The following is a 115,343-nucleotide window of genomic DNA, read 5'->3' as shown; positions in this document are numbered from 1 at the left end:
CCGAACTTCAGCCCCTGGCTTTTCATTAAGGCCAACGACTTTCTGTTTCAGAACGATTCCTATAAAACCCCTGATGGGCGCTGTCGCCCATCAGGGGTTTTGTTTTGAACCAAAAAAGAAGGTATCCGTCAAAGACAGATACCTTCGTCGAGTACAACAAAACCACAGGCAACCCCTGTGGCTCTGTCATTATATCTTAAGACTAAGCGTCTACCAGGAATTCGTCGTGCTGGCTGATATCCAGACCCACTTTTTCATCTTCTTCGCTAACACGCAGCGGCAGAATGGCATTCGTAACGATCAACAGCAGGTAAGAAGCTGCGAAAGCGAAAACCGATACAATCACCAGGGCCATCATGTGCGTGAAAAACAGTTTGGTTTCGCCAAAGGCCAACCCTTCGTCAACCACACCGGCATTGATACCTTTCGAAGCAAACACGCCCGTCATTACCATACCAACCATACCACCTACACCGTGGCAGGGGAATACGTCCAGCGTATCGTCCAACGTTGACTTGGTGCGCAGGTGAGCCACAACGTTACTGACCATAGAAGCAATCGTACCAATAAAGATGGAAGACGGGATCGTTACAAAACCGGCGGCTGGCGTAATGGCCACCAGACCAACCACTGCACCGATGGCAAAACCCAGACCCGATACTTTTTTACCTTTGGCGGCATCGAACAATACCCAGCTCAAACCGGCAGCGGCAGCAGCCGTGTTTGTGGTTGCGAAAGCAGAAGCAGCCAGCGGAGACGCGCCAACGGCCGAGCCCGCATTAAATCCGAACCAGCCAAACCACAGCAGACCCGTTCCTAACAGCACAAACGGAATGTTAGCGGGTGGGAAGTAGTTTGATTCAACGTGTGATTTACGGCGTTTCAGGTAGATGGCTCCGGCCAGTGCAGCCCAACCAGCTGACATGTGTACAACCGTACCACCAGCAAAGTCCAGTACCCCTAATTTAAACAGGAATCCATCTGGATGCCAGGTCATGTGGGCCAGCGGAGTATAAACAACCAGGCTGAACAGGACCATGAACAGGACATACGATTTGAAGTTGATCCGCTCTGCCATCGAGCCCGTTACCAGCGCCGGCGTGATCATCGCGAACTTCAACTGGAAGAAAGCGAACACAACCAGGGGAACCGTTGCTGCCAACGGCCAGGGTTTGCCATCGAGTACGCCGTTGAACATGAAGAACGTCGCAGGATTTCCAATAAAACCACCAATGTCATCGCCAAAAGCCAGGCTGAAGCCAACAACAATCCAGAGGATGCTGATAACGCCCATGGCAATAAAGCTTTGCAGCATGGTTGAAATGACGTTTTTGTTGTTTACCATCCCCCCGTAGAAATAAGCCAGACCCGGCGTCATTAATAAGACAAGGGCCGCCGAAACAAGCATCCAGGCCGTGTCACCTGTATCGATTCCTTCGGTGACAATGGTGGTTGGAACAGACGGAAAGACAACACCTAATACGCTGACAAACAGCAATAGGGCAAATGGTAAGTAAGACGGTTTTTGCATTGTACCAGAACGGTTTAGTTGTACATTAAGTCAAGATTGGCCTTTTCAGACCAGTGTGGGGTTGCGTATTAAAATTTGTAAATGAAGGCGAGACCGAGGGTCGACTGCGAAGACTTGGTAAAGTTGCCGTCGCTGTCTTCGAACTGTTGGGCTTCGGCACCTGCGCCTGCCGGTTTGGCATAGCTATCAAGCCGGAATTCAGGTTTGATCAGCAGGCTACCGTCGGCAGCCGTGATGTTACCCGTAATGGTGATTGAGTTTACACTCGTTCCCATTCCCAGTGAATTGCGGAGCGCCCGGGCTCCATCGGAGTTGTCAAAATATTCGTAGCGTCCGCCCAGGCCAAATTTGCTCGTGATGGCGTAGTTGGTGTACAAGGCAACGCCCGCCCAGGATGAGGTTCCGGCTTTAACCGGCGCATAACCTTGAAAATCTGCCTTTTGCGACCCAATTGCGGCATTCAGACCCACGAAGAATTTTTCGGTGATCTGGTAGGTGGTTGCCAGGTCAAAGACCGCGTAGGAACCTTTTACTTTTTTACCCAGGCTATCCGGATTCGCTTCGTTGCTAACAATACCGTTCAGGTAAACACTCCAGCCGGATGCCGGAGCGAAGAACAACTGTCCGATGATTCCTTTCGATTTGTTATTGTCCTGCCAACCGTCCACGTTGTTGACAACTCCCAGCATCAACGAAGCTTTATCGCTGAACGCGTACGTACCTTTGATACCGGTATGGTAAAACGGGCCGTTGTTGAACAGGTTCGAGAGCGAGTAGTTGTAATTGACCGGCGCATCAATGACTTCATATCCGATGTGCGTACCGAATTGCCCAACCATGATCGAAAACTTGTCCGACGTTTTCCAATTGATGTAAGCCTGTTTGATAGCTGCCATCGACGTTCCTTTTCCTTCTCCCAACGGCCCGATTGCGTTGGCATAATTTCCAAGGTCAGCATTCGGCCCAAACGTTAAGTCCAGAACCGCATCCACTTTATCCGTGCTGTACCCAATCTTTGTTTGAATCAACCCCAGCGAAATCTGCCCGGCCCGCTGATCGAATACCCGGGCTGTTCCGGCAACTCCCAAATTTGAACGTGATAACGGATTGTTCAAATTGCCGCTGTAAAATGCATCTATATACCCTGAAAATGTGAATTTACCTTTGTTTTCGGCTCCCAACTCAGGTGTAGCGCTGGCAACAACCTCCTGGGGTTGAGAAGAGGTAGCGTCCTGCGCTTTAGACAATAAAGTTGAAAGCGAACAACATACCAGCAATAGAGCTTTTTTCATAATTTTCTTTGGTTTGTTCGTAACTTAAGGGACAATTGAATTGTATCACAAATATTAGAACCGAATATATTATTTGCAAATGTTTGGCAAAATTTTATCCATTTTTCCACAATTATGAACCATAATTCTCAACAATAGCTCATTTAGAAACCTATTTTATCAGTTTTAACAACATTATTCTGAATTTTACCATATTCTGCAATTAATGAATAGTATAAAATTTTATATTCATTACCTCCACGCTATACATTCAATTATATCTAAAAAAAATACCATAAATTTCATCGTATCTATTTTTTAGAGGGCAAAAAAAAATCCCGGGCCTACGGTCCGGGATTTTTTTGTAGTATTTCAGTGTCGGTTACACCGCTTCAGCGTGCAACCAGGCTTTCTTTGCCAGTAAGGTTTCCTCATCTTCAACGACGTCGGGATCGGGTACACAACAATCAACAGGACACACAGCTGCACACTGCGGCTCTTCGTGGAAACCCACGCATTCCGTACATTTATCTGAAACGATATAATAGAATTCGTCGGACACCGGGGTTTGCGGATCTTTCCCGTTGACTACCGTACCATCACCAAAATCGACAACATCCAATTCGGTTCCTCCGCTCCAGGTCCATTCAACACCGCCTTCGTAGATAGCTGTGTTGGGGCATTCGGGCTCGCAGGCTCCACAATTGATGCACTCATCTGTGATCATGATTGCCATTTGCAGGTAGAAATTTAGTGGTTCGTGTCATAACCAGGTTTTATCAGCTGGTTATACCGTACGAAACAAGTGCTTGATAGTTTGAAACGATAATTAGACAACAAATATAATTATTTAAAGGTTGGTGACAAACTATAATTTATTTTTGCCGGTTCATTAGTCATATCTATTAGCCCAGTTATTATGAATTTAACGGATCGAATTGCCGCGTTTGTTCAGTTAGGGAATTTCCTAAAAAACCCCGAAAATAAGGCGGAATTGCAGGAAATAGCCCAAAAAGCCTACTATAAAAACCATTGGTTCACACCAGAAAACGTTCTTGGATCGCTCACGGCGATTGCCGACGAGTACCTGAATGAAGAAAAGTTATCGGCATGGATAAAAGGTTATAACGTGCTTCCGACAGAAGCTAAAAGCGTGGGCGTTGTTATGGCGGGCAACATTCCGGCCGTCGGCTTTCACGACTTACTAGCTGTGCTGATCAGTGGACACCGGCTCTTGGCCAAATTAAGCACCCCAGATTTTGTATTAATCCATTATTTAATACAAAAAATCACCGAAATCAACCCCGAATTTGGCCCTTTCATTCAAATTAGCGAACGTCTGAACCAGGCTGATGCCTACATTGCAACGGGAAGCTCCAATTCGGCCCGGTATTTTGAATACTACTTTTCCCGAAAACCGCACATTATTCGCCGAAACCGCTCGTCGGTCGCTATCCTCACGGGCCGGGAAACCACCGATGAATTGGAGGCCCTGGGTCACGATGCGTTGGATTACTTCGGACTCGGCTGCCGCAATGTGTCTACCTTGTTCGTGCCCGAACACTACGATTTCGTTCCCTTCCTGCATTTGCTGGAAGCCCAGGCTCCCCAGTTTATCAGCCATCACAAGTACAACAACAATTACGATTACAACAAATCCATCTATCTGGTCAACGGCGTACCGCACCTGGATAACGGTTTTCTGTTGCTAACCGAAAACGAAGGGCTGGTTTCACCGATTTCGACCCTGTACTTTCAACGGTATGCGGACTTGGATGAGCTGGAGGAAAAGCTGGGAAAGATTTCCGAAAAAATTCAGTGTATCGCGGCTAAAGATGGCTTTTTCCCGAACAGCGTTGGCCTGGGAAAAACCCAGACACCTGGTCTGAGCGACTATGCCGATGGCATCGATACAATGGCGTTTCTAACCTCGCTTTGAGCGTTTTTTGGCAACGGCCTACTGAAACACCCGAACATAATCAATTTCCATTCGCTGGGGCCAGATGGACTCGTCAACCCCTTGCTGGCCGCCCCAGTTCCCGCCAACGGCAACGTTTAGAATAAGGTAAAAAGGCTGGTCCAGCGGCCATTGTTCGTAGCTATTTCCGGTTTCCTGTTTGGTAATGGTAAAATACCGCTCGTTATCAATCAGGAAATCGATTTTTTCAGCCGACCAGTCGACGGAGTACGTGTGGAAGTTCTGGGTAACGTCCGGCAACTTTTTAATGCCCGTTTTCTGGGTATTGATCGTATGATTGTAAGCCTGCGTGTGAATGGTGCCGTGAATCTGCCCTTCGTTATACCCCACGTGTTCCATGATGTCAATCTCTCCATCGAGCGGCCATTTTAACGGTTTTTTAGCGCTCAACATCCAGATGGCCGGCCAAGTACCGCGCCCTTTGGGCAATTTAGCCCGCACATCGATCCGGCCATATTTCCATTCGGCCGTGCCCTGGGTTGTCAGTTTAGCCGAGGTGTATGAGCGATTTTCGTGGTTCTCCTTCCGGGCTTCGATGATGAGCACCCCGTTCTCAACGCGCGCATTTTCGGCCCGTGGGCCCAGATAATACTGAAGTTCGTTGTTGCCAAAACCGCTTCCTCCCACGTCGTATTTCCATTTCGTGGCATCGGGCAAACCGGGTTTGTCAAATTCGTCGGACCACACCAGCTTGCGTTCGGCCACTGGCGGAACTGGCCCAGCCATTTTGCAAGCCAACAAAACCGCCAGGGTCAAGAGCGTAAATACGGTTTTCATGATTAGTATTACAGTTGATTTAGATTTAGACCTGCGCTGCTCTACCCTCCAAACGCCCAGATCAAAAACCGGGGCATCACCTGACCCCAGGTTTCCGGATCGTGTCGTCCGCCCTCTACTTCGACATACGTTACATCCTGTCCCCAACGCAACCCTTTCCGTTCCATTTCGGCAATCAGATCGAGGGTATCGGCAATGGAGTCGATGATTCCGTCGTTGTCGCGGTCGTCGGTTTCGTCCTGCGTTCCGGTCTGAAACCAGAATTTCGACGCATTCGGCACCGGTGTGGCCCGAACTTGAGCGTGCATGATCCGGTCAGAATCCGCATAACCGTCATTCAGGCCACGCTGCCGCCACCAGAACGATCCGGAAAAAACGCCCGCTTTCCGAAACAACTCCGGATGATTCCAGACCAGATCGAACGCCGATAAACCGCCGAGCGAAAACCCGGCAAAAACAGCGTGCTCTGGCTCCGTACTCACCCGGTACTGCTTCTGCAGATACGGCAGTAGTTCATGAATGACAAAATCGGTATACGCCCCTGCTTTGGCACCCCGGTGCAGGTAATCGGCTTGAGCCGCCACGCCGTATTCCTGAATCCGGTCGCCGGCATGAATCGCCACCAGCACAAACGGGCGAACGGCCTGTCGGGCATACACTGATTCCAAAACGCCGACCATTTGGAGTCGTTCCAGATCCTGGCCGTCGTTGAGGTACAGCACTGGCAAGGGCTCGGACATCGACTCGTATTCATTCGGCAACACAATATCCAGCCGGATCGATCGATTCAAATACACCGACAGCAATCCCGTATCGATCCGATGCTTAACTCCGGTTTCCGGCCTATCGTTTACATTCAAACCATCCATTCTCTCTAGTTTACTCCTTGAGCATAGTACGGCACTTGCCGAAATATGTTCATAATCTATTTGAATTAATTAGCCAAAATTACAAACAGTTTTCCTGGGAATTCGTAAATATGGTTATCTTTCCTGCCAGATCATCAACAAAACAACGAACGATATTTTGCGGGAAGATTACAGAAAATGGTATTCGCACCACCTCGGTCGCGACATAGAAATGTTGGTTTACGGCGACTGGGGCTATCCAGTCCTGTTGTTTCCCACCAGCATGGGCCGGTATTACGAAGCGAAGGATTTCAAATTAACCGAATCCGTCCGCTGGTTCATTGAAAATCGGAGGATCAAGCTATTCTGCATCGACAGTATTGATCGGGACAGTTGGTATGCCACCCATTTGCATCCCTCCATTCGGATTCAAAACCACATCTGGTACGACCGGATGGTCAACGAGGAACTGATCCCCGCCATCCAGCACGAATGCCGTGTGGATAAAATTGCGGTGGCCGGGTGCAGTTTCGGCGGTTTTCAGGCCCTCAATTTTGCGTTTCGTCACCCGGAGCGGGTTGCTTACCTCTGGTCAATGGGCGCAAAATTCGATATCAAACCGTTCATGGACGGCTATTACGACGACAACGTCTATTTTAACAACCCGCCCGATTACCTGCCCAACGCCCACAATGATCATTTCTACCAGATGAAAATTGTGTTGGGGACTTCGGAATATGATTTCTGCAAACCGGAGAATTACCGGATGTCGGACATCCTCAACCGGAAGGGAATCCAGCACTGGCTCGACGTGCGGCCCTGGGGTGAACACGACTGGCCGGTTTGGCGGGAGATGTTTCCGCATTACTTGTCAACGGTATCACTATGACTCCATCGAATCAATACGGTTACGAGGCCCTGCATCAGCCTTTCACCGAATCGCTCGAACAACTGCGGGCATACCTCACCGAATTGCCGGAACGGTTGGGGCGGTTTTCGGAAGAAGAGCTTACCGCCCACGCGCCGGGCAAATGGTCGCGGAAACAGATTTTGGGTCATTTAATTGACTCGGCGCTCAACAACCTGAAACGATTTACGGATGCGCAATTTGCGCCATCGCCCTTCATGGTTCAGCGGTACGACCAGAATCAGTCGGTACGTTACAACCGGTATCAGGAGTTACCGATCAAACACCTGCTACTGTATTGGCGATCAATCAATCAACAGATTGTTTACGTCACCGAAGCGATTTCTTCCGATGCGCTACAAAAACCAGTGCTGCCGCCCGACGCAGTCGAGACCGTGCCTTTGTCGTGGCTTATCATCGATTACGTGGCGCACCTGAACCATCATTTTAAACAATTTGCATTCAAATAACATTATCCACTCGATCATTAACTCCAACTCTGCGCTTCCGCATTGGCATTTGGTATGAAGAAAATTGGCATTCTTTTCGGACAGGAAAACTCGTTTCCGCAAGCGTTTGTGGACCGGGTAAACAGTAAAAAAGAAAGTGGCATTGTCGCCGAATTTGTGTCCATCAACAAAGTCGTTCAGGGCGAAGCGACCGATTACGCCGTTATTATTGACCGTATTTCGCAGGATGTTCCCTTCTACCGGTCTTACCTGAAAAACGCGGCCCTGACGGGTACCGCCGTCATCAACAATCCGTTCTGGTGGAGCGCCGACGAGAAATTTTTTAACAACTGCCTGGCCACCCAATTGAATGTTCCCGTTCCAAAAACGGTTTTACTGCCGTCCAAAGAACGGCCCGACGATACCAACGAAAACTCGTTCCGGAACCTGAAAATGATGGATTGGGATTCGATTTTTCAATACATCGGTTTTCCGGCTTACATGAAACCGCATTCCGGGGGCGGCTGGAAAAGCGTTTATAAGGTGTACGATGCCAACGATCTCTGGCATAAGTTTGCCGAAACCGGTCAGCTCGTGATGCTCCTTCAGGAAGAGATCGTGTTCGATGATTATTTCCGTTGTTATTGCATCGGTGGAAGCGACGTCCGGATCATGCCCTACGAACCGCGCAACCCGCACCACCTCCGCTACGCCACCGAACCGAAAACTTCCGGCGAAGCGTACAAGAAACTAATGACGACCATCGAAGAATACGTCATTACCCTCAATCAGGCACTCGGGTACGACTTCAATACCGTTGAGTTTGCGGTTCGCGACGGCATTCCGTACGCTATTGACTTCTGCAACCCGGCACCGGATGCCGATATTTATTCGGTTGGTCAGGAAAATTTCGAATGGGTGGTGGAAACGGCGGCCAACCTGGCCATCAACCGCGCCAAGTCTCACCAACCGGGTGGTGACAATCTGACCTGGGGAACCTACGTCCGGCGTTCCTCCCAGGCCCAGCTCGCCCTGCCCAATACGGCAGAACAGCCCGTCACGTCGATTACGGACAAGAAAAGGGTAAAAGAGAAAACCGTGGCCGAAAAACCGAAGAAGAAAGCCGGGGAGTCCGACAAAAAGGGCGGTAAGAAAGAAAAGAAAGATAAATAAGCTCAGTCTGGATCTGATCATTTAAACCAGAAAACACCTTTAAATCAACGCCATTTTTAAACCTGACAGGCCTTGAAGACCTGTCAGGCTTGGATTCAGCTCAACCTTCCTTACCACACATCAATCAAACCAACCTCATTACTTTAGTCAAGCGTATATTTAGCCAAGCCCTGATTCATGCCCGTTTTCACGCTAGGAATTGAAGAAGAATTTCAGACCATCGACCCCGTAACGCGGGAATTGCGGTCGCACATGTCGAAGATTGTGGAAGGTGGACAAATTGTGCTACACGAACGGGTCAAAGCCGAGATGCACCAGGCCGTGGTAGAAGTGGGAACCAACATCTGCACGAACATCCACGAAGCCCGCGAAGAGGTAACCTACCTGCGCAAGATGATTCTCGATCTGGCCACCAACCAGAATCTGAAAATTGCGGCCGCGGGCACTCACCCCATTTCCGACTGGCAGGATCAGCTCATCACCGACAATGAGCGGTATGACAAACTCATCGACGAAATGCGCGATGTGGCCCGTTCAAACCTTATTTTCGGGCTGCACGTACACGTAGGCATTGAAAACCGGAACGAAGGCTTGCACATCATGAACGCGGTGCGGTATTTTCTGCCCCATGTCTATGCCCTTTCCACCAATTCACCGTTCTGGTGCGGACGAAATACGGGGTTCAAGTCCTACCGCTCTAAGGTATTCGACAAATTTCCGCGCACAGGCATTCCCGATTACTTTGCGTCGGCAGCCGAGTACGATGATTACATCAATTTGCTCGTCAAAACGAATTGCATCGACAACGGCAAAAAAATCTGGTGGGACATTCGGCTTCACCCGTTTTTCAACACCATTGAATTCCGGATCTGCGATGTACCAATGCGCGTGGATGAAACGGTTTGCTTAGCGGCTGTCATGCAGGCGCTGGTCGCCAAAATTTATAAACTCCACAAGCAAAACCTCAATTTTCGGCCGTATCGAAAAATTTTGATCAACGAAAATAAATGGCGGGCCGCCCGCTACGGAATCGAGGGCAAGCTCATCGATTTTGGCAAACAAGAGGAGGTTCCCTACTTCACGCTGGCGCAGGAATTGCTCGAATTTATCGACGATGTGGTCGACGAACTCGGTAGCCGCAAAGAAATTGAATACGTCAAAACGATCCTCGAAATGGGCACCGGAGCCGACCGCCAGCTGGCGGTTTTTCGCCAGACCAATGACCTGAAGCGAGTCGTGGATTACATTGTGGAGGAAACTTCTCACGGTTTGTTGTAGTTATCTTTACCGACGATTGATCGTCTTCTTACCGTAAATTGTGGCTTTGAACTTACCCAATGGAATCAATGAAAGTGGCTGTTCTGGACATGTATAACCATGTTCCGAACGAGGGAATGCGCTGTATTCTGCAAATTATCCGGAATATGAGCGATCAGATGGAGGTGGCCTTAACGCATACGATTTATGACGTGCGGGGTAAAAACGAAGTGCCCGGCCTGGAATACGATGTTTACATTTCAACCGGCGGTCCGGGGAGTCCGCTTCCGAGTGACGAACCCTGGGAGGCTCCGTATTTTGCGCTGATTGATCAGCTGTTTGCGCACAATCGGACCAACGAAAGCAAAAAATACCTGTTTTTGATCTGTCATTCGTTTCAGCTGGTCTCCCGGCATTTGGGCATCGGCACCATCAGCAAACGCAAGTCGAACTCGTTCGGCATCTTTCCGATGCATAAAACCGATGACGGCCTGACCGAACCGCTGTTTCAGGGCCTGCCCGATCCTTTTTTTGCGGTCGACTCGCGGGACTATCAACTGACCGAACCTAACTGGGACCGGATCAACGAACTGGATGTAAAGCTGTTGTGCCTTGAAAAAATCCGACCACACGTTCCGCTGGACCGGGCTATTATGGCAATCCGTTTCACCGACGAAATTTTCGGTACCCAGTTCCACCCGGAAGCCGACGGCGAAGGCATGTTGCGGTATTTCATGACCGATGAAAAAAAGTCCCAAATCATTGAGAACCATGGCCTGGACAAATACAACGACATGGTCGCCTACCTACAGGACCCGCAGAAAATTACGCTGACGGAGTCGGAAGTGATTCCGGGTTTCCTGCGGCAATCCAGTTTGATTAACCTTTAAACGACGAAACCGTTCGGGAATTCCCGAACGGTTTCGTTTTCATCCCATGATTCAACCCATTCGTCAGGCCTACAACATGGCATTCAGCCCGGATCGTTACCGGGCTTTTTTGGATCAGATTGAACACGACTTTCCCAGGCAGCTGGATTTTCGCGTTGCCGAAACCCCGGTTTTTGTTCCCAAAGGGTTAAAACATCACATTCTGGAGGCTTGTGATTCCATCATTGACACCCTGACGCGGGAAGATTTTAAAGAATTATCCGAAGCCGCCATTCCGCCCGGTCAGCGTGTCCCCAACGAAAACGATCATACGTCCTTTCTGGCCATCGACTTCGCTATCTGTAAGGACAAAGAAGGCGAGCTAACCCCACAACTCATTGAACTGCAAGGTTTTCCTTCTCTGTTTGGCTTTCAGTCGTACCTGGCCCAAAACTTTCGCACCCATTTTTCAATTCCCGACGGTTTTAGCCACCTGTTCAACATGGATACGGACGAAACCTACCGCCAACATCTCCACCGGCTGCTGGTCGGGCTTGACCCCATCGAACAGGTAATTCTGCTGGAAATCTTTCCGGAAAAACAAAAAACCCGGATCGACTTTGCCGTTACGCGCGATATGCTGGGCATTGAACCAGTCTGTCTGACCCGGATTAAGAAAGAGGATCGGAAGCTGTATTATGAAAAAAACGGCGAACGCTACCACATCAAAAGAATCTATAACCGCCTGATATTTGATGAATTACAAAACATCCCCGAATTACAGACCGATTTTTCGCTGACCGACGATGTAGATGTCGAATGGATTGGGCACCCCAACTGGTTCTTTCGAATCAGTAAACACACGCTTCCGTTGTTAGACAGCCCGTATGTTCCGAAGAGTTTTTACCTGAATACCATCGAAACGTATCCCGACGATTTGGAAAACTACGTTTTAAAACCGTTGTTTTCTTTTGCCGGAAGCGGGGTCAGGTTATCCGTTACCAAAGATGAACTGGATGCCATCCCCGATAAAGAGAATTATCTTTTGCAGCGCAAAGTACAGTACGAACCGGTGATACAGGCTCCGGACGGTTTGGTGAAGTGCGAGATTCGGATGCTGTACATCTGGCACGAAAAAGACCCGCGCCCAACGTTATTAACTAATCTGGCGCGGCTCAGTCGCGGGGAGATGATTGGGGTCCGGTTCAACAAGGATTTCGACTGGGTTGGCGGAACCGTTTGTTTTTTTGAAGAATAGAGAAAACAGGTCAGGAGAGACAGGAGCGTTTTTTGCTCGACTCTATATACTCTTGTTTAGTTCTCCTGCCTATTCTTTATTTGCCAATTCTGACTTGATAGCTTAGGTACGGCAGTGGACTCGTCCGAATCAAGCCTTTGTTACTAAAGATGGGGAACAAAATAGCCGTATCGAAGGCATGACGGTGTCGGTTGAATCGAAAACCGGCCGATGACAAGCCCGTCAGGTACGTGTAAGACGGTTCGAGGGCCTCTCCCACCAGGATGTTGTTTTGGCTGATAAAAGTCAGATCGGGCGTCATTTTCCGCACGTACCCAATCGTTACAACCCCCGATGACGCAAAACCGTGCCCGGAAAAGGTGGCCCCGGCTCCGACAGTCATGTTTCGCTCAGCATTGCCAATCGTCACAATGCCCTGCGCCAAGCCCAGGCGCGTTAGTAGCCGCTCGTTCAGCCGAACGCCAACGTATTGAACGTGCAGGGCAATGTGGGATCGGGAGGTTAGTTTAGTGCCCAGTTTGGTGGAAACCGTATGAAAATTCTGCGGGCTCAGGGTTTGAAAGGTGCCACCCACGCTCCAGTGTTTGGTGATACCAATGTCCAGACGGCTAAACAGAACGTAGCTATTTTGAAAATAAAGGCTCTTTTTTTCGGGCATGTAACCCGTCGGCATGAAATACAGCCGGAATGGAAAACCGTTTGGGAAGTCGGGACCGCTCCGCAGGGTGCCACCCACCAGGTCGGCCCGGACAATATCGTTTTCGGCCAGCAACTGATCGCCGTCTTTTTTCGTGCGAATCAGGTACGAAGCGCTGTCCCGCCGAACGAACTGACCGCGCAGGGTGGTGCCGTTTTTAAGGACAAAATCGTACGTGCCGGGAATGTGCGTCCGGCCGGGTTCGTAGTACACATCCTGCGCCCAACCGCTCGTTGAAAGCACCAGAAACCCCAGAAGAACAGACAGGTAAAGTAACTTCATAGGCACCAGATTAGTAACTACGAAAGTTAATAAAGTTCAATGTTTCGCCCAAGAATCCAAACCGTGTATTTTTGTACCGGCTAATAAGTATTTCATTGACGACCAACCCATTCATAACGCATCGGCAACTTTTTTTCCAGCATGTTGCCCAGACTTCCGATTTTCCACTGGCCCTCGAAATTGAGCGCGCGGAAGGCATTTATCTCTATGATCAGCAAAAACCGTATATCGATCTGATTTCGGGCATTGGGGTCAGCAACGTGGGCCACCGGCATCCGCGTGTTCTGGCCGCTATTCAGGAGCAGTTGGATAAATACCTGCATCTGATGGTGTACGGCGAATACGTGCAGTCACCCCAGGCACAACTGGCGCATGCGCTGGCTCAAACCCTGCCGGAATCACTAACGAACGTTTATTTTACCAATTCCGGCACCGAAGCCATCGAAGGAACCATGAAGCTGGCCAAACGGTTTACGGGCCGTACGGAGCTTATTTCGTGCCTGAACGCGTACCACGGTGCCACTCAGGGCGCGCTCTCGCTGTCGGGAAGCGAAAATTTCAAGCGGAGCTTTCGGCCCTTGCTTCCCGATACCCGGCACATTCAGCACGGAAACTGGCAACACCTTTCCCAGATTACGCACCGCACGGCGGCCGTGATCATGGAAGTCGTGCAGGGCGAAGCCGGAGTTCGGGTGCCCGAAGCAGCCTATTTACAAGCTGTTCGACAACGGTGTACAGAAGTCGGTGCGCTGCTGGTTTTTGACGAAATTCAGACGGGATTCGGACGCACCGGCACGTTCTGGGCGTTTGAAGGTTTTGGCGTAATACCCGATGTGGTGGTTTGTGCCAAGGGAATGGGGGGCGGCATGCCGATTGGAGCTTTTATCAGCTCGGCGGAAATCATGGGCGTTTTCAAAACCAATCCCATCCTGGGCCATATTACCACCTTTGGCGGCCACCCCGTTAGTGCTGCGGCATCACTCGCTACCCTGCGCGTTGTTCAGGATGAACAACTCCCGGCACAAGCCGAACGAAAAGGCCAACTGTTCCGGCAATTGCTGGTGCATCCGGCTATCAAAGAAATCCGTGGGAAAGGATTGATGCTGGCGGCCGAGTTTGAATCGTTCGAGGTGCTAAAACCGATCATTGACCGGGCCATTGCCGGTCAACCACTTGGGGTAATCACGGACTGGTTTTTGTTCTGCGACAACTCCATGCGTATTGCTCCCCCGCTGGTGATCACCGACGAACAGATCCGGGAAGCATGTGCGGTTATTCTACATTCGCTCTAAATGCGAGGAGCAACCCTGCCAGGTTTTCAAAACCTGGCAGGGTTTTGCCTGTATATCAGGAGACTTGTTTGACCGAACGGACCGGCGAACCGTTACGCACTTCTTCCGTTGCCGTCGTCATGATTTGATCGCCTTCTTTGACCTCGCCAAAAATTTCAATGGTATCACCTTCTTCCAGCCCGGTCTGCACGGGAATCCACTCGGCTTTCTGATTAATGACCTTCACGATAAAAATGCCCGTTGATGAATTGATAACCGCCGATTTGGGCACAACGAAGGTTGTATTCTTGGTAGGCAGCGGGATGGTTACTTCGGCCACCATGCCCGGCAACAATTTCCGATCAGCGTTCATAACGTCGATTTCCGTGCGCTCCGAACGTAAGCGCTTGTCCAGCGCCCCAGCCAGACGCGTCACTTTACCACTGAATTTTTTATCCGGGAAGGCCTTTACGGTAAAGGTTACTTCGTCCTTCGGATTGACATAGCCTGTATACGCTTCCGGAACCGAAACTACCAACCGGAGCCGGCGCTGTTCTGCCAACACAAACAACGGCAGTTCTGACCCTTTGCCCGTGGGCCCAATGTACGCCCCCGTGCTCACATTCCGCAAACTGATGATCCCGCTAAAGGGCGCCCTGATTTCCAAATATTTACGCATATCGGCAACTTCCCGATACGAAGCTTTGGCGGCTGCCAACTGCGCAAAATCCGATTCTTTCTTTGCCAGGGCCTGCTCCAGCATCGACTGAGCTACCGTTCCCGGCGTCTTGGCAGCATCTACATACCGATCGTAATTCGATTTACTGGCGATGTACAAGGCTTCCTGCGACTTGAGTTTCGACTCCGCTGCGGCCAGCTGAGCGTTCAATTCAGGCGCTTCGGCCAGCGCCAGCAGTTGACCCTGTTTTACCTCCGAACCCACATCGGCATGAATGGATTTGACGAAACCGCTCACTTTGGCGTACATATCCACGTCCCGAAATGCCAGCAGTTCACCAGGAATTTTCAGATTGGACGACAGTTTTCCTTTCCGAAGTGTAAATACTTCGGTCGGTTCGGGCTCCTCCGCCACTGTTACTTTATCAGCCTTGCTGTCGGATGAGTGACAACCCTGCAACACGCTCACCACCAGCATGCCAGAGCAAACCGCAACGATGGGGGACATAACGCTATTAATTAGCCGTTTCATAAACGCCAGGAATATAATGTTTACTTTCTTTATCTTCAGGATCAAGCGATACCGATTGGACTGACGCGCTGCCCTGTACCCAGGCAAACACGAGCGGTAAAATGTGCAGGGCGGCAAAGGTCGACGCAATCAGCCCGCCAATAACGGCCCGGCCCAGAGGAGCCGTCTGCGAACCGCCTTCGCCAAGCCCCAGCGCCATCGGCATCATCCCAACCACCATGGCCACACTGGTCATCAGAATGGGTCTTAAACGCAACGACGCAGACTCCTTCGCGGCCAGCAAGGCATTGTGGTTTTTCATCCGCAGCTGCTCCGCATTGGTTACCAACAGCACGGCATTGGATATCGACACCCCCACCGACATAATCATACCCATGTAAGATTGCAGGTTTAGCGTCGAGCCCGTCAGCAGCAGCAAAGCCAGCGAACCTGCCAAAACCGCCGGAACCGTACACAAAACAATAAATGATACCTTAAACGACTGAAAATTAGCCGCCAGCATCAGAAAAATCACGATAATCGCCGTCAACAGACCCGTTTGCAAACTGTCCAGCGTTTCGGTCAATACCTGCGTCAGACCGCGGGTTTCGACGGTCAGACCACGCGGCAACTCACCCAGTTCGGCGATGGCATTGTTCACGTCCCTGGTGGCGGTCCCTAAATCCATGTCGTTGAGGTTGGCCGTAACCGATAAGACAGGAACTGCTCCAATGTTATCGTTTTCACCGTACGTTCGCTCCGTCTTGATTGTTGCCACATCACTCAACACCGGTCGGTTGGTGTTTGGTAACACCGGTATTTCACCAATATCGCTCACACTTTTCATCTGGTTTTCCGGAACCTGCACCTGCACGCTGTACATCTGCGCACTTTTCGGATCAATCCAGACACTTTTTTCGGTTAACCGGGATGAGGAGGTCGAAGCCGTCAACGAACGGGAAATGGCCGAAATATCCGTTCCCAGCTGAGCCGCCCGAACCCGGTCGATATCAATGGAAATGGCCGGGTAATTAATGGCCGATCCAATCTGAATATCCCGCAGGTACGAAATCTCCTTCAGCTTGGCGATAACTTTGTTGGCGTATACTTCGTTCTGTTTTTTATCCTTCCCGATCACCTTTACTTCGATGGGCGTCGGTGAACCCTGGCTCAGAATCTTGTCGGTCAGTTCCAGGGGCTCAAACGATAATTTTACGTCCGGCAGGGCCGCTTTCATTTTAGCGCGATATTGATCCTTCAATTGGTCCAGATCAATGTCAAAACCATGCTTTAAACTCACCTGCAAAACGCCTTCATGGGGGCCGGCCATGAACAGATAAATCGGGCTGGTTGAAAACTGGGAACCGTGCATTCCCACCATAGCCGAGGTAATTTCCACATTTTCCTTGCCCACCAGATCGTGCAGAACGTCTAGCGCGCGCAGCATGGTTTTTTCCGTTTTCTCCAGCCGCGTTCCATCCGGGGCGCGCAACCGGACCTGAAACTGCCCACCACTGACGCGTGGAAGCACATCCCGTCCGATGATGGTAATAAAGAACGCTGTAAATCCAAACGCCACCACAAAATACCCCAGCGTAACGAGCTTTTTGTGCGGCAACGTCCATTCTATAAAACGCACGAACTTGAGTCGAAACCGCTCGAATACCCCAATCTTACCGTCCTGATTTAAATCGGCCTGATTAGCCAGCTGGCTCTTTCCTTTCAGGATGGTTCCTTCGGGTAAACCGTCGCCGTTGCTATGACCGTTATGATGAATTTTAACGCCGTTTTTGCCCGCTATTGTATCAATTTTATGATCATGACTTTTCATTAACCAGTTAGCCAGAACCGGTACCAGGGTTTGCGCCATGACGTAAGATGTAATCATGGAGAAGCCGATGGCCAGTGACAACGGATAAAACAACGCTCCGGGAATGCCCTTCATCGTAAAGGCCGGCGCAAAAACCGCCAGAATACAGAACAGAATCAGGAGTTTTGAGAACGCAATTTCCTTACAGGCGTCCCAAATAGCCAGCGCTTTGGGTTTACCCATATCCAAATGCTGGTGTATATTCTCAATAGTCACCGTCGATTCATCCACCAGAATTCCGATCGCCAGCGACAACCCACTCAGGGTCATAATATTGATGGTCTGCCCAAACAGCGATAGAAATAATACGCCCGAGATAATACAGATCGGTATGGTAATGATCACGATCAGGGCTCCGCGCGGGTCGCCCAGAAACAGCAGAACCATCAAACCCGTTAAGATAGCCCCGATGATTCCTTCCTCAATCAGGCTTTCCACCGAATTGATTACATAAACGGACTGATCGAACTCATACGATAGTTTAACATCTTCGGGCAATTGAGCCTGAAAGGTCGGCAATTGTTTTTTCAGATTCTGTACTACTTCCCAGGTTGAGGCATCGGCGGATTTGGTAATGGGCAAGTACACCGAACGGCGTCCGTTGACCAGTACATAGCCCGATGTAATGTCCGCGCCATCTTCGACCCGGGCTACATCGCGCAGGTATATATTCTGAACCGCACCAGTATAAATAGGAATATTTTCAAAATCCTTGACATTTTTAATCGTCGTGTTGGCCGGTGTGAAGTAGTTCAAATCCCCTACCCGCACGTTACCAGCCGGGGTTGCCTGGTTGTTCACCCGCAAAGCCGCCACCAGCTGATCGGGGGTTAGGTTGTGCGAGCGCAGCAATTCAGGATCCGCCCGGATAACGATGGTTCGCGAGTTTCCGCCGAACGGCGCCGGAGCCACCAACCCCGGAATGGCACTGAACCGGGCCCGTACATACACGTTGGCCATATCCTGCAATTCGTTGTTCGTCCGGATCGGACTGCTCAAAACCAGCTGACCAACGGGCAGGGTCGACGCGTCAAACCGCAGAATAAACGGCGGTTGTGATCCGGGCGGAAAAATAGCCTGAGCCCGGTTGGTATACGACGACACTTCGGCAGCGGCCTGGGCCATATTTGTTCCTTCGTAGAAGGAAAGCTTGATCAGCGTCAACCCTTGTATATTCTTGGTTTCTATGCTTTTAACCCCCGACACATAAAGCAACAGGTTAACGTACTGTTTCCCAAAAAAGGATTCCATCTGGTTCGGAGTGAACCCGCCGTAGGGGTGGGAAATGTAGATGACGGGAAGGTCCAGATTAGGAAAAATGTCAATTTTGATCGAGCGGACGGCACCAACGCCAAAATAAAACAATCCCGCCACCAACACCAGAACAGTAATGGGTTTGCGTAAGGCTGAACGGATTAAATCCATAGTGTGATAACCTGTTTTTAAAATGAGTTAAGGCAGCGCATCAAGGAGAGTACTATTGAATCTGGCCCGTAATCTTAGCCGCCCAATACCATGCTTTTTTGGGATCGCGATCGACCACGCTTTGCAGCAGGGAGGTATGCATAGTCTGCTTGCTGAGCAGGGTCTCCGTCGTGATGAAAACTTCCATGAATGACTTCTTCATTTTGTCGGCGATGATTTTATACAAATCAACCAGCACATCGTTTTGGGAGGCCATTGCCAGCCGGATATGAAACTGAATATCGGCTTCAATGCAGTCTTCCGGCTGGTTCTGCAAGGCGGCATCATGCCGCTTCTGCAAAAAAACCGTCATTAAATCAATGTCTTCCTGGGTGCGGTTAAGGGCGGCTTTTTCGGCAATTTTCAGTTCCAGCAACTGCCTCACTTCGTTCACGTCCGCACCTTCTGCCCGTTGCAGACACTGGTGCAACGGTTCTACGTTGTTGGGTGGCAACTGTACAAAGGTGCCCAGGCCCTGCTGGACGCGCACCAACCCCTTGTTGGTCAGAATCCGAACAGCCTCCCGAACCGTCGATCGCCCGACCCCAAACTGCTGCATCAACTCAGGCTCCGAAGGCAGTTTTTCCCCTACTTTATAGTGGTTCATCGTGATTTGCTCCTGCAACTTGTTGACAACCGCGTCGGCCAGACTTTCGCGTTTAATGGGTATGTTTTCTGTAGTCATCATATCATCTGATGAGTAAAGATACAAATTCCCCTGCTGAATACTCTTGCATTCAGAAAAATAATATTTTTTTAATTCCAGCGCCCACTAAATAGAATAATACGAAACCAATATTGTACTTTTCTAGAAATTAAACTCCAGCTAATCCGGTTTTCTGTCCAACCGATCTTGCTAACGTTGGACTTATTCGGCCCTATAGCGGCTTGTCCGCTTCCCTTTCTGAATGTGTCAGTCTAGCGGGATGAAAGGAAAAATCGATTGGGGCACTACGGTTTCTTTTCGTATCTTGACTTCCTTTTCAAACCGGGTCCCGGATCGTAAACCAAGGACGTTTTTTTGTTTACCATTTGCTACTGTATGCCCACCATTGTTAACGAAAGACTCCAGCTTGCTCACGACTTTATTCTGCATACCAATCGCCATGTTTTTCTGACGGGAAAAGCGGGCACGGGTAAAACGACTTTTCTGCACCAGGTCAAGCAACAATCCTCCAAACGGCTGGCCGTGGTAGCGCCAACCGGCATTGCGGCCATCAATGCGGGGGGCGTTACCATTCACTCGCTGTTTCAATTGCCATTTGGGCCCCTGCCACCAGGGGCACTAGGCCGGGAAAACCGAAAATTTACCCGCGAAAAAATCAAGTTGTTCCGAACCCTGGATCTGCTCATCATTGATGAAATCAGTATGGTACGCGCCGACGTGCTCGACGGCATTGACGACGTGCTGCGTCGCTTCCGGCACCGCCCCGAACCGTTCGGTGGTGTTCAGCTACTCCTCATTGGCGACATGCAACAGCTGCCGCCGGTCATTCGGAATGAAGATTGGGATTTGCTGAAACCGTATTACGAAACCGGTTATTTTTTCGGTAGCCAGGCCTTGCAGAAAATACCGTATATCGCCATTGAACTACAACACATTTACCGCCAGGCTGATCAACGGTTTATCGACATTCTAAACAGCGTGCGGGAAAAACGGGTGACCATCTCGCAGCTCAATGAGCTAAATCAGCGGCACATTCCCGATTTCACTCCCAACGATGCGGAAGGCTACATCACCCTCTCGACGCATAATCAGGCCGCTCAGCACATCAACAGTCAGAAGCTGGAGTCGCTTCCACAACCCCTGCATACGTTCGATGCTACCATTGAGGGTGAGTTTCCGGCCCACGCCTTTCCAACCGAAGCCAGCCTTGAGCTGAAAATCGGCGCGCAGGTGATGTTTGTCAAAAATGATGTTTCGCGCGAGAAACTGTTTTATAACGGAAAAATCGGGCAGATTACGGACATCGACGACGATGTTATCTACGTCAAATGCCCATCCGATCCCGAACCGCTGGCCATCACGCCGTTGGAATGGCTCAATATCCGGTATACGCTCGACCCGGCAACGCACGAAATTCGGGAGGAACCCATTGGCAAATTTGTTCAGTACCCCTTAAAGCTGGCCTGGGCCATTACGATTCACAAAAGCCAAGGGTTGACCTTTGAAAAGGCTATCATTGACGCGGCTGCGGCCTTTGCCCACGGACAGGTTTATGTAGCCCTCAGCCGGTGCAAAACGCTCGACGGTTTGGTATTGCGGGAGCCGATTCCGTCGCACAGCATCAAAACCGAACTGTTGCTCGAAGAATTTCACGAGCAGGTCCAGCAACAAACTCCCGATAACCAGGAGCTGTGGCGCTCCAAACAAACAAACCAGGAGCAACTGATGCTGGATTTGTTTTCGTTGGACCGCATCGATTACCTGTTTACCAAATGCCTGCGGCTCATTTCCGAACATTCGGTCAGTCTGGACGAAGGGCTGGCTTCGGGTTTCCAGCAACTGCAAACGGTATTTCGGGAGAAAGCCCGAAACGTGGCCGTTCGATTTGCCCAACAGGTGCAATCCTTATTTACTGAAAACCAGCTTCCGGAAGAAAACCAGCCTTTGCAGGAACGGATCAAGAAAGCGGCTCAGTACTTCAACGTCTTGTTTTTCAGCGAACTTATACAACCCCTGGAAGGCCTTCCCACGGATTCTGACAACAAGCAGGTACGCGATGTCCTGCATGAATCGTTGGACGAACTGAGCAAAGAACTGTTCATCAAACTTCAGTGTCTGGAAAACAGCCTGAACGGTTTTGAAACGCTGGAATACCTTAAAGCCCGCAATCACGCAGAACTGACGTTTCAATCCACCCGCAAAAAGGATCGCCGTAAAAGCGATAGCGACACCGAATCCGGCTCTAAATCAGGCACCAGTCTGTACAAAGCCCTGACCAAATGGCGCGACGATCTGGCCGGAGAGAATGACCTGGCCGGTTACATGGTTTTGCCCCGAAAAACTATTCTGGAATTGACCCGCGTCCGGCCCACCACGCTGGATGAGCTCATCACAGTTAAGGGTTTCGGAAAAATGAAAGTAAAAATGATCGGGGAAGAAGTTTTGTCGATAATCCGCACGTATTCAAACGCGGCCGCTGACTGACGGAACATCAGTTAGCTTGCGCCAATTCACCCGGATGATACGTCTTTCCGATGTGTTGCCGCACGTCCTCGGGATAAAACCAGACCGTCTTGAACTTCCCTTCGCAGAATAGGGCGGCCTGATCGTCAAAATGCGGAGAATTTGGATCACTGCTATGTCCGCCATTTACTACGGTACGGGCTTTCACCTTCTTTCCAAATTCAACCACGGCTACAAAACTGTTACCGACATAACCGTATCGCTTCTTCGTTCCGGGATACGTCCGGGCACCAAAAGCTGCCAGTGTTCCCCAGGCCGACGGGGTAAAGCCAACCGCCAGGCTCGGTTTCTGGTCGTCAAACGTTTCCTGGATTTTGCCGGTTAGGCGCTGAAACCGGTTGAGTTCACCCCAGGCAATTTTCCAGGTACCAAAGTCTTTTGTCAACTCATCCAGCACGTCGGCCAGGGCTTTTACTTTTTCTTGCGGACTGGTCTTCTCCACCGTAAAAGCGGTAAAGCTCAGGTAATCAAATCGCTGGCCTTTGGAAAAACGCGAACGGGCCAGCCGCTGAATCCGTTCTCCCCAATGAATGGCCAGCGTGGTTGCCACTGAATGCGTACCGTAGGTTTTATCCCAACTCCGCAATATATCAACCGCTTCTCCCACGGTTTTCGATGGCTCAGTAACAGCATCAAACGCGCTGAGCAAAGCAGGGATCAACGCATCGAAACCGGGCAGACGCGGGTCGTAAGCCGCAGCGATGAGGGTATCAAGCGTAAAAACGGTTTTCTCACGCAACACCCGCACGGCATTAATGCCCCGGTAATTTTCACCATCCGGTGCCATGTAGGCCGGATACTGACTTTGTACTGGGCTATCAGCCCCCGAGGCCGTAAACGGCGTCGAATTACAGTTCTGAATCCACCCCACCGCCGGATTTTTGACCTGCACAATGTCATCAATGTCGTGTAACCCCTTCCAATCGGTTTCGGGATCGCTGCCATCAACGGGCTGATTCCAGTCAAACTTCGGATTCCGTTTCGGAATAAAATTCCCATGCCAGTACGCTATCGTGCCGTTTCGATCGGCATAAACCGTGTTGTTGGTTGCGTTGCCGTTTAATTTCATCACTTTTTTATACCGCTCGTAATTTGTTGCCTTGGTGCGCTGGTATGACTGGGCAAGTGCATTCAGCGGATCATTCATCATGCTCAGCGTGATCCATTTTTCGCCCAACTGCCCCACAACGGGGCCATGATGAGTGCGATAAATCGTGAATTCCTGGTGCTGAATCCCGTTTGCGGTTTTATAAGGAAGCTTTATAATTTCGGTTTGTACGGGTTTCCACACATCACCGTGTTTGTAGAAGTACTTGCCATTCCTTTTTTCAACCGTTTCCAGGTATTCGTCCACCGAGTCGGCATCACCGGAGGTATGCATCCAGCCACAGTTTTCGTTAAACCCCTGATAGACAAAAAATTGCCCCCAAGTTACCGCCCCGTAGGCATTAAGTCCTTTTTTGCTCACCATATGCACCTCCGACCGAAAGTAAAACGAGGTGTGCGGGTTGATGAGCAAGAGCGCGTTTTTGGTTGCGCTTTTCGAGGGGGCTATTGCAAAACCATTCGATCCCGTTGGTTCACGTTCGTGTTTCTCAAAGTCAAACCGTTGCGACGACCACGCCGAATGGGTATAAAATGCTTTGATTCGGTCGGTATTGACCACACTAATATTCCCCCCGATGCTACCTTCACTGAACATCAACGGCATCCAGGGTTGAAAGCGGGTCAGTAAGCGCGGTTTTACGCGGGGGTGGGTATGCAGGTAATAATTGGTTCCGTCGGCAAAGGCTTCCAGCAATTCTTTCATCCAGCCCGGCGATTTCTGATAAAGCGCAACGGCCTGCGTCGTATCCATGAAAAGTCGCGCCCGCAAATCGTGGTACAAAGCCGCTTCGCCGTCTACCTCGGCCATTCGTCCAATCGCGTCCAGGTAGTTTTCTTCCACCCGCGCAAAATCATCCTCACACTGCGTGTACAACAGCCCAAAAACAACGTCGGCATCGGTCTTTCCGTAAATATGCGGAATATCCCAGGTGTCCCGGATAATGGTGATGGATTGGGCGCGTTTCTGCCAGCGAGCCACTTCAGCGGGCGAAAACGATTGCCCACTCGCCGTCAGTACGCAGAGTAAGGGAATCAGCAGGAAAAATTGTTTCATCGTTTAGGTCATATTCGGTGTATGGAAAGATAGACCAAAAGACGAAACCGGACAAGCTTCGGCAGCCACTTTGTCACTGCAACGGCTGGAAAACGAAAAGCCGGGCCCAGGGCCCGGCTTGTATTCGTAAAGGTCACATCCACTGGTGTACGGTTTTAGTTCAGCAGAAAAAAAACCGTACCGAATATCAATTTACAGTTGAGCGACTAATTTTTGTTCCAGAACAGCTTTGGGAACGGCACCAATTACCTTGTCAACCATTTTGCCGTTTTTAAACACCATCAGCGTCGGAATGCTCCGGATACCAAATTGGGCCGGAACCTGCGCGTTCATATCCACGTCCATTTTAGCAACAACAGCTTTGCCTTCGTATTCGCCGGCCAGTTGTTCCACAACGGGTCCAATCATTTTACAAGGCCCACACCATTCAGCCCAGAAATCCACTAAGACAGGTTTATCAGAGTTGATTACATCTGCGAAGGTAGCGTCGGTTATTTCAATCGCTTTTGCCATGATTTGTATCTCTATTTTTATTCGTTTTAACTCTTATGTACGTACAATGTTTTGCATTTGAAAAAAGTTCACGCACCCTTTTCATTCCCTTCCGCAATTGCACATCCGGCCTACTGCGACCAGTCATTCTCCTTTCATCCAATGCCTTAGCCGTATATCATTATCCTTGCAAAACAAAGTAGCTTGTTTTGCCCAGTAATTAATTCAATGTTTATCTTTGAAAAGTAACATTAACTGACAAATACTGTATGAAAAAGTTTCTCTTACTTCCGTTCTTAACGCTGGCCGTGGCTACCAGCTTTGGCCAATGTGACAAAAACGTTACACTGGCGGTGTCCAAAACCGAATACCTCGACCGCAACGGCACCGTTCAGCGGACGGTCGATGAAAACAGCACCATTGAAATCAGTTCGTCCGAAATTACCATCATTCCTGGTGGAAACGCGGATCAGAAAATGACTGGTAAAGTTCAATCCAATACTTGCTCCTGGACAATTCCGTACAAAGAGGGGAAGTCGGTCATGAAAGCTCGCTTCGTCGATCCCGGTGGCAATCAACAAAATACAACCTTAACACTTGAAGGGGCAGCAGGCAAAATAACGTTTCTGATGGAAGTAGACGAAATGCCCGACCGGAGAATCCGGGTTAACGTCGATTCATTTGAAGAAAAGAAATAAACCTGAATTCGAAAGGCGGCTGATCAGCCGCCTTTCGAATTTTAATTCAACCGGTAGCCTACGCCATCCATGGCATCCAGCGCTTTCAGCAACTCATTTACCGGCGTAATTTTGAAAGGCCGTGATAACATACTCACTTCCACCCGATCTTCTTCGTCCATAACGCGCAGCACCAGATTACACGAACCTGGATACTCTTTGACCAAATCGGTAATCTTGGCAACAAACTCGTTATTAATCAGCTTCAAATCCAACTGCACGCAAAGCTCTTTGCTGTATTTCGTCCGCACTTCCGTGAGTAACTGAATGAAATTCGGGCGGAATTCGAAAGCATCCGAGTTCCAGCGGTTTTGGAGTTTACCCTTGACGTGCAGAAACAAGCCTTCCTCGATGTAATTGCCCAGCCGGACAAAATCTTCCCCGAACAAACTCATCTCAACCGAACCATTGTAATCCTCCAGCTTAAAAATAACGAACGGGTTACCGTTTTTCGATTGCCGAAGCTGCTTACTCGACACAATTCCACCAACGGTAACCTCTTTGCCCTGGTTCGACTCGTCGAACAACTTGTCGACCGTACAGGTACAGAAGCTCTCCAGTTCGATCCGGAATTCATCCAGCGGGTGACCGGAGATGTAGAAACCGACCACTTCTTTTTCAAATTTAAGCTTCTCAATTTCACTCCAAGGCTGAACATTCGGCGCTTTCGGACGTGGGATGTCAGGTTCGCCACCCGCCCCCCCAAACAGCGATTGCTGGGCTGCTGACTTTTCGGCGTGGTAATTGTTGGCGTATCGCGTCAGTTTTTCGATAAAGGTTCCGTTTTCGCCGGCTGGCACATCGAAATACTGCGCCCGATGCATATCGGCCAGGTTGTCGAATGCCCCGGCATAGGCCAGCGACTCCAGCGTTTTTTTGTTGACCGTGCGCAGGTTGATCCGGATCACGAAATCAAAAATATCCTTGAACGGGCCGCCTTTTTTGCGTTCCTCAATGATCGACTCCACAGCGGCATCACCCGTTCCTTTAATGGCACCGAGTCCAAACCGGATTTCGCCTTTCTGATTGACCCCAAAAAACCGTTCCGATTCGTTCACATCCGGCCCCAGCACCGGAATACCGATGGCCTTACATTCCTCCAGGAAGAACGTAATCTTTTCGATGTTACCCAAACAGCTCGTCAAGACGGCCGCCATGTATTCCGACTTGTAGTGCGTTTTCAGAAAAGCCGTCTGATAGGCTACAAACGCATAGCAAGTCGAGTGCGATTTATTGAAGGCGTACGAAGCAAAGGCCTCCCAGTCGGTCCAGACTTTCTCGCAGGTTTTGATGTTCAGTTTGTTGGCCGCGCAACCGTCGATGAATTTTCCCTTCATCTTGTCGAGCGTCGCCCGGTCTTTTTTCCCCATCGCCTTCCGCAAGACGTCGGCATCGCCCTTGGTAAAACCGGCCAGCTTCTGCGACAGCAGCATGATCTGCTCCTGGTAGACGTTAATCCCGTAGGTATCAGCGAGATACTCCTCCATTTCTGGCAAATCGTACTTCACTTCTTCGCGACCGTGTTTCCGGTTGATAAATGTCGGAATATAGGCAATCGGACCAGGACGGTAGAGCGCGTTCATGGCAATCAGGTCCTCAAAGCGGTCGGGCTTGAGGTCCTTCATGTACTTTTTCATTCCGTCGGATTCGAACTGGAAGATCGCGTTTGTTTCCCCCCGCTGGAAGAGTTCGTACGTCGCTGTGTCATCCAGCGGAATATCGTCAATATCGGTTTCGACGCCGTTGATCAGGAATCCACCGTAATTTTGTCGGACCAGCCGCAGGCATTCTTTGATGATGGTCAGGTTTCGCAACCCCAGAAAGTCCATCTTGATTACCCCCGCATCCTCAATCACCCGGCCCTCGTACTGCGTGATAATCAGATCTGATTCTTTCGAAGTCGATACCGGGACGATGTTTGATAGGTCTTCCGGGGCGATGATGATCCCGGCCGCGTGAATCCCCGTGTTCCGGATGTTGCCCTCCAGCTTCCGGGCCTGTTTCAGTACCTTCGCCTGCAAATCGTTTCCGGCTTCGATCTGCCGCATCCGCTTCACGTTCTCGACTTCCTCGGGCTGAATCATCATCCCCAGCGTATCAATCGAATCCTCAAAAATCTTTTTGAGGGTCATGTTGTACGTCGGCTTGTCGGGCACGAGCTTCGCCAGGGCGTTCGATTCCGGCAGCGGCAATTCCATCACACGAGCCACGTCTTTAATGGCCGATTTAGCCGCCATTGTACCGTACGTGACGATTTGGGCCACCTGCTGCTTACCGTATTTTTTCACCACGTAATCGATCACCTTCTGACGGCCTTCGTCGTCAAAGTCCGTATCAATATCGGGCATCGATTTCCGGTCGGGATTCAAAAACCGCTCAAACAGCAAATTGTATTTAATCGGGTCGATGTTCGTAATACCGATGCAGTAAGCCACCGCCGAGCCAGCCGCCGAGCCCCGGCCCGGCCCCACCATCACGCCCAGATCGCGCCCGGCCTTGATGAAGTCGGAAACGATCAGGAAGTACCCCGCGAAACCCATCTGCCGAATAACGCCCAGCTCAAACCGCAGCCGTTCGTCAGCTTCCGGCGTCAGAATCTTGTAGCGCTGCTTGGCTCCTTCAAAGGTCAGAAATTCGAGGTAATCGTCCTGAGAGGCAAACCCATCGGGAATGACGAAGTTTGGCAAAAGAATGTCACGCTTCAGTTTCAGCGTTTCAACCTTGTCGACAATCTCGTTGGTGTTGTCAATTGCTTCCGGCAAATCGCTGAAAAGCGTTGACATTTCCTGCGTATTTTTGAAATAGAACTGATCGCTGAAAAACGCAAATCGGGTTCCCTTTTTAAAACCTTCTTCGTCGTTAAATTCTTTCTCAGAAGGCGTACTCAGTTTTTCGTTGGTATTAACACACAGCAGGATATCGTGCGCTACCCAGTCTTCCCGATCCACGTAGTGGGAGTCGTTGGAAGCAATGATCTTTACATTGTATTTGCGGGCAAACCGTACCAGCACCTCATTCACCTTGATCTGGTCGGGAATTTCGTGGCGTTGCAATTCAACGTAGTAATCCTCGCCGAAGCGATCCAGCCACCACTGAAATTCTTTTTCTCCCGCTTCCTCTCCCTTTTTCAGAATGGTTTTCGGCACCGAGGCTCCAATGCAGCAGGTCGAGGCAATCAGCCCTTCCTTGTGCTTATCGATCAGTTCCTTCGTAATACGGGGGTACTTGCCATACAGCCCTTCCATGTATCCCAGCGAGCAAAGCTTGATCAGGTTTTTGTAGCCCGTAGGATTTTTTGCCAGCAGCAACTGGTGGTACCGAATGTCTTTCTGTTCCTTGGTAAACTGCTTTTTGGTGTGATCTTCTACCACGTAAAACTCGCAGCCTACCACCGGCTTGATGCCTTGCTTGGCGGCTTCGGCGACAAACTCAAACACCCCGAACATATTCCCGTGGTCAGTAATGGCCACGGCGGGCATGTTATCGGCTTTAGCCTTCTTGATCAGCTTCTTGATCTCGGCCTGTCCATCGAGCAGCGAGTATTGGGTATGGCAATGAAGGTGGGAAAATTGCATTAGTCCTTGATTTCGGGAAGAATTACTAAGCTAAAAATACGACTTTCCTGCGAGTCAATCAGGGGTATTCAATAAATAAATAATGCTTAACCTGATTGTCAAGCATTTATAGCAAGGGGGTATTTCAAACCGTACAGATCTTGAAGACCGGCAACGTTTTGACCGTTTTACTTCCTTCTCTTCTTCGCCTTCACCCATTCCTGTTGGAACGTAAGCATCACCGATTCATGCTCCGACACCGGATAATTGACCAGCATATGCCGGGCTTCGTGGCTCATGGGCAGGTAAACGAGCCCCCGCACAGACTCACCGGGTTGAAGTGTCGTAGGCTTCATGGACAATTCTTTCCAGCGGTACGTTTCGTAGTCATACCGCTCCATTCGGTTGGCAAACGTTCCGTGGTCAATGATGCGCTTGGCCTGGATGGCCGCATAAATGTTGTTGTGCGTTATCCGGTTTTGCATCCAGCGCTCCGGACGGTGGTTGTTCCGGTTCGACGAGCTTGCGACGTCGCTGGCAATGGCCGCAACCAGCAAAACCGTGTTCAATACTTTGGCGGTCTTTAGGCGCTTGACTTCGCGCTCTTGATTGTAAGCGGTGCGATCAGCCTCCCGAACAGGATCCGCTGCGGCAAACATGAGCGGTTTTTGGGGCGATTGAGTAATGACAAAAACCGTTTGCTGGTCATTATCCAAAGCCGTGTATTCAAAATCGGCGGGATTGACGGTAAAAGAATGATCCGTCTTGTTTTTGACTTCAATATCCAGCGCAACGTATTGCAGATCCAGCCGCTCAAAAGAGGCCACAACGGTAATACCTTCTTTTTCTGCTTTTGTCGTCGGTCGTCCTTCGATTTGGGCTATGTCGCCGGATACGGGGGTGAACTGATACACTTTGGTCGCACAACCGCTCAAGCCACTCAGCGCCAGAAGGCAAACCCACCCGATAAGTATGTATCTTTTCGTCTTCATACCGTCCTTCGTTTGTTAAACCGAAGATACAGTTCTCTTTACCTAAAATCAATGGACTTTGTGACGAACGAACCAGAACTTCGATAAACCGTCAGGAAAGCAGATTCTGAACGGCCAGCCAGACGTTCCAACCGCCAAAAAGCATTGATACGGCCACCACCAAAAGCATCGCCAGATTTTGCCATCGCGAATTGCGGTATCCGTCCGGAATGAGTTTGGGGTCATTGATGGTCAGAAACAGAAAAACCGTCGCTACCGGTAGCAGAATTCCGTTGATTGCCTGGACTACCACAATAATCGTTACCGGATTGTAGTCTGACAAGCCGACCAGCAACCCAATTCCCAGCACCGACAGCCAGACGAGCCGGTAACGCCAGGTAGTAGCCGTCCACCCCAACAACCCGCGAGCGGTCACTGCGGCCGCCAGCGGGGCCGTCAGCGACGAAGCAAAACCGGCGGCAAACAAGCCAAAAGCAAAGAGGCTTCCGCCCCAACTACCCACCCGCTCACTCAACACATTGGCCATGTTCTCAAACGAAAAGCCGCCCGTTACGAGCAAACCCGCCAACAGCAACACGACCGAAATCAATCCGCCCAGCAATACAGCGATCCAGATGCCCAGCCGCATTTCGCTCAGCGTCTGGCCTGAGGTAATTCCCGATCCAAAAAACAGGTTATAAGGCACGATAGTTGTCCCGATCAGGCTGTTGATGAGCAGCAATGACCCCGACGGGAACGAAGGAATCACCAACGATTTTACGACCTCGCCCGACGAAACGGGGGTTCCCATGGCCACGTAAACAAAGGCCCCTCCCATCGCAAAAACAACGATTCCCAGAAAATTGGCAATCCATTGCGTTGACCCAATCGCCAACAGCACCAGGCACACCAGCCCCACGCCAACCGTCCATCCTTTAACCGACCAGCCCGTCAGCAGCGCCAGGCCTGAAACGGCCCCCAAAATGTTACCCGCCTGATAAGCGGCACACCCCAGCCAAATTGCAAAAAACAGCAGCGCGGGAATGGCCTTGCCTCGATCCCGGTTAGCCAGGGCAATCGTTTGCCCCAAGTCCCGACCAGTAGCAATGGTAATGCGCGAAGCGGCTTCCTGGAGCCAAACCGTACCGAGCGTTGCAAAGGTGAGCACCCACAGCAGACTCAAGCCGTATTGAGCACCCGCCATCGTGCAGGCAGTTACTGATCCGGGACCGATGAAAGCCGCCGAAATAACCGACCAGAAGAGAATACTTCCCAGACCGGAACGAAGAGAAAGCGTTTTGATAAGTGACGAATTAAGCGTTAAGAATTGAAGGTTAAAATAGCCGTTATTTCCCAAACTTTTTACTCATCACGCCGAATTCTTAACCCCATAGCCCCCTCCGCCCGGTGTTTCAATTCGGATCCGCTCGCCCGGCCGCATGGCCCGCGTAAAAATTCCGGGCAGCGGTTTTTCATCACCATTGCCATCAATGAGTGTTTGTTGTCCCGGTTTTCCGGATTCTCCGCCCTGCAAACCGTAAGGTGCTTCCACCCGGTGTTGACTTAGTAAGGTTACCTGAACCGGTTCTAAAAATTCAACTTCCCGGACAATGCCATCGCCACCGCGCCATTCGCCAGCCCCGCCCGAATCTTCACGAATCGAAAACTGATGCAAGCGAACGGGATACCGCCGTTCCAGTTCTTCCGGATCGGTGAGCCTGGTGTTTGTCATGTGCTGATGCACCGCCGAACGACCCGCAAAACCCGGACCGGCCCCGGCCCCACCCCCGATGGTTTCGTAATAACCAAACGGTTTTCCGGTCTCTACCGGTTTTCCAAACAGGAAGTTGTTCATTGTTCCCTGACTGCAAGCCGATAATTCCAGCGCCTTCAGTAAGGTATCGACCAGTCGTTGACTGACTTCCGTATTGCCACCCACCACCGCCGGGCATTCTGTCGGATCATCCGAAAACGCCGGGTTCAGAAAACTTTCCGGCAGCTGAATTGAAACCGCCTTCATCAATCCTTCGTTCAGGGGAATATCCTGATCAACCGCGCGCGGTCCGACCGAACGCGGCCCGACCGAGCGCGGCTCGCACCAGAGTCGTAAAACGTACAATACTGCGCTGTAAAGAATGGACAGATTAGCGTTCAGGTTGCGCGGGTGAACCGGAGATGTTCCGGTAAAATCCAATGTAATTTGCCCGTTGCGAACGGCTATCGCCACTTGAATCCGGTGGCCGTCATCCAGTGTCTCCCGGGCCGAAAACGTTTGGCCGTCGTAGTCACGCAAAAGAGGCTGTAACGCGTTGGCGGCTGCCTGCTGGAGCCGCTGCATGTATTGATGCACGGTAGGCAAACCATGCCGCCGAACCAGTTCCTGCAACGCGAGCTCGCCCGAACGCAGGGAAGCCAGCGCGGCTTCGATATCAGCCCGGTTTTCGATCAGCGCGCGGGTCGGATACGGTGCTTCCGTAAACCGTTTTTGCACGTCTTCCCATAAAAACCGGCCTCCTTTTACCAGGTATTGGGGTTCAAGCACGACACCTTCTTCCACCAGTCGTGTGGCATCCGGTGGCATCGAACCGGGCACTTTTCCGCCAATCTCGGCGTGATGCGCCCGGTTCACCACGTATCCGATCCGTTCATTCTGGTCCGTAAAAACGCCGGCCATCAACGTAATATCCGGCAGGTGCGAACCCCCGTATTTCGGATGGTTCGTTATAATTACATCACCCGGGCCCAGGGTGAGTTTTTCCAGCACCAGGCGGGTGCAAATCCCCAAACTACCTAAATGCACCGGAATATGGGGGGCATTGACCAACAATTCAGCCTTTTCGTTGAGCAGTGCACAGGAAAAATCCAGTCGTTCTTTCACATTAACGGAAAAAGCCGTCCGCTGGAGCTGCGCGCCCATTTCCTCCGCAATCGCCGTAAACCGCCGGGCAAACAACTCGGTCTGGGCCGCTTCCAGTAACGGTGCTTCCCGGTTTTCCGGTTCTCCCGAAAAACGAGCCGTGGCATTCCGGCCCGGTCCAATCGTGATTTCCCAACCGCTTTTCAAAAAGCAGGATGAAGTGGCATTCAACAACAAGGCCGGACCGCCGAAAAAAGCGCCTTCTTCCAGCTTTTCCCAGGTATACGCAGGGATGCCATTAACGAAAAAAGACGGTTCGGCCCTCCGCTCCGAAACCACATCTAACGAAATTAGTTCCGATTGTTTTTCACTGCCAACCACCACCCGCATGCTTTCCACTTCAATCAGGCGGTTGCTCGGGAAATGGCCGTATAGCTGCACATACCGCTTCTGAAATGCTACATCCAGCCGGTCTGAATAAGGTATTTCAACCGTACTTTCCTGCCCCTGTAACCGCAAATACAGCAAAATCTGCCGCACTTCCGCCTTTACCTGGTCACCGGCATCCTTTTGTAAAGCTTCGGTAGCCTTTTCAATCAATTCGTCGATGCTGTTTTGCAGCCTGGGAGCAAAGTCCGACAGCGGCTGCAGAATTTGTTGGGATGCCAATCGTTCAATCCGGGCTTGTCCCATACCATATGCACTGAGTAATCCGCCATCAAAAGGCAAAATGAGGGTTGTAATGCCAAGAAGTTCGGCCACCGAGCAGCCATGTAGTCCGCCCGCGCCCCCAAATACCAACAGAGCATAATCTTTGGGGTCAAAACCACGCGCCACGGATATTTTGCGAATAGCACCGGCCATCGTTTCGTTGGCAATCCGCTCGAAGCCCATCAACAGACTTTCTGCATCGACAGCCTCGTTGGTCTGTTGCTCCACCTGTTGACAAACGGCCTGTAGAGCCACCCTGGCCTGCTCAGTATCGACCGGAATGCCAAACAGGGCGGGGTGCAGACGACCGAGTAACAGATTCACATCCGTAATGGTGAGTGGCCCGCCCGCCCCGTAACAGGCAGGTCCGGGAAATGCCCCCGCACTCTGGGGGCCAACCCGCAACTGATGCCCGTCGTACCAACAAACCGATCCACCGCCCGCAGCCACGGTTTCTACGGCCAGCGAAGGTGACTGTAACTCAAACGCACCCACTCGGGTGGTAAACTGATAGTCGACCCGCCCATCGAAGCGGGCCACATCCGTGCTCGTTCCGCCCATATCGAGCGTTAAGGTTCGGGAAATTGAGCTACGCCGGGCAATTTCCCCGGCCCCGATGACGCCCCCCGCCGGCCCACTTAGCAAACTATCTTTCGGCTGAAACAACTCCGCCCTGACCAAGCCTCCTCCACTGGTCATGATCCGGACCGCGTTTCCTTCTAATTGGTTGGTGAGATTAGTCAGGTAAGATTGTAAAACGGGCGACAGATAAGCATCCACCACGGTGGTTTGCGTCCGGGAAACGTAGTGAATTGCCGATGATATTTCGTGCGAGAGCGTCACCCGAAAACCCGCTTGCCGCAAGGCATCGCCCACTTGTTGTTCATGCGCCGGATTTTTGTACGCATTGAGCAACGATACGGCCACCACCTCCGGCTGTGTGGCACGCAATTGTTCGATGAGATGAGTCACCGCCCGATCCGACAGGGGCCGAACCAATTGTCCATCAGCCGCCATCCGTTCGTCCAGTTCCCAAACGGTTTCGTAGACAATTTCCGGGTCTGGAATCGCCAGTTCAAAAAGACGAGGCCGCTGTTGAGTACCAATTTTGAGCAGATCTTTAAACCCCTCCGTGACGACCAGCGCCACCCGGCCCCCTTTTCGTTCCAGGAGGGCATTGGTTCCTTTCGTCGTTCCCAGGCGCATTTCCAGGGTTGGGAAAGGCTGATCTAACGGTGTTAGACACAATAACCGCGTGGCCAGAACCGGCGCTTCTTCACCCGTTGACAGCTCAACAGTCGCTTGACTTATTACATGTATCTCCCCATCCAGCAACAAATTACCTAAAGTATCCAACTGCAAAACCGTTGCCGTCTCTCCGGTTTCCAGAACCCGCAGCCGATATCCTTGAAAAATTGGCGCTTTGAGCCAGGATGCTTCCAACCGAAGTGATGGTTCCGCAACCAATGTTCCGCGAAGGCAGCTACTGCTGAGGACTTTGGTGCGGAGCAGGCTACCGGCCGGATCAATGGCCATACCATCCGTAAACGTTCCGCCCGTATCAATCCAGATTTGCCACATGCCGTTCATACCGCTCCGAACCGGGTCCGGGCGGCTTTAAATTTTATCCGTAAAAACGAAAATTGTTAAACCGTACGGCTATTGGCCGACCGAAATCATATTGGCAAATAATCGGTAAGCCCCCGGAACGCCCGCGGGTAATTCGCGGAAGAAAACCAGCCCGGTGTACATGAAGTGTCCTTTTCCGTACTTGGTGTAAATCAGGCTTCCTTCTTTGGCGGCTTCGTTGGTGTCATGAGCGGAGAAAATGGGTTCGTACGCTTTGTCCCAATCCTGCGCAAAATAAAGACCACGCTCCTGAATCCAGCCGTTAAAATCCTGCTCCGTAATTTTGTTGGGCGAATTCAACAGCGGATGTTGAGGGTTCAGAAACGTCATTTTAGCGTCTTCTTCCGTAACCCGCTCCCGGCCAATCGTAAAAGGATACGGGCCAATCTGATCAACTTTTAACCCGTTTTGGATGAACGAACCGCCGGGGGTAACGTACTGGACAATCATCCGCCCTCCGTTTTTGACGTATTCCATCAATCGGGGTTGGTAATACCGCAGCCAGTCTTCCGTATTGTAGGCCCGCACACCCGTCACAATGGCATCATACCGGGACAAATCACCGTTCATTTCGCGGGGTCCGAGTAGGGTGACCTGGCAACCGATCTGCTGCAAAGCCGCGGGGACCAGGTCGCCAGCTCCGGTAATGTAGCCAATCTGCTTGCTGGTTACCTTGATATCCAGCTTCACCAGTTTGGCAGCGGCAGCCGGAAAAACCGTCTGGGTCGGAATGTGTTTATACGCTACGAGCCGCAGGCTGCTGGCGTAGTCCGCTTTCTTGGCCGAACTCACAGTAACCATCGCCCGTAATTTCCCTTCACTGTAGGTTGCCGATGGAAAAACCCGGAACGTCACCCGCGACTCCTGCGCTTTCCCCTTGAATTCAAACGGTACCTGCGCTGGCTCCACCCGCCAGCCCGCCGGAACTTCCAGGTTCAGGGTGCCGGAAACCGCAGCCCGGCCTGACCGCAGTACCACATCAACGGTTTTGGGGGTATCATCGGCGAACACATAAACGCCCTCGGCCAGATTGACCATCACTGCCGGTTGAATAACAAAGGGGCGGTAAATTTCGCCATCAACCGGATCCGTCGATTTGTAGACCCACGGGCGACTAAACGTAAATTTCTCCCCGCCAATCTCAAACGTGAATAGGGAAGTAAAAGCGGGCGGATTTTCGGGAAGCCCAATCAGTGTCTGATTCGTGACCTGAAACAGTCCTTTTTCGACCGGTTTTTCCAACCAGTAAGGCTGTGAGATCGGCTGGTTGGTCGGAATAGTAATCGCACTCGTAAAGGCAGTGACATCGTTGGGTTTTAGCGCCAGATTGATAGCGGTATCTTTTTTTAGGGCTGGTACTTGCACCCCAATCAGCCGTACTGGCACATCGCTCCGATTGACCACATTGCTGGTCACCTGCAATCGCTCGCCGGGGGCAGCTGCGTAGTCATGCGGATTGGTTTCAAACCATAATCCCATGCATTGCTGAATCAGGTTTTCAACTTCCTGCCGCTTGGCTTTTACGTAGACATTGGCCGTATCCAGTTGATTCAACGCCTTGTAAGTTTGTACCAGAATCGGCACGGAAGCAGACGGTTTTTCGGGCTTAAACGCGGTAATAGCCTGATTGATCAGCTGTTGCACTTTCGCACCGCCCGGAACCCTTTTCCAACTCAGGTCAATGCCATTGAAGGGGTCGGTTGACGCCGGTGCTCCACCTTTTAGCAGCAGATAATCGATTTTAACCCCGCGATTGGCGGGAACCCCAAAACCCTGGCTTTTGTGCTGGCTCCGGCTCTCGGCGGCAATTTCACCGTAAGATTTCCCCAGTAAAGGGTTATACAAACCTGTCTCTACCGCAATTACGCCCGGCTCGTCCGGTTTTTTGTTGCTCATAAACGCACCCGGAATAAAGACATTCCAAAAAATGCGCTTGGGCTGCCACGGTTTCACCCATTTGAGTTGCTCCGGGTATTTGGTCGGATCGTTGGCAATTTTAAAGGCCTCTTCGGCCAAGTATGCCGACGCGCTATGATGACCATGTCCGGCCCGGCTGTCGGGTGGAAAACGGGTAATGATCACATCCGGCCGGTATTTCCGAATGGTCCAGACGACATCGCCCAGGACCTGCTCCTGCCCCCAGGTTTTAACGGCTTCTTCGGTTGATTTGGAAAACCCGAAATCATACGCCCGACTAAAAAACTGTTCGGGTCCGTCGATGCGCCGGGCCGCCAGCAATTCCTGCGTGCGGATAATGCCGATGTATTCGCCCTGTTCCGAGCCGATCAGGTTCTGGCCGCCATCGCCCCGGGTCAGGGCCAGGTATCCCGTGCGCAAAAGCCGTTCGTTGGCCAGGTAAGCCAGCATTTGGGTGTTCTCATCGTCGGGGTGAGCGGCTACGTACAAAACCGTACCCACCACATTGAGTTTCTTGAGGCCCTGTAAAATGGTCCCGGCAGCAGCGGTTTTATTCTGGCTATAAGCTAGTTGTGACGCAAATACAACAAAGGCAATTGAGAAAATAAGAAAAAAACGGAATGGATATCGGTTCATCATCGACAGGAAGCGTTCACGTGGTCAGCAAAAATAGTCAGCCCGGGCTAACCATCTGCTTCTTAAACACCTGCATTTTGAATTAAATCCCGTTTTTTTTTGCTCCATAGGAAAAGCAACAATTTTTCCCTAAAATTTATCAAAAGCTCTTGCTTCATTTTCAAATGCTACTAATCCGATTATATTTGCCTCTTTCCATAAACAACCCTTTTACTCCTTCAGCATGAATTTCAGTATTTACCTTGTTCCCATTCTGGGTCTGATTGGCCTGGTGGTGATGTATGCCAAATTTATGTGGGTTTCGCGTCAGGAGGCTGGCAACGAGCGGATGCAGGAAATTGCGTCGTATATCGCCGACGGTGCCATTGCTTTCCTTAAAGCCGAATGGCGCATTTTAATTGTTTTCGGTATTGTGGTGGCTGCGCTGCTCAGCTTTGCCGGAACGCTGGTTGAAAACTCCGACTGGCCGATCGGAATTGCCTTTGCCATTGGCGCTTTTACCTCAGCACTGGCGGGTTATATCGGCATGAAAATCGCCACCAAAGCGAACGTTCGCACCGCTCAGGCCGGACGAACCAGCCTGATGCGCGCCCTGAACGTTTCCTTCACCGGTGGTTCGGTGATGGGAATCGGCGTTGCCAGTCTGGCAGTGATCGGTTTGAGTGTGTTGTTCATTCTTTTTCATTCCATTTATGTGGGAGCTGGCGGGGACGTCAACGGTATTCCGATGGAAAAGACCCTGGAGGTGCTGGCGGGTTTCTCGCTGGGTGCAGAGTCCATTGCCTTATTTGCCCGGGTTGGTGGCGGTATTTATACCAAAGCTGCCGACGTAGGGGCCGATCTTGTGGGGAAAGTTGAAGCCGGGATTCCGGAAGACGATCCGCGCAACCCCGCCACAATTGCCGACAACGTGGGTGATAACGTCGGTGACGTTGCCGGGATGGGTGCCGACTTATTCGGTTCCTACGTGGCCACCATTCTGGCCACCATGGTGCTTGGCCGCGAGATCCGCATTCCAGAAGCCGACAACATTCTGGGACACGCCCCAATTGTGTTACCGATGTTGATTGCGGGCCTGGGACTCATTTTCTCCATTGTCTCTACGTATTTTGTTCGGGTGAAAGACGATAACGGCAATGTTCAGGGTGCGCTGAATATGGGCAACTGGGCCTCCATCATCCTGACCGTCATTGCTTCGTATTTTCTGGTAAATGCCATTTTGCCCGCTGGAGAACTCGAAATCCGGGGCGTTGAATTTACGCGGCTGGATGTATTTTACGCCATTTTCACCGGCTTGGTCGTCGGCGCTTTGATGTCGATTATTACGGAATATTATACCGCTATGGGCCGCCGTCCGGTTATGACCATCGTGCGCCAGTCGTCCACGGGACACGCCACCAACATCATTGGCGGACTTTCCGTCGGAATGGAATCAACGGTGTTACCGATCCTTACCCTGGCCGCCGGTATTTTTATTTCTTACAAATTTGCGGGTCTGTACGGGGTGGCTATTTCGGCCGCAGGTATGATGGCCACCACCGCCATGCAGCTCGCTATCGACGCCTTCGGTCCCATTGCCGATAATGCAGGTGGTATTGCCGAAATGAGCGAACTGCCCGAAGAAGTTCGGGGCCGTACGGATATTCTGGATGCCGTTGGTAACACGACGGCGGCTACGGGCAAAGGATTTGCCATTGCGTCGGCAGCCCTGACTTCGCTGGCGCTGCTGGCGGCTTTCGTCGGTGTATCGGGCATTACCGGCATCGATATTTACAAAGCCGACGTGCTGTCCGGGTTGTTCGTCGGGGGCATGATTCCGTTTATTTTCTCATCGCTGGCCATTGCCGCTGTAGGCCGTGCGGCCATGAAAATGGTGGAAGAAGTTCGGCGTCAGTTCCGCGAGATCCCGGGCATTCTGGAAGGAACCGGCAAACCGGAGTACGAAAAATGCGTAGCCATTTCAACCCAGGCTTCCATTCGCGAAATGATTTTGCCGGGTGCCATTGCTCTTATATCTCCCGTGATTGTGGGCTTTTTGTTCGGCCCCGAAGTGCTGGGCGGTTTTCTGGCCGGAGTGACAGTTTCGGGGGTGTTGATGGGTATTTTCCAGAGTAATGCCGGAGGAGCCTGGGATAACGCCAAGAAATCGTTTGAAAAGGGGGTCGATATCAACGGACAGATTTATTACAAAAAATCGGAACCACACAAAGCGTCGGTCACTGGTGATACCGTTGGCGATCCGTTCAAAGATACCTCCGGCCCTTCGATGAACATCCTGATCAAGTTGATGTCCATTGTGTCACTGGTCATTGCACCGTACATTGCCATCCACTCGCACCAAGCTACGGGATACGCCCAGGAAGGCGTGGTAGCCGAGGGCACCACAGAGGGAGTTGAGCTGGAAAAATCGACCGCAGCCGACAACGAAGTGGTTTACACCCCCAATCTGGGTGCTTTCCAGGCCGTCAAATTAACCAATGGCGTTGACCTGACCCTGCCCGAACGTGGAGTAGAAAACAAGCTTTTGGGCTTCATTCAGGATGATCAGAAAGCCGTTGACAAAGAAACCTGGTTTGATTTTGACCGGCTGACGTTCGAAACCGGCAGTGCGACCCTGGTATCGTCCTCGCAGGAGCAGCTGCGAAACATCGCCGAAATTCTGAAAGCTTACCCCAATGTCAGCGTCAAACTGGGCGGTTATACGGATAATACTGGCGATGCCACTTCGAATCAGAAACTTTCGGAAAACCGGGCGGCATCTGTCAAAAAAGAACTGGTTACCCTCGGTATTGCAGAAAACCGCCTGACGGCAGAAGGCTACGGTCAGGAACACCCGGTGGCTTCGAACGATTCCGAAGAGGGCCGTGCTCAAAACCGCCGAATTTCAATTCGGGTGACGAAGAAGTAACGGTTTATTACGGTTCAGCCCACTGTAAACCGTAACGATAACGCTGATTAAACAGAAAGGCCAACCCAAAATGGGTTGGCCTTTCTGTTTAATCTATTAGTTGTTAAACCGCAATTAAGCCGCGGTTTTGCCCCGCATAGAGCGCGGAATTTCGATGCTGGCGATTGGCAGCAGAGGTCCGTCCAGAATCTCTACTCCTTCCAGTTTCACAGCACCCACTTTAATGGTTTTACCCAGATCCAGATCGGCCACGTTCACATCCACATAATCAGGGATGCGATCTACGGCACCACGCAGTTTCAATTTGCGCATTTTCTGGATCAGTTTTCCCCCTTTTTGGACACCGGGAGCTGTTCCGACAAAACGGATGGGCACTTCAACTTTAATATCTTTTCCTTCCACAATTTCCAGAAAATCTGCGTGCAGCAACTGGTCATTGACCGGGTGGAATTGCGTATCCTGCAGAATAGCAACGTATTCGTCGCCTTCAATATTCAGAGTCACTTCGTACGCTTCAGGCGACGTCAGCAACTGGCGGAACAGAATCGTGGGTGCATAGAAATGAACCTGCGATTTGCCACCATACAGTACACCGGGTACATATCCTTCGGCACGAAGCGTTTTCGACTCCGTTTTACCGAGATTCGCTCTGTTATACCCTACAATCTCGTGTTTTTTCATTTTGTTAGAAATTTAGCTGTTTGAAGAGAGATAAAAGTCTCTTTACTCCCTCTAGTATTTTATAAACAATGAACTAATAGATTCATGATCACGAATGCGGCCAATGGCTTTGGCGAACAGGTCGGCCACCGTCAGCACGCGTACTTTGGAATTGTGCTGGCGCATGGGCAATGTATCGGATACCACCAGCTCTTCCAGCACAGAATTGGCAATATTTTCGTGCGCCTTGCCCGACATAACAGCGTGAGTACAAATGGCCCGCACCGATTTCGCTCCTTTCTCCAGAATGATCTCGGCCGCTTTGCATAATGTACCGCCCGTATCAACCAGGTCATCAATCAAGACGACGTTGGCCCCTTCCACATCCCCGATCACCTGCATCGAGGCTATCTCGTTGGCGCGCTTGCGGTGTTTGTCGCACAGCACGATATCGGCGTTGAAATGCTTGGCAAAGGCACGGGCCCGCGCAGCTCCGCCCACATCCGGTGAAGCAATCAGCAGATTGTCCAGGTTCAGACTCTGAATGTACGGCACAAATACCGACGCACCTTCGAGGTGATCAACCGGAAAGTCAAAGAAGCCCTGAATCTGACCCGCGTGCAGGTCGATGGTCATCAGCCGATCTGCCCCGGCAGCCGCCAGCATGTTGGCAACCAGCTTCGCAGCAATGGCCACGCGCGGTTTGTCTTTCCGATCCTGCCGGGCGTAGCCGAAATACGGGATGACCACCGTGACGTAGTGCGCCGATGCCCGACGAGCTGCGTCAACCATGAGCAGCAGTTCCATCAAGTTATCGGCGGGCGGGTTGGTGGAATGAATCAGAAAAACATCACAGCCACGAACCGATTCTTCATAGCTCGGCGATAACTCACCATCACTAAACTTGCGAAGCGTATAACCGCCCAAATCTTTGCCGTATTGACGGGCAATCTTCTCTGCCAGGTAATTTGATTGACTACCTGAAAAAATCTTAACCGTATTAAGGGATGCCATGCGGTGCCGAAAATTTCCGCAAAAATACAAATATTGTTCGACTCTTGGGGCGAGTCGCTCAAAGTTTTCTTTTAGCGATGGGGTTATCAACCTATTGCCACATTTAATTAAATAATAGTGCTATTCAGCCCGGTTTTTCGGCAAAAAAAACCGTCCGGTCAACCGCTGGTGCAGCCCAGCACAGGCTACTGCCATGATTACCCCAATCCCGGCCCCGGCCAAAATGTCCAGCGGATAATGTGCCCCAACGTATATCCGGCTGTAGGAAACCACAAAAGCCCACCCAAACACCCATTTGACGCTCGGAAAGCGTTTGCCCACCAGCAGCCACAACGCCATAGCCAGCGCAAAGGTGTTGGCGGCATGGGAAGACGCGAACCCGTAAGTTCCTCCACACTCCAGCACCGGATAAATCAACTTCTGAAGGGCAGGCTCGTGGCAAGGTCGCAACCGCAGCGTCAACGGTTTCAAAACAGCAGACGCCATCTGATCGCTCAGCACCACACCCAGGATCAGGGTCAATACCAACCCAATAGCCTGTTTGCGATACTGAAAACCCAGCCAACCGATGAGCACGATGTAGCACGGTATCCACGTATTCCGCCTGGTTGCCCCCACCATCACGGGGTCCAGCCAGGGCACGTGTAAACCGTTGAGCCACAGAAACAGCTCGGTATCAAGTTGATTAAGGGTCTCCAAATTTGAATGACTGAATGATAGAATGAGTAAAAAAGGATCATAGAGCACGCTTCATAGTATTACGGCAACTAATCACCACACCGGTGGCCCGGGCATTCGATCATTCATAATTAATTATAGCCTAATTTCTGTCGAACGCGTTGGATAGTTCTGGAAGCGACGGCCCGGGCTTTTTCTTCGCCTATCCGGAGTTCTTTTTCCAGTTCATCACGGTTTTCCATGTAAAACGAAAACCGTTCGCGGGGCTGGGCAAATTGATCGATAATGAGCTCATACAGTTCTTTTTTTGCGTGGCCGTAGCCGTAGCCGCCGTTCAGGTAATTCTGGCGCATGGTTGCCACTTGCTCGTCGCTGGCCAGCAAGGCGTACAACTTGAACGTAATATCCGTGTCCGGATTCTTCGGTTCTTCCAGGGGTGTTGAGTCCGAAACGATTTTCTTGATGACTTTGTACAACTCGTTGGCGGGCAGAAAAATGTCGATGTAGTTGTTGTACGACTTGCTCATCTTTTGCCCGTCGATTCCCGGAATGGTCATGATCCGTTCATCAACCCGGTATTCGGGCAAAACAAAAAGCTCTTCCCCGGTTTGATAGTTAACCGCACTGGCCATATCACGCGTCATCTCAATGTGCTGAATCTGGTCTTTACCCACCGGCACAATGTTGGCGTCGTAGAGCAAAATATCAGCCGCCATCAGACAGGGATAGGTAAACAATCCCGCATTAACATCCGCCAGCCGTTCAGACTTATCTTTGAACGAATGCGCATTCGACAACATCGGAAACGGCGTAAAGCAGTTCAGATACCAGGCCAATTCCGTGTGCTCAGGCACCTGCGATTGCCGCCAGAACGTATTCTTAGTTGTATCCAGTCCAAATGCCAGCCAGGCCGACGCCACCGCCCGGATGTACTCCCGACGTACTTCTCCATCCTTGATGGTGGTCAGCGAATGCAGATCGGCAATGAAGAAAAAAGACTCATTTTCGGGCTCGTTCGATAAGTGGATAGCGGGCTTGATAGCACCCAGAATATTACCTAAATGCGGACGTCCGCTGCTTTGAATACCGGTGAGAATGCGAGACATGACTTTTTGAATGAGTGAATGAAGGAATGAACGAAAGAGTAAATGCCCCAGCAATTCGAATTTTCTGCGGAGCTAGTTGCTCTTTCGCTTATTCCTTCTTTCGCAATTGTTCTTCGTGCAAACTTCGCTATTTCTGGTTAGCTTTGGAACTGTATGAAGACGAAAAAAGCTCCGAGTTCACAACTTACCGTTCAAACGCTTGACTTTCTGCGTGATCTCGTCCAGAATAACAACCGCGAGTGGTTTCAGGCCAATCGCGCCCGCTACGATGCCGCCAAAGCCGAATTTGAAAGTTTTGTTGGCCAACTGCTGCAAGGGATCGAGGCATTTCAACCGCTCCCCAATACAGCCGTGAAAGATTGCATCTTCCGGATCAATCGTGACATTCGGTTTTCCAAAGATAAAGCGCCTTACAAAAAACATCTTTCAGCGGCTGTCGGGCCGGGCGGGCGGCACTCGGGTCGCATCGATTTCTATTTTCACCTTCAACCGGATAACGAATCGTTTCTGGGCGCGGGCATGTGGCAACCCACGCCGGCGCATTTGGCCAAATTTCGGCAGGAGGTCGATTACAACGTCGACGAACTCAAGTCCATCATCGAAGTGCCTGCATTCAAAGCGTATTTTCCGGAAATCGCCGGCGAAACCATGAAAACCGCGCCCAAAGGCTACACCGCCGATCACCCTGAAATTGCCTTGCTCCGCCGGAAAGAACTATTTTTCATTCACCGGTATACCGACAAGGAAGTGCTTAAACCGGGTTTTGCCAGCGAACTCGTCAACGGTTGCCGACTGATAAAACCGTATATCGATTACCTCAATTATTTATTCTACGACGAACAGGATGAGCCAGTGGCCCTGTAAACGGGAATTAAAAGGAAACGGGTTCGTGTTACTCAAATGAACCTTTTAATTAAACTGTTATGGCTAAAATTGCGTTGCATGGCTTCGGACGGATCGGACGACAATTTCTGCGGATTGGTCTGAGCAAAAACCTTTTTGTTCCCGTTTCCATTTCCGACATCCGGGATGAAGACACCCTGGCGGCTTTGTTTGCCGTTGATACCAACTACGGCCGGTGGCACGAACCGGTGTCGGGGAGCGAAGGGAAACTCACCATCGGGGAACGGGAAATTCCGTACATTAACTCGGCGAAAGAAATTCCGGACTGGGCCGCGCTGGGCGTCGACCTGGTGGTAGACTGCACGGGCCGGGCCACGGTTCGGGCGGGTGCCCAGGCCCACCTCGACCGGGGAGCCAAATACGTTCTGATCAGCGCACCGAGTAAAAGCCTGGACGACTGCGATGCCGTTCTGCTTAAAGGAATTAACCTCGACACATTCGATCCAGCCAACCACCACATTGTCAGCATGGGCAGCTGTACGACCAACGCACTGGCCGCTCCCATTAAGGTAATTCTGGAAAACTTCGGTATTCAATACGGCCTGTTTTCGACGGTTCACTCGTATACGAATACCCAGTCACTCACCGACCAGCCGATGAAAGACCGGCGCGATTCGTGGGCGGCTACCGAAAACATCATTCCTTCCTCATCAGGAGCAGCCCGGGCGCTCCAATTTATCTGGAAAGACCTTAAAATCACCGGGAAAGCGTACCGCGTGCCAACCCGTACGGGCAGCATTGCCGAGCTGAACCTCATCACGGAAAAAGATTGCACGGTGGAAGAAGTAAACAATGCATTCCGCAAAGCCGCGGCAGAAGGACCGTTAAAAGGGGTGATGGACGTGCTGGAAGGCGAATGGGCCTCCTCCCGTATCGTGGCCGACCCGCACACGTCCTTGATGGATTTGCCATTGACCACCAAGCAAGGCAACCTGCTGTCGATTGCGTCCTGGTACGACAATGAGTGGGGCTTCTCAACCCGCCTGGCGGAAGTAGCCGCGTACCTGGCCGAACGAATATGATCGCTATTTCAGGAACAGAGCATCCTGTTCCTGTGTCAAAACCGTAGCGAAAGCACTTTCGCTACGGTTTTTTTATTCCTTAATATTCCAGTCCAACCGGCAGGGATTTGGCTTGATTGATAAAATCAGTGATTTGATCCAGGGTCGGTGGACGCTGGGTAAGCAACCGAACCTGGTTAATTTCGTTGATTTTGGCGTGCAGGTTTTCGGGCGATCGGCGGGATAGCTCCCGAACCGTATCCACACCGGCTTCTTCCAGCAAATCGCTGTAAACGCCCCCAATACCATTGATACGGTTCAGGTCGGCCCGGTTTGCAAGATCCAGAATGATACTGGTTTCTACCCCAATCGTGGAAGCCAGTTGTTTGCGGGCCGCTGCGGTTTTGGTAGCTTCCAGCAAGGCATCGCTGTTCGTCAACCCTTGCGCTTTTAAAGCCTCAATTACCTGGCTGGTAGTACCCTTTAATTCTTGAATGGAAACACTCATAGTTTTCAGTTAATTTTAGGAATAAAATGATTTAAAATGGCACAACAGGCAAATTTGGTAGTTTGCCTGTTGTGTAAGGCTGTGTAGTTGAGACGATTGTTGGCCCGGATGGTAACGAAGATTCAGCAGTAAATTAGGTTCACTCTGCATGAGAGTCGATAGGCAATCTGTACGAAACAAGCTTGAAGCAATCCTGACATTCGCTACCTTGGCTATAGGGTTGAGTTGTCAACAGGCCGAAGAATTACCGGCTACGCTAGCACTTCCCCTGACTATCCAGGAAGGCTATGGCCCGTACAAACCGGGCTTTGGGATTCTCAGCGCCGAAACCGGCGACTATCCGAAAGGAACTGCGTCGGGCACCAGCAGCCAACCCGTAAAAGACATTCCCGAACACTGGACCAATCGGGTCAAATCCCGCGTTGTTATGAATACTGAACAGTTTATGTACCAGAATTACTGCGCCGGCAAGATCGACACGAACTGGTATTGGGGGCTGGTCAAAGAGGAAGGCTGGTCGACTAATGCGTCAACCTTGTCGAAGAAACCTATCAAGTGTTCTGTGTACGTTATTCGGGGTTTTGATTCGCAAGCCGGAAAATGGGCGGTATTGGTCGATACGAACAACAACCTTGATGTCAGCGATGAAACCATTATTTACCCCGAACCCCAGGACATAAAAGGCAATAATTTTGATTACTACAACCCGGTGTATGTTACGTACGAAGTGTTCCAGCAGGGCCAGGTCGTAACAAGACAGGTTCCAATGGTTGTTAAAACCATGATGGGAGATTTCGTTTACAATTTTCCGCAGCACGCAAAGGCCGTGTTCAAGAACGGCGCTAAAAAGTACGAACGATTGGTAAGCTCCGCTGGATTTACCAGCCTGGATTATGAATCAGCTGGCCCCAAATTATCTCAGACTCTACGGACAAGCTGACGCAGATTTATTCCATTAACGCCCTGCCGACGACGGTTCTGCTTGCTCCCGACGGAACCATTATTGCCCGAGGGCTACGCGTCAAAGAGCTGGCCGCCAAACTAAAAGTACTAGGTTTGCTACGAGATTTCACTCATAACCGCTCTTCGGCTTCCCGCAGCAAAAAGTAAAAAGCTAAGATATGAATCAGCTGAATACTGACCGCCGTCCACTCTTCCCGCAACGCTGACCCAAAAATAAGAGCCGACATGGTTATCCCGCCTAGCAAACCGCCCCACAGCAAAAACCGTCCACCCACCAGCACTAGAAGCCCGATGACCAGTTCTACAAACGGCAAGGCCAGAGCAAAACCCCGTACCAAGAAATCGGGTAAAATAGTGGTTGAAAAATCGCCGACCATTTTATCGGCAAACTTGGTCAGCTTCGGAATTCGGACCAATCCGTGCATGGCCAGATCGACGCCCAGCCCCAGGCGCAAAATTAAAAAAGCATATTGACTGTAATTTCGACCAAAACTTCCTCTTGCCATCGTGAATAGGATTAGGTGTAGGAGAACAGGCATCGGCGGGCAGCCACCCGCCGATGAACACAACGGTTATTACCATTTTACAGCCAGCCGCACACCACCTGTCAGGTTTCGGCGCGGAGCCGCATTGTAGAACCGTCCGCCAAAAGCATTCAGGTCATAGCCCAAACTGTAGGTTTGGTCCAGCAGGTTATCACCGCTGACGTAGGCATCCACCATCCAGCGTTTTGCAACGTTTTTCCGGAACCCGACCGTGGCGTTCAACAGACGGGCAATATCAGCCTGAACGGTATTGGCATCATCCAACGGAAATTTGTCGATGTACTGGTGCGTCAGGTGGGCGTAGACCCCCAGCCGGGTTTCGGCATCAAAGCCCGTGACAATCGTGATTGGCGGCACGCCCGTAACGCGGTTGCCCGACACATCAACGGCTCCCTGCTGGTAATTCTGAAACCGGTAGTTCGTCAAAGTCGCATTATTCCAGACCCGGACGGTTTTCCAGAACCCGGCTGGTTTCGGAACTACCAGGTTATAAGCCAATTGCGTCTCTAAGCCTTTTTGATTGGTTGCTCCGGCATTGATGAAATATTCGGCCCCGCTTTCCACCGACCGCCGGACGATGGTTTGCCGCAGGCGGAACTGGTACACGGCCACTTCAAACTGAAAACGGTCCAGCTGCCCCCGAACGGCGGCTTCCAGGTTGGTCCCCTGCTCCGGCTCCAGCGTTGGATTGAACGTTCCTTCCGACGGGCGCACTTCCTGAATCGTTGGCGACGAATACCCCGTACTGACGCTCGCAAAAACCGAAATATCCTCTCCTATTTTTTTCAACAAGGCCACGCGGGGCAACCAAACCGGCTCAAAACCGCGGGGCTGGGCAATGATCGGGACCTGCGAAAACCGGGTGAACCGGTACGCAACCTCATTGCGGCTTAATCCCGCCGTAGCAATGATTCCCCACGGCAGCGATGCTTCCAATTGCGCAAAAATGACGGACTGCGAAGCCCGAAGTTCGTCGTCGGCCTGCAGGGTATCCGGCTGTCCTCCCCGGTTGCCGTAGTTGCGATCAACGGTAAAGTTCTGCTGCCACTCGCCCCCGAAAACCAGTTGTGTCGGCACACCTTCTTCGATCATCTGCCAGCGAGTCACCGTGCGAGCCCCAAACCCCTGATCAACCCGCCGTTCGTAATTGGAAATGAACGGGTTGGAAAAATCGGTCAATGATCCAAAGATTACCGTTGTATTTTGAATGCGGTCACTCCAGCGGTATTGATGGGAGAAGCCCAGGTAGCCGGTTTTCTGGTAGATCCCCGCCTGTTGGCCAACGCTACCGGGCGTAACCCGCGTGGCCGGACGCGCTTGACGGGGGTTTTGCTGAAATTGGGCCGCCGTCAACCCGCCGGGTGTTTGGTAAACCAGGTCGGAATACAACCCCATCACCGAAACCGTCTGCTTGGGATTAACGGCAAACGTCCCGTTCAGGCTGAGGTTGTCGCGGTACATCCGGCTGTGTTCCCGGTAGCCGCCCGACTGCAAATGGCCGTAATTCAGGGAAATCGCTGCGTTATTCTTTCCGGTCTGAACCGAGTAGTTCTGGCCCGACAAACCATAGGCCCCCATCAGCGCACTCACTTCGGCCCGGTTGGACGACTCGCCGGTAGACGAACCCGCTCCGCTGAACAAAACCGTTCCGCCCGTTCCGGCCCCATACAAGCTTCCGGCGGGGCCTTTGATCACCTCAACCCGGCTGATCGACCGCACATCCAGCCCATTCAGATAGGTGTTTCCGCCCGCATCGGTCAGCGGGAGTTCGTTCCAGTAAATCTTCACATTCCGGACCCCGAACGGCGAGCGAATCAGACTGCCCCGGATCGAGAGCCGGTAACTGCCGGGCGAGCGCTCGTCCATCCGCACGCCCGGCAACGTATTGAACGCCGGTACCATCGTGGGCACCCCAAACCGCTGGGTCAATTCTCGGGCGGAAAGCACATTAACCGATGCCGCCGTTTCAACCAGCGGCCGGTTGGTTTCGTACCCACGCACGGTTACCTCCGACAGCTGGACCGTATCCGATTCCAGGCGCGAGGATTGCGGTTGCTGGGCAAAGAGGGAAAAAGGCAAAAACAAAAAAGCGTAACCGTATTTATTCATGTTGATAACGATTTCCGGGATTTCCCGTAAAACTAATGGCTCAAAATAAAATTTGTCGCATTTATCGTTTACTAACCTCAATTCAACCTCAAAAGTCGTCGTTTCAATCAAATCTGTATTGAGCCAACGGTTAAATACCTCTTATTTTACAAAAATTAAAATAGCAAAGTAAGTGACTACGTTGGAAAGACCGAATGACCGTTGGTTACGATGGCTGGGCATCCCGCTGATCGTGCTGGTGGTGAATTTGATTTACCTGAAAGACTTCCAGTACAACCCCACCCTGTATTTTGGCTGGGTGTTTATTGGCATGGCTTACGTAACGCTGGCGTGGGAGGGCTCCGTTCGCTGGGTGTACCACGTTCGAAAGCATTTTCCCGACGCCCGGCAGGCTTTCCGGCGCATCGTTATCACGTTCATTGGTTATTTCGGGCTCGCCATCATCTGCCAGTCGTTGTTTGTTTTTCTGACCGGCCTGAGCGGTATGGCAATTATTCCCATCACGTCGCACGTTTATCAGGCTTACATTGGCATTGGTATTTTTTGTTCCCTGGTGCTAGGCACCACTTACGAAATCATCTACTATCTCCAGCAATACCGCCAGGCCGTCGCTGAAGCGGAAGCCGTGCACAAATCCCGCATTCAGGGCCAGTTTGACAGCCTCAAGAGTCAGGTCAATCCGCATTTTCTGTTCAATAGCCTCAACTCGCTATCGGCCCTGATCTCGGAAGACAAGCAGCAGGCCAACCAATTTCTGGAAGAAATGTCGAGTGTGTACCGCTACCTGCTTCAATCGAATGAACGCAAACTGGTAACGCTGCAAACCGAGGTCGAGTTTATTAAATCCTTTTTTTACTTACTAAAAGCGCGGTATGGCCCCGGCATCGACCTCCATTACGACCTTGACTCCTGTTTGATGGATTGCTATTTGCCGCCGTTCAGCTTGCAAACCCTGATCGAGAACGCCATCCGCCACAACGTGATTCTGGCCGACCGTCCGCTGACTATTCTCATCCAGGCAGATCTTCTGGAAAGAAGCACCGAAACCGTATCGCTGCAGGTTTCCAACAACATTCAGCGCAAAAATCTGCAGGTTAACAAATCGCCCGGAGGCTTGCGAAGTCTCACCGAACGATTTACCCTTTTGCGACTGCCCCATCCGGTCATTACGGATGATGGACGCCAGTTTGTTGTGCGGATACCGCTGGTGGTTAAAGGTGCTGATTTTTTAATACATTTACCTTAAATCTCCAACCAATGTGGTGCTGACCCTAAACCGCTACACCCAAAAAGACACCTGGATTGCCCTGGGCATTTTGCCCGCCTATTATTTATTCCTGAACTATTTCCTGATTGGGAAAGCTTATTTTCAGCGCCTGGACCTTTTTTTGCTGGGCACGGTTCTTCTCTTTGTTCTCTGGACACCCATATTCTTTCTGCACGCGCTTCCCGCGGTTTACCTCCGCCGACGTTTCCCGCATATCCGCCAAACCTGGATGCGGCTTTTCATCGCGCTCGGTATTCATATCGTCATCTCGTCCGTCTTTATCGCTTTCCTGTTTTATTTCTACGATTGGATTCAGTTTCCGGCGTATACGTTCAGTGCCGACCGCCTTTTCTGGGCCATTCTGATTGGTATTCTCGGCAACCTGATTACCAACATCATCCACGAAAGCGTTTATACGTTTGAAAAGTGGTCTCAAACCATCAACGAAACCGAAAAGTTGAAGAAAGCCAACTTGCAGAGTCAGCTGGACAGTCTGAAACAGCAGGTAAACCCTCATTTTTTGTTCAACAGCCTCAACACCTTATCATCGCTGATCGATGAGGATACCGACAAAGCCGAGATTTTTATCGATGAATTATCGAGCGTTTACCGATATTTGCTGCAAACGAATGAGAACGCCCTCACCACCCTGCGGGATGAGCTGACGTTCATCGACTCGTATTTTCATTTGCTGAAAACCCGTTACGGAAATGGGATCAGCTTGCAGGTCCGGGTATCCGACGGCTTTAAAGATGCCCAAATCCCTCCCCTGACGCTGCAAATGCTGGTCGAAAACGCGGTGAAACACAACATGATTCTGGCCGATCAACCGCTGCAGATTCGGATTGAAACCACAGAAGTTGGGCGGCTGATTGTGTCGAACAACGTCCAGCTCAAAAATGTCCGGGCTATTTCCAACGGGGTTGGGCTGGCCAACATTGCCACCAAATACCAACTGCTCGGCCAAAACGGACTGGGCATTGAAAGTACCGATACCTACTTTTGTGTCACCCTGCCCCTGATGAATCATGGCAATTGATGGCAACGTATGACGACTTTTAACGATACCCGTCTTCGGCTGGTTGGCCCCGTGGTATTGTTCATCTTCGGTGCGCTGTTTTTCCGGGTCAAAATGCTGTTGAGCTACTCCTCCGTCGAACTGGCCCGGTATATTGTCGTGGGGCTCACGGCTGGTTACATTGGCTGGAACCTGACCCGTTGGCTCGTGCGGTTGATTCAGCGCCGGTACCCAACCCTAAACCACACCCGTCGGCGGCTGACGTTGCTGTTGCTGGCGTTTCCTTTTCTGGTCAATATCGGTTACTTCACCCGGCATTTGGGCCACACCCTCATCTTTCCGCATCCGGGTCAAGAAACGTTTCACTGGGATCTTGACTTCTTCATCAACTACCTCGAAACCGTTGGTATTCAGATATTTTACCACATTCTATACTACGGCATCTACGAAGGATTCTATATTTTCGTACAGTGGCAAAAAACGAACGTTGAGAAAGAAGCCCTGCTCCGAACGCAGTGGCAAGGGCGGTTTGAAGTACTGAAAAACCAGGTCAATCCGCACTTTCTGTTCAATTCGCTGAATACGCTGTCGTCGCTCATTTCCGAAAATACCCAGCGGGCGGAGAATTTCGTTGACGACATGGCTACCGTTTATCGCTACCTCCTGCAAAGTAATGACCGCGACCTGACCACGTTGCGGAGAGAACTGGAGTTTATCGATTCGTATTACCAGTTACTAAAAACCCGCTACGGTTCCGCCCTCTCCTTGCAGGTCACGGTTGATGATGCCGATAAGGAAACCCAGCTTCCGCCCCTGACGCTGCAAATGCTGGTCGAAAACGCGGTGAAACACAATATGATGCTGGCCGAACAACCGCTGACGATTGTCATTGAGACGGTGGACGGTTTTCTCCGGGTGCAAAATACCTTACAGCGTAAAAACATTCGGGTGGAGTCCAACCACGTCGGTTTATCAAACATTGCCTCGAAATACAAATTGCTGGCGCAACCGACGCCCACCATCGAAGAAAGAGACGGTTTTTTCGTTGTACAACTGCCCCTGATCCAGGCCAAAACGAGCGTGTAATTACGCGCAACGGTTCACCTGTTTGCAGTACCGTTTCGCTCATTTATTTTGCGGTTTCAACAATCCCGAATTTGGAAAAAACGAGACGAACCTGCTATTTAGGAGTAGATTCAAAAAGTAGAATTAAAACGCGCCCAATCTGAAAATCACACTGTGGTATGGATGTACTGGTAATTGAGGATGAAGAACTGGCTGTCCGAAAATTGACGAAGCTTTTACAGGACGTCGACAATTCCATCCGGATCGTGGGAACGGCCGCCAGTGTGCGTGCGTCGGTGCAGTGGCTACAGAATAACGCGTCGCCGGACCTGATCCTGATGGACATTGAACTGGCTGATGGTCAAAGCTTTGAAATATTTGAACAAACCGCCGTTGAGTCGCCGGTGATTTTTACAACCTCGTACGATGAATACGCACTGCGGGCTTTCAAGGTCAACAGCATCGACTATTTGCTGAAACCCATCAAGCGGCACGAGCTGGAAGCGAGTCTGGAAAAACACCGAAAACTGCACAATCCGTCCGACCCCGAAAGCGGAGGCCGGATGGCCATTGATGCACTCGTCCAGCAACTCCGTCAGCAAATCCAGCCCACCGAATACCGGAAACGGTTTCTGGTCAAGCACCTGTCTCAGTGGATGCCCATCGAAGTAGTCGATATTGCTTATTTCTACTCGGAGGAGGGCGTTAGTCTGTTCCGGACGCGGAGCAACCAGAAGTTTTCGGTGGATTACACCCTCGATGAACTGGAAGCCATGCTCGATCCCATTCAGTTTTTCCGCGCCAATCGCCAGTTCATTGTCGACATCAACAGCGTTCTGCAGATTCACCCGTATTTCAACAATAAACTGAAACTGACGCTCAAACCGTCGCCCGAAGACGAAGTGCTGGTCAGCCGCGAACGCGCCACGGAATTCAAGAAATGGATGGGAAAATAATCGGCCGCGTTACACCAGCCGTTTGGGCAGTTCGATCAGTGGATTGGGCGTTTCTTCCAGCAGTTGCTTCACCCGGATCAGGTCGTTGCGGAATTGCCGCTGCAATTGGTGAATGAGCAACGGAGCCATCAGTCGTTGCCAACCTTTCAGTTCCAGACTCATTTCGTAGGTGACCCGGGTTTCCTTATTGACTTTCTCAAACAACCGTTGTTCCCAGAGTTCAACCGGACTGTTTACGGTTTCGTGGGCCGTTCGACGATTGGGGGCTGCGGCTGTGACTTCTGCCAGCAGGGTCATTTCCTGATCAAAAAGCCGGACGACCTGCTCCAGTTTCATGCCCGACCGCGCCAGGCCGGGCACGTTCTGGCGCAGCCTAAACAGGTTACTACGCCAAAGCATATCGTACTCATAACATCCCAGCAACCCGTAGACTTCCGTTAACGGCAATCGAATCAATTCGGCATGTCGAACGGTAATCATGTCCAGCGGTTTAATGACTTGCGTAATACTCAGCGATAAAATCCTCGGCTTCCGGGAGTGTTTCAAACAAGCGGGTTGGAATGATGGGGTTACTTTTTTCAAACAAAGCTTCGGAGGAAAGCTTTGAAAACAAATCCGGTGAAAGAATACTGATGTTATAACGGACACCGGCTTCAAAAGCCCGGGGAAAGTAATCATTGATGATCCAGTCAATGGCGCCGGACCACGCCACGTCGAACTCCTTGGTATCGTGAACGTGAAACACGCAGCCCCGCTCCTGCCCAACGGTCAGCTGCCACTCCAGCATGTTTAAGGTAGCCTGCATCAATTCTTCATCAGTGCAGAAACCAATCCATTTCATCAGCAGGTAATTCTTTTCGGGTTCCTCGCTTAAAATGGCGTAGACGAATCCTTCTTCGTTTTTTACTCTGACTAGTTCATTCACGGTTTTTCCTACCTGGGGTGATCGGGATTGGCCCAAACGGCCAATTCCTGCGCACGATACGAATCCTATTCCACAAATATACTTCAAACCCCGATACCCGACCGGTAGCGGATCAGCGTTTCGGGCGTAATTCCCAAATAGCTGGCGACAAACTCCGGCGGAATCCGGTTGAGCACTTTTGGGTGTTCGGCCAGCAACCGCCGGTACCGATCTTCGGGGGCGTCTTTCAGCAACGAGGCTTCCCGGCGTTCGACCCGGGTCAGCTGATCCTGCAACAGCAGGGTAGCAAACCGTTGCCAGATCGGATACGTACGGCAAAGTTGAATAACGTCATCGTAATCCATTTCCAGCAGGTGCGTCTCTTCCAGCGTTGCCACGTTTACATTCGACGGTTTTTGGGTAAAAAAACCGACAAATGAACCCAGCAGCGAGTTTTCAAACACAAACTCCTTCGAAACTTCCCAGCCGTCAATTTCATAAAACAGCCGACCACACCCTTTTTCGATGAAGGCGATGGTAGAACATAGCTCGCCCGCCCGAACATACACCTCGTTGGGCGCTAAAACCCGGGGGCGAATAATGCTTTCCAGAGCGGCTTTTTCTTCAGCAGTGGGCTTGGTAACGCGTTCAATATTGAACAGGACACGCTGCATACGGATACAATCTTTTCAATTTGAAGCTAAAATGCGGAAAACATCACGGAAAAACAAACCCGAGGAAGCCCGGTCATTATTGATACGAAAGCAGTGTTGAACCCCTTCCGCTGGTTTTCAAAAATCTACGTTGTACAGCGTCTCCAACTGCCGCTCATTCATGCTGGACGGCAGCAGCCGAAACAAACCGTTCCGCAATGTTGCCAGCAACGGGTTTTGGGTTTGCGCCAGCTGACCGATCCGGCGCGAATTTTCAATAATTCCACGCGTTCGTTTCAGGCGACGTTTTTCAAATCGTTTAAACGCTTCTTCCGCAGGTTGATCCATCGCCAGCTCATCGGCCAGAACAACCGCGTCTTCAATGGCCTGACAAGCTCCTTGCCCCATGTTTGGGGTGGTTGCGTGGGCGGCATCACCCAACAGCACCACCTTCTCAAAAGCGTAGTTCGACAACGGCTTGAGGTCGCTGATATCATTCCAGAGCAGTTGATCGTCTAGCGTACGGGAAAGGATTTCGGAAATGGGGGCATGATAGCTTCCGAACCGCTGCACCAGATCCCGGACCTTCAACGCGCGGCATCGCGGGTCATTCGCGGGGGCATTGACGGTAGCAAACCAGTAAATTTTGTGATCCGCCAAGGGCACAATTCCAACCCGTCCGCGTATCCCCCAGGTCTCGGTAGCTTCTTTCAGGGCTAACCCCGTGCTATCAACAACCGAACGCCAGGCCGTGTAGCCCGCGTAACGCGGTTGCGAATCGGGCACCAACTGCTGCCGAATGGCAGAATTAATTCCGTCGGCCACGATCAGGTAATCGCTCTGGTGCAACGTACCATCGTCAAACCGGACAATCACCCCATCACGCCCCTGATCGAAGGAAACGGCGCGTTTTCCCAGCACCAGCGGATTCCCGACCAGCTGACTCAGCAACGCCTGGTGGAGTGCGGACCGGTGAATGGTGAAATTATCCGTACCGTACTTCCGGCTAACCGCCCGGCTATCGGTACGGGTAATCTGCCGGCCTTTTTCATCCAGAATCACGAAAGCGTCGAGCACCCGACCTGCCGGAAGAACCTGGTTCGCAATGCCCAGTTTTTGAAATGCCCTGACGGCGTTGGCCGCCAGCGCCAGCCCGGCTCCAACGGGTTTAATGGCCGGAGCTCCTTCAAAAATTGTGGCCCGAATACCGGCTTTGCGCAGCGCGATGGCCGTCGTTAATCCGGCGATTCCTCCTCCTATGATTGTAAAACGGTGTAGATTTTTCATCGTTCCTATTGAGCATTGCCCTTCGCCTTTCTAGTTATGCGTACAGAACCGTGCTTAGGCAACGCTTTTGGTGTTGGTTGCCCAAAATTGGCCCCGGTGACCAACCAATGCTATTTCAACTTCAATGAAACGGAAAAAGCCCGATGTGAAGCGGTTGTCTTATCGGATCAAAGGAAGCGTAACAATGAACTCGTCGTCGGTTTCTTGAACGCTGGGTGTCTGCTGGTTCAGCATTTTGTATTTCGTCAGGATGTTGAGCAGGCCTTTTTTGGTCGATTTTACCCGGTCTTTGGGCTTACGCTGCAAATTATTCCGCACCACCAGCCAGCCCGGCTCCGTGGCCGAAATATGAATTTTCAGGGGGTGTTCGCTGGACACAACATTGTGTTTGACGGCATTCTCAATCAGCAGCTGCAAGGTCAATGGCGGTAGCTGGCTGTTCATCCACCCATTCGTTACCTCAACGATCAGCCGGATTCCCCGGCCATACCGGGTTTCCAACAAATGAAAGTAAGATTGGATAAACTGCAACTCCCGGCTGAGTGTTGTCAATTCATAATCATTGGTTTGCAGAATATACCGGTATACACTCGCCATTTCATCGACAAACTGCTCCGCTCTGTCCGGTTCATCGGCAATCAGCGACGACAGTGAATTCAGGGAGTTGAACAAAAAGTGGGGGTTTAGCTGCGACTGCAATGCCCGCATCTGAATTTCAGACATTTCCTGCCGAAGTTGCTGTACGGACAGTTCCACTTCCAGTTGTTTGCGTTGGTGTTTTTCCTGCTGCCGGGCCATGCGCTGTTCCAGCACCGCCGATTTAATGGCCGCCTTGCGCTGCCGGTAGCCCAAACCAAGAGAAAAGCAGACCAGTTCGAGTATAATGCCCACCTGCATGGCCGTTATGGGTGAATGCCAGAAGGAAGCATTTTCGCTTACTTCTGTGTTCACAATGGTCAAAACCATGGAGGTAAGCGCACCAACCAGCAAACAGCCAGAGCCGACCACGAAATAGCGGGCAACAAGGTGATTCAGCCCCAGGATTTTATAGATCCCCACCAGCGCCACCACCGCCATCCAGAGCCGCATGCCGGTATGGGTTAGTCCGTACGCTCGCGGGTACCAGTCTTCCGTGACGTAGCAGATGATGAACTGAAAAACGCAAAAAAGCAAGATGCTTGCCTGCGTGTATTGAAACAGCCGAAATAAGCCAGGTAGCCGGTTTTTCAGACCAATAAACGCGTCGGCAAACAGAAAATAGACAAAGTAAGCCAGCATTGGTGCGCAGGCCAGTATAAAATGCCAATCGTTATCCGTGAGTGCCAGCAAGACCTGGACCTCATCAATCCGAATGGAAAAATAAGCCAGCCAGGCCAGCATATACAGTGTGTACAACCCATAAATACGCTCCCGGTACGTCACCCATTGAACAACGTTCAGCAGCAGAATAGACAAAACCATTCCGGTGAACATGGGTTGCCAGACATCAAAACTCATTGGTTATGCAATAGTGGTGCGCGTAAACGAAACAAACTTACCAATTCTGCCGAAAAACCGGCTGGTTGCCCTCATTACTTTCCGGAAAGTACCTTTCTCAAAAAAGAAAAAGCCCTTAAAACACAACGGTTTTAAGGGCTTTACAGTATTCAAACGTCGTGAACGTCGTACCGCTTACGCGTTTTGTTTTTGCTTGATCAGGTTCAGGGCCGATCCGGCTTTAAACCACTCGATCTGCGTTTCGTTGTACGTATGATTCACCTGGAATTCTTCGCTCGTTCCGTCGCTGTGATTCAGACGAATCGTCAACTGGCCGTTCGGGCTAAAGTCCGTCAAACCCAGGATATCGATTGTATCGTCTTCGCGGATATCGTCGTAATCATCCGGATCAGCGAACGTCAGCGCGAGCATTCCCTGTTTTTTCAGGTTGGTTTCGTGAATCCGGGCAAATGATTTTACCAGGATGGCGCGAACGCCCAGGAAGCGCGGTTCCATGGCCGCATGTTCGCGGGAAGAACCTTCGCCGTAGTTTTCGTCACCCACCACAATTGAACCGATTCCGGCGGCTTTGTAAGCCCGCTGCGTAGCCGGCACTTCGCCAAACTCGCCCGTCAACTGATTTTTCACGGTGTTGGTCTTCTCGTTGTAGTAATTGACCGCGCCGATCAGCATGTTGTTGGAAATATTATCCAGGTGACCCCGGTATTTCAACCACGGCCCGGCCATTGAAATATGGTCGGTTGTACACTTGCCTTTCGCCTTGATCAACAGTTTCAACCCCGTTAGGTCGGTACCTTCCCAGGCCGGGAATGACTCGAGCAGTTGCAAACGATCCGACGTTGGGCTCACCTCTACCTTCACCTGGCTACCGTCTTCGGCTGGTGCCTGGTAACCCGCATCTTCCACGGCAAAACCGTTAACGGGCAACTCGATCCCCGCCGGTTCGTCCAGCATCACTTCTTCACCCGTTTCGCTCGTCAGTTTATCCGTCATCGGGTTAAACGTCAGGCTTCCTGCAATCGCCATCGCCGTCACCAGTTCCGGCGAAGCAACGAATGCGTGCGTGGTAGCCAGACCGTCGTTGCGTTTCGCAAAGTTCCGGTTGAACGAGGTAATGATGGAGTTTTTACGGTTCGGATCATCGATGTGCCGCGCCCACTGACCAATACAGGGTCCACAGGCATTCGCCAGCACTACGCCACCGATTTTCTCGAAGGTGTCCAGCAAACCGTCGCGCTCGGTCGTATACCGAACCAGTTCTGACCCCGGTGTTACTGTATATTCCGAATGTGTTTTCAGGTTTTTAGAGATCGCCTGCTGCGCTACCGAAGCAGCCCGCGTCAGGTCTTCGTAGGAAGAGTTGGTACAGGAACCAATCAGACCTACATCTAGTTTTTCGGGCCAGCCGTTTTCTTTGACGGCCTGCGCAAATTTCGACAGCGGCCACGCCAGGTCCGGCGTGTAAGGACCGTTGATGTGTGGTTCCAGCTCCGACAGGTTGATTTCGATTACCTGGTCGTAATGGGCCGATGGATCGGCGTACACCTCATCGTCTGAGCGCAGGTGTTGACGGACGGCGTTGGCCGCTTCCGCTACATCTGCCCGCTCGGTTCCCCGCAGGTAATCCGCCATTTTGTCGTCGTAGGCGAAAATTGAAGTGGTCGCTCCAATTTCAGCCCCCATGTTACAGATGGTTGCTTTACCGGTTGCCGACAAGCTATCGGCACCTTCGCCGAAGTATTCAACGATACAGCCCGTACCACCTTTCACGGTCAGGATACCAGCTACACGCAGAATAATGTCTTTGGCCGATGCCCAACCCGATAATTTACCGGTCAGTTTTACACCGATCAGTTTCGGCATCTTGAGTTCCCAGGGCAATCCGGCCATCACATCGCAGGCATCAGCTCCACCAACCCCGATGGCAATCATTCCCAGCCCACCCGCGTTCGGAGTGTGCGAATCCGTACCGATCATCAAACCACCCGGAAAGGCGTAGTTTTCGAGCACGACCTGGTGAATGATCCCCGCACCCGGTTTCCAGAAACCGATACCGTATTTATCAGAAATAGACGACAGGAAAGCGTATACTTCCCGGTTTTTGTTATTGGCGTTTTCCAAATCCTGGACAGCCCCTACCTCCGCCTGAATCAGGTGATCGCAGTGTACGGTTGACGGCACAGCGACTTGTGGACGACCGGCCTGCATGAACTGCAACAGCGCCATTTGAGCCGTAGCGTCCTGCATCGCAACGCGGTCGGGCGCAAAATCAACGTAATCTTTGCCCCGGTTATACGCCTTTTGGGCGATACCAGCACTCAAGTGAGCATACAATATTTTCTCCGACAAGGTCAGGGGATGACCCACCACTTGCCGGGCTGCTTCGACACGTTCGCCAAAACCGTCGTATACGCGCTGAATCATGTCAAAATCAAAAGCCATAGATCAGGAGGAATTAAGCTGTGAATAGTATTATGTATCTAAATAGACAACATCAGTTACCGGAAAATGAGTTTCCCAATAAGCGTGTCAAAATTAGAGGATTTTCATTCTAAAATAAAACGGACAGTTATTTTCCCGATAATTTGGAAACATTTTGAATATTCTAAAGTCGATTTTGGGAATAGTATCGGGCAAAAAATGAATTTTACTCGTTACAACACCTGGCGCTCGGTGGCTAGTACAGGCTTTTCCCCGATCCGGACACAAACAAATTGTATTTCAGAATACAGTAGATCGCTTTAAAACCGTCGCGCCAGCCAATTTTTTTCCCTTCCTGATACGTACGTCCATAATACGATATTCCTACTTCGTAAATCCGAATGTTCGGAATACGCGCAATTTTGGCCGTCACTTCGGGTTCAAAGCCAAAGCGTTTTTCCTGCAACTTGATCCCCTTAATCACTTCACTGCGGAACACCTTAAAGCAGGTTTCCATATCCGTCAGGTTCAAATCCGTCAGCATATTTGATAACAGGGTCAGAAATCGATTGCCAACCATATGCCAGAAATACAATACCCGATGCGGCCGTCCGCCCATAAAACGGGAACCGTATACTACATCGGCCCGACCAGCCAACAGGGGCTGCAACAGAGAGGTATATTCTTCAGGGTCATACTCCAGATCGGCATCCTGAATGATAAGGAATTGGCCACGCGCCTGCTGAATTCCCCTATGAAGTGCTTCACCCTTCCCCTGATTGACGGGCAATTGAAGATAGTAAACGGGAACATGCCTGTTTTCCTCCTTATACCGTTGGACCACATTTGCTGTCTGGTCAACCGACCCATCATCGATCACTATAATTTCGCGGCTCAACTGATCGGGAAGGCTTACATTGGCCACCCGATCCAACACGGCACCAATAGTTTTTTCTTCATTATATACCGGAACGATGATCGATAAGAGCATAATTTTGAATACGATCTTAACTTGCCTGCGTTGGCACAGTGGATTAGCATGAATACAGATTACTTTGTCTGGTGTAGTGAACTGCGAAAACCGTCCGCCACTGTGGCTCCGCGCAATTCAAGGTCGGGATAGAAATAGGGCGAGCAGGGTCGTTCCTGATCATAACAGCTCTGCACCAACGGTCCGTGCGTGGGAATTAGCACCGTCAACCCGCTTCGGGTACGGTTTTGATTGAACATCTGCCCTTCACTCCCCCGATTTCGGTAACTCAATGGCTGAGGCAGCACCAACCGCTTCTGTAGCGGAAATTTCTCTTTCCAAAGATAAGTATAACCGTAGTAACCAAACAGGATGCAAAGGAGCATAACCAGAATGCCGTTGCTCCACGGCATAAGTTTCCAGGAAGTGGTTTTCGGAGGAGCAAACGGCAGTAAGGGTAAAAAAGCCGACATCCAGATATAAGCGTAACCGAAGCGAAATTCGGGAGCCGACAAAAACCAGAATAGAAAACCAATCAGCGCAACCAGGTACGGCAGCGAATAAGGCAAAAACCGCTGTCGACGAGCCGGTTGCCTCAAATGGGAGATAACAATCAGTGGGGAAAGCACCGCCAGCAGCCAGGTAGGTTTGTTGAGGAAATAATATTCTTTATGCTGCCACCAGGCCGGAATCCATTCCCAGGCTGGTGTTTGCAGAAGACTCCGATCAAAATACGGCTCCAGGATTCGGAATTTAGCCCAGAAAGCAACAAAGTCCTTCTCAAAACGGACCCGCTCAACAGGGATTTTCCAGTCAAACGAAAAAAGATCGAGGTCTGGATACGGATACAACAGGTAACCCGAAAGAATCGTGGTCCGAACCAGCCAGGGCACCACCATTACGAAGCCAAAGCCGCCTAGCATAAGCCAGTAGCGACTACCCAGTTGTTGCCAAACCCGCCTGCCCAGCGGTAGTAAACAGAGTGCAATTGGAATGGTTGCCAATTTAACCGTCACACACAGACAAATCAGCATGAACAACAGAACGTGTCGGAGGGAAAAAAACGGTTTGAGATCCAACCAAATCATAAAAACGGTTATTGGTAACAGCGTTGCCCAAAGATCCGGTGTGGGCGAGAAAACCTGACGTATGTGGTAAAATAGAAGCAATACCAGAAGAATCAAAGCCAAAAACCGAGGAGATGATGCCACCCGCATTTGCCCTAGCAACCGCCAGCAAACTACCAGATACACAAACCCGTTCAGCGGAAATAGCGTTTGCCCAACAACATCCGTCAACCCGAATACCGCCGAGGTTACGAAAAAACTGGAATTGAACGCCAGCCTTCCGTGCAGATTTCCCAAACCAGGTATGACCCTGAAGCGCTCGTACCAGCGAATGGAAGGCAAATGGTAGAGTCCACTGTCGACGTTAGCGGGCTCCAGCGTCGAATACACCACCACCACCGTAACAATCAGCCAGAAAACCGGAATTTGTTGCTGTTGACCGGAAAACCGCCGAATGTAGGTTCCCATCAGGGAGGACGACCGGATAGCCACCAGGGCCGCACCGGCCAACCAGATCAATGCCAGGTAGTAGTTCGCCGGACAAAAAATCGAAGCCAATTGCACCAGCAGGACCAGCCAGCAAAGACCTACTAAAATAAGGTCACTCCCTTTGACCGGTTCGGAAGCATCAATGAGCCGCCATTGAATAAGAAACTTGTAAAACAATAAACCATAGGCCAGGCAGCCAGACGCCAGCACAACCCACATCATCAAAAGTATCATTGTATTGAAGCAATGGATCAAAAACAATTGGAATGAGGTAGTTCCGACCAGTTTCCCGGCTCACCATTAGGCATTTATGGGTTCATAATACAGAAAGTTTCTTTTACGTCATAAATTATTTCACTTCGTGCTCAAACTGGGCATTCTATCGCTGCTGGCGGATGCTATATTTCCGCAGAAAAAATACCTAACCTACGCTGACTCAGGAGGGATTTTAGCAAAAATCAATAAATTGAGGTCCCTTCATTATTACCTATTTTTTCGGAACGATTACCCCCTCAAAACCGTTAATACAATGATAATATCACCCACCGAACCATCTTTTCCAGCTACGGTATTTGTAAGTATTATGTCTTTTGCTTCTATATTTGGCACGAGACGTGAGAGCCGATATCGGCACATTTTTAACTTTCAACCTGAATTCATATGTCAAAAAACCTGGTTATCGTGGAATCACCCGCGAAGGCGAGGACCATTGAAGGGTATCTGGGTAAAGATTTCGTCGTGAAATCGAGCTATGGTCACGTCCGGGACTTGCCAAAAGATGATATGGCCATTGACATCCCGAATGGCTTTCGTCCGGTTTACGAGGTTTCTCCTGATAAACGACAGGTTATCAGCGAATTGAAAAAATTGGCCAAGGAAGCGGAAGAAATCTGGCTGGCCACGGACGACGATCGCGAAGGAGAAGCCATTTCGTGGCACCTGAAAGAGGCTCTGGGTCTGAAAGACAACACCAAACGGATTGTTTTTCACGAAATCACCAAGAAAGCCATCCAGAACGCCATCCAGTCGCCCCGCCAGATCGATATCGATCTGGTGAATGCTCAGCAGGCCCGTCGCGTTCTCGACCGGCTGGTCGGTTTTGAGTTATCGCCGGTTTTGTGGAAAAAAATTAAATCGGGCAGTTCGATGGCCCTATCGGCCGGACGGGTCCAATCGGTAGCAGTGCGGCTCATTGTGGAACGCGAACGGGAAGTGGATGGCCACAACACAAAATCCAGCTACAAAGTAACGGCACAGTTCATCGTCGACAACGGGAAAGTGCTGAACGCCGAATTGCCGAAAAACTTCGCCACTCTCGAAGATGCCCGTGCTTTTCTGGAAAAATGCCGGACGGCCATCTTCACGATCAAAAATCTGGAAACCAAACCCGCGAAAAAATCACCGGCACCGCCTTTTACGACCTCTACCTTACAACAGGAAGCTTCCCGCAAACTGTCGTTTTCGGTTTCTCAAACCATGACGCTGGCTCAGAAACTGTACGAAAGTGGTAAGATTTCGTACATGCGGACTGACTCGACGAATCTGTCGCAGGAAGCCATTGACAAAGCCAAGTACTCGATCACTACCGAATTTGGCGAAAAATACGTCCATACCCGTCAATACAAAACCAAGTCAGAATCAGCGCAGGAAGCGCACGAAGCCATTCGGCCCACCGACTTTTCGGTAAAAGCCGCCGGTAGCGATCGCAACGAGCAACGGCTCTACGACCTGATCTGGAAACGGTCGATTGCGTCTCAAATGGCGGATGCACAACTGGAGCGAACCACCGCTACCATCGGTATTTCCACCACGCCGGAGGAGCTGATTGCGCAGGGTGAAGTTATCAAATTCGACGGTTTTTTGAAGGTATACATGGAATCGACCGACGATGAAGATGAGGAAAGCAAAGGCATGCTGCCGCCGTTGGCGATTGGGCAAACGCTGAACCTGGACCAGATGAAAGCCACCCAAAAGTTCAGTCGCCCCGCCCCGCGTTATACGGAAGCGAGTCTGGTCAAGAAGCTGGAAGAAATGGGCATTGGCCGACCGTCAACTTACGCTCCTACTATTTCGACCATCATTAAGCGACAGTACGTCGTCAAAGAGGACCGTCCTGGCAAAGAGCGGGAGTTTAAAGAGCTGACCCTGAAAAAAGGGGAAATTCAGGAGAAAACCGGTAAGGAAAACTACGGCTCGGAGAAAGCGAAACTCTTTCCGACCAATATGGGACTGGTGGTCAACGACTTTCTGGTGGAATATTTTGAAGGCATTGTCGATTATAAGTTTACGGCGAATGTTGAGAAAGAATTCGATGAAATTGCCAGCGGAAAAATGGGCTGGCAGGACATGATCCAGAATTTTTACGGCGATTTTCACCGCAATGTAGAAACCGTTCAGGGAGCCGCCCTGACCGGGGCCAAACCAGGGAGCCGCGATCTGGGCCTCGATCCGCGTTCGGGCAAAAAAGTGTCCGCCCGGCTTGGCCGGTACGGAGCTTACGTGCAGATCGGCGAAGCCACGGACGAAGAGAAACCGTTGTTTGCCAATTTGAAAAAGGAGCAGCTGATTGAGTCTATTACGCTCGAAGAAGCGCTTGATCTGTTCTCTCTGCCGCGTGAGGTTGGTTTCTTTGAGGACAAGCCCATGATCATCGGCATTGGTAAATTTGGCCCGTACGTCAAACACGATGACAAATATGTTTCATTGACCAAAGAAGATGATCCATATACGGTTTCGGCCGAAAGAGCCATCGAGCTGATTCAGCAGAAACGGGCGGAGAACATCAGTGAATCCATTGGTGAGTTTGAAGGCAAGCTGGTTACCACCGGTAAAGGTCGTTTCGGACCGTACGTCAAGCACGACGACAAATACATTTCGCTGCCCAAAGGCGAAACCCCGGCGGGGCTGACGCTGGCCCGGGCCATCGAGTTGATTCAGCAGAAACGGCAGACGGAGAGCAATAAATACATCAAGGAGTTTCCCGAAAATCCGTCGGTCAAAGTGGTCAACGGTATGTATGGTCCGTATATTTCCATTGGCAAGCGAAACGTCAAAATTCCGAAGGATGTTGAACCGGCTTCTCTGACGCTAGAAGACTGCCTGAAACTGGCGGGCGATACGGGAACCGAAGAAAAGCCCAAAGCCAAAAAAGCAGCGACCAAAGCACCCGCTTCCCGGCCCGCAGCAGCCAAGAAAACCGTTGCCAAAAAGAAGTAACCGTTTAGTTCGTCGTTTAAAACCGTTTATACATAAAAACCACCCGTCGACGGCGGGTGGTTTTTCTACGCTAGATCCCTATGAAAAAAATTGTCGTTCTGTCGGGAGCGGGCATCAGCGCCGAAAGTGGGTTACGGACCTTCCGGGATTCCAACGGTTTGTGGGAAAACTACCGCGTTGAAGAGGTGGCCACGCCCGAAGCCTGGGCCCGGAACCCGGATCTGGTGCTGGAATTTTATAACCAGCGTCGTAAACAGGCACTCGACGCCCGACCCAATGCCGGGCATTTGGCGCTGAAACACCTGGAACGGTATTTTGACGTAACGATCATTACCCAGAACGTCGACAACCTGCACGAAAAAGCCGGATCGTCGAAGGTGGTTCATCTGCACGGCGAGTTATTCAAGTCGCGCAGCACACGCGACGAGAATCTGGTGTACGACATTTCCGGCTGGGAATTGAAACGGGGAGATCGTTGCGAAAAGGGGTCGCAATTACGGCCCCACATTGTCTGGTTTGGTGAGGCCGTTCCGATGATGGACACCGCCGTTGAAATTGTGTACCAGGCCGAAATTCTGATTATTGTAGGCACATCAATGGCCGTGTACCCCGCAGCGGGGCTGATTGATTTTGCGCGTCCGGGCACCCCGATCTACGTCGTTGATCCCGCAGTACCGGATATACGTCCGCGTAAAAACCTGACGTTCATTCCGGAGCCAGCCACGACGGGATTGTCGCGGCTGGCGGACCAACTGATTTCATCTAATGCAACGGGCGGGCTTTAATCATCCCGCCTTTTACATCGGCAATACTGTGCTCGATCAGAAAAGCTTTTTCATCTACCTCTCCGATTTTATCTTTTAAACGAGTGATTTCCAGACGAGTTACAACGGCATACAGGATATTCACGTCGTTTTCCCGCATCCCCCGCTTGCCAAATCCTTTTTCTCCTTTCAAAACCGTTACGCCACGTCCTAGTTCTTCCGTGATTAGCTGACGAATATCTTCGTGCCGATCCGACACGATCATGACTGCAATGTATTCCTCAATACCGTGAATAATAAAGTCGACGGTTTTGGAAGCCGCCAGATACGTCAACATCGCATACAGTGCGGTTTCCATGTTGATGAAAATAGCAGCCGATCCAAAAATCAGAACGTTGATGATCATGATCACATCCCCTACCGACAAAAACGACCGGCGGCTAATGTAAATGGCCAGTACCTCCGTTCCGTCGAGCACACCGCCACCCCGCATGGCCAGCCCAATACCAGCTCCCAGGAAAAACCCGCCAAAAACGGCAATCAGCAGCTTATCGGTGGTGACCATAGGGTACGGAATAAAGGCCAGACAGAGCGCCAGTAATCCAATTCCTACGGCGGTTTTAAGCGCGAATGCCCAAGAAACCTGTCGGAAACCCATCCAGATGAAGGGGATGTTTACAATAACGACCAAAATAGCCAGGTCAATGCCGGTTTTTAATTGTAACAACAGCGAAATACCGATCACCCCGCCGTCCAGAAAACCGTTGGGTAATAAGAATCCCTTTAGCCCCATTCCGGCGCACAGCACCCCCAGAATGATTAAAAAAACTTCTTTCGTCTCCCGAAAAACGGCAGAATTCTTAGCTCTTTGTATGCGTTTCTTTACCATAGTGTGAAAATCATTAAGTATATAGTTATCCAATCCAGCCAACTTGACGGATTGGAATCAATGCAGAAATAGCAGACGGTGAGTCGTTAATCGACCCACGCCCAATAGGAACGAACCTTCCTTTGGGAATATCTCCAAAGGAATCAGCAGGTTGTTACGGTAAGCTGATCAGGAAGCCAGGTCAAGGGGCGTTGATTGCAATGTGGTGCCCAAAAATACGGCGGAAGTACGAGAAGAAGTAAAACGGTATGCGGTAGGGTTGAAGCAACTTGGCACGTTTCATCAACACCCAAACCGTGGGGATAATCGCAAAAAAATAAAGCGGAATCTGGTGCGAAACCGTCGGGGCCACGATGGCTTCGTTAACGAATGAATCCGTTAAATCATCTGAAAGATGCTCCGTGTTGTCATAAGCCGACGGGGTATCGATAGTGGCTACCTTCAGGACCAGCGCCTGATCTGAACGAACGGACGACCCAGCCCATAAGCCAAGCACCCATCCCATCAGCAGGAGGTTGATCCATAAAAATATCAATCGATAAAACTTCATTAATAAAACGTTTTCAGAGCAAATCAGGTAGGCCTACAATGCGGTTTTTACAAGTATACTAAATTTTATGGTAAAAAACCAGCCTGAATTAGAATATGGTCTAAAATCGAGGTATTTCGTCTGAACAAATCCGCTACCTTTGCTTTTTTATCGAAATTGAGCATGCAACTTCTCGACGGAAAACTCCTCTCCCAACAAATCAAGCAGGAACTGGCGGCTGAGGTCGCCCAAATCAAAGCACAAGACGGCAAGATTCCGCACCTGGTCGCCATTCTGGTTGGAACAGCAGGACGCAGTGAAACCTACGTTGCCAGCAAAATGAAAAGCTGCGAAGAAGTCGGCATGACCTCCACGCTCATCCGTTTTGACGATTCAGTGACTGAAGAAGAACTGATTCAGGCGGTCCAGGATGTCAACAACAACCCGGACATGGACGGTTTGATTGTGCAGCTGCCCCTGCCCGCCCATATTTCGGCCGATAAAGTGATGGAAACCATTGATCCGGCCAAGGATGTCGACGGTTTTCATCCTATCAATATTGGCCGAATGGCCAAAGGGTTACCCGCCTACATTTCCGCCACTCCACAGGGTATTCTGGAAATGCTTAAACGCTACGATATCGAAACTGCCGGAAAGCATTGCGTCGTGGTAGGGCGAAGCCAGATTGTGGGCTTGCCGATGAGTATTCTGATGCAGCGCAACACCAATCCCGGCAATTGCACGGTGACACTGACCCATAGCCGGACCCAAAATCTGCCCGAAATCTGCCGCTCGGCCGACATTTTGATTGCCGCCTTAGGTCGCCCCGAATTTATCACCGCGGAGATGGTCAAAGAAGGAGCCGTGGTGATTGATGTTGGTCTGGAACGCGTAGCCGACTCCACGAAGAAAAGCGGCTTTGCGCTGAAAGGTGACGTCAAATTTGACGAAGTGGCTCCCAAAACGAGTTTCATCACGCCGGTGCCGGGTGGCGTTGGCCTGATGACCATCTGCTCCCTGATGCAAAACACGCTGAAAGCGGCCCGGAAAGAAGTGTATAACTAAGCCCGGAGCTTAGCCGGTAAGGGCAGGATACCATACCCTTACCGGCCATCAAAACCCGAGTCCGATCACCAATGGCTGCACGAGCGGTTGGCGAGTCTGGAAATTATAAAGCGTCCGAACCCCTACTTCAAAGGGTGTACGAAGCCGCATCACATTAAAGACAAACGACACATCCAGCCCCGCCGTGTGGTATTGATCAAACTGTACCCACGACTGTCCATTGACCCGCACCTCCCTTTCTCCCTGCGCGAAATCGTAAAACCCGGCCGCTTTCACCCGCTGAATGTACAGCCATCGCCCAAGCGTCCAGTGCGGATTAAGCAGCGGCAAACGGTATTCGGCACTGCCCACCATCAATTGATTGTAGCTGATGTAGGGCTGCCCACGCGGAAAAAAAACCGTTGGAGCAAACCGGTAATTTCCCGCCATCTGCTGCTGATAGCCCGCCCGCAGCTGTAGCGAATGGTGTTTGCCCAAGCCCGGAAAAAACAAACTGCCTTGTACGCCCCAGACCTCGCCGTTCAAACGACCGCCAAAGGGAGTGGTCCGCCAGACTGCCGAAACCGCCTGCCCCCAACGCGGCCCGACATCCCGTTTGCTTTGTTTCAAAGTCCGGGAATACGCGAACCCGTAGGATAGGTAATGAAGTGCCCCCGATCGGCCTATTTCCGTAATGGGTCGAACGGGCAAATCGTACCCGGTCACCTGTTGGAAACCGTAGTAGGCCGACAGCAATGCACTTTGCAGGTATTTTGAACGGGTCAGCTGCAACGGGACCCGGAAGCCCGCCGTCAGCTGATTGTAATTCCAGGAATCACTCCGTAACGAATCAAGCGGCCCTTGTTGATCAATATAAACGGACGTCGAACGCTTACCCCGTTGAAAACTGACATCCAAAATGGGAAACAGTCCCTGGTAACTAAGATTACCGAAATAGTTGATAGTGCGTTCGGTTTGATCGTACCCTATGCCCACATCGATCTGGGTGGTACTCAGCAAGTCCTGAGATCGAACGCCAATCGTACCACTCTGGCCGTCGGAATTAACGACCGGCCCCCAGCTGTAAATATTAATGGCATTCAGCAGACGATGATACCGGTTTTTCGGAAAATCGGTGGTACGGTCAACGGTATCAGCCAGCGCAGCACGCACCGCTTTACTTCCCTTTTCCTGCCCAACTAGCGGACCAAAATACCGCACCAGCCCATCCGGAACCGACCGCACCGGCCGCCAGGTCGATGGGTTAAGCGGCATTTCGGCAATGCGGTACCCACTGGCCCGAAAATCGTGAAAAGCCAGCTTGTTGCCGTCGACAGAAACCGTTGCGTGGTAAGCCCCCAGCGATCGGGACGTCACCTGAAATTGTTGCCCCGATACGGTGTTCAACGCGTAGATGTTATCGATGCCAGACTGGGGGGAATTATAAAAGACAAAATCTTTCCAGGGCAACGGGTGGCTAATGTTCTGATCGGTCAACGGCATCAAATCCCGGCGATGCCCCGTTTCTGCATCAATGAGCTGAATGGTTTTACCGCCTTTCTTTTTCACCACCGCGACGAGGGTCCGGTTGTCCGACTGCCAGCGGGGTTGTACATAAAAATCATTTTCCGGATTGTCGAGTACCCGTCGTTCCTGCCCCGTTTGCGCATCCAGAATCACCAGCCGGGTCTGGAAAGCCTCATCATTGCGAACCGCCACCAGCTGCGAACCATCCGGTGACAGCGAAGCAACCGCGTAACGGCTGTTGGGAGTAAGTCGTTGAATTTTCTGGGTTTTGAGGTCAAACACCTTAATCTCAGAATTAATTTTCTGGCTGAACCGTACATCGTAGCGGAATTCGGTCCAGCAAATTTTTCCGCCAGCGACCAAAAGCATTTCCGGGTTATTGAACAAGCCAGGCACAAAAACCGTTTTCTCGCGCCCGTTACGGTCCAACCGGACGATCTGAACAATATCGCCCAGGCCGGATTTGACCGCAATCACTTCCTGATCGGACACGTATTGGGGGTACTGATAATTGGTAAAAACGGTTTCGGAGGCTCGTGTCGGAAAAGTAACCGCTTCGGTCAGTTGGAGTCCTTTTTGTTGTTTGTCCCAAACTTCACCAATATCGTTCATCGAACGGCGATACAGCTCTTCAATTGGATATTGCGTTGTTTTTCGAACACCATTGGAGAAGGCAAATGGATAAAGAGGGAATCGAAAGTAGCGGTTTAGGACATTGCTCCACGCATCGGTGCCGTAGGCCCGCTTCAGGTGGGTAGACATAAAATAACCTAACACGTAATGATTGGGTACATTGTCACGGTACGATCCGGCCACCGCCTTGGGGTAATTGAACCGTTTTCCGGCCAGCCAGTTCGCCCGCAACCCCAGGTCAAAATTCGGAATTCGACCGCGTCCGCCCAGGGTAAGTGCCGACTCCGTTCCGACGGCATCGCCCTCCCAAAACCAGTCGGGTACTCCCACCGCCATGGCCGACAAGGCCGTGTTGCCAAACAACGTGTAAGCCACTCCGGTAAAGCCCTGTAATGCTTTTTCGTACTGGACCACATGGCGAAATTCGTGAATAGCCAGCATGTCGAGCCAGTCCAGGTTACCGGTTAAAAAAGGGTCCTGCGGGGGAGCGGCAAAGAACTCCGACCGCCGGGGCAGCATGGTCACAAATCCGTTGCTGAGCATGGTCTGGTTTTGCAAAACAACGGACAGACGACGTGGCTTTTTGTGGAGGGAAGCGCTAACGGGTTCGTAAACCTGTTCCAAACGCCGGGCGGTTTGTTGCGCGGGCTGGTCGAAACCCGCCGGATAAAGAATTCGGAAATGCGGAGTGCGCAGTTGATACCAATGCAAACGAGGTGGGTTTTGATCGAGAACGGGAAGCGTTTGAGCTGTTCCAGTGTATACAATCAACAAAAAAGCGGGAAACCAAAGGCGCATAATCTAGCAAAATCAATCGAACTATTTTCCTGGGCAAGGTATGAAAAACCGGGCAACAATGCGTTCCTGGATAATATTATGAATGCACAAGTTGGCATTAAACCAGAAAACTACTACCTTCAATTCTCGTTATAGAGGTTCTGTCCAGCACCATTAATTCATTGTATGTTGCCTAACCGACCGTTTACCATACTAGTTGCCGAAGATGATGAAGAGGATCGGCTGTTGCTTGATGAAGCCTTTATGCAAAATGGCTTATTCGACTGCGGACGATTTGTCGAAGATGGCGATCAGGTAATGGAGTATCTACAAAATTGCATCGGTCCGGATGCGATCAATCCGCTTCCTTCGCTGGTTATTATGGACATTAACATGCCGCTCCGCAACGGTTTGGAAACACTCCACGCCATTCGGTCTGATAATCAGCTCAAAAACATCCCGGTATTAATTCTAACGTCTTCGCGTCAGGAAGTTGAAAAAGCTTACCGGATGGGTGCCAATTCGTACCTGGTAAAACCCATTCAGTTCAATGAATTAATCCAGATGATTGGCGACGTAACCACGTACTGGCGCGACACCGTCAACCTTCCTTACAACGAATATTGATCAGGATTTAACCATGTGATACATTACCGATGCCTGAAAACGGAGCTCCCGGTAAATCTTGCTGGCCAACAGGCCGTGTCCGGTAAAATAGCGGTGCACGATATTTTTGCTATTCCCCTGAAAATGAAGCGTATTAAGTTTAATTTTCTGCTTTAATAATACATTATACGCAACCGGATAGCCCTCCTTCATTACAATCTTTTTCCGGCCCAACCCAAACTCGTACTCATCCAGGTTATAATTGGTTGCCATACAAATATTGTGATCGAAAGCTGCCCCGTTCCGGCACTCGGATAAATTGCGAATGCGATCCGGTTCTTCTTCGTAAAAAACGTACAAAGCAGTCATGTCGGAGACGCCGGCCCGGTCGCTTTTAATGATCTTTTCGGCCCGAATCTGCTCCATAAACTTCATCAAGCGCGGATCCGTATACAGACCGATTGCCACCTGACAAAACCGGTTAATTCCCTCCCAACTCCAGTAGGACGAGTGCCCCGACGCTGAGCGAACCCACTGATAATCAGCGCCAACATTAAAAGCAGCCAGGTTATTATCCAAGCCTGTATGATTAATGTACGTTGTAATATCCGTATAAATCATGACGTCCGAATCAGCCACAAAAACCCGGCTGTACCCTTCCCGCTTCATCAACTCTTTCACCAGGTACCACCGAACAAAACAAAACAACTCATAATCATAATGATTCGGTGAACTGTGTTGGTAGACCTTGGTAAACTGGTCGCTTTCTTCGTTCAAGTAATCCGTAATGAGATGGTGGCTCAAAAACGGGAAGCGGTCATTCTGAGTATCACCCAACAAATGAATAGGACTCCTTGGATTGGAAAAAACCGCCTGTCTCAGCGTAAACTCCAGATAAGGACTATAATTTTTGTGGATAAAAATTATAGGGATACCGGAGCGGTCTCCGGAATTCCCCATCTCATCGTTGATCGTTCCCGGATAAGTAACCCGAGGTTCAGGTTCAAGCGGAGAAGTATTGATCATTGCTTTTGTTGAGTAAAACGTGGCGCTAATATAGGTATTCTTACTACTTGACCCAATAAATAGCCCAAACGTTTAAATGTACTTCAGGGCAAGATTGATTATTCGCATTATTTTGTTAGAATACGGCGGATACAGGAAACTGGATGCCCCAAATTGCCGTTTGACAATTCCCCTGGCGTTGGAAAATTCCTGAAACCCGTAAAAACCGTTCGACTTTCCGATTCCGCTCTGGTTGACTCCGCCCACTGGCAACTCCGTATGGGCAAAATGAATGACGGTATCATTGATTACGGTATTTCCGGCCGTTGTACGCTCCAGCCAAAACCGGATCGCCGACTCTTTCCGGCTGAAAATGTACAACGCCAGCGGCTTGGCCCGGCTCGTCAGAAAGCGAATTACTTCTTCCCGCGTATCGTACGGAATGACGGGCAGCAACGGCCCAAAAATTTCTTCCTGCATCAGCCGCATTTTAACCGTCACGTTCTCGACCAGCGTGGGTTCCATAAACCGGTCCTCCGGAGCCATCGTTCCCCCCATCGCCACGTTAGCTCCTTTCGCCAACGCATCGTCGAGCAGCCCTTTAAGCCGCTGGAAATGCCGGTCGTTAATAAGGCGGGCGTAACTTTCGGAAGCTTGGACGCCCTTCCCTTCCCCATCGTACATCTCCCGAACCGCATCCCGGATGGCTTTTTTGAACCGGTCCATAACCGAACGCTGCACCATAATAAAATCCGGCGCAACGCAGGTTTGCCCATTGTTGATCCATTTTCCCCAGGCAATTCGGCGGGCTGCGGTTTCGACATCCGCCGTTTCATCGATCAGACAGGGCGACTTGCCACCCAGTTCCAGCGTAACCGAACTCAAATGCCGGGCGGCTGCCGCCATCACGATTTTGCCCACTTCGGTACTGCCGGTAAAGAAAATATGATCAAACGGAAGTTCCAATAAATATTGAGCCAGCGTTGCGTCGCCCTCCAAAACCGCCACTTCTTCGTCCGAAAAGAGCCTTTGTACCATCTCCCGGATAAAGCCGGACGTTGCTGGTGAAATCTCCGACGGTTTTATAATAGCCGTGTTGCCAGCCGCGATGGCCGATACCAGCGGTTTGATGGCCAAATAAAACGGGTAATTCCAGGGCGAAATAATCAGGCTAACCCCCTTGGGTTCGTACCGAATAAAGCTGGAAGTGCCCAACATCGTCAGAGGAGCCGCTACCGAATGGGGTTTCATCCACTGTTTCAGGTTGGCGATCGCCGTATTCAGTTCGTTATTGGTCGCGAATGTTTCCGTCAGTTCCGTTTCGACATCGGGCTTCCGGAAATCGGCTTTAAGTGCCGCAATCAATCCTGAACGGTTTGTCAGCAAATAGTGCTGGATCTTTTTTAGTTTGCCAATGCGCTCTGCCGCGTTCGTTAAAGCCAGATGAGGAGCCTGTTGAAGCTGTGCCTCGAACAATTCCCGGATTCGGGGCTTGTCTATGTCGTCCTTGTTCATACCTGCGTACGTTTTCACGAAAAGTAGAATAATAATACCGAAATACTAATATTTTTGTCAAAACACTTTCTCATGAGTATTGTCAGCAACAATATCAAATACCTACGTCGGCTGAATGGATTGACCCAGGAACAATTTGCTCGACGGATCGGCATCAAACGCTCGCTGCTGGGGGCTTATGAAGAAGCCCGCGCCAATCCTAATCTGGACAACCTGATGTCCATTGCCCGGGCGTTCAACACCACGGTTGACAATTTATTAAAAAGTGATTTACGAAAAATCCGTGAAACACCCGATTTGTCGCTGCCCTTAGACCGACCAGCTGCAACCCATTTTCCGGCTTCGCCCCTGCCCAAGGATTTATCCGAACCCGATAACCCCGCAACAGCTCCCAAGGCGCTGGCGGCAGTTCTCGACAAATACTACCAACACCCTACGGCAAAGACGGCGGTCAGCTTTCAAAAACCGTTGGAAAACCATCCCCAGATCAAGCTGGTAGCCCAGCGGGTTGTGCCACGACCGGTGTCGCGTCGGGAAGGATTTTCGCCCATGACCATTGCCGCTTCCCCGCCTTCTTCGCAGCCTCTTTCGTTCAACAATACCTACGAAAACTCCCGAACAACCGCTGCGCCAGACCCCGTCTACCCTTCTTCCCCGCCGACGGAATCGACCAACCGTATTCAATGGGTTCAAAAACGCCAGTTCAATGAGTACCTGCAACGGTATCAACAACCCGATTTTTTAAACCGGTTATCAATTCTACAACTGCCTTTGCTGCCTCCCGATCATTGCCGGGCCTTCGACGCGGGGGACGAGTTTATTCACCCTGGCGCAGTCCTGATTGGAAAATTCATCCGCAACTGGTACGAAATTGCGGACGGAAAATCCTACGTTCTGCTTATTCAGGGCCAGGGTATCGTCAATCGCCGGGTCTTCAATCAGGTGAAGGGCAAGGGCACGCTCCTGCTTTCCTCCGAATATACTTCTGTCGGTACCCGGGAGGTTCCCCTTCGGGACGTACTGGAAGTGTGGGAAGTAACGGCCTACATCAGTCAGCAGTTGCCGGAAGCCCCCCCTTCACTGGATGGAATCCGCAGTTTGGTGGAAGATTTGCGGTATGAACTCGATCGAATTCAAAAAAAATAACATATCTTTCTCACCAGTACGTTTTAAGATTAATTACTAGACAACAATTACTATTAACCATCTACACAACCCTGAGGACAGCCTGGTAATCAGTAAGCCAAAATTGGCTCGCCGACCTGGTCATGCTGTTTTTAACTGGTTCACCGGCTTCCTGAGCGTTTTCGTCGTTGCCTTTTTCATTTATTATGTATCCATTTATTCCGTCAATTTTCCTTTTCAGGATGACAATAGTTTTTTACTAGCGATTGTAGAACTACAAAAGGGGCTCGGCTGGAAGCATAACTTATATACTTTTTTCCGCCCGGAAAACGACCACCGTATTTTTCTTCCCCGGCTAGTTAGCTATCTCAACTTTATTGTAAGCGGCCATTTAAATTTCAAGAGTTATATTCTGATCAGTTTATTTAATCTGGTCCTGATCACTTTATTTATTTACCGCTTATTCAGGCAAACCAAAACGCCTTTTTATTATTTCCTTCCCATTCCTCTGTTCATTTTTCAACCTCAATACCACGAGGTCAGCATCTGGGCATTAACCGGACTTCAGCATATTAGCCTACTGCTTATCCTCAGTATTTGCATTGTACTACTTCGAAAAACACCGTCAATCTGGACCATCAGCCTCGCTATATTACTCGCTTTTCTGGCCACATTCACCCACGGAAACGGCATTATGGTTTTTGCTACGGGCATCTTTTTACTTCTGCTCGAACGGCGCTATAAACCCCTGATCGTATGGAGCTTATCCATGTTTATAGCAGTAGCAATTTATGTATCGGATTACACGCCGGGCAGTGGCGTAAGCAGTAGTATTAACTGGCTTTACTTGCCCGGTGCCTTTGTCGCCAAAATCGGAGCAATTGTTTCTACCTGGCCAACCGTAGCCATTAAAGGATCAATTATTTGGGGGACACTAATCTGTTTAGTTGTGATTCCGGCGTTGGTAACCGGACTGTATAATTCTTTCCAATCAAATCGAACGAAATCGCGCGTTAATCCTGAATTACTGGCCTATTTTTGTTTTATTTTTTTAACCATTGGCTTAATCGCTTTTTTTCGTTCGACCTCAGAAATTCTGCTGGAAAATCGTTTTAAAATATACGCAGTTTTCAGTGCTGTTCTTTTTTACTTACTACTGCTTAACCGGTTTCCCCGGGGGCGAAAAATCGTATTGATTTCCTTTACACTCTTCGCCAGTTTCTTTTATATCAATTCGTATTTCTTTTACACCACTGAGGTTGTTAACAAACACAGCCGTTACGTTGCCGACACCTATAACTGGCCCCGGCATCGCGACGAACTTTGTAATTTCAGTTCCATAGAAAAGAGTTTGTACTTTCTGGAGCCGGCCTATGAAAAAGGATACTGGATTCCTCCAAACCCCCTCGATGGTGTTGACAAACTGGTGCAGAACGCCCTTCAGCAGAGTGATTTCCGGTCTTTCCCGCTCCTGACCCAGCATTTCCTTCACGAAGAAAGCCACCTGCCCCAGCTATTCATCGGCATTGAGGATTTTCCGTTGCGTCGGCAGCACATGCGCGACAATCTGTTCATTGTCCTGCACGATGAAAAACAGCACATGACATACCTGACGGGTACCCTACCCAAAGTAGCGGGCTGGCGCCGGTTGCTAACGCAGGGCACCTATTTTGGAAGTGGTTTTTCGACGGTTATTCCGTTGAATGCGATGAAAACCGGCCAATACCGGCTGGGTAGCCTCCTGACCCGAGAAAATCAGCCAGTAGAACTGATTATGACTACTCAGATCGTTTCCATCACTCAGGATACCAATCCTTGATTTCAGGGCTGCATCAGGCGGGTAAACAGCTTACGAAGTTTTCCAACAGCCTCTTCCTCCCCGATCACCGACGTACCAACTTCGTACCATTCGGGCGTACCGAGATTTACATACTGTCCGGTTTTTCGAGGCAGATTCGGCAGCGCTTCTTCCCGGTTGTATTCAACTCCATAAACCACTTCCATCATCGCTTTCAGCTCTTTCCAGGGTAGCGTGACGGATCGGTTCTGATTGTTCTTTCGGAGTTCCAGCCCAATTTCCCGCCGACTGAACGAAGCTTTCAACTGAACCTCGGACCGAATGCCGGAGTTGATGTCAACATAGGTTAACTCGAACGGTTTTTCCTTTCCCGATACCTCATAGACCGCCTGAATTAGCTCCTGGCTGAGAAACTGCCAGTCGGCAGGCAAAGAAGGCGCTCCCGACTGTGAGCCCTGGGTTTTTGTTTCGATCGTCACCAGAAAATAATCCTGATTGTCACTCAATTTGTCTTCATCAAACGGTTTCAACCGGGTTTTACGAACCAGATTTTCAAGGGTTTGCTGCCAGACCGCCGGTAAGTACCCCGACCAGTGGTAATCATCGTCACCGGTAAAGCCTTCGCCAACAATTTCATCCAGTTCCATTTCCTCCCGATCGGTATAGGTCATGGTGATTTCGATGGGCACTTTTTTATCCACGACGGACCGCAGCACAATCGTAAAAAAATGCGCATAGGGCGGAGGAACCACTAAGGCCGTCTGGTAACGAATTTCCAGGGTATCGAAGAGTGAATCAGACATTCTGGGCGAAAAACGGTTTTGAACAGGTGAAATCAGCTGGTTTGCAAAAGTACAGCACAGGCGTTAAAACCCCTGCACTGGTCGTTGCGATCGGTAGGAAAATAAAATAGTTGTCTCAAAAAGACGACTATCTAGCCACTGTCAACAAAATAGTTTATTAGCCCAGACATTACTTTACTGCGTCTGGAAGGAATGGGCAATTGCCCTTTTATCGACCTTACCGGTGGGGGTTTCCCTAAAAGCCGGTGTGCAAATCCGTTGCTTCGGAACAGCGTACGCGCCCAGCTCTTGCCGAATTACACGGTCAACGGTTTCGGCCAGGCGCAGAGGCCAGTCATGCCGGGTTTCCAGAAACAAGGTAACGCGTTGGCCGAGTCGGGCATCAGGCAAGCCGTAAATAAAAAACCGCATGGTCAGCTGTTCCTGCGACAGCACGCCCGCAATGATTTCCTCGATCCGTTCCGGCTGTATTTTTACCCCTCCGCTGTTGATAATGGAGTCGGCCCGACCCAGCAGCCGGAAATGAGTTTCATCAATCACCTCGACAACATCGTTGGTCTGAACGGTTTCAAAATCAGTAGCCGCGGCCCGGATATGCAGGCAGTTGCGTTCATCAACCCCGATTTCGACGCCCGTCAATATCTGAAATACCGAGGTTCGTTCAGCGCCGTTCATCCGACGAATCGCGATGTGCGAAACGGTTTCGGTCATGCCGTACGTGCTGTACACCGGCGCTTTGATCTGTTGCAACCGGTCGGCCAGTGCCTGGTCCACGGCGGCCCCTCCCACCAGAATGGCTTTCATGTCATTCAGAATCGGCAACGAATGATCCGGATGATCGAGCATTGTGTGCAGTTGCAAGGGCACAAATGCCGCAAACGCAAATCGTTCGGTGGTGTCAAACACTCGGAGTGGATTTGCTCCGGGCTCAGTCACCAACAAGTCCAGGCCCAGTTCCAACCCGCGCACCAGCATCATCACCCCCGCAATGTATTCTACATTCAAACACGCCAGCGCCCGGTCGTCGGCTTGCAGTCCGAAGGTTTGCCCCGTCAATCGGGCGCTGGCGGCCATCTGCCGGCGACTGAGCTGAATGGATTTGGGTAAACCCGTTGAACCGGACGTGTGTAGCTCGAAAAAAGGCTGTCCTGAAAGCCATTGCCGACAAAATGCCACGGCCTTGGCTTCGTAATCGGTTTGGGGTGCGGGTAAATATCCGGGGGCTATTCGCATGAGTTGTACGGATTGAATCGCAAAAATACGCTACTTTTGCCCCGATTTTGTTAATAGTAGTGTTAACAAGATTGCTATTCTACAACCGCCCACACGATTATGGAAAATGAAGAATTTGAAAATCCAATTTCGGTTGACAAAGTAGCTACTAATCCGGGGCTGCTGGAATACGCACATTCCGTAGGTAGTGCCGTAATCAAGCCGGAAGACAAAGGCAAAATCAAAGGCCGGGCCGTGGTTGCGATGCGCGAACAAACCGACCTCCAGTTGTCGCAACTGTACCGGCAAATGCAATTACTGGCCGAGCAGGCCACTGCCATCCGCAACCGGGTTGAAATTTCAGAACGGATTTACGGCGCCCAAATGGGTTTTGAGCCAATCGTTGGTCATACGTATTACTTCTACGAGAAAAAAGACGGCACCGATGTGCTGTCGATGATTGCTCCCCACGAATGGGGACGGGTCAATCCGTTCCGCCGTTGCGTTGCCACCGTCCGCATGATGGCCGACCACACCTGGGACGTTACCTACCACGACAGCGATTTTTCGGAAGTGTAAGCATACTTTTTGTTTCATTCATTTTTTTTAGACGGCTAACCATGCAAAGCAACTATCCCTGGGAAACCATTAAAGAATACCGCGAGATCTTGTTTCAATATTACGAGGGCGTTGCTAAAATCAGCATCAATCGCCCCGAAAAACACAATGCCTTTACGCCCCTGACGGTGAAGGAAATGAGCGAAGCGATGGAGCTGGCCCGGCAGGACGATCGCGTGGGCGTGGTCATTCTGACCGGCGAAGGCGGTAAGGCTTTTTGCAGCGGAGGTGACCAATCGGTGCGGGGGCATGGCGGTTACGTCGGCGAAGATCAGGTGCCGCGCCTGAACGTGTTGGACCTGCAAATGCAGATCCGGCGTATTCCCAAACCCGTGGTGGCGATGGTGGCCGGCTGGGCCATTGGCGGTGGCCACGTGCTACACGTTATCTGCGACCTGACCATCGCGGCCGAAAATGCCCGCTTCGGTCAGACAGGTCCCAAGGTCGGCAGCTTTGATGGTGGTTTTGGAGCCTCTTATCTGGCTCGTATCGTCGGTCAGAAAAAAGCCCGCGAAATCTGGTTTTTGTGTGACCAGTATGACGCCAAAGAAGCCCTGGACATGGGGCTGGTCAACAAAGTAGTACCACTGGAACAACTGGAAGAAGCAACCCTGGAATGGTGTCGTAAGATGCTGGAGAAAAGCCCTATTGCCCTCCGGATGCTGAAAGCCGCTTTCAATGCGGAGCTGGACGGCCAGGCGGGTATTCAACAATTAGCCGGCGATGCCACCTTATTATATTATCTATCGGACGAAGCAAAAGAGGGCAAAGATTCGTTCTTAGAGAAACGCAAACCCGATTTCAGTAAATTCCCTAAATTTCCCTAAGCCGTACCCATGATTGATCTGCATATTGAGTCGCAGTCGAGTGTTCCCAAATACCGTCAAATCGTCAACGCAGTGATTAATGGCATTGAAATTGGCACCTTGAAAAAGGACCAGCAACTGCCATCGATTAACGAATTGAGCGAAGAATATTACCTGGCCCGCGATACGGTTGAAAAAGCCTACAATTACTTGAAAAAGGAAGGTATTATTCAGGCCGTGCAGGGTAAAGGTTTTTTCATTCGTCGGGATGGCCCCGGCCAGCTGCGGGTTCTGTTGCTGATCAACAAGTTTAGTGCTTACAAAAAAATCATCTATTATTCGATGGTGAATGCGCTGGGCCAGAATGCCGTGGTTGATTTGCGCATTCACCACCACAGTGCACAGCGGTTCAAGAAATTGCTGGAAGAAAACCTGGGCCAGTACCATTATTACGTGGTGATGCCCCATTTCTACGAAGAAACCGAACAGGTGAATGTCGTCAAGTTGCTGGAACAAATTCCGGCGAACCAGCTCATTTTGCTGGATCGTGATATTTCAGAACTTCAGGGTGCCTACTCAACGGTTTATCAGCAGTTCGACCGCGACATTTACGAAGCGCTGGAATCAGGACTGGATGTGCTGGCAAAATACCGTCAGCTGACGCTGGTATTTCCGAAAGAAGTGTATTATCCGCGCGAAATTGTCCGGGGCTTTCGCAACTTTTGCGTTCACCACCAGAAGGAGTTTGAACTGCTCGACACCCTGACGGGCCGCCAGTTGCAACCCGGAACGGCCTACATCGTACTTGAAGACGGCGATCTGGTCGAGTTGGTTCGGCAGGTCAAACAGCGCGGACTGCAACTGGGTCAGGATATTGGCGTTCTGGCGTTCAACGAAACCCCACTCAAAGAAGTACTGGCCGACGGTATTGCGGTTCTTTCTACCGATCACGAAAGAATGGGGGAAACCGCAGCCCAGCTGATCCTGGAAAAACGGCACGAAAAAGTAAAAAACCCGTTTCAGTTGATCCGGAGGGCTTCGCTGTAAGCCAGATTTTGCGGAGCGCTTTCCCGTAAACGAGCTACCCGGATTCCTGAAAACTGGCGGTTCCACTGCACATACTCCGCCAGGGGTTCTTCCGAAATCATGACCTCGCCGTACTGGGAAGACGCGTGCAGCAAATGGGCCCGGCGAGTTCCATCGGTGGCAGTTTTCCAGACAACAAAACCGACGTGCTTCATGTCCAGACCCGGACGGGAAGCAGTCAGCATAATAATGTCACCTTCTTTCAGACCGCATTCCACCTCCCGGATTTGCTTTTTGGGGATGAACCAGAAACTCTGCTGGCTGATAGCCGATTCAATGAGGGCAATCTGCTGACGGTTTTTTGGATCGGAAAGCTGGGGGTATTTCCAGGTACTTTTGGTCATGTATGACACCGGTTTGGAGACTTGAATGCCGCCGATGGTGCGCGTTACATCCTGCAAAATTCCCTTCTGCTCGTTGTCCACCAGCCATTCGGAGAAGTAGTGCAGCCGACTGGCAAACCCGTTGATGCGTCCACCCCGGTACCGGATTTTGGTTAGATTTTCCCGAAAAAAGCGATCAAACCGGGCCGAATCTGTGTAACTGATCAGCTGATGACGGGCCAACGACAAGGCCAGCGTCGTTTCCAGAAAGGTAGTGCAGTCAAACGTTTTGAAATTCACCACCAGCTGCTCGGTTTCGTTACCATCCAGTGTATGCGCCACATACGGTCTTCCCTGAAACGATTTACTGATCAACACGGCGGTTTCGGCCGGCGTTGCGCCGGGGGCTACTTTCACCTGCCGGAGGGAAAAATCGGGCGTTGCAGGTTGGGCAAACGAATACGAAAATGGTAAAAAAACGACCAGATAGGTAAACAATTTCTTCATTCAGCGACGGTGGTTACGAAAAGCGCAAACGGTTTGGCTGTGAAAATAGCAAAAAACCGTTTACCCTCTTATACCACACGGCGTTTATTTGATCTCCAGCACCACTACACTCAACGGTGGCAACTCAAGCGGCACGCCCGCGTTGGCGGCAGCCTTCAGCTTGGTTTTTGTCCGAAAAATATCCGTAAACGTGTAGCTTTTTGTCGCGTCCAGCTGCATGGCTTTCCAGGCTTCCGTTGGAATACGAACCGTTGTTCTGGCGGTTTTCTCTTTATCAAAATTACAGACAATCAACAGCTTTTGCCGAACCGAATGCCGCAGGTAGCTGTATAGACGGTGCTCATCGTAGCCCAGGCTCTGGCCGTGATTGTTTACGTATTGCAAGTCGTAAAAACCGCCCGTTCGAATGGCGGGGCTTTTGGCTACCAATTGATTCAACTGCTGATAAAACTCCCGCAACTTTTTCTGATTGTCGGATAGTTTGCCGCCGTCAAACCGGGCGGCTTTTCCGTCACTTCCGTTCGTCCAGGCCTGAAACTCCGGAATGCCCCAATAATCGAAAATAGTGGTTCGTCCGTCTTCCCCCTGAAACCCTTCGGCCTGCGTCGGATTGACGCCCACTTCCTGTCCAAAGTAGATCATGACGGGGCCGGTATGCAGCGTTGCCGAAAGCGTCATGGCCGGCACAGCTGTCCACGGATCATGCGCAAAAAACCGGGACGCAATGCGTTGCTCGTCGTGGTTTTCCAGAAACCGCAGCATGTGGTTGGCATAATCACCCGATTCCTGCTGCCACACCCGGGTTATATTTTCTACGGAACCCCGCCCTTCCATCAGCTCCCGAACGGCATCATAGAGACCCACTTTGTCGTAGAGGTAATCAAATTTGCCGGTAAAAATATAATTGTGGTATTGCTGCGGATTGTAAATCTCGGCGATGAAAATAATGCCCGGCTTGGCGGCTTTTACCTGTGGAATGGCCCAGGCCCAGAACTCAACCGGCACCATTTCGGCCATATCACACCGAAAACCGTCAACGCCTTTGCCGGCCCAAAACAGCAGAATATCCCGCATTTTGGTCCAGGTCGACGGAATTGGGTCGAAGTGAGTCTGCCGGTTGTTTAGGTAATCGACGCCGTAATTGAGTTTGATGGTTTCGAACCAGTCGTTGAGATGAGGCTGCGCTTTGAACACATCACTGCCGGTGGCTTTGGCCGGATTTTCAACGTAAGGTGTGTTGAATGGTTCCGGGGTAAAGACCCCCTCGGGAACCTGAAACGGCTGCCCGGGCAAGTAATAAAAGTTGTTCTGTGAATCAAACGCCTGGGTGGTATCATCCCCTTCGCCCAAATCCTGCACAGTGGCCGGTTTGGCATCCGAGTAATACTGCCGGGCGACGTGGTTGGGAATGAAGTCAATGATGACTTTCAGGTCGTTGGAGTGTGACCGTTTCACCAAATTCTCAAACTCCTTCATGCGGTTGGGCACATCGACGGCCAGATCCGGATTCACATCGTAATAATCCTTGACGGCATAGGGCGAGCCCGCCCGGCCTTTCACCACCGACGGATGATCTTTCCGAATCCCGTAAGCGGAATAATCAGTCATAAGAGCGTGTTCGATCACGCCGGTATACCAGACATACGATACGCCAAACTTCTTCAATTCCTGTAACGCCTTGGCTGTAATGTCGTTAAATTTTCCGACGCCATTCTCATCCCGACTCCCCCAGGGTCTGTTGGCCGTGTTCTGATTCCCGAATAAGCGGGTAAAAATTTGGTAGATGACGAGTTTGTCTGACTTCTCTTCGCTTGGGGCGGATGTATCCATAGGGCTTGAAATGGCTCGGCGCTGAATACCAACCCGGAGGGCATCAGTCCGGTAGCAACCAGCGCGGAGGAAACGGTTTTGCGGTTAATTGATAACGAATTGCGGACAATGATGTCTGCCTTCCCGGGCAAGATACAAATTTACGAATGCCAGCCCGGTCCAATCGGTCAGATTCAACGACATTGGCCGAAACTACTGATAAAATAAAAACAATTTCTTTATATTGACATATTTTAACCGCTTTCTTGCCTGGCTAACCTGTATGAAACGTTTTATTATTTTACCGTTCCTGCTGCTTCACGTTGCCGTTGGTGGTCTGTTGGCACAGCTGCCTTCCATTCAACGCATTGACCCAACGAATTGGTGGGTTGGGATGAAAAATGGGAACCTGCAATTGATGGTTTACGGTCCCAACGCCGGTTCGTTGACATACAGCATCAGTTATCCCGGGGTTAAATTGGTTAAAACCCATAAAGCCGAGCACCCGGATTTTGTCTTTCTGGACCTAACGGTTTCGGCGGCAACCAAACCGGGAACGTTCCGGCTCGTCGGGAAAAAGGGTTCTCAAACCATCACGCGCTCCTACGAGCTGAAACCCCGCACCGGCCCACCGAAGGGACAAGGCGTTTCGTCCGCCGATTTCATTTACCTGCTCATGCCCGACCGCTTCGCCAACGGTGACCCGACCAACGACGCCTTTCCGGATATGCTCGACGCAAAAGTTGACCGTTCCATTCCGCACTTACGGCACGGTGGCGACTTGCAGGGAATCACCAACCACCTCGATTATTTGCAGGAACTGGGCGTTACGGCCATCTGGATGACACCGGTTCTGGCAAACGATGAAACCCTGAAACAGGAAGCGAAGGACCGGATGCAGGCCGGCTACCACGGATATCACTTTACCGACCATTACCAGATCGACAAACGCCTGGGCGGCAATGACGGCTATCAACGATTTGCCCAATCCCTCCACCAGCGGGGCCTGAAACTCGTGCAGGATGCGGTCTACAACCACGTCAGCGACGACCACTGGCTGTATAAAAATCAACCGTTCAAAGACTGGTTCAACCGGTGGCCGAGTTACACGGGCAGTTCACACAAGGAACAGGCCCTGTACGATCCGTATGCTTCCGCGTCGGACCGGAACGTGCTACTCAACGGCTGGTTTACCCCATTCCTGCCCGACCTGAACCTGCGGAACCCGTTCCTGGCTACCTATTTGATCCAACACGCCATCTGGTCGACGGAGCTATTTTCGCTGGATGCCTGGCGGGTTGATACCTACAAATACAATGATCTAAACTTCCTGAACCGCTGCAATCAGGCCCTGCTAACGGAATTTCCGAAAATCCATATTTTCGGAGAATCGTGGGTCAGCAATCCGGTGGCCCAGGCCTTTTTCGTTAAAAATAAAATCGATCAGCCGTTCAAATCCAATCAACCGGGCGGGCTGGATTTTGTCCTCTACGACGCTACCAACGCAGCCTTGCGGGAAGATTTTGGATGGGATACCGGCGTTAACCGGTTTTACCAGGCTCTGACCGCCGACGGTTTGTATACTGACCCGCAGAAGTTGGTCACCTTCCTGGATAACCACGACACCGACCGGTTTTTGTCCGTCATTGGCGAAGACCTCGACAAATACAAAATGGGCGTTACCTGGTTGCTGACGACCCGCGGAATTCCGTCCTGGTACTACGGCACGGAAGTGTTGATGAAAAATACCAAAAACCCGTCGGATGCCGAGGTCCGCCGGGACTTTCCGGGCGGTTTTCCGGGTGATAAAGAAAACAAGTTTACCGCCGGAGGCCGGAACAAAAAGGAAAATGAAGCGTTTGATTTTGTAAAGAAGCTGGCGCAGTACCGAAAAAACACGCCCGCGCTGCATTCGGGTTGCCTGATGCAGTATGTGCCCCAATATGGCACGTATGTTTATTTTCGTTATGACAACTCGAAAACCGTGATGATTGCCACCAATTCTACGGATCAGGAAATCGAACTGGAAACCAGCCGTTTTGCCGAACGAATGGCGGGGTTTACCAAAGCCCGCAATGTGCTGACGGGCGAACCGGCACCCTCCCTATCGGCCTTGAAATTACCGGCCAAAACTGCTGTTGTTCTGGAACTCAGCAACTAATCCGGCTTCGATAAACCCGCGCCCGGTCGCTGATAAATCTATTTTTATCGCTTTCTTGCAACCCACAACCTGACACAACGAATCACCCAATGCCTATAAAAGCCCTACTGTTTGACCTGGATGGGGTCATTGTCGATACCGCCATTTTTCACTACCAGGCCTGGCGACGCATGGCCAATACCCTCGGATTCGATATTTCGGAAGAATTCAACGAACAACTGAAAGGCATCAGCCGCACCGAATCGCTGGACATCATTCTGGCACACGGTGGGCTGACGCTTTCCGACGAGAAGAAAACCGAGCTGGCCACCCAAAAAAACGAATGGTATCTCGAGCTGGTTTCGCAAATGACACCCGCCAACATTCTGCCCGGTGTACTTGATTTCTTTGCTCAGGTAAAAGCCGCCCAACTGAAAACGGCCCTGGGGTCGGTCAGTAAAAACGCCCGGTTGATTCTGGAACGCATCGGTATGCTCAACGATTTTGACGCCATCATCGACGGTACCAAGATCGTGCGCGGAAAACCCGATCCAGAGGTGTTTTTAAAAGGAGCCGCCGAGCTGGGCGCCGATGCCTCCCAATGCGTTGTGTTTGAAGACGCCGTAGCGGGCATTGAAGCTGCCAAACGTGGCAACATGCTGGCGATCGGGATTGGCGAGCCTACGGTTTTAACGCAAGCCGATCTGGTGGTTCCTTCGCTGGCAAATCTGACCTTGTCGGAGGTCTTTACGTTGGCCGAAGTAAACCCTGGCCGGCCTTGAAAACCGGCCAGGTTTACTTCGGCCACGCTCTGTTGAGCTTACGAAACTTTGCGTCTATTTGTCCCCTACGCCATTAAACCAACGCTATTGACTTCTCCGATGCAAAAACTGGAAACCGCTCACCAGATACAACAACGAATTCGAACCGTTCTGGAAACAGTCGAACGTGAATTCCGCCCTTTATCCGACGAGCAATTGAACTGGAAACCCGACACCCGGCAATGGAGCATTACCCAGTGTTTGCAGCACCTGAATCTGGCCGAACGGTTTTATATCCGCAACCTTCAGAAACGAGTGGACGACCTCGGGCTGGTTCAGAGCAATCCAACCGATCAGTCGCTTCAGTCGAGCGTATCGGGGCGCTTGCTCCGGCATATGGTTGACCCCAAAACAAAAATGAAGCTACCGACGGTGTCATTTATGAAACCCCGCCCCGATTTGAACCCACGGGATGTGATGGCTCAATTTGTGGAACTGCAACAGCTTTTGCACGACCTGCTCGACAAAGCGCCGTACCTCGACTGGAACCAGACACCCATGCCAACGCTATTCGGCAACTGGCTTAAAATCAATGTAGGCGATGCTTTTTTAATGCTCATTGCCCACACCGAACGACACCTTAACCAGGCCTTGCGGGTGCAACAGGCTTACTCTGCCACCCGTAAACCTTGATCGGTTTTGTCCGATTGCTTTGTCTCACCGGATTTTCATTAACTAGTAATACCGAATGAAACAGTATTTGAAGCACGATCCCTGGCTCATTGTTGAAGAAGGATTCAACCGATCTTATAACGAAATAACCGAGAGTGTCATGAGTCTCGGCAATGGGCGTATGGGCCAGCGCGGTAATTTTGAAGAATATTTCTCGGGCAAATCCCTCCAGGGCAACTACGTTGCGGGGGTCTATTACCCCGACAAGACCCGGGTTGGCTGGTGGAAAAATGGCTACCCCGATTACTTCGCTAAAGTGTTGAATGCCGCCAACTGGATCGGGATTGATATTACAATTGAGTACGAAACCCTCGATCTACAAACCTGCGAAGTCCGTGATTTTCGGCGGGTACTGAACATGCAGGAAGGGTATCTGGAACGGTCATTCGTTGCCATTCTGAAAAGTGGAAAAGAGCTGCAGGTCAATGCCAAGCGGTTTTGTTCCATTGTTGACGACGAAGCCGGTGCCATCCGCTACAGCCTTACACCGCTGAACTTCGACGCCAAAATAACGATTGAACCCTACATTGACGGCAATATCCGCAACCGGGATTCGAACTACGACGAAACCTTTTGGGACGACGTTCGGAAGGAGACCGGCTACGGCGAAGCTTTTATTGAACTTCGGACCCGCAAAACCGGTTTCCACGTCTGCTCGGGCATGTGCGTCGAGATTGAACAAAACGGAGCCCGAGTTGATTTTCAATCGCAGCCGATCCGTAAGGAGAAATACGTGGCGAACCGCCTGACGCTCGATTGCCGGCAGGGTCAGGAAACGATTATCTACAAGTACGCCGTCAACCTATCGTCGCTCAACTACGACACAGATCACCTGGTGTCGGAAGCTCATAAATACATCCAGCGAATTACCAGCAAGGGGTTCGACCGGATGCTGATCGAGCAACGCCAGGCCTGGGCCGACAAGTGGAAAATGAACGATATTACCATCGAAGGCGACGTGGCGGCCCAACAGGGAATCCGGTTTTGTATATTCCAACTCAACCAAACCTACACGGGCGAAGACGAACGGCTGAACATTGGCCCCAAAGGGTTTACCGGCGAAAAATACGGCGGCTCCACGTACTGGGATACCGAAGCCTACTGCCTGCCGTTTTACCTGGCTACTGCCGATCAGAAAGTAAGCCGCAATTTGCTACTGTATCGGTATAAACACCTGGAAAAAGCGATCGAAAATGCCCAAAAACTCGGTTTTAAAGCCGGGGCTGCGCTGTATCCGATGGTAACCATGAACGGCGAAGAATGCCATAATGAGTGGGAAATTACCTTCGAGGAAATTCACCGCAACGGCGCCATTGCCTATGCTATTTACGATTACGTCCGCTACACCGGCGATGAACAGTACCTAGTCGACTACGGGCTGGAAGTGCTCATCGCCATCAGCCGCTTCTGGAGCCAGCGTGTCAACTGGTCGGAAGCTAAGCAACAGTACGTTATGCTGGGTGTTACGGGGCCGAATGAATACGAAAACAATGTCAATAATAACTGGTACACCAGCTACATTGCGGCCTGGACATTGCGCTATACCATCGAAACCGTAGCCAAAGTTAAGGCTCTGAACCCCGAGAAATTCAGCGAGTTGTGCGACCGTATTCACTTCCGCGAGGAAAAAGAAATTGCAACCGCTCAGCACATCGTTGACAATATTCACCTTCCGTATGACGAAAACCGTCAGGTGTTTCTGCAACAGGAGTCATTTCTGGACAAGGAATTGATGCCCGTCAGCGACATTCCGAAAGGACAACGACCGCTGAACCAGCACTGGTCGTGGGACCGGATTTTGCGGTCGTGTTTCATTAAGCAAGCCGACGTATTGCAGGGCATTTACTTTTTCGAAGACGACTTCGATTTGGAAACCCTGCGCCGAAATTTCGATTTTTACGAACCGATGACGGTCCACGAATCGTCGCTCTCTCCCTGCGTGCATTCCGTATTGGCGTCACAATTGGACAGGAAGGAAAAAGCGTACGAAATGTACCTTCGCACCGCCCGGCTGGACCTTGACGATTACAACAACGATACCGAAGATGGCTGTCACATCACGTCAATGGCTGGCACCTGGCTGGCGGTTGTCAAGGGATTTGGTGGCTTTCGGATCAAAAACGAGCAGGTCCTTTTGAAACCCAACTGTCCGGACAACTGGGAATCGCTGGCCTTTAAAGTTCGCTTTCGGGGTGCCTTACTGGAAGTAAAAGTGACGCAATCGGAAGTGAGCGTTCAGAATTTCTCGGAAAAAGCCGTCAATATTACGCTGTTCGACAACGCTTTGGTACTCGAAGGAAAAACGACCAAAACCGTACAAAGTCCCAGCGAGTCGGCTCCCCCCCCAAAACCGTAGCAGTTGTGCGTTTCCGCCGAAGGAGCCTACGCGCGTTTCTTCGGCGGAAACACAAAATTGCTTCTTAGTTACGATTGTCTTCCCAAATCAACACCGGATTTTGCGCTTCTTTCAGAAATTCGGGACAGCGGCCATCTCCCTTTCCGGTAAAACCACCATCCGGTGCGCAAAATAAGCGACAATCTACAATGACCATACTTGGAAAATCACAGCAGTGAGCCGGAATGTAATAGGCATCCTGATCTTTATAATCATACCGGTATATCTTTGCGGGCGGATTCCAGGAGTCTTCTTTTTGTATTCGTTCAATAATTTCCTGAATGCACTCCGGCACGGTCACCGGTGCGGGGCTATGTTCCTGACAGCCGAGAATGACCGTAAGAATGAGGGTACTTACAAAGGTTTTCATGGCTCGTGTCTTTTCTTTTTATGACTCATCCGGCAGCAAAAGGTTGCACTTTTTTAGCAGTAACTGGGCGTCAACGGTTTTTATCCTGCTAATTTTCTTTCCGTTTGCCTGCCAATCCCCCGAATCCAAACAACTGAGTCCGGCTTTTTATTACTGGCAAACGACCTACCGGCCTTCGCGCGCCGAACTTCAACTTCTCAAACGGCTCTCCATCCGAAAACTGTACGTACGGTTTTTCGATGTCGACTGGGATTCTGAAACACAGTCGGCAGCTCCCAAGGCAGTTATCCGATTTGCCAGCCGCCCCACCGGGCTGACCATCGTGCCGGTGGTGTTCATTACCAATCAGACGCTCATCCGCTGCCCGGCGTCGGCCATCCCGGCACTGGCCGAAAACCTGGCCCGAAAAATTCGTCAGATCAGTCAGCAGAACGGTATTGCCTACGAAGAAATTCAGCTGGACTGCGACTGGAGTGGATCCAGCCGTGACAAATACTTTCAGTTGCTTCGGGCCCTCAAAAACTGTCATCCGGGTGTTCTATCCGCCACGATCAGGCTACACCAAATCAAATATCCCGATAAAACCGGTATTCCGCCCGTTGACCGGGGCATGCTAATGTTTTATAATATGGGCGACTGGAAACGGCCCGAAACCCGAAATTCAATTTACGATCTCGACGTAGCCGGTCGGTACATCAATTCTCTGGAGCATTACTCACTGCCGCTGGATGTTGTTCTGCCGTTGTTCCGCTGGACCGTAGTATACCGAAACAACCGGTTTTTAACGCTGCTCAATGGGGTTGACCAGACTAAATTGAGACCGCTTTCGTTTTTGAAATCGGAGGGCGAAAACCGCTTTGTGGCCCAGCGCGATACCACGGCTTTTGGTTTTTCAATCCGGCGGGGTGACCTATTTCGGGCGGAAGATTGCAAACCGAAAGAGCTGGCCACCGGAAAACGGAGAGTGCTCTCGAAATTGACCAACCAAAAACTTACATTTGCGCTCTATCATCTCGATTCTACCGTCATTTCGCCGTATTCCAATGCGTTTCTCCACTCCCTTTTCCAGACGACTCCGTAGTGTTCTCCTGTCACTCGCGATCCTGATTGGCTTTGCCTGCGGCCCGAGCACGTACGACATCAACGAGTTCATGAGTTTCTTCATGCCGGAAAGCAGTCAATCGTCCGCACAGGATCAGATTTACCATTTTACCCCTCAATTGTACCGGATAGACGATGTTTACTCCGATCACAAAGACTCCGTTGCAACGGATGAAAATATTCGGGCCTGGGAGTCCTTTACTCAGCATAAAGTCACTTCCGCGGCCATCTCTGCGGCTTTGTATAAGCAGGAAAACAGTGCCTCAAATGGGTTAGTCAAGTGGGCTTCCGCTAACAATCCAGCCGCTTTGTCGTACCTCAAATTTGCCTGGCGGGCCGAAGCAGCCGCCCCCCGCCCCATCAACGTCTGGGAACGGGATTCGGCTCCGCATGATACCTCAACGGCCCTGTTAACCACCCTGCTGAACGAAGTCCAAACCTCGTATTCTGGCACACAGGATTCGTTTTTAAAGGAACGTTACGGTTTTCAGGCGGTTAAACTAGCCGCGCTGGCGAAGCAATACAAACAAAGCCAAATGCTTTACAATCAATTGATTCGGCCCCTGGCCCAGAAAACGTTCATGAGCGACTGGGCCTACTGCCGTCATGCCGGAGCCACACTGGCGCTGGGTGATACAGCCCGGGCTATCTACGAATTCGCGCAGGTGTTCGACCGCTGCCCCTCCCGCCGACGCGAAGCCGAAAGCAGCCTGCGGATTTACGGGATTCGCTTCCGGCAAAAAGCCCTGGAGTACTGCACCAATGACCATGAAAAAGCAGCTGTCTACGCGCTTTGCGCCATTCAACCCAAACAGGATGCACTGCCCTTTTTGAAAGAAATGGTGCGGCTGAATCCGGAAAACCCGCTGATTGAGCTGGTGATGGCACGGGAAATTAACCGCAACGAATACTTTTTCTTTCAGGATCACGCTCCCATTTATGCATACGATGAGAACAGCCGGTCCGACTCTGTTCAGTTTGTCAACCGGCAACACGAAGCCCCGGATTATTTCCAGCAATTGCGAGCCTTCGCGCTGGAATCGGCGCAAAACAACGCTTTAAAAAATCCGGCGTTCTGGTACACGGCCACCGCTTACCTGGACTATCTCGGCAAAAACTACGCCGAGGCCAAAACCCACCTGGATCTGGCGACCCAGCAGCCCATTAATCGCCCCGCCCTGAAACAGCAGATTGCCTTACAGCAAATGCTGCTGCTTACGGGCCAGACCGAAACCATGACGCCGGAAATTGAAAACCAGTTGATTGGTTACTTAGAGCAGTTTGGAAACTCCATGAACTTCTACATGACCAATGCGTTTGTAGAAACCTGCAAACAGTTGGCTACTAAGTACGGTTACGGCAAAGCCGTCGTAAAAAAATCCGAAGGCTGGTTTTCGGGTTGTTCTCGTTCAATAACCGCCGAACCAGACGGCCCAAGCACAGCTAAAGCATTCCTGCTCACGGCATTAACCTCTTCAGAACTTAACCAGAAGCAAGTTTATTTCAACAGCCACTCCAATTTGTACGACATTGAAGACACCACCTCAGCGGCTACCGTTCAGCGGGTAGTCGATTACGCCACTCAGGCAAATCCCACTGATTTCGACCGGCGGCTGTGCAAGTTGAGCGGTTTTTCAAACGACGATCTGTATATTTTGCTAGGCCGACGGCTGCTCAACGAAAATAGGCTGGCCGACGCGGCCACGGCCTACGCTAAAGTAAACCCCAAAATCTGGCAGTCGGAACCGTTCAAAACCTATTACAATAGCAATCCGCTGATGGTAAGTTTTATCGGCGATCCTCATCAGAGCAAAATGCCAAATCCGTACACCCCACCGGCCTTTCTGCAAAAAATGGTCGAATTGGAAAATCAGGCGAATGAAAGCTCAGGCGACGCAGCCGCTAACCTTTATTTTCAACTAGGCTGCGGAGCTTTCAACCTTAGTTGGTTTGGTAATGCCTGGATTTTGCAACGGGCACGGTGGAGTTCATCCGAGCCCGTTTTGTATCAATATACGTATCAGCAAGTACAAAATCCGCAGCAGAATACGGCCTTAAACCAGGTAAACGAAATGGACTATTATACCACCAAAACCGCTCAGGTCTATTTTGAGAAAGCAATGGCTGCGGCAAAAAATCCGGAATTAGCCGCCAAAGCCTGTTTCATGGCCGCCCGCTGCGAACAAAATGCCTTCCGTACCCGGCAGGAAATGGAATATGCCAAGCGCGGTTACTCAACCGATCCAGCACCATTTGCCGTAGAAATGAAAGCGTTGCGTCGGAAACAATACTCCGGGTATTTTACCAAGCTTTCGGACCAATACAAGGAGACCCGTTTTCAACAGGACATGATCCGGGAATGTGCGCTGTACTCCGATTTCGTGACGGGAAAATAATCACCGGTTTTTCTTAAACCGCTCGCCAAAATACATATTTATGCCAACAGCCACGTAGCCCCATTTATCGTGGCTGTTGGTTTTATAATGGTTCCCTTCCGTAAATGCCGGGCTACCGGGTTGAATCACCCCGTTGTTGTTGTCCAGGGTGGCATCCAGCTTATCCGTCCGTACGAGGTTGAACCGAACATCACCAAACACACTCATCCGGCGCGACAAAGCCGTGGAGCCGCGTAACCCAACCAACCACACCAATTCATGCGTACGTTTAATCCCCGGCTTACCGCGCGTTTCAATGCCGTCGCGGGTCCGGTGGCTGTTTTCATTATTGGTTAATCGTTGCAATTGGCCGGTTTTCAGATCGTAGGCCTGAGCCCGGAAGAAAAGAAGTCCCCCACCCGCATACGGCCTTATTTCGACCAAACGCAGGTTGGACTTAAACAACTGGAGAACGTCGGCCGATGCCGCAACAGCCCCCTGAACAAACTGTGCCTTGGCAAACGAATGATAAAACTCTTCCTGTTCGGCCTGCAATTCGCCAAAATCAACCGGAACTTCCACTGAAATGATTTTAGTCACCGGAACGATCAGGGTTGCTCCACCAAACGGCCTGGAAACCTGATCTTTTAAATCGCCATATAATTGGGCTAACCCGACCCGAATGGCCAGGCTGGCCGGTTGTTCGTCCGATTGGGACGGTGCCTTGGTCTGAGCGACAGCGGCTGTCTCAATCGCCACGAACAGGCATAGCCTAAAAACGATGCATAAACATGGCTTCATAATCTGATCGGTTCGATGCGTTGTTACACTTAGACGAACAGCCCTCTATAAAGTCATTAACATTCGTTAAAATTGACTTTTCAAATCATTGACCCGTTCGTCTCCGTATACGATGCCGAAAAGAAACCAGCCGATCGATAGCGGTTTTGATGTGGTTGCCCCGTTCTACGATGCGCTCTCCCGGATGGTTTTTGGGAATGCATTGCGAGTGGCTCAGGCACACTGGCTTACGCGCATCCCTCCGCGTGCGGATATTCTGATTTTTGGCGGAGGCTCCGGCTGGCTGTTGGCGCGGGTGCTGGCTATTTGTAATCCCCGAACGGTTATTTATATCGACGCTTCGCCCGCCATGATGGCATTGGCTCGCCAAAAAGTCCGAAACTCCCCCCGCGTTGATTTCCGAATCGGAACCGAAACCGCCGTACGCATCGACGATCAGGTGGATGTGGTTATCACCCCGTTTATTCTGGACCTGTTTACAAACCACCGATTGCAAACGGCGATTCTGCCGCCGTTGTACCAGTCGTTACGCCCACAGGGCTTGTGGGTAAGCACGGATTTTCTGAAGCCTACCGTCTGGTGGCAGCGCTTTCTGCTTTGGGTCCAGTATCGTTTTTTCCGATCGGTCAGTCAGATTGAGGCCACGCAACTCCCCCCCTGGGTTGATCTATTAACCAGTTTACCGGGTCTAAAACCGGACCCGATGGCGGCCTTTTTCGGGGGCATGATCGGGAGTGGGTGCTGGCAGAAACAGGTCGCTATCCCAGAGGGTTTACCATAAAAAAAGCCAGCCTGCTCTGCAGGCTGGCTTCCAATTGAACACTTATATTTATTTTACTTCTTCAAACGGTACGTCAGAAACGTTGTCCTGTTGGCCTGTCGACTGACCGCCCTGGCCGTTGGCCGGACCACCTTGCGCAAAACCGTCTGCCGGGTTCGGGCCTTGCTCACCACCCGTTGCATTATACAGTTCCTGCGAGGCAGCAGCCCAGGCCGCGTTCAGTTTTTCCACGCCAGCGTCGATTGCCGCTACATCACGGCTACCGTGGGCCGCGCGCAATTCGCTCAGTGCGCCTTCAATAGCGGTTTTGTTGCCTTCTGACAATTTTTCGCCGTATTCTTTCAGCTGCTTTTCGGTTTGGAACATCAACGAATCAGCCTGATTCACTTTTTCGATGGTTTCCCGTTCTGCTTTATCGGCAGCCTCGTTAGCTTTGGCTTCTTCGCGCATCCGGTTGATTTCGGCGTCACTCAGACCGCTTGATGCTTCAATCCGGATTTTTTGCTCTTTGCCCGTGCCTTTGTCGCGAGCCGTTACGTGCAAAATACCGTTCGCATCGACATCAAAAGTTACTTCGATTTGCGGTACACCACGCGGAGCCGGTGGAATACCGTCGAGGTGGAAACGACCGAGTGAACGGTTTTGGGCCGCCATCGGGCGCTCGCCCTGCAAAATGTGAATTTCTACGCTCGGCTGGTTGTCAGATGCCGTCGAGAACGTTTCTGATTTCTTGGTCGGAATCGTCGTGTTGGCATCGATGAGCCGGGTCAATACGCCACCCATTGTTTCGATACCCAGTGACAGCGGGATAACGTCGAGCAGCAGTACGTCCTTCACTTCACCCGTCAAAACACCGCCCTGAATGGCTGCACCGATGGCAACCGCTTCGTCGGGGTTTACGCTTTTCGACGGTTTTTTACCAAACAGTTTTTCAACTTCTTCCTGCACTTTCGGAATGCGGGTTGAACCACCGACGAGAATTACTTCGTCGATCTGGCTGGCCGATAATCCGGAGTTTTTCAACGCCCGGCGGCACGGTTCCAGACTCCGCTGAATCAGCGAGTCGGCCAATTGCTCAAATTTGGCGCGAGTCAGTGACCGAACCAGGTGCTTCGGAATCCCGTTTACCGGCATGATATACGGCAGGTTGATTTCCGTCGAGCTGGAGCTGGAAAGTTCCACTTTGGCTTTTTCAGCAGCTTCCTTCAGCCGTTGCAACGCCATCGGGTCCTGACGAAGGTCAATGTTTTCGTCGTTTTTAAATTCCTGCGCCAACCAGTCGATAATCACCTGATCGAAGTCGTCACCACCCAGGTGGGTATCACCATCCGTTGATTTCACTTCGAAAACGCCATCGCCCAGTTCCAGAATTGAAATATCGAACGTACCGCCACCTAAGTCGAATACGGCGATTTTCATGTCTTGATGTTTCTTGTCCAGACCGTACGCCAAGGCAGCCGCCGTTGGTTCGTTGATGATCCGTTTTACATCCAGCCCCGCAATCTGGCCCGCTTCTTTGGTAGCCTGACGCTCGGCGTCGTTAAAATAAGCCGGAACCGTAATGACGGCTTCCGTGATGGTTTGTCCCAAATAATCTTCGGCCGTCTGCTTCATTTTTTGCAGAATCAGGGCCGAAATTTCCTGGGGAGTATATTGCCGATCACCAATCCGGACGCGGGGGGTGTCATTGGGTCCCCGTTCCACCGAATAAGCAACTGATTTAATTTCATTCTGGACTTCATTGAACCGTTTCCCCATAAACCGTTTGATCGATGAGATCGTGTTCTGGGGGTTTGTGATGGCCTGACGTTTGGCCGGATCACCGACCTTCCGCTCACCGTTTCCGTTGTCCATGAAAGCCACAACCGAAGGAGTCGTCCGACGGCCTTCGCTGTTGGCGATCACCACCGGCTCGTTACCTTCCATAACGGCCACACACGAGTTGGTTGTTCCTAAGTCTATTCCTATAATCTTTCCCATGATACTTTGACGAATGTCTTGCTTTTTAGTCGTTTGACAAACTACAGTTGTCTAGTAAACAAGATCGGTGCCAGCCCTAAAAATTGCCCTAAAATGTGACAGATTGACAGTTCAAGCTGACTGAATGGCCTTTTGATCAGCATTAACGCATCCTTTTCTGACACGATGTAAAATCCCGGGCCGTCACCCATGCCAGTGAGCCCGCAACATTCAATTCAATTGCTGCTTCTGTATAAAAAAAGGCGGGTTTCGGCCCGCCTTTTCAAGGGTATTAATTTCCAAACAGCCCACCGAGCATCCCGCCTAAACCGCCACTCCCGGACTGATTTGGTTTATCGTTTTTATCTCCTCCCATAAAACCACCCGCCACCCGCATCAGATCGCCCATGTCCAGTTTACCGTCGGCCATTACCGAGCCGGCGACGCTCATCCAGTCGACGCCTTTCTTTCCGGTCACCGATGAGAGAATTTCGTTGCCATCCACGCTTGAATCGTTGGTGTCACGTGCTTTAGTCATTAGTTTGCTCAGCACCATCGGCACCACAACTGATGCAATAGAACCGGCAATTTGCGGTGATATTCCGATCCGCTCCATCAGGGTTTGCTGAACGGTTTGCTGAACCCCCTGCGTTACAGGGTTTGTATTTACGTTGGCCGCGCTTCCCTGCCCCATCACCATTCCAATGAGATTGGCCAGATTACCGCCCTGGGCCTGTTTCTGTAAACCGCCCATAAAACCGCTTGAGATAGCTTGCAGTGCTTCTTCGTTTTGATGATTCGGAATGGCCGGGTTGTTCATAACCGCATCGCCAGCCTGCTGGCGAATCAGGCCCATAAGGGTTTCCATCATAATTGAAAAGTAGTTTGATCAGGAAAAAAATAAATGTTAATGACAAAGTGTTTCTTTGTCATTAACACCCTATTGGTAAATCAGTTTTTCATTAAGACGTAATTCTTTACGGATTGTAACAGATGGTAACCGAAGAATCTACCCCCGAACGTTCGCTTTCCGAGTTGGTAAACGACCTGCTGTATCCCAGCGAGTCCGACGAACCCGTTGAGTATGTGGAGTACCCCATCGATTTTGAGCCCCCGCTGACAACGGAGCATGTCCGGGATCTGCTGTTGATCACCCCCGAAATTTATATTGAAGAACTTTCCGAAGCCGATTTTTGGTATCCGGCAATTACAGACCAGGACTGGTATGTCGAGGAGGAAAAGGAACGGACCCGCCGGTTTACCGAACTACAAAAGCGAATCGAGCAATTGCTGAATAATCGTCAGGTATTCCGGGTTGGCGATGTTGAAATGGATTTGTGTCTGCTGGGCCGGAAAGAGGATGGCCATTGGGCGGGATTGAAAACACGGGTCATTGACACCGCTGGCTAAAAAAGCAGGCAGCCCAATTGGGCTGCCTGCGGTACTATTTATTTCACAGTTTCAACAACGGCTTTGAAAGCCTCAGGGTGATTCATGGCCAGGTCGGCCAGAACCTTTCTGTTTAACTCAATACCGGCTGCGTTGATTTTGCCCATCAACACGGAGTAGGAGATGCCATTGACCCGTGCTTCAGCATTGATCCGCTGAATCCAGAGCGCCCGGAAATCCCGTTTTTTCTGACGACGGTCGCGGAATGAATAAACGAGACCTTTTTCAATCGCGTTTTTCGCTACCGTCCAAACATTTTTACGACGACCAAAGTATCCTTTGGCCAGTTTCATTACTTTTTTGCGACGCGCCCGAGAGGCAACGTGGTTCACTGAACGTGGCATAGTTTTTTAAATGACTGTTTTTGACGACAGGCGACAAGTTCAGTTAAGAGTGAAGAGTTAAAAGGTGTGGGTTAATCTTAGAAAATAACTCTTCCTTTTAATTCATACCGCATAACTCATTTTGTTCTTGAAGGAGCCTGCAATCGGGTTGAACATGAAACCGTGCGGAAGATCCGCAGAAAGCCGGGCAATTACGCCAGGCCGAGCATTACTTTAATCCGGCGCTCATCGCCCTGAAATACCAACGCATCCTGAACGAGGTTCCGCTTGCGCTTGGTTGATTTCTTGGTCAGAATGTGGCTGTGGAAAGCATGCTTCCGTTTGATTTTGCCGGTACCCGTCAGCTTGAAACGCTTCTTGGCTCCCGAGTTGGTTTTTACTTTTGGCATTGTTGTAAACAGAATAATTGCTGATTGTGAAACAGGCCGCAAAGATAGTAAAAAAAGTTTAAGGTTTAACGTTTGAGGTTAACCGACGGGCAAACCCTTCGATCTCAAACGTTAAACCTTAAATGGTAACCATTATTTTTTCACCTGCACAACTTTGGGTGCCAGGAACATACTCATCCGTTTTCCTTCCAGTTTGGGTTCGGCTTCGACTTTACCGATATCCTCCAATCCTTTGGCAAAACGCTGGAGCAGTTCGACACCACGTTCTTTGAAGACAATCGAGCGGCCCACGAACTGTACGTACGCTTTGACCTTCGAGCCTTCTTTCAGAAAGTTGATGGCGTGCTTAAGCTTAAATTCAAAATCATGATCGTCGGTGTTCGGACCGAACCGGATCTCTTTGATTACGACTTTCTGAGCCTTCGCCTTGATTTCCTTTTGTTTCTTCTTCTGTTCATACTTGAACTTCGAATAGTCGACAATGCGGCAAACGGGGGGAACGGCATTGGGAGAAATCTCGACGAGATCCAAATTCTGTGCCTGGGCTAATGCCAGTGCCTGCTGAATGTCGTAAATGCCCTGCTCAACATTTTCACCAACTACCCGAACCTGGCGGGCTTGAATACGGCCGTTGATCCGATAAGGTTCTTCGACCACACGCGGGGGGCGCATGGGTCTGCGCTGTAATGCCATAGATTATATTTAGGGTTGAAAATAGTCCGCTCACGCGGTTGTTTACGTGCCTATAACGTTTTAGGTGTTATAAAGTTTCCGGTAAAATAAGTATTTTGAGCGTTCGGAACAAAATAATTTAAGGGTTAGGGCCTAAGTTTGTTTTTTGCCCTAACCCCTGAAATTCCAAACGTTATGCAACGGGTTGCGTTGCAGGCTTGATTTGGCGCTGGAAAAAGTCCATAAATTCAGCAATCGACATGGACCCAACATCGCCTTCTCCTTTGCGACGTACCGAAACCCGGCCCTCTGCCTGTTCTTTTTCGCCCAGAATCAGCATGAACGGCACTTTACTGAGCTCAGAATCCCGAATCTTACGGCCAATTTTTTCATCGCGGTGGTCAACGTAACCCCGAATATCGTGTTCCTGCAAAGTCAGGAATACTTCGTTGGCGTATTCTTCGTATTTCTCCGAAATGGGCAATACCGCAATCTGATCGGGTGAAAGCCAGAGCGGGAAATTACCGGCCGTGTTTTCAATCAGTATGGCAATAAACCGTTCCATGGATCCGAAAGGCGCCCGGTGAATCATGACCGGACGGTATTTCTGGTTGTCAGAACCGGTATATTCCAATTCAAACCGTTCGGGCAGGTTATAATCTACCTGAACCGTTCCCAGCTGCCACTTCCGGCCCAGGGCATCCTTCACCATGAAATCAAGTTTCGGACCATAGAAAGCCGCTTCACCCAGTTCCGTCACGGTACGCAGCCCCTTCTCGGCGGCTGCTTCCACAATGGCGGCTTCGGCTTTTTCCCAGACTTCATCCGACCCGATGTATTTCTGCTTGTTTTCCGGATCACGCAGCGAAATCTGGGCCATGTAATCATTGAAGCCCAGCGACCGGAATACGTAAAGAACCAGATCGATCACTTTGATAAATTCTTCTTTCACTTGATCCGGACGGCAAAAAATGTGCGCGTCATCCTGCGTAAAACCGCGTACGCGGGTTAGCCCGTGCAACTCACCACTTTGCTCGTAGCGGTACACCGTTCCGAACTCGGCCAGGCGCAGCGGCAGATCACGGTACGAACGGGGCTTGGTTTTGTAAATCTCGCAGTGATGCGGGCAGTTCATGGGTTTGAGCAGAAACTCCTCCCCGGCTTCCGGCGTCAGAATCGGTTTGAATGAATCTTCTCCGTATTTTTCCCAGTGCCCCGAGGTGACATAAAGTTGCTTGGCTCCAATGTGCGGAGTCACCACCGGTGAATACCCCGCCCGGACCTGCGCTTTCCGCAGGAAGTTTTCCAGCCGTTCGCGCAGCATAGTTCCTTTCGGCAACCACAGCGGCAGTCCGGCTCCTACCTTCTCCGAGAAAGCAAACAATTCCAGTTCTTTTCCTAGCTTGCGGTGGTCACGTTTCTTGGCCTCTTCCAGGACGTGCAGGTATTCATCGAGTTCTTTCTGCTTCGGGAATGTCACGGCATAGACGCGGGTCAGCATTTTGTTTTTTTCGTCACCCCGCCAGTACGCCCCGGCCACATTCATAATTTTGGCGGCTTTGATAAAACCGGTATTGGGAATGTGCGGTCCCCGGCAAAGATCGGTAAAGTTGCCCTGGGAGTAAAACGTAATGGTGCCGTCCTCGAGCCCTTCAAGCAGATCGAGTTTATAGGGGTCCCCTTTTTTCTCAAAATACGCCACCGCTTCGGCTTTGCTGATTGGCTGGCGAACAAACTCCTGTTTCTGCCGTGCCAGCTCGAGCATTTTGTCTTCTACTTTCTTGAAATCTTCCTGCGAGAAATGTTGCCCGTTCAGGTCGACATCGTAGTAAAATCCTTTCTCGATTGGGGGGCCGATACCGAACTTAATACCCGGATAGAGCTCTTCCAGGGCCTCGGCCAGCAAGTGCGCCGACGAGTGCCAGAATGCCGCTTTTCCATCGGTATCGTTCCAAGTCAACAGCGTAACCGTGGCATCCGTTGTAATGGGGCGCGTGGCATCCTGTACGGTACCGTTCACTTTAGCCGCCAACACATTGCGAGCCAGCCCTTCGCTGATGCTCGTGGCAATTTCCAGACTGGTTACTCCATTGGGATACTCCCGGACACTGCCGTCAGGCAGTGTAATGCGAATTTGGTCACTCATTTTCTTATGATTTAGTCAATTGGGTATTCAAGTGGCAAGTTTCCATAAAAGAATACGGAAAGCAAAAAGTTACGATTCAATTTCTGGTCGAATCGCGGGGAAATCGTGATCGGGGTTGAATCAGCATGATGCGCACCCGGGTCGTGTCAAGCACCGGACCGGGGCGGGTGGGCACGTTCGCATTTTCGTCGTACGATAACTCGGTGTCATCCCCATAGGTTTTTCGTTTTTGAACCCGCCAGTAGCCATAATACGCCTGTTGATCGGCCGGGCTCTCCTGCATGGCTAACGCATACAACTGGGTTGCTTGTTCCCACTGGCGGCTTTGTTCGTAACACATTGCCTTGTAAAAATTAATTCGGGGAAATTTCGGATCCTGCTTCAGAATCTGGTCAAAGTGCCAGAGCGCCCGTTCCATATTCCGGAGCTTCATCATCACCAACCCAGACTGCAAGTGCGCGCGCGTCATGGTGGGTTCCAGCCGTAACGCTTTCTGGTAAAAAAAGTAGGCACTGTCTGGTCGGGCCGTTTGCTGGTAAATATGTCCCAGCGCGTACACCAGACCTGGATCGTTCGGAAAGTAGGTTGTTCCGCGTTTGTTGTAAGCAATGGCGGTGGCATGATCGCCCCGAACGGAATAAATGATGGATAGCTGCACGTACGGTTGCAGAAAACGGGGTTTCAGATTCAGCGCGCGGTTATAGTACGCTATGGCCCGGGTGGTGTCCCCCGCTTTCGCAGCCACTAATCCGTTGAAATAAAAGGCTTCCCCTTCATATGGTGCCATTTGCAACGCCTTCACCAGGTAAAACCGGGCACGGTCCAGCTGTTTTTGCTGTTGGAGCAAATCACCGATGACGATGTACAACTCCGGCGTATTTACCCCCAGCCCTTCGGCCCGCAACGCACTTTCCAGCCCATCTTCATATTGCCGGTGCGCCCGCAGGATCTGCGCCTTGATCAGGTGGTAACGGCCCTCGTTATCTTCCCGCTCCAACGCTTCGTTAATGTCCGAAAGAGCCTCCTCGGCTCTTCCCATGTCCCGGTAAATAGCCGCCCGTTTGGCGTACGCCGAAGCCGGGGCACTCTGGTTGATGGCGCGCGTCAGCGCTTCCAGTGCGGCCTGATTGCGAACATCCGCCGAATTTTCCGGAACAACGGGAATGCGGGTCTGCCGATAGCTGTCATCGGTACAGCCCACTACGAAAAACACACCAATCAGACACCAAAGGCTCCAGAATCTGCCCATCCTATTTTTCACCAAAACCGTCAACAACAGCTCTTATGCCAGTAACCGGAAGCTGCTTCTGCGGACAAATATACGGTTTTAAACAGAAGCAAATCGATAAAAAACACCCAGGGGCAAGCGTTTGGCAAAGCTGTCGGTGAGGTATAACTCCCCCCATTCTGCGTTGGGCCGGGTGCCAAAATAAGCGCGCATGAGGTTATCCAGAATCAAAGCTGAAAAGCCCAGCGAGTAGAGGTTTATGATCAGAAAATAGTTTTCCTGGTCAAGCAGTTCCGAACAGGCACTCAGCAACTCCGCCAGGTGTTCTTCCAGCAGCCACTTCTCCCCTTCCGGCCCACGACCGTACGCCGGTGGATCCAGAATCAGGCCGTGGTACGTATTGCCCCGCCGAACTTCCCGACGAACAAACTTCAGCGCATCTTCCACCACCCAACGGATATTATCCAGACCACTGGCTTCCATATTTTCGCGGGACCAGGTGATCACCTGCCGCACCGCATCAACGTGGGTAACCTCAGCCCCGGCCTGCCGGGCCGCCAGCGAAGCCGCTCCCGTATAAGCAAACAGATTCAGAACGCGGGGCTTCTCAACCGGCAACGCCCTGACACGCTGATAAATATACGACCAGTTGACGGCCTGCTCGGGAAAAATGCCGACGTGTTTGAAGGATGAGAGCGAAAGTTTGAACGTTAGATTCAGGTCTTGCTGCCGGTACGGAATGAACCACTTTTCCTCCATTTTGGACCGTACTGCCCATTCCCCCTTTTCCTGCGAGCCTTTGTCGCGCTTGAATACGGCATTGGAAAGCCGCTGCCATTCGGCATCGGGCAGCGACTTCGGCCAGATCGCCTGCGGTTCCGGGCGACTGAGGACAAATGACCCGAACCGCTCGAGTTTTTCAAAACCGCCGGTGTCGATCAGTTCGTACGAGGACCAAGTGTCCGGGGTAAGCAATTCCAGACGATTATTCTGCATGCGCCAGGGCTAAAATATGCTCAAAATCATCGATATGAATCGGTACAACCGACAACCGGGAGAGCCTGAATAAAGGTAGGTTTTGCAACAGGGGGTCGGCTTTCATTTGGTGCAGGGTGACCGGTTTGGGAAAAACCGACACGGGTTCCAGTTCAACAACCACCCAGCGCGGATCTTCAGGAATCGTCGGATCAGGATAACACTCGCAGGAAACCTTCGCCAGCCCAACGATTTCTTTACCGGTTACGCTGTGGTAAAACAGCACCTGATCACCCAGGCGCATCGCTGCCAGGTTGTTCCGGGCCTGATAATTTCGAACTCCATCCCAAACAGCTTTTCCCTGCTTACTAAAATCATCCCACGAATAAGCGTCCGGTTCTGTTTTAACGAGCCAGTAATTCAACGTTTTGAGCGATTAGATATGGAAAAATAACGGAGGGAATTGGCCGGATCAATAATCGTCAAAATCATCGCCGTAACCAGAACCGTATTCATCCCGGGAATGTCCTTCGTCCAACCCCTTGAACTTGAGTCCTTTTTTAATCAATGAAATCTGGCCCGAGTGATAGGTGTCGTGATTGATAATTCCGTGCAGTAAATCATAATACGTATAGTCTCTACCGGGCACGATATCTTCCAGGAACTCATCGTCATCACGTTTATCCAGTTCGTTTACCAATTCCTCCTGGCTGAGGCTCAACTCCATCTGCAGGGCTTCCCATTCAAAATCATCAATCACCTGAAAAGACCCAAAGTTTTTCTCAGGCGTTTTGATGTCAAAATCTTTGTCTCCCTGCATCTTTTTGACACAAAAGATGCGCCAGCTAGTTATGTGAAAGACCAATTCGGCAATGGAGTGGGTATTGGGCGTCAACCGGTGCCCCGCCATTTCGGGAGACACGCCACTCAACACTTCGACCAATGATGGGCCATGCCAGGCTTCTTCTCCCTCGTATGTTGTATTGAGCAAATCAATAATTCGTATCAATTCGTCATTCTGTACCATTTCTAAGCTATTTGTAGTTCCAGCAAGGGAATGTAAGTTCTTTGTCTTTTCTGACAAAGGTAAGAGGGTTTGGCAATTTTTCATTGTAGGCGGCCTCATTCAGCTTCTGAATTCGGATATGAATTATTAAAGAAGATTTCATTACCTATTTTTTCGGCAAACCCGATATTGTACAATGCACTCTCTGGATTACGGAAAAATACTTAGTTGTATTCATAATTTTTCTCCACTAAAAACTGGGGTTTTATTGAAATAATCGAATAAATGAAATCCATTATTTTTTATTTGTATGAACAATCAATATATTTGACCTACGAGTAATCACTCAACTAGTAGTGCTCAAAGGGTCAGCCTCCTCTTTGTGTTCAGTACATAGTTAACTTAGTCAATCTTAGCTATCATTTATGAACACCAATCGTCACACCGACGAGGAGTTGGTACGGTATTACCTGACCACCCGTCAAAGCGAGTATTTTGGCCAATTGTACAAACGGTATTCAAACAAAGTTTACCGACGATGTTTAACCATTACCAAAGATCCCATCGATGCCGAAGATTGCATGCAGGACATTTTTATGCGCGTCTTATCCGGTTTACACAACTTCAAAGAGCAATCCACTTTTTCAACTTGGTTGTACACCGTATCAACCAATTATTGTATGGATCGGATGAAGCTGGGCCGTCGGCGAAACAACTGGGTTGAACTGGATAATGAGATTACCAAAACCCTGGCCGATACCAATGAATACGCCGGTGTAGAAGAACGCTACCAGCTGGTTGACATGATCCTGGAAAAAATTGCACCCAGTGAGTCCATGTACCTTCGGATGAAGTACGAAGAAAATATGAACATCCGGGATATGGCCATTTTGTTGCAGGTGAAAGACAGTGCCGTTAAAATGCGTTTAAAACGCGTCCGAGACAAGATAAAGGATATTCTCGTGGTCTATCAACTCTATTGATTATCGAAAAACACTATACTGTAACCAACGACAAATCGGATCTGCCACAGCAGAACACACAGAGCTTCTTTTTGGAGCACGTGTGCCTGGCTTTTTGATCGGTAACCCCGACGAAAAGTAATCAGGATTTCTTTTCAATCACACTAATGTTACCACTTCCTTCCAGATAACACACTTTTACACGCTCATAATGTTCGACGCCCTTTTCGCGCAGAATGCTTACTAGCTCCTCTTCGGTAATCATTTCGCGTTTCATGTTCTGGCGCATCAATATTCCATTTTTAACCAGCAAAACGGGTTCGGGTTCGGCCACTTTCTTCAAGAGAACGGATCGAAACCCCATCCAATCAATCATGTAGTCCCAGAAAACAAGTGTTCCAACCAGAAACAAACCCTCCGTAACGGATTCGTAGGGACCGGCCATCGCGTTTTGGGCCGCGTCCGAAATCATGGTAATCAACAGCAGGTCACTCAGGTTCAACTGCCCAGTGCCCCGTCTGAAAAACCGTAGATAGAGAAAAATAAACCAGTACGTTAACGTACCCCGGACTATCATTTCCAGAATGGATGTACTGGGTACGAAGATGTCGTGCCAGTTAATAGCGATTATTTTTTCCATATGCTATTTTCGTTTGCATCATCAATTAAAGCCATTGTAAAGCCCCGGGAAATATAGCAGGTATTTGAATCGGTTTTCAGGGTTGGCTGACGGCTTATTACTTCATCCCGCCGTCTTATACCAGTTAAAAACGTTTATAGACGCAGAAAAAGAAAACGACAACAATAAACGGTCATCCATTTCAGTTTTATCCACGAAGTGTTGAATGAATATGTGCTGTCGTCTTCTGCCCATCGTACTTATTATGGTTTTCTGCGTCGGACTCAAGCCCGCGACGGATTTATCCTCAACGGATAATTACGGCCGGATTGACTACTACGCCCGCAATGCGCCCGACTCATACGCCCGGAGCATCACCAGCCTGTCGGACTACCTGACAGCTCCGGCCCGAACGGACATGGATCGGGTCCGGGTGATTTACGCCTGGATGGTGTCACACATTCGTTACGATCTGGCGGCTGTTCAGAACCGCAGCTCCCAGAAATACTATTCCGAGCTGGAATACGCAAATCGAGTGCTGCGACAACGCAAAGGCCTTTGTACCGGTTATTCGCTCTTGTTCAAATACTTACTAAAAAGAGCCGGGGTTCATGCAGTAACCATTCGGGGGTATGCCCGGACGGAAGACAAGGAAGCCGGACATCCGGTTCGGCTGGTTGATCACGAGTGGAATGCCGTCAAAATTGATGATGAATGGTATTTACTGGATTTAGCCTGGGCCGTAACAACCGCTTCAAAGGATGAGGGAAGCAATGATTTTTATTTTCTGACTCCTCCAGAACTATTTGTAGCCCAGCATTTCCCGACCGATTCGCGCTGGCAGCTGCTCAATCAGCCACTCCCCAAAAGCGAGTTCGACCGGTTTCCCAAACTTTATGATCCGTATTTTCAGCTAGGATTCAGCCCGGATTTTCCCCGCGATGGACAAATCCGCACACAGGGAAAAGGTCTTGTAATGCTTCAAAACGAAAATACCGTGGAATACCTCTGCACCGTCAGTAAATTCGGGCAGTCCAAAGGGGTTGAGGTGCCCGTAACGGTTTCTCGTTACGGGAGTCAGCAGCATCTCCAATTTAACGTACCGGTTCGGGGCTGGTCAACGCTGCATGTTTACGCCCGTTCACGCACCAACACGCAGGTGCGAAAATACGATTGCATTGCTTCCTTTTCCATTTACAATTCCTAGCTTCTTCGGCAAAAGGTTAGGCAGGCTCAGGAAACCGTTTGCTGGTATTGATTTTTTGGTTCCGGCGGTAAAAGAGCGTAAGCAACAAAACCGAAATCAGGAGCAAAACCGTCCGCCAAAAACCGTTCGTAACCAAAGCCGGGACGTTGAGATAGGTCATCAACACCGCCAGGCCGTTGTTTATAAAATGGGCCAAAACTGCTACCCATAAGTTACCGGACCAGCAGTACAGATACCCCATTAACGCACCTAACAATAACCGGGGAACAAAACCGTAAAACTGGAAATGGACCGCACTGAACAATGCCGCTGCCAGCCAGATTCCAGCATGGCTATTTCCGGTCCAGGCAATGAGTTTTGTTTGCAACACACCCCGAAAATAAACCTCTTCGCCCAGCGAAGCAATAACCCCGATCACGAGCAAAGCCAGTAAAAGCTGGTGCGTTGCTGTAAATGAAGTTAATTGGTGCGTTAACAAACCGTTGGCGTACTCCTTTTGGCGCATCCATTCTTCAACCGGTCGCAAAAGCCCGGGCAGTTCGATCCGCTCATTCCAGACAAGGAGCTGATCGTTCACAGGAATCCATGTAACCATTGCCAGCAGTCCCGCCCACAAAAACGCCACATTGCGCAAGGGCCTGACGTGAAAATCACGCCAGCGGGCATGTGCTACTCCATACCAACACAGCAGAGCCGGAATCAGGTAGCTACAAAGATGACTCACTCCCTGCACCGCGATGAGCAGATACCATCCATAGGGATGCCGAGACACCTGCTGGATAAAATTCACCGTATCGGCAGCATCAGTAACCAGGCCAGCCGAGCGAATTATAACCGTAGTCAATACAGCTCCCAGGGACATACCCAGGAGCGTAATTCCGATCAATAGAAGCGGAAAATTAGGCCTATACGAAGGCGAAGAAACGCTCATTACCGTACCAAATGCTATTGCCTGAGATAAATCCGCAGGTTTCGGTATTGATCCATGCGGGCGTAGCTCTTCTCCTGCACCACGACTGTCGTTTCCGGCCCCTCAATGATCGCCGGCCCGGAAAGAGTATCTTCAGAACGGATTCCCGCCCGGTCGTAGATTGGACAACCACAGGGCGTCAGGTCTTTCTCGTAGTACACCGATCGATAGCCTTTCAACGCGTGAAAATCGCCCGACCGATGTGTCGGGTTGTAATAACCCGCCCGGTGCATGGCCAACGGTATTTGCCATTCGTGATCATTTTCGGCCATCACGAGCAAATAACCTAAGGCAGAAGAAACGCCAGCCCCCACCGGCACCACCACCTGTGGAATTTTCAGTTGCCGCGCAATTTCGCAGGCATGCACCGGCCCGGCTCCGCCAAATGCCAACAGGCTGTACGACTCGAGCTTCACCGAATGTGTGCCGGTCAGCTCCCGAATCTGGGCCGAAATGGTGGCTTCCACTTCGTTGGCTACCCGCATGGCGGCTGCTTCCACAGAAATTCCCAGGGGGTCTGCCAGGTATTTTTGAATGGCTTTTCGGGCCAGGTCAACCTTCAACGGAATGGCGCCGTACAAAAAATAATCCTTGTTCAGATACCCTAAAACCAGATCCGCATCCGTCAGCGTGGGCAACGCTCCGCCCCGGTCAAAACACGCCGGTCCGGGCCCCGGCGTAGCGTGTTCAGCCAACAAGGCCAGTTCACCGTTATCGCCAATTCCCACGTAATTATTACCGCCGATCATCAGATTTCTGCCTTGCTCTTCCAGTGCCTGGTCGAGTGTATCCATTGTCATGCCCGACAACTCGGTCTGCAACGACACAAAAGCCGACGCCCCGCCGATTCGCAGGACAATCAGGTTTTTCTGACCGATTTGTTCGCCAAAATACCGGCCAGTCATCAGCCCACCGATCCGCGGTGACATGATGGATTCTGGCTCTTCAGCCGCCTGAGACACCGACAACAGCCGTCCATGATTGGTCACCAATCGAAGCGGTGTGGTCCAGCCGCTGGCCAGTAATTTTTCTTCCAGATCGCGGGCGCAATTGACCGCCAGTTCAGGACGCAGCTGAACGCTTATTCCTACCACGAGCCCTTCCACCGCCGATGGCTCAATTCTGCATTCGGCCAGAAAATACCCCACTTCCTCCACCAGACTTCGGGTAGAATCATGAATGGTTGTCGGAATCTTTTTAATAGATAAGCGTCCGGTATCATCCAACAGCACAAAATCAGTAAAAGTCTCTCCTAAATCGATGCTAAAACGGTAATGACTCATGATAATCCGCTAAAGAATGAGCAATAAGTTACTTGGCCACAATCCGCATTTCTGTGATTCGCCACCGACCATCCGGGTCTTTGCGGAGCTGGCTCGCTATTGTTGCGTCTTTAAACTGCGAAACCGTTGTTCCAGGACCCATTTCCGGCGAAAACGCATACTCTTCCACCGACTGGGCGGTATTTTCGGTGATTTCTAATTTCCGAACCCGGTAATTGCGGTAGTTGACTTTTCCACGTGATGCCAGAAACTGCTCCGGTGTTTTTGCACTGCCGTCCGTATCGGTAATCTGAGCACCTTCCGCAAACCATCCCAGAAGACCCGTACTGGCCCCCGCCCCGGAATTCAAAACCGCCATCCGGTTTTTGAGCATCACCAGAATGGTATCTTTCTCCGGATAGAGCTTAGTGGTTGTGGTGCGGGTTTCGGTCCGGCGCAAACGTCGTTGAGTTTCTTCCGTGTTCGTCGATGGGGTTTGCTGAGCCAAAACCGGCACCGACGTCATCAACACGAGTCCAAGCATTACATACGGTATTTTCATCGTTTTGTCAGGAATCTGCTGCCTCGTTACCAAAGGCTGGATGATGCTTTTGAGCCCTATATAGGGGGTGCTGAGTAATTATTCAAATTAAAAGTAAAGTTTTTCAGCCAGCCGAAAGGTGTTGCAGTGGGCTTCAACAATGTCGGCAATCCGGGGCGAATACCCTCCCCCCATCGACACCACGATGGGCAACTGGTGGCTAAGCGCCTGATTGAAAACAAATTCGTCGCGTTGCTTACATCCTTCCCGGGACACATTCAGTTTGCCCAACCGGTCGGAATCCAGGATATCAACCCCCGAAATATAAAACAGAAAATCAGGCTTTTGTTCCTGGATTAGCTGCGGTAAAATTGCGAAGAGTTTAGCCAGATAGGCTTCGTCGGTCATTCCGGTAGGCAATTCCACATCCAGATCCGATTCTTCCTTGCGGAGTGGATAATTATCTTTTCCGTGCATGCTGAACGTAAATACGCTTGGTTCATGCCGAAAAATAACCGCCGTACCGTTGCCCTGATGAACGTCCAGATCGATGACGAGAATCTTTTGGGCGTAGTGGTGGTCGAGTAGATAGCGGGCCGCGACGGCTACATCGTTCAACAGGCAAAAGCCTTCTCCCCGATCCGGAAAGGCGTGGTGCGTCCCACCAGCCACATTCAGCGCAATGCCGTCTTTCAACGCAATCAGACTACAGTCAATCGTTCCCTGCGTAATCATCCATTCACGCTGAACCAACCCCGCCGATAGCGGAAAACCGATCCGCCGTTCCATCACGGCCGGTATCTGAATGGTTTTCAACTGCCGGACGTACTCCGGCGTATGCACATTCAACACCCAGCGATCATCCACAGAATCAGGGGAAAAGAAATTTTCCGGTCGGCACGTCCCTTCGTACAGCAGCTGGTCATGAATCAACTCATATTTCAGCATAGGAAACCGGTGCCCTTCAGGAAGCGGGTGTCGGTAGATAGGATTATAAGCAATTTTCAACATCCATCGGTAAGTTAGCGAATAACAAACTGTTAGTTATTCGCATATGCAAACTGTAATTGTGACTGGAGGAGCGCAGGGAATCGGGCGCGTAACAACTCAATATTTGTTGACCCACGGCTATCGGGTAGCAATTTGGGAGAGCGATGCCGAAGCGCTGGAGGAGTTTACCGAGACGATGAAGTCGTCCAATTCCAAAGCATTGGTCATCAACTGTGATATTACCTCCGAAACCGCCGTAAAAAATGCTGTTCGGACAACCCTTGATCGTTTTGGCCAGATAAATCATCTCATTAATAATGCCGCCATCATGGTTGATAAACCCCTCGACCGCTTTTCGCTCGAGGACTGGAACAAAGTGATCGGAACCAACCTGACCGGCACCTTTCTCTGTGCCAAATATACCGCCCCGCACCTGGCCGAACAACAGGGAAGCATTGTGAACCTTTGCTCTACCCGGGCTTTCCAATCAGAACCCGACACGTTTGCGTACTCTGCATCCAAGGGAGGAATTTTTGCACTAACCCATTCGTTGGCCGTCAGCCTGGGTCCGGCCGTTCGGGTCAACTGCATCAGCCCGGGCTGGATCGATGTGGCCGCCCTGAAAAAGAAAGGAAAAGCCC

Annotated in this window: 96 protein-coding genes (2 of these 96 only partly in view); 39 read left to right on the top strand and 57 right to left on the bottom strand. The window is 50.7% G+C overall.

What is annotated here, in order from left to right; all coding sequences use genetic code 11:
• Positions 1-29, top strand: partial view of a tRNA (N(6)-L-threonylcarbamoyladenosine(37)-C(2))-methylthiotransferase MtaB gene (mtaB, locus tag ACYVH9_RS25095; RefSeq protein WP_460639174.1) — the 3' portion only. It extends 1,321 nt beyond the left edge of the window; the window shows 29 of its 1,350 coding nt (coding positions 1,322-1,350); its start codon lies beyond the left edge, outside the window; it ends in the stop codon at positions 27-29.
• 173 nt (positions 30-202) lie between these two features.
• On the opposite strand, the gene ACYVH9_RS25090 is transcribed toward mtaB, so the two are convergent.
• The 3 genes from ACYVH9_RS25090 to ACYVH9_RS25080 all read right to left on the bottom strand — a co-directional run bounded on the left by ACYVH9_RS25090 (position 203) and on the right by ACYVH9_RS25080 (position 3,538).
• Positions 203-1,531: an ammonium transporter gene (locus tag ACYVH9_RS25090; protein ID WP_460639173.1), complete on the bottom strand. Its 1,329-nt coding sequence runs from the start codon at positions 1,529-1,531 to the stop codon at positions 203-205.
• Between the two features lie 68 nt (positions 1,532-1,599).
• Entirely contained in the window at positions 1,600-2,823 is a 1,224-nt protein-coding gene (locus ACYVH9_RS25085) for a porin (RefSeq protein WP_460639172.1), read from the bottom strand.
• A gap of 361 nt (positions 2,824-3,184) precedes the next feature.
• Positions 3,185-3,538 (bottom strand): 4Fe-4S dicluster domain-containing protein, encoded by a 354-nt coding sequence (locus ACYVH9_RS25080; protein WP_038117307.1) that lies wholly within the window; start codon positions 3,536-3,538, stop codon positions 3,185-3,187.
• A gap of 183 nt (positions 3,539-3,721) precedes the next feature.
• Between ACYVH9_RS25080 and ACYVH9_RS25075 the strand changes: the two genes are divergently transcribed.
• Positions 3,722-4,741 (top strand): aldehyde dehydrogenase family protein, encoded by a 1,020-nt coding sequence (locus tag ACYVH9_RS25075; protein ID WP_460639171.1) that lies wholly within the window; start codon positions 3,722-3,724, stop codon positions 4,739-4,741.
• 18 nt (positions 4,742-4,759) lie between these two features.
• Here ACYVH9_RS25075 and ACYVH9_RS25070 read toward each other — a convergent pair whose 3' ends face one another.
• Both ACYVH9_RS25070 and ACYVH9_RS25065 read right to left on the bottom strand, forming a co-directional pair.
• The gene (locus tag ACYVH9_RS25070) at positions 4,760-5,557 is read right to left on the bottom strand and encodes a glycoside hydrolase family 16 protein (RefSeq protein WP_460639170.1); all 798 of its coding nucleotides are present in this window, start codon (positions 5,555-5,557) and stop codon (positions 4,760-4,762) included.
• A gap of 41 nt (positions 5,558-5,598) precedes the next feature.
• Entirely contained in the window at positions 5,599-6,426 is an 828-nt protein-coding gene (locus tag ACYVH9_RS25065; protein ID WP_460639169.1) for an alpha/beta hydrolase, read from the bottom strand.
• Positions 6,427-6,583: 157 nt separating this feature from the next.
• Here ACYVH9_RS25065 and ACYVH9_RS25060 point away from each other — a divergent pair, with 157 nt between their 5' ends.
• The 6 genes from ACYVH9_RS25060 to ACYVH9_RS25035 all read left to right on the top strand — a co-directional run bounded on the left by ACYVH9_RS25060 (position 6,584) and on the right by ACYVH9_RS25035 (position 12,318).
• Positions 6,584-7,294, top strand: a complete 711-nt coding sequence (locus ACYVH9_RS25060; protein WP_460639168.1) for an esterase family protein — start codon at positions 6,584-6,586, stop codon at positions 7,292-7,294.
• Positions 7,291-7,782, top strand: a complete 492-nt coding sequence (locus tag ACYVH9_RS25055; RefSeq protein WP_460639167.1) for a DinB family protein — start codon at positions 7,291-7,293, stop codon at positions 7,780-7,782. Before ACYVH9_RS25060 ends, ACYVH9_RS25055 begins: the two co-directional genes overlap by 4 nt.
• A gap of 54 nt (positions 7,783-7,836) precedes the next feature.
• Complete coding sequence (locus tag ACYVH9_RS25050; RefSeq protein ID WP_460639166.1) at positions 7,837-8,934, top strand: ATP-grasp domain-containing protein; 1,098 nt, start codon at positions 7,837-7,839, stop codon at positions 8,932-8,934.
• A gap of 177 nt (positions 8,935-9,111) precedes the next feature.
• The gene (locus ACYVH9_RS25045) at positions 9,112-10,212 is read left to right on the top strand and encodes a carboxylate-amine ligase (RefSeq protein WP_460639165.1); all 1,101 of its coding nucleotides are present in this window, start codon (positions 9,112-9,114) and stop codon (positions 10,210-10,212) included.
• 59 nt (positions 10,213-10,271) lie between these two features.
• Positions 10,272-11,081: a type 1 glutamine amidotransferase gene (locus tag ACYVH9_RS25040; protein WP_460639164.1), complete on the top strand. Its 810-nt coding sequence runs from the start codon at positions 10,272-10,274 to the stop codon at positions 11,079-11,081.
• A 46-nt stretch (positions 11,082-11,127) separates the two neighbouring features.
• Complete coding sequence (locus ACYVH9_RS25035; protein WP_460639163.1) at positions 11,128-12,318, top strand: hypothetical protein; 1,191 nt, start codon at positions 11,128-11,130, stop codon at positions 12,316-12,318.
• A gap of 76 nt (positions 12,319-12,394) precedes the next feature.
• Here ACYVH9_RS25035 and ACYVH9_RS25030 read toward each other — a convergent pair whose 3' ends face one another.
• Positions 12,395-13,297 (bottom strand): hypothetical protein, encoded by a 903-nt coding sequence (locus ACYVH9_RS25030; protein ID WP_460639162.1) that lies wholly within the window; start codon positions 13,295-13,297, stop codon positions 12,395-12,397.
• A 95-nt stretch (positions 13,298-13,392) separates the two neighbouring features.
• Between ACYVH9_RS25030 and ACYVH9_RS25025 the strand changes: the two genes are divergently transcribed.
• Positions 13,393-14,589 (top strand): aspartate aminotransferase family protein, encoded by a 1,197-nt coding sequence (locus tag ACYVH9_RS25025; protein WP_460639161.1) that lies wholly within the window; start codon positions 13,393-13,395, stop codon positions 14,587-14,589.
• Between the two features lie 55 nt (positions 14,590-14,644).
• Here ACYVH9_RS25025 and ACYVH9_RS25020 read toward each other — a convergent pair whose 3' ends face one another.
• Genes ACYVH9_RS25020 through ACYVH9_RS25010 form a run of 3 tightly spaced genes read right to left on the bottom strand, consistent with a single transcriptional unit; the run spans position 14,645 to position 19,779 of the window.
• A complete protein-coding gene (locus ACYVH9_RS25020; protein WP_460639160.1) occupies positions 14,645-15,754 on the bottom strand; it encodes an efflux RND transporter periplasmic adaptor subunit in 1,110 nt (369 codons plus the stop codon).
• A gap of 7 nt (positions 15,755-15,761) precedes the next feature.
• On the bottom strand, positions 15,762-19,052 hold the full coding sequence (locus ACYVH9_RS25015; RefSeq protein ID WP_460639159.1) for an efflux RND transporter permease subunit: 3,291 nt from the start codon (positions 19,050-19,052) through the stop codon (positions 15,762-15,764).
• Between the two features lie 52 nt (positions 19,053-19,104).
• Positions 19,105-19,779 carry a FadR/GntR family transcriptional regulator gene (locus ACYVH9_RS25010; protein ID WP_460639158.1) on the bottom strand — a complete coding sequence of 225 codons (675 nt, stop codon included), beginning with the start codon at positions 19,777-19,779 and terminating at the stop codon, positions 19,105-19,107.
• A 354-nt stretch (positions 19,780-20,133) separates the two neighbouring features.
• Here ACYVH9_RS25010 and ACYVH9_RS25005 point away from each other — a divergent pair, with 354 nt between their 5' ends.
• Positions 20,134-22,242 (top strand): HRDC domain-containing protein, encoded by a 2,109-nt coding sequence (locus ACYVH9_RS25005; RefSeq protein WP_460639157.1) that lies wholly within the window; start codon positions 20,134-20,136, stop codon positions 22,240-22,242.
• A gap of 7 nt (positions 22,243-22,249) precedes the next feature.
• Here the strand turns inward: ACYVH9_RS25005 and ACYVH9_RS25000 are convergent, their stop codons facing one another.
• Together ACYVH9_RS25000 and trxA are read right to left on the bottom strand one after the other, a co-directional pair.
• Complete coding sequence (locus tag ACYVH9_RS25000; RefSeq protein ID WP_460639156.1) at positions 22,250-24,442, bottom strand: penicillin acylase family protein; 2,193 nt, start codon at positions 24,440-24,442, stop codon at positions 22,250-22,252.
• 192 nt (positions 24,443-24,634) lie between these two features.
• On the bottom strand, positions 24,635-24,955 hold the full coding sequence (trxA, locus tag ACYVH9_RS24995) for a thioredoxin (protein WP_460639155.1): 321 nt from the start codon (positions 24,953-24,955) through the stop codon (positions 24,635-24,637).
• A gap of 248 nt (positions 24,956-25,203) precedes the next feature.
• On the opposite strand from trxA, the gene ACYVH9_RS24990 reads away from it, so the two are divergent.
• Positions 25,204-25,632, top strand: a complete 429-nt coding sequence (locus tag ACYVH9_RS24990) for a hypothetical protein (protein ID WP_460639154.1) — start codon at positions 25,204-25,206, stop codon at positions 25,630-25,632.
• Positions 25,633-25,673: 41 nt separating this feature from the next.
• On the opposite strand, the gene dnaE is transcribed toward ACYVH9_RS24990, so the two are convergent.
• The 5 genes from dnaE to ACYVH9_RS24965 form a co-directional block, all read right to left on the bottom strand.
• Positions 25,674-29,246: a DNA polymerase III subunit alpha gene (gene dnaE, locus ACYVH9_RS24985; RefSeq protein WP_460639153.1), complete on the bottom strand. Its 3,573-nt coding sequence runs from the start codon at positions 29,244-29,246 to the stop codon at positions 25,674-25,676.
• Positions 29,247-29,413: 167 nt separating this feature from the next.
• On the bottom strand, positions 29,414-30,217 hold the full coding sequence (locus tag ACYVH9_RS24980; protein WP_460639152.1) for a hypothetical protein: 804 nt from the start codon (positions 30,215-30,217) through the stop codon (positions 29,414-29,416).
• Between the two features lie 91 nt (positions 30,218-30,308).
• The gene (locus ACYVH9_RS24975; protein ID WP_460639151.1) at positions 30,309-31,553 is read right to left on the bottom strand and encodes an NRAMP family divalent metal transporter; all 1,245 of its coding nucleotides are present in this window, start codon (positions 31,551-31,553) and stop codon (positions 30,309-30,311) included.
• A gap of 12 nt (positions 31,554-31,565) precedes the next feature.
• Entirely contained in the window at positions 31,566-35,345 is a 3,780-nt protein-coding gene (locus tag ACYVH9_RS24970) for a hydantoinase B/oxoprolinase family protein (RefSeq protein ID WP_460639150.1), read from the bottom strand.
• A gap of 78 nt (positions 35,346-35,423) precedes the next feature.
• The gene (locus ACYVH9_RS24965) at positions 35,424-37,946 is read right to left on the bottom strand and encodes a PIG-L family deacetylase (protein WP_460639149.1); all 2,523 of its coding nucleotides are present in this window, start codon (positions 37,944-37,946) and stop codon (positions 35,424-35,426) included.
• 223 nt (positions 37,947-38,169) lie between these two features.
• Here ACYVH9_RS24965 and ACYVH9_RS24960 point away from each other — a divergent pair, with 223 nt between their 5' ends.
• Entirely contained in the window at positions 38,170-40,854 is a 2,685-nt protein-coding gene (locus ACYVH9_RS24960; protein WP_460639148.1) for a sodium-translocating pyrophosphatase, read from the top strand.
• Positions 40,855-40,968: 114 nt separating this feature from the next.
• Here ACYVH9_RS24960 and ACYVH9_RS24955 read toward each other — a convergent pair whose 3' ends face one another.
• From ACYVH9_RS24955 to trpS, 4 genes are all read right to left on the bottom strand, one after another.
• Entirely contained in the window at positions 40,969-41,535 is a 567-nt protein-coding gene (locus tag ACYVH9_RS24955) for a 50S ribosomal protein L25/general stress protein Ctc (RefSeq protein WP_460639147.1), read from the bottom strand.
• A gap of 51 nt (positions 41,536-41,586) precedes the next feature.
• A complete protein-coding gene (locus ACYVH9_RS24950; protein WP_460639146.1) occupies positions 41,587-42,528 on the bottom strand; it encodes a ribose-phosphate pyrophosphokinase in 942 nt (313 codons plus the stop codon).
• A gap of 120 nt (positions 42,529-42,648) precedes the next feature.
• Positions 42,649-43,227: a phosphatase PAP2 family protein gene (locus ACYVH9_RS24945; protein ID WP_460639145.1), complete on the bottom strand. Its 579-nt coding sequence runs from the start codon at positions 43,225-43,227 to the stop codon at positions 42,649-42,651.
• A 110-nt stretch (positions 43,228-43,337) separates the two neighbouring features.
• A complete protein-coding gene (gene trpS, locus ACYVH9_RS24940; RefSeq protein WP_460639144.1) occupies positions 43,338-44,312 on the bottom strand; it encodes a tryptophan--tRNA ligase in 975 nt (324 codons plus the stop codon).
• A gap of 153 nt (positions 44,313-44,465) precedes the next feature.
• Between trpS and ACYVH9_RS24935 the strand changes: the two genes are divergently transcribed.
• Together ACYVH9_RS24935 and ACYVH9_RS24930 are read left to right on the top strand one after the other, a co-directional pair.
• Positions 44,466-45,176, top strand: coding sequence for a DUF2461 domain-containing protein (locus ACYVH9_RS24935; protein ID WP_460639143.1), 711 nt, complete (start codon positions 44,466-44,468; stop codon positions 45,174-45,176).
• A gap of 59 nt (positions 45,177-45,235) precedes the next feature.
• A complete protein-coding gene (locus ACYVH9_RS24930) occupies positions 45,236-46,237 on the top strand; it encodes a type I glyceraldehyde-3-phosphate dehydrogenase (protein WP_460639142.1) in 1,002 nt (333 codons plus the stop codon).
• 79 nt (positions 46,238-46,316) lie between these two features.
• On the opposite strand, the gene ACYVH9_RS24925 is transcribed toward ACYVH9_RS24930, so the two are convergent.
• Positions 46,317-46,724, bottom strand: a complete 408-nt coding sequence (locus ACYVH9_RS24925) for a DUF4332 domain-containing protein (RefSeq protein ID WP_460639141.1) — start codon at positions 46,722-46,724, stop codon at positions 46,317-46,319.
• A 148-nt stretch (positions 46,725-46,872) separates the two neighbouring features.
• Here ACYVH9_RS24925 and ACYVH9_RS24920 point away from each other — a divergent pair, with 148 nt between their 5' ends.
• Positions 46,873-47,664, top strand: coding sequence for a hypothetical protein (locus ACYVH9_RS24920; RefSeq protein ID WP_460639140.1), 792 nt, complete (start codon positions 46,873-46,875; stop codon positions 47,662-47,664).
• Positions 47,665-47,797: 133 nt separating this feature from the next.
• On the opposite strand, the gene ACYVH9_RS24915 is transcribed toward ACYVH9_RS24920, so the two are convergent.
• Both ACYVH9_RS24915 and ACYVH9_RS24910 read right to left on the bottom strand, forming a co-directional pair.
• Positions 47,798-48,193 carry a DoxX family protein gene (locus ACYVH9_RS24915; RefSeq protein ID WP_460639139.1) on the bottom strand — a complete coding sequence of 132 codons (396 nt, stop codon included), beginning with the start codon at positions 48,191-48,193 and terminating at the stop codon, positions 47,798-47,800.
• A 69-nt stretch (positions 48,194-48,262) separates the two neighbouring features.
• The gene (locus tag ACYVH9_RS24910) at positions 48,263-50,341 is read right to left on the bottom strand and encodes a TonB-dependent receptor (RefSeq protein WP_460639138.1); all 2,079 of its coding nucleotides are present in this window, start codon (positions 50,339-50,341) and stop codon (positions 48,263-48,265) included.
• A 172-nt stretch (positions 50,342-50,513) separates the two neighbouring features.
• On the opposite strand from ACYVH9_RS24910, the gene ACYVH9_RS24905 reads away from it, so the two are divergent.
• The 4 genes from ACYVH9_RS24905 (at position 50,514) to ACYVH9_RS24890 (ending at position 54,647) form a co-directional block, all read left to right on the top strand.
• On the top strand, positions 50,514-51,587 hold the full coding sequence (locus tag ACYVH9_RS24905; protein ID WP_460639137.1) for a sensor histidine kinase: 1,074 nt from the start codon (positions 50,514-50,516) through the stop codon (positions 51,585-51,587).
• A 13-nt stretch (positions 51,588-51,600) separates the two neighbouring features.
• Entirely contained in the window at positions 51,601-52,647 is a 1,047-nt protein-coding gene (locus ACYVH9_RS24900; protein WP_460639136.1) for a sensor histidine kinase, read from the top strand.
• A gap of 9 nt (positions 52,648-52,656) precedes the next feature.
• The gene (locus tag ACYVH9_RS24895) at positions 52,657-53,712 is read left to right on the top strand and encodes a sensor histidine kinase (protein ID WP_460639135.1); all 1,056 of its coding nucleotides are present in this window, start codon (positions 52,657-52,659) and stop codon (positions 53,710-53,712) included.
• 158 nt (positions 53,713-53,870) lie between these two features.
• Positions 53,871-54,647, top strand: a complete 777-nt coding sequence (locus ACYVH9_RS24890; RefSeq protein WP_460639134.1) for a LytR/AlgR family response regulator transcription factor — start codon at positions 53,871-53,873, stop codon at positions 54,645-54,647.
• 9 nt (positions 54,648-54,656) lie between these two features.
• Here ACYVH9_RS24890 and ACYVH9_RS24885 read toward each other — a convergent pair whose 3' ends face one another.
• The 8 genes from ACYVH9_RS24885 to ACYVH9_RS24850 all read right to left on the bottom strand — a co-directional run bounded on the left by ACYVH9_RS24885 (position 54,657) and on the right by ACYVH9_RS24850 (position 64,169).
• Positions 54,657-55,127 carry an SRPBCC family protein gene (locus tag ACYVH9_RS24885; protein ID WP_460639133.1) on the bottom strand — a complete coding sequence of 157 codons (471 nt, stop codon included), beginning with the start codon at positions 55,125-55,127 and terminating at the stop codon, positions 54,657-54,659.
• A gap of 10 nt (positions 55,128-55,137) precedes the next feature.
• On the bottom strand, positions 55,138-55,572 hold the full coding sequence (locus tag ACYVH9_RS24880; RefSeq protein WP_460639132.1) for a hypothetical protein: 435 nt from the start codon (positions 55,570-55,572) through the stop codon (positions 55,138-55,140).
• A gap of 83 nt (positions 55,573-55,655) precedes the next feature.
• Positions 55,656-56,225 carry a Crp/Fnr family transcriptional regulator gene (locus tag ACYVH9_RS24875; protein WP_460639131.1) on the bottom strand — a complete coding sequence of 190 codons (570 nt, stop codon included), beginning with the start codon at positions 56,223-56,225 and terminating at the stop codon, positions 55,656-55,658.
• A 117-nt stretch (positions 56,226-56,342) separates the two neighbouring features.
• Positions 56,343-57,491 carry an FAD-dependent monooxygenase gene (locus ACYVH9_RS24870; RefSeq protein WP_460639130.1) on the bottom strand — a complete coding sequence of 383 codons (1,149 nt, stop codon included), beginning with the start codon at positions 57,489-57,491 and terminating at the stop codon, positions 56,343-56,345.
• A gap of 159 nt (positions 57,492-57,650) precedes the next feature.
• A complete protein-coding gene (locus tag ACYVH9_RS24865; RefSeq protein WP_460639129.1) occupies positions 57,651-58,988 on the bottom strand; it encodes a sensor histidine kinase in 1,338 nt (445 codons plus the stop codon).
• Positions 58,989-59,162: 174 nt separating this feature from the next.
• Complete coding sequence (locus tag ACYVH9_RS24860; RefSeq protein ID WP_460639128.1) at positions 59,163-61,430, bottom strand: aconitate hydratase; 2,268 nt, start codon at positions 61,428-61,430, stop codon at positions 59,163-59,165.
• Between the two features lie 235 nt (positions 61,431-61,665).
• A complete protein-coding gene (locus ACYVH9_RS24855; protein WP_460639127.1) occupies positions 61,666-62,400 on the bottom strand; it encodes a glycosyltransferase family 2 protein in 735 nt (244 codons plus the stop codon).
• Positions 62,401-62,459: 59 nt separating this feature from the next.
• Entirely contained in the window at positions 62,460-64,169 is a 1,710-nt protein-coding gene (locus ACYVH9_RS24850; protein ID WP_460639126.1) for an LIC_10190 family membrane protein, read from the bottom strand.
• Between the two features lie 426 nt (positions 64,170-64,595).
• Here ACYVH9_RS24850 and topA point away from each other — a divergent pair, with 426 nt between their 5' ends.
• Entirely contained in the window at positions 64,596-67,151 is a 2,556-nt protein-coding gene (gene topA / locus ACYVH9_RS24845) for a type I DNA topoisomerase (protein WP_460639125.1), read from the top strand.
• Between the two features lie 80 nt (positions 67,152-67,231).
• Entirely contained in the window at positions 67,232-67,936 is a 705-nt protein-coding gene (locus ACYVH9_RS24840) for an SIR2 family NAD-dependent protein deacylase (protein WP_460639124.1), read from the top strand.
• Here the strand turns inward: ACYVH9_RS24840 and ACYVH9_RS24835 are convergent.
• A complete protein-coding gene (locus ACYVH9_RS24835; RefSeq protein ID WP_460639123.1) occupies positions 67,914-68,804 on the bottom strand; it encodes a YitT family protein in 891 nt (296 codons plus the stop codon). The two genes, ACYVH9_RS24840 and ACYVH9_RS24835, sit on opposite strands and share 23 nt — an antisense overlap.
• A gap of 181 nt (positions 68,805-68,985) precedes the next feature.
• Positions 68,986-69,354 carry a hypothetical protein gene (locus tag ACYVH9_RS24830; protein WP_460639122.1) on the bottom strand — a complete coding sequence of 123 codons (369 nt, stop codon included), beginning with the start codon at positions 69,352-69,354 and terminating at the stop codon, positions 68,986-68,988.
• A gap of 162 nt (positions 69,355-69,516) precedes the next feature.
• Here ACYVH9_RS24830 and ACYVH9_RS24825 point away from each other — a divergent pair, with 162 nt between their 5' ends.
• The gene (locus ACYVH9_RS24825) at positions 69,517-70,398 is read left to right on the top strand and encodes a bifunctional 5,10-methylenetetrahydrofolate dehydrogenase/5,10-methenyltetrahydrofolate cyclohydrolase (protein ID WP_460639121.1); all 882 of its coding nucleotides are present in this window, start codon (positions 69,517-69,519) and stop codon (positions 70,396-70,398) included.
• A gap of 48 nt (positions 70,399-70,446) precedes the next feature.
• On the opposite strand, the gene ACYVH9_RS24820 is transcribed toward ACYVH9_RS24825, so the two are convergent.
• Positions 70,447-73,248 (bottom strand): hypothetical protein, encoded by a 2,802-nt coding sequence (locus ACYVH9_RS24820; protein WP_460639120.1) that lies wholly within the window; start codon positions 73,246-73,248, stop codon positions 70,447-70,449.
• 252 nt (positions 73,249-73,500) lie between these two features.
• On the opposite strand from ACYVH9_RS24820, the gene ACYVH9_RS24815 reads away from it, so the two are divergent.
• Entirely contained in the window at positions 73,501-73,941 is a 441-nt protein-coding gene (locus tag ACYVH9_RS24815; protein ID WP_460639119.1) for a response regulator, read from the top strand.
• Here ACYVH9_RS24815 and ACYVH9_RS24810 read toward each other — a convergent pair whose 3' ends face one another.
• Positions 73,942-74,946: a hypothetical protein gene (locus ACYVH9_RS24810; RefSeq protein ID WP_460639118.1), complete on the bottom strand. Its 1,005-nt coding sequence runs from the start codon at positions 74,944-74,946 to the stop codon at positions 73,942-73,944.
• A gap of 72 nt (positions 74,947-75,018) precedes the next feature.
• On the bottom strand, positions 75,019-76,458 hold the full coding sequence (locus ACYVH9_RS24805; protein ID WP_460639117.1) for an aldehyde dehydrogenase family protein: 1,440 nt from the start codon (positions 76,456-76,458) through the stop codon (positions 75,019-75,021).
• Between the two features lie 54 nt (positions 76,459-76,512).
• Between ACYVH9_RS24805 and ACYVH9_RS24800 the strand changes: the two genes are divergently transcribed.
• Together ACYVH9_RS24800 and ACYVH9_RS24795 are read left to right on the top strand one after the other, a co-directional pair.
• A complete protein-coding gene (locus ACYVH9_RS24800; protein WP_460639116.1) occupies positions 76,513-77,586 on the top strand; it encodes a helix-turn-helix transcriptional regulator in 1,074 nt (357 codons plus the stop codon).
• A 103-nt stretch (positions 77,587-77,689) separates the two neighbouring features.
• The gene (locus ACYVH9_RS24795; protein WP_460639115.1) at positions 77,690-79,384 is read left to right on the top strand and encodes a hypothetical protein; all 1,695 of its coding nucleotides are present in this window, start codon (positions 77,690-77,692) and stop codon (positions 79,382-79,384) included.
• A gap of 2 nt (positions 79,385-79,386) precedes the next feature.
• On the opposite strand, the gene ACYVH9_RS24790 is transcribed toward ACYVH9_RS24795, so the two are convergent.
• Together ACYVH9_RS24790 and ACYVH9_RS24785 are read right to left on the bottom strand one after the other, a co-directional pair.
• A complete protein-coding gene (locus ACYVH9_RS24790) occupies positions 79,387-80,166 on the bottom strand; it encodes a hypothetical protein (protein ID WP_460639114.1) in 780 nt (259 codons plus the stop codon).
• A gap of 174 nt (positions 80,167-80,340) precedes the next feature.
• Positions 80,341-81,399, bottom strand: coding sequence for an AMP-binding protein (locus tag ACYVH9_RS24785; RefSeq protein ID WP_460639113.1), 1,059 nt, complete (start codon positions 81,397-81,399; stop codon positions 80,341-80,343).
• 99 nt (positions 81,400-81,498) lie between these two features.
• Between ACYVH9_RS24785 and ACYVH9_RS24780 the strand changes: the two genes are divergently transcribed.
• Genes ACYVH9_RS24780 through ACYVH9_RS24770 form a run of 3 tightly spaced genes read left to right on the top strand, consistent with a single transcriptional unit; the run spans position 81,499 to position 83,849 of the window.
• Positions 81,499-81,957 carry a DUF2452 domain-containing protein gene (locus tag ACYVH9_RS24780; protein ID WP_460639112.1) on the top strand — a complete coding sequence of 153 codons (459 nt, stop codon included), beginning with the start codon at positions 81,499-81,501 and terminating at the stop codon, positions 81,955-81,957.
• A 41-nt stretch (positions 81,958-81,998) separates the two neighbouring features.
• The gene (gene menB / locus ACYVH9_RS24775) at positions 81,999-82,823 is read left to right on the top strand and encodes a 1,4-dihydroxy-2-naphthoyl-CoA synthase (RefSeq protein WP_460639111.1); all 825 of its coding nucleotides are present in this window, start codon (positions 81,999-82,001) and stop codon (positions 82,821-82,823) included.
• A 9-nt stretch (positions 82,824-82,832) separates the two neighbouring features.
• Positions 82,833-83,849, top strand: coding sequence for a GntR family transcriptional regulator (locus ACYVH9_RS24770; RefSeq protein WP_460639110.1), 1,017 nt, complete (start codon positions 82,833-82,835; stop codon positions 83,847-83,849).
• Here ACYVH9_RS24770 and ACYVH9_RS24765 read toward each other — a convergent pair.
• Both ACYVH9_RS24765 and ACYVH9_RS24760 read right to left on the bottom strand, forming a co-directional pair.
• Positions 83,822-84,718: an N-acetylmuramoyl-L-alanine amidase-like domain-containing protein gene (locus ACYVH9_RS24765; protein WP_460639109.1), complete on the bottom strand. Its 897-nt coding sequence runs from the start codon at positions 84,716-84,718 to the stop codon at positions 83,822-83,824. The two genes, ACYVH9_RS24770 and ACYVH9_RS24765, sit on opposite strands and share 28 nt — an antisense overlap.
• Positions 84,719-84,802: 84 nt before the next feature.
• Complete coding sequence (locus ACYVH9_RS24760) at positions 84,803-86,548, bottom strand: alpha-amylase family protein (protein ID WP_460639108.1); 1,746 nt, start codon at positions 86,546-86,548, stop codon at positions 84,803-84,805.
• Positions 86,549-86,810: 262 nt separating this feature from the next.
• Here ACYVH9_RS24760 and ACYVH9_RS24755 point away from each other — a divergent pair, with 262 nt between their 5' ends.
• From ACYVH9_RS24755 to ACYVH9_RS24740, 4 genes are all read left to right on the top strand, one after another.
• Positions 86,811-88,688: a glycoside hydrolase family 13 protein gene (locus ACYVH9_RS24755; RefSeq protein WP_460639107.1), complete on the top strand. Its 1,878-nt coding sequence runs from the start codon at positions 86,811-86,813 to the stop codon at positions 88,686-88,688.
• An 89-nt stretch (positions 88,689-88,777) separates the two neighbouring features.
• Positions 88,778-89,449, top strand: a complete 672-nt coding sequence (gene pgmB / locus ACYVH9_RS24750; protein WP_460639106.1) for a beta-phosphoglucomutase — start codon at positions 88,778-88,780, stop codon at positions 89,447-89,449.
• 99 nt (positions 89,450-89,548) lie between these two features.
• Positions 89,549-90,121, top strand: coding sequence for a DinB family protein (locus ACYVH9_RS24745; protein ID WP_460639105.1), 573 nt, complete (start codon positions 89,549-89,551; stop codon positions 90,119-90,121).
• Between the two features lie 55 nt (positions 90,122-90,176).
• Positions 90,177-92,516 carry a glycoside hydrolase family 65 protein gene (locus tag ACYVH9_RS24740; protein ID WP_460639104.1) on the top strand — a complete coding sequence of 780 codons (2,340 nt, stop codon included), beginning with the start codon at positions 90,177-90,179 and terminating at the stop codon, positions 92,514-92,516.
• 64 nt (positions 92,517-92,580) lie between these two features.
• On the opposite strand, the gene ACYVH9_RS24735 is transcribed toward ACYVH9_RS24740, so the two are convergent.
• On the bottom strand, positions 92,581-92,925 hold the full coding sequence (locus ACYVH9_RS24735; protein ID WP_460639103.1) for a DUF6970 domain-containing protein: 345 nt from the start codon (positions 92,923-92,925) through the stop codon (positions 92,581-92,583).
• On the opposite strand from ACYVH9_RS24735, the gene ACYVH9_RS24730 reads away from it, so the two are divergent.
• Complete coding sequence (locus tag ACYVH9_RS24730; protein WP_460639102.1) at positions 92,924-94,006, top strand: hypothetical protein; 1,083 nt, start codon at positions 92,924-92,926, stop codon at positions 94,004-94,006. The two genes, ACYVH9_RS24735 and ACYVH9_RS24730, sit on opposite strands and share 2 nt — an antisense overlap.
• On the top strand, positions 93,969-96,422 hold the full coding sequence (locus tag ACYVH9_RS24725) for a hypothetical protein (RefSeq protein WP_460639101.1): 2,454 nt from the start codon (positions 93,969-93,971) through the stop codon (positions 96,420-96,422). Before ACYVH9_RS24730 ends, ACYVH9_RS24725 begins: the two co-directional genes overlap by 38 nt.
• Here the strand turns inward: ACYVH9_RS24725 and ACYVH9_RS24720 are convergent, their stop codons facing one another.
• A complete protein-coding gene (locus tag ACYVH9_RS24720; protein WP_460639100.1) occupies positions 96,423-97,202 on the bottom strand; it encodes a hypothetical protein in 780 nt (259 codons plus the stop codon).
• Between the two features lie 112 nt (positions 97,203-97,314).
• Here ACYVH9_RS24720 and ACYVH9_RS24715 point away from each other — a divergent pair, with 112 nt between their 5' ends.
• The gene (locus ACYVH9_RS24715) at positions 97,315-97,983 is read left to right on the top strand and encodes a class I SAM-dependent methyltransferase (protein ID WP_460639099.1); all 669 of its coding nucleotides are present in this window, start codon (positions 97,315-97,317) and stop codon (positions 97,981-97,983) included.
• Positions 97,984-98,031: 48 nt separating this feature from the next.
• Here ACYVH9_RS24715 and dnaK read toward each other — a convergent pair whose 3' ends face one another.
• Positions 98,032-99,963: a molecular chaperone DnaK gene (gene dnaK, locus ACYVH9_RS24710; protein WP_460639098.1), complete on the bottom strand. Its 1,932-nt coding sequence runs from the start codon at positions 99,961-99,963 to the stop codon at positions 98,032-98,034.
• 271 nt (positions 99,964-100,234) lie between these two features.
• The gene (locus ACYVH9_RS24705) at positions 100,235-100,813 is read right to left on the bottom strand and encodes a hypothetical protein (protein ID WP_460639097.1); all 579 of its coding nucleotides are present in this window, start codon (positions 100,811-100,813) and stop codon (positions 100,235-100,237) included.
• Positions 100,814-100,935: 122 nt separating this feature from the next.
• Between ACYVH9_RS24705 and ACYVH9_RS24700 the strand changes: the two genes are divergently transcribed.
• Positions 100,936-101,352, top strand: a complete 417-nt coding sequence (locus ACYVH9_RS24700; protein WP_460639096.1) for a nuclease A inhibitor family protein — start codon at positions 100,936-100,938, stop codon at positions 101,350-101,352.
• 38 nt (positions 101,353-101,390) lie between these two features.
• On the opposite strand, the gene rplT is transcribed toward ACYVH9_RS24700, so the two are convergent.
• The 8 genes from rplT to ACYVH9_RS24660 form a co-directional block, all read right to left on the bottom strand.
• Positions 101,391-101,735, bottom strand: coding sequence for a 50S ribosomal protein L20 (rplT, locus tag ACYVH9_RS24695; RefSeq protein ID WP_460639095.1), 345 nt, complete (start codon positions 101,733-101,735; stop codon positions 101,391-101,393).
• A gap of 191 nt (positions 101,736-101,926) precedes the next feature.
• Entirely contained in the window at positions 101,927-102,124 is a 198-nt protein-coding gene (gene rpmI / locus ACYVH9_RS24690; protein ID WP_460639094.1) for a 50S ribosomal protein L35, read from the bottom strand.
• 132 nt (positions 102,125-102,256) lie between these two features.
• Positions 102,257-102,817 (bottom strand): translation initiation factor IF-3, encoded by a 561-nt coding sequence (gene infC, locus ACYVH9_RS24685; protein WP_460639093.1) that lies wholly within the window; start codon positions 102,815-102,817, stop codon positions 102,257-102,259.
• 172 nt (positions 102,818-102,989) lie between these two features.
• Positions 102,990-104,942 (bottom strand): threonine--tRNA ligase, encoded by a 1,953-nt coding sequence (thrS, locus tag ACYVH9_RS24680; RefSeq protein ID WP_460639092.1) that lies wholly within the window; start codon positions 104,940-104,942, stop codon positions 102,990-102,992.
• 76 nt (positions 104,943-105,018) lie between these two features.
• A complete protein-coding gene (locus ACYVH9_RS24675; protein ID WP_460639091.1) occupies positions 105,019-106,191 on the bottom strand; it encodes a tetratricopeptide repeat protein in 1,173 nt (390 codons plus the stop codon).
• A 78-nt stretch (positions 106,192-106,269) separates the two neighbouring features.
• A complete protein-coding gene (locus tag ACYVH9_RS24670) occupies positions 106,270-107,166 on the bottom strand; it encodes a class I SAM-dependent methyltransferase (RefSeq protein WP_460639090.1) in 897 nt (298 codons plus the stop codon).
• Positions 107,156-107,569: an EVE domain-containing protein gene (locus ACYVH9_RS24665; RefSeq protein WP_460639089.1), complete on the bottom strand. Its 414-nt coding sequence runs from the start codon at positions 107,567-107,569 to the stop codon at positions 107,156-107,158. Before ACYVH9_RS24665 ends, ACYVH9_RS24670 begins: the two co-directional genes overlap by 11 nt.
• Before the next feature lie 48 nt (positions 107,570-107,617).
• Complete coding sequence (locus ACYVH9_RS24660) at positions 107,618-108,172, bottom strand: DinB family protein (RefSeq protein WP_460639088.1); 555 nt, start codon at positions 108,170-108,172, stop codon at positions 107,618-107,620.
• Between the two features lie 404 nt (positions 108,173-108,576).
• Between ACYVH9_RS24660 and ACYVH9_RS24655 the strand changes: the two genes are divergently transcribed.
• Positions 108,577-109,134, top strand: a complete 558-nt coding sequence (locus ACYVH9_RS24655) for an RNA polymerase sigma factor (RefSeq protein WP_460639087.1) — start codon at positions 108,577-108,579, stop codon at positions 109,132-109,134.
• 121 nt (positions 109,135-109,255) lie between these two features.
• Here the strand turns inward: ACYVH9_RS24655 and ACYVH9_RS24650 are convergent, their stop codons facing one another.
• Positions 109,256-109,753 carry a DUF421 domain-containing protein gene (locus ACYVH9_RS24650; RefSeq protein ID WP_460639086.1) on the bottom strand — a complete coding sequence of 166 codons (498 nt, stop codon included), beginning with the start codon at positions 109,751-109,753 and terminating at the stop codon, positions 109,256-109,258.
• Between the two features lie 244 nt (positions 109,754-109,997).
• On the opposite strand from ACYVH9_RS24650, the gene ACYVH9_RS24645 reads away from it, so the two are divergent.
• On the top strand, positions 109,998-110,939 hold the full coding sequence (locus tag ACYVH9_RS24645) for a transglutaminase domain-containing protein (RefSeq protein WP_460639085.1): 942 nt from the start codon (positions 109,998-110,000) through the stop codon (positions 110,937-110,939).
• Between the two features lie 16 nt (positions 110,940-110,955).
• Here the strand turns inward: ACYVH9_RS24645 and ACYVH9_RS24640 are convergent, their stop codons facing one another.
• From ACYVH9_RS24640 to ACYVH9_RS24625, 4 genes are all read right to left on the bottom strand, one after another.
• Positions 110,956-111,801 (bottom strand): lysostaphin resistance A-like protein, encoded by an 846-nt coding sequence (locus ACYVH9_RS24640; protein ID WP_460639084.1) that lies wholly within the window; start codon positions 111,799-111,801, stop codon positions 110,956-110,958.
• 83 nt (positions 111,802-111,884) lie between these two features.
• On the bottom strand, positions 111,885-113,192 hold the full coding sequence (locus tag ACYVH9_RS24635) for a hydantoinase/oxoprolinase family protein (protein ID WP_460639083.1): 1,308 nt from the start codon (positions 113,190-113,192) through the stop codon (positions 111,885-111,887).
• Between the two features lie 28 nt (positions 113,193-113,220).
• A complete protein-coding gene (locus ACYVH9_RS24630; RefSeq protein ID WP_460639082.1) occupies positions 113,221-113,733 on the bottom strand; it encodes a hypothetical protein in 513 nt (170 codons plus the stop codon).
• A gap of 87 nt (positions 113,734-113,820) precedes the next feature.
• Positions 113,821-114,723 carry a histone deacetylase family protein gene (locus ACYVH9_RS24625; protein ID WP_460639081.1) on the bottom strand — a complete coding sequence of 301 codons (903 nt, stop codon included), beginning with the start codon at positions 114,721-114,723 and terminating at the stop codon, positions 113,821-113,823.
• Between the two features lie 43 nt (positions 114,724-114,766).
• On the opposite strand from ACYVH9_RS24625, the gene ACYVH9_RS24620 reads away from it, so the two are divergent.
• Positions 114,767-115,343, top strand: partial view of an SDR family oxidoreductase gene (locus ACYVH9_RS24620; protein WP_460639080.1) — the 5' portion only. The gene runs 173 nt beyond the window's last position; only the first 577 of its 750 coding nucleotides appear in the window; its start codon is at positions 114,767-114,769; the stop codon falls past the right edge of the window.

Source organism: Larkinella harenae (assembly GCF_054780515.1).
Note: the sequence above shows the minus strand (reverse complement) of the source record. Positions and strands in the feature narration are given on the sequence as shown.

Excerpts from the sequence above, each read along its gene's own strand:
- ACYVH9_RS25085 (WP_460639172.1), bottom strand. The coding sequence starts at position 2,823 with ATGAAAAAAGCTCTATTGCTGGTATGTTGTTCGCTTTCAACTTTATTG.
- ACYVH9_RS24740 (WP_460639104.1), top strand. The coding sequence starts at position 90,177 with ATGAAACAGTATTTGAAGCACGATCCCTGGCTCATTGTTGAAGAAGGA.
- ACYVH9_RS24660 (WP_460639088.1), bottom strand. The coding sequence starts at position 108,172 with ATGGTACAGAATGACGAATTGATACGAATTATTGATTTGCTCAATACA.
- ACYVH9_RS25010 (WP_460639158.1), bottom strand. The coding sequence starts at position 19,779 with ATGATGACTACAGAAAACATACCCATTAAACGCGAAAGTCTGGCCGAC.
- ACYVH9_RS24770 (WP_460639110.1), top strand. The coding sequence starts at position 82,833 with ATGATTGATCTGCATATTGAGTCGCAGTCGAGTGTTCCCAAATACCGT.
- ACYVH9_RS24760 (WP_460639108.1), bottom strand. The coding sequence starts at position 86,548 with ATGGATACATCCGCCCCAAGCGAAGAGAAGTCAGACAAACTCGTCATC.
- ACYVH9_RS25090 (WP_460639173.1), bottom strand. The coding sequence starts at position 1,531 with ATGCAAAAACCGTCTTACTTACCATTTGCCCTATTGCTGTTTGTCAGC.
- ACYVH9_RS24990 (WP_460639154.1), top strand. The coding sequence starts at position 25,204 with ATGAAAAAGTTTCTCTTACTTCCGTTCTTAACGCTGGCCGTGGCTACC.
- pgmB (WP_460639106.1), top strand. The coding sequence starts at position 88,778 with ATGCCTATAAAAGCCCTACTGTTTGACCTGGATGGGGTCATTGTCGAT.
- ACYVH9_RS25030 (WP_460639162.1), bottom strand. The coding sequence starts at position 13,297 with ATGAAGTTACTTTACCTGTCTGTTCTTCTGGGGTTTCTGGTGCTTTCA.
- ACYVH9_RS24700 (WP_460639096.1), top strand. The coding sequence starts at position 100,936 with ATGGTAACCGAAGAATCTACCCCCGAACGTTCGCTTTCCGAGTTGGTA.
- ACYVH9_RS25075 (WP_460639171.1), top strand. The coding sequence starts at position 3,722 with ATGAATTTAACGGATCGAATTGCCGCGTTTGTTCAGTTAGGGAATTTC.
- ACYVH9_RS24735 (WP_460639103.1), bottom strand. The coding sequence starts at position 92,925 with ATGAAAACCTTTGTAAGTACCCTCATTCTTACGGTCATTCTCGGCTGT.
- ACYVH9_RS24925 (WP_460639141.1), bottom strand. The coding sequence starts at position 46,724 with ATGAGTGTTTCCATTCAAGAATTAAAGGGTACTACCAGCCAGGTAATT.
- ACYVH9_RS24785 (WP_460639113.1), bottom strand. The coding sequence starts at position 81,399 with ATGCGAATAGCCCCCGGATATTTACCCGCACCCCAAACCGATTACGAA.
- ACYVH9_RS24790 (WP_460639114.1), bottom strand. The coding sequence starts at position 80,166 with ATGTCTGATTCACTCTTCGATACCCTGGAAATTCGTTACCAGACGGCC.
- ACYVH9_RS24640 (WP_460639084.1), bottom strand. The coding sequence starts at position 111,801 with ATGTCCCTGGGAGCTGTATTGACTACGGTTATAATTCGCTCGGCTGGC.
- ACYVH9_RS25035 (WP_460639163.1), top strand. The coding sequence starts at position 11,128 with ATGATTCAACCCATTCGTCAGGCCTACAACATGGCATTCAGCCCGGAT.
- ACYVH9_RS25045 (WP_460639165.1), top strand. The coding sequence starts at position 9,112 with ATGCCCGTTTTCACGCTAGGAATTGAAGAAGAATTTCAGACCATCGAC.
- ACYVH9_RS24895 (WP_460639135.1), top strand. The coding sequence starts at position 52,657 with ATGACGACTTTTAACGATACCCGTCTTCGGCTGGTTGGCCCCGTGGTA.
- ACYVH9_RS25055 (WP_460639167.1), top strand. The coding sequence starts at position 7,291 with ATGACTCCATCGAATCAATACGGTTACGAGGCCCTGCATCAGCCTTTC.
- ACYVH9_RS24850 (WP_460639126.1), bottom strand. The coding sequence starts at position 64,169 with ATGATACTTTTGATGATGTGGGTTGTGCTGGCGTCTGGCTGCCTGGCC.
- ACYVH9_RS24870 (WP_460639130.1), bottom strand. The coding sequence starts at position 57,491 with ATGAAAAATCTACACCGTTTTACAATCATAGGAGGAGGAATCGCCGGA.
- ACYVH9_RS24955 (WP_460639147.1), bottom strand. The coding sequence starts at position 41,535 with ATGAAAAAACACGAGATTGTAGGGTATAACAGAGCGAATCTCGGTAAA.
- ACYVH9_RS24630 (WP_460639082.1), bottom strand. The coding sequence starts at position 113,733 with ATGAAAATACCGTATGTAATGCTTGGACTCGTGTTGATGACGTCGGTG.
- ACYVH9_RS25050 (WP_460639166.1), top strand. The coding sequence starts at position 7,837 with ATGAAGAAAATTGGCATTCTTTTCGGACAGGAAAACTCGTTTCCGCAA.
- trxA (WP_460639155.1), bottom strand. The coding sequence starts at position 24,955 with ATGGCAAAAGCGATTGAAATAACCGACGCTACCTTCGCAGATGTAATC.
- ACYVH9_RS24935 (WP_460639143.1), top strand. The coding sequence starts at position 44,466 with ATGAAGACGAAAAAAGCTCCGAGTTCACAACTTACCGTTCAAACGCTT.
- ACYVH9_RS25005 (WP_460639157.1), top strand. The coding sequence starts at position 20,134 with ATGCCCACCATTGTTAACGAAAGACTCCAGCTTGCTCACGACTTTATT.
- rplT (WP_460639095.1), bottom strand. The coding sequence starts at position 101,735 with ATGCCACGTTCAGTGAACCACGTTGCCTCTCGGGCGCGTCGCAAAAAA.
- topA (WP_460639125.1), top strand. The coding sequence starts at position 64,596 with ATGTCAAAAAACCTGGTTATCGTGGAATCACCCGCGAAGGCGAGGACC.
- ACYVH9_RS24715 (WP_460639099.1), top strand. The coding sequence starts at position 97,315 with ATGCCGAAAAGAAACCAGCCGATCGATAGCGGTTTTGATGTGGTTGCC.
- ACYVH9_RS24765 (WP_460639109.1), bottom strand. The coding sequence starts at position 84,718 with ATGAAGAAATTGTTTACCTATCTGGTCGTTTTTTTACCATTTTCGTAT.
- ACYVH9_RS24950 (WP_460639146.1), bottom strand. The coding sequence starts at position 42,528 with ATGGCATCCCTTAATACGGTTAAGATTTTTTCAGGTAGTCAATCAAAT.
- ACYVH9_RS24920 (WP_460639140.1), top strand. The coding sequence starts at position 46,873 with ATGAGAGTCGATAGGCAATCTGTACGAAACAAGCTTGAAGCAATCCTG.
- ACYVH9_RS24730 (WP_460639102.1), top strand. The coding sequence starts at position 92,924 with ATGGCTCGTGTCTTTTCTTTTTATGACTCATCCGGCAGCAAAAGGTTG.
- ACYVH9_RS24755 (WP_460639107.1), top strand. The coding sequence starts at position 86,811 with ATGAAACGTTTTATTATTTTACCGTTCCTGCTGCTTCACGTTGCCGTT.
- ACYVH9_RS24815 (WP_460639119.1), top strand. The coding sequence starts at position 73,501 with ATGTTGCCTAACCGACCGTTTACCATACTAGTTGCCGAAGATGATGAA.
- ACYVH9_RS24705 (WP_460639097.1), bottom strand. The coding sequence starts at position 100,813 with ATGATGGAAACCCTTATGGGCCTGATTCGCCAGCAGGCTGGCGATGCG.
- rpmI (WP_460639094.1), bottom strand. The coding sequence starts at position 102,124 with ATGCCAAAAGTAAAAACCAACTCGGGAGCCAAGAAGCGTTTCAAGCTG.
- ACYVH9_RS24830 (WP_460639122.1), bottom strand. The coding sequence starts at position 69,354 with ATGAAGTTTTATCGATTGATATTTTTATGGATCAACCTCCTGCTGATG.
- ACYVH9_RS24930 (WP_460639142.1), top strand. The coding sequence starts at position 45,236 with ATGGCTAAAATTGCGTTGCATGGCTTCGGACGGATCGGACGACAATTT.
- ACYVH9_RS24825 (WP_460639121.1), top strand. The coding sequence starts at position 69,517 with ATGCAACTTCTCGACGGAAAACTCCTCTCCCAACAAATCAAGCAGGAA.
- ACYVH9_RS24635 (WP_460639083.1), bottom strand. The coding sequence starts at position 113,192 with ATGAGTCATTACCGTTTTAGCATCGATTTAGGAGAGACTTTTACTGAT.
- ACYVH9_RS24810 (WP_460639118.1), bottom strand. The coding sequence starts at position 74,946 with ATGATCAATACTTCTCCGCTTGAACCTGAACCTCGGGTTACTTATCCG.
- ACYVH9_RS24835 (WP_460639123.1), bottom strand. The coding sequence starts at position 68,804 with ATGGTAAAGAAACGCATACAAAGAGCTAAGAATTCTGCCGTTTTTCGG.
- dnaE (WP_460639153.1), bottom strand. The coding sequence starts at position 29,246 with ATGCAATTTTCCCACCTTCATTGCCATACCCAATACTCGCTGCTCGAT.
- ACYVH9_RS24965 (WP_460639149.1), bottom strand. The coding sequence starts at position 37,946 with ATGAACCGATATCCATTCCGTTTTTTTCTTATTTTCTCAATTGCCTTT.
- ACYVH9_RS24655 (WP_460639087.1), top strand. The coding sequence starts at position 108,577 with ATGAACACCAATCGTCACACCGACGAGGAGTTGGTACGGTATTACCTG.
- ACYVH9_RS25070 (WP_460639170.1), bottom strand. The coding sequence starts at position 5,557 with ATGAAAACCGTATTTACGCTCTTGACCCTGGCGGTTTTGTTGGCTTGC.
- infC (WP_460639093.1), bottom strand. The coding sequence starts at position 102,817 with ATGGCATTACAGCGCAGACCCATGCGCCCCCCGCGTGTGGTCGAAGAA.
- ACYVH9_RS24675 (WP_460639091.1), bottom strand. The coding sequence starts at position 106,191 with ATGGGCAGATTCTGGAGCCTTTGGTGTCTGATTGGTGTGTTTTTCGTA.
- ACYVH9_RS25065 (WP_460639169.1), bottom strand. The coding sequence starts at position 6,426 with ATGGATGGTTTGAATGTAAACGATAGGCCGGAAACCGGAGTTAAGCAT.
- ACYVH9_RS24980 (WP_460639152.1), bottom strand. The coding sequence starts at position 30,217 with ATGAAGACGAAAAGATACATACTTATCGGGTGGGTTTGCCTTCTGGCG.
- ACYVH9_RS24645 (WP_460639085.1), top strand. The coding sequence starts at position 109,998 with ATGGTTTTCTGCGTCGGACTCAAGCCCGCGACGGATTTATCCTCAACG.
- ACYVH9_RS24910 (WP_460639138.1), bottom strand. The coding sequence starts at position 50,341 with ATGAATAAATACGGTTACGCTTTTTTGTTTTTGCCTTTTTCCCTCTTT.
- ACYVH9_RS24650 (WP_460639086.1), bottom strand. The coding sequence starts at position 109,753 with ATGGAAAAAATAATCGCTATTAACTGGCACGACATCTTCGTACCCAGT.
- ACYVH9_RS24865 (WP_460639129.1), bottom strand. The coding sequence starts at position 58,988 with ATGAGTTTTGATGTCTGGCAACCCATGTTCACCGGAATGGTTTTGTCT.
- menB (WP_460639111.1), top strand. The coding sequence starts at position 81,999 with ATGCAAAGCAACTATCCCTGGGAAACCATTAAAGAATACCGCGAGATC.
- ACYVH9_RS24970 (WP_460639150.1), bottom strand. The coding sequence starts at position 35,345 with ATGTGGCAAATCTGGATTGATACGGGCGGAACGTTTACGGATGGTATG.
- ACYVH9_RS25040 (WP_460639164.1), top strand. The coding sequence starts at position 10,272 with ATGGAATCAATGAAAGTGGCTGTTCTGGACATGTATAACCATGTTCCG.
- ACYVH9_RS24860 (WP_460639128.1), bottom strand. The coding sequence starts at position 61,430 with ATGGCTTTTGATTTTGACATGATTCAGCGCGTATACGACGGTTTTGGC.
- ACYVH9_RS25015 (WP_460639159.1), bottom strand. The coding sequence starts at position 19,052 with ATGGATTTAATCCGTTCAGCCTTACGCAAACCCATTACTGTTCTGGTG.
- ACYVH9_RS24960 (WP_460639148.1), top strand. The coding sequence starts at position 38,170 with ATGAATTTCAGTATTTACCTTGTTCCCATTCTGGGTCTGATTGGCCTG.
- ACYVH9_RS24720 (WP_460639100.1), bottom strand. The coding sequence starts at position 97,202 with ATGAAGCCATGTTTATGCATCGTTTTTAGGCTATGCCTGTTCGTGGCG.
- dnaK (WP_460639098.1), bottom strand. The coding sequence starts at position 99,963 with ATGGGAAAGATTATAGGAATAGACTTAGGAACAACCAACTCGTGTGTG.
- ACYVH9_RS25000 (WP_460639156.1), bottom strand. The coding sequence starts at position 24,442 with ATGAAACAATTTTTCCTGCTGATTCCCTTACTCTGCGTACTGACGGCG.
- ACYVH9_RS24625 (WP_460639081.1), bottom strand. The coding sequence starts at position 114,723 with ATGTTGAAAATTGCTTATAATCCTATCTACCGACACCCGCTTCCTGAA.
- ACYVH9_RS25020 (WP_460639160.1), bottom strand. The coding sequence starts at position 15,754 with ATGTCCCCCATCGTTGCGGTTTGCTCTGGCATGCTGGTGGTGAGCGTG.
- ACYVH9_RS25080 (WP_038117307.1), bottom strand. The coding sequence starts at position 3,538 with ATGGCAATCATGATCACAGATGAGTGCATCAATTGTGGAGCCTGCGAG.
- thrS (WP_460639092.1), bottom strand. The coding sequence starts at position 104,942 with ATGAGTGACCAAATTCGCATTACACTGCCTGACGGCAGTGTCCGGGAG.
- ACYVH9_RS24725 (WP_460639101.1), top strand. The coding sequence starts at position 93,969 with ATGCGTTTCTCCACTCCCTTTTCCAGACGACTCCGTAGTGTTCTCCTG.
- ACYVH9_RS24780 (WP_460639112.1), top strand. The coding sequence starts at position 81,499 with ATGGAAAATGAAGAATTTGAAAATCCAATTTCGGTTGACAAAGTAGCT.
- ACYVH9_RS24885 (WP_460639133.1), bottom strand. The coding sequence starts at position 55,127 with ATGATTACCGTTCGACATGCCGAATTGATTCGATTGCCGTTAACGGAA.
- ACYVH9_RS24890 (WP_460639134.1), top strand. The coding sequence starts at position 53,871 with ATGGATGTACTGGTAATTGAGGATGAAGAACTGGCTGTCCGAAAATTG.
- trpS (WP_460639144.1), bottom strand. The coding sequence starts at position 44,312 with ATGTCTCGCATTCTCACCGGTATTCAAAGCAGCGGACGTCCGCATTTA.
- ACYVH9_RS24840 (WP_460639124.1), top strand. The coding sequence starts at position 67,232 with ATGAAAAAAATTGTCGTTCTGTCGGGAGCGGGCATCAGCGCCGAAAGT.
- ACYVH9_RS24670 (WP_460639090.1), bottom strand. The coding sequence starts at position 107,166 with ATGCAGAATAATCGTCTGGAATTGCTTACCCCGGACACTTGGTCCTCG.
- ACYVH9_RS24915 (WP_460639139.1), bottom strand. The coding sequence starts at position 48,193 with ATGGCAAGAGGAAGTTTTGGTCGAAATTACAGTCAATATGCTTTTTTA.
- ACYVH9_RS24745 (WP_460639105.1), top strand. The coding sequence starts at position 89,549 with ATGCAAAAACTGGAAACCGCTCACCAGATACAACAACGAATTCGAACC.
- ACYVH9_RS24875 (WP_460639131.1), bottom strand. The coding sequence starts at position 56,225 with ATGCAGCGTGTCCTGTTCAATATTGAACGCGTTACCAAGCCCACTGCT.
- ACYVH9_RS24855 (WP_460639127.1), bottom strand. The coding sequence starts at position 62,400 with ATGCTCTTATCGATCATCGTTCCGGTATATAATGAAGAAAAAACTATT.
- ACYVH9_RS24800 (WP_460639116.1), top strand. The coding sequence starts at position 76,513 with ATGAGTATTGTCAGCAACAATATCAAATACCTACGTCGGCTGAATGGA.